The sequence below is a fragment of the Sphingopyxis sp. 550A genome (genome assembly GCF_053569535.1).
The window spans coordinates 649,157-763,396 of record NZ_CM131615.1; the positions used below are offsets into that span (position 1 = coordinate 649,157).

At 66.6% G+C, this 114,240-nt stretch carries 94 protein-coding genes and 1 tRNA gene (2 of these 95 only partly in view); 52 read left to right on the plus strand and 43 right to left on the minus strand.

The window, feature by feature from the left end:
* The 3 genes in view from eno to ACVENA_RS03260 are tightly spaced (each overlapping or abutting the next) and all read left to right on the plus strand, a layout consistent with a single transcriptional unit that may run on beyond the window.
* On the plus strand, positions 1-137 hold the 3' portion of the coding sequence (gene eno / locus ACVENA_RS03250) for a phosphopyruvate hydratase (protein ID WP_449327627.1). 1,162 nt of this gene lie to the left of the window's left edge; 137 of the gene's 1,299 nt are visible here — the last part of the coding sequence; the start codon falls outside the window, past its left edge; it ends in the stop codon at positions 135-137.
* Positions 134-1,054, plus strand: coding sequence for an NAD(P)-dependent oxidoreductase (locus ACVENA_RS03255; RefSeq protein ID WP_449327628.1), 921 nt, complete (start codon positions 134-136; stop codon positions 1,052-1,054). Before eno ends, ACVENA_RS03255 begins: the two co-directional genes overlap by 4 nt.
* Positions 1,054-1,746, plus strand: a complete 693-nt coding sequence (locus tag ACVENA_RS03260; protein WP_449327629.1) for an alpha/beta fold hydrolase — start codon at positions 1,054-1,056, stop codon at positions 1,744-1,746. The genes ACVENA_RS03255 and ACVENA_RS03260 overlap by 1 nt, the downstream gene beginning before the upstream one ends.
* 135 nt (positions 1,747-1,881) lie before the next feature.
* Here the strand turns inward: ACVENA_RS03260 and ACVENA_RS03265 are convergent, their stop codons facing one another.
* Positions 1,882-3,057, minus strand: coding sequence for a 5-methyltetrahydropteroyltriglutamate--homocysteine methyltransferase (locus ACVENA_RS03265; RefSeq protein ID WP_449327630.1), 1,176 nt, complete (start codon positions 3,055-3,057; stop codon positions 1,882-1,884).
* Here ACVENA_RS03265 and ACVENA_RS03270 point away from each other — a divergent pair.
* Positions 3,020-4,585 carry a long-chain-fatty-acid--CoA ligase gene (locus tag ACVENA_RS03270; protein WP_449327631.1) on the plus strand — a complete coding sequence of 522 codons (1,566 nt, stop codon included), beginning with the start codon at positions 3,020-3,022 and terminating at the stop codon, positions 4,583-4,585. The two genes, ACVENA_RS03265 and ACVENA_RS03270, sit on opposite strands and share 38 nt — an antisense overlap.
* Positions 4,586-4,665: 80 nt before the next feature.
* The gene (locus ACVENA_RS03275) at positions 4,666-6,174 is read left to right on the plus strand and encodes a S41 family peptidase (protein ID WP_449327632.1); all 1,509 of its coding nucleotides are present in this window, start codon (positions 4,666-4,668) and stop codon (positions 6,172-6,174) included.
* Between the two features lie 106 nt (positions 6,175-6,280).
* On the opposite strand, the gene ACVENA_RS03280 is transcribed toward ACVENA_RS03275, so the two are convergent.
* From ACVENA_RS03280 to ACVENA_RS03305, 6 genes are all read right to left on the minus strand, one after another.
* Positions 6,281-6,874, minus strand: a complete 594-nt coding sequence (locus ACVENA_RS03280) for a VOC family protein (protein ID WP_257548117.1) — start codon at positions 6,872-6,874, stop codon at positions 6,281-6,283.
* 22 nt (positions 6,875-6,896) lie between these two features.
* A complete protein-coding gene (locus ACVENA_RS03285) occupies positions 6,897-7,514 on the minus strand; it encodes a glutathione S-transferase family protein (protein ID WP_449327633.1) in 618 nt (205 codons plus the stop codon).
* Positions 7,515-7,573: 59 nt separating this feature from the next.
* Positions 7,574-8,224: a carboxymuconolactone decarboxylase family protein gene (locus ACVENA_RS03290; protein WP_449327634.1), complete on the minus strand. Its 651-nt coding sequence runs from the start codon at positions 8,222-8,224 to the stop codon at positions 7,574-7,576.
* Positions 8,225-8,234: 10 nt separating this feature from the next.
* Positions 8,235-8,633, minus strand: coding sequence for a nuclear transport factor 2 family protein (locus ACVENA_RS03295; RefSeq protein WP_449327635.1), 399 nt, complete (start codon positions 8,631-8,633; stop codon positions 8,235-8,237).
* 13 nt (positions 8,634-8,646) lie between these two features.
* The gene (locus ACVENA_RS03300; RefSeq protein ID WP_449327636.1) at positions 8,647-9,936 is read right to left on the minus strand and encodes a spinster family MFS transporter; all 1,290 of its coding nucleotides are present in this window, start codon (positions 9,934-9,936) and stop codon (positions 8,647-8,649) included.
* 145 nt (positions 9,937-10,081) lie between these two features.
* On the minus strand, positions 10,082-12,430 hold the full coding sequence (locus ACVENA_RS03305; RefSeq protein ID WP_449327637.1) for a TonB-dependent receptor: 2,349 nt from the start codon (positions 12,428-12,430) through the stop codon (positions 10,082-10,084).
* Between the two features lie 125 nt (positions 12,431-12,555).
* Between ACVENA_RS03305 and ACVENA_RS03310 the strand changes: the two genes are divergently transcribed.
* Together ACVENA_RS03310 and ACVENA_RS03315 are read left to right on the plus strand one after the other, a co-directional pair.
* On the plus strand, positions 12,556-13,062 hold the full coding sequence (locus ACVENA_RS03310; RefSeq protein WP_257548123.1) for a DUF3237 domain-containing protein: 507 nt from the start codon (positions 12,556-12,558) through the stop codon (positions 13,060-13,062).
* A gap of 2 nt (positions 13,063-13,064) precedes the next feature.
* Positions 13,065-13,790, plus strand: coding sequence for a glutathione binding-like protein (locus ACVENA_RS03315; protein ID WP_449327638.1), 726 nt, complete (start codon positions 13,065-13,067; stop codon positions 13,788-13,790).
* A gap of 181 nt (positions 13,791-13,971) precedes the next feature.
* Here the strand turns inward: ACVENA_RS03315 and ACVENA_RS03320 are convergent, their stop codons facing one another.
* Together ACVENA_RS03320 and ACVENA_RS03325 are read right to left on the minus strand one after the other, a co-directional pair.
* Positions 13,972-14,676: a glutathione S-transferase family protein gene (locus ACVENA_RS03320; RefSeq protein ID WP_449327639.1), complete on the minus strand. Its 705-nt coding sequence runs from the start codon at positions 14,674-14,676 to the stop codon at positions 13,972-13,974.
* Between the two features lie 4 nt (positions 14,677-14,680).
* Positions 14,681-15,844 carry a CaiB/BaiF CoA transferase family protein gene (locus tag ACVENA_RS03325; protein ID WP_449327640.1) on the minus strand — a complete coding sequence of 388 codons (1,164 nt, stop codon included), beginning with the start codon at positions 15,842-15,844 and terminating at the stop codon, positions 14,681-14,683.
* Between the two features lie 106 nt (positions 15,845-15,950).
* On the opposite strand from ACVENA_RS03325, the gene ACVENA_RS03330 reads away from it, so the two are divergent.
* The 11 genes from ACVENA_RS03330 (at position 15,951) to ACVENA_RS03380 (ending at position 29,966) form a co-directional block, all read left to right on the plus strand.
* On the plus strand, positions 15,951-16,871 hold the full coding sequence (locus ACVENA_RS03330) for a hydroxymethylglutaryl-CoA lyase (protein ID WP_449327641.1): 921 nt from the start codon (positions 15,951-15,953) through the stop codon (positions 16,869-16,871).
* 173 nt (positions 16,872-17,044) lie between these two features.
* Positions 17,045-19,348, plus strand: a complete 2,304-nt coding sequence (locus ACVENA_RS03335) for a TonB-dependent receptor (protein WP_449327642.1) — start codon at positions 17,045-17,047, stop codon at positions 19,346-19,348.
* A gap of 21 nt (positions 19,349-19,369) precedes the next feature.
* Positions 19,370-21,004 carry a carboxylesterase/lipase family protein gene (locus ACVENA_RS03340; protein WP_449327643.1) on the plus strand — a complete coding sequence of 545 codons (1,635 nt, stop codon included), beginning with the start codon at positions 19,370-19,372 and terminating at the stop codon, positions 21,002-21,004.
* Entirely contained in the window at positions 21,001-22,560 is a 1,560-nt protein-coding gene (locus ACVENA_RS03345; RefSeq protein ID WP_449327644.1) for an AMP-binding protein, read from the plus strand. The genes ACVENA_RS03340 and ACVENA_RS03345 overlap by 4 nt, the downstream gene beginning before the upstream one ends.
* A 60-nt stretch (positions 22,561-22,620) precedes the next feature.
* Positions 22,621-23,316, plus strand: coding sequence for a TetR/AcrR family transcriptional regulator (locus ACVENA_RS03350; RefSeq protein ID WP_257548135.1), 696 nt, complete (start codon positions 22,621-22,623; stop codon positions 23,314-23,316).
* Between the two features lie 99 nt (positions 23,317-23,415).
* A complete protein-coding gene (locus tag ACVENA_RS03355) occupies positions 23,416-24,309 on the plus strand; it encodes an SDR family NAD(P)-dependent oxidoreductase (RefSeq protein ID WP_257548136.1) in 894 nt (297 codons plus the stop codon).
* Between the two features lie 71 nt (positions 24,310-24,380).
* Positions 24,381-26,045 carry an MFS transporter gene (locus ACVENA_RS03360; protein WP_449327645.1) on the plus strand — a complete coding sequence of 555 codons (1,665 nt, stop codon included), beginning with the start codon at positions 24,381-24,383 and terminating at the stop codon, positions 26,043-26,045.
* Positions 26,042-27,373 carry a glycoside hydrolase family 1 protein gene (locus ACVENA_RS03365; protein ID WP_449327646.1) on the plus strand — a complete coding sequence of 444 codons (1,332 nt, stop codon included), beginning with the start codon at positions 26,042-26,044 and terminating at the stop codon, positions 27,371-27,373. Before ACVENA_RS03360 ends, ACVENA_RS03365 begins: the two co-directional genes overlap by 4 nt.
* Positions 27,374-27,646: 273 nt before the next feature.
* Positions 27,647-28,423, plus strand: coding sequence for an SDR family NAD(P)-dependent oxidoreductase (locus tag ACVENA_RS03370; RefSeq protein ID WP_257548140.1), 777 nt, complete (start codon positions 27,647-27,649; stop codon positions 28,421-28,423).
* Positions 28,420-29,211: an enoyl-CoA hydratase/isomerase family protein gene (locus tag ACVENA_RS03375; protein ID WP_257548142.1), complete on the plus strand. Its 792-nt coding sequence runs from the start codon at positions 28,420-28,422 to the stop codon at positions 29,209-29,211. Before ACVENA_RS03370 ends, ACVENA_RS03375 begins: the two co-directional genes overlap by 4 nt.
* Positions 29,208-29,966, plus strand: coding sequence for an N-acyl homoserine lactonase family protein (locus ACVENA_RS03380; protein ID WP_449327647.1), 759 nt, complete (start codon positions 29,208-29,210; stop codon positions 29,964-29,966). Before ACVENA_RS03375 ends, ACVENA_RS03380 begins: the two co-directional genes overlap by 4 nt.
* 118 nt (positions 29,967-30,084) lie before the next feature.
* Here ACVENA_RS03380 and ACVENA_RS03385 read toward each other — a convergent pair whose 3' ends face one another.
* Positions 30,085-30,813, minus strand: coding sequence for an enoyl-CoA hydratase/isomerase family protein (locus ACVENA_RS03385; RefSeq protein ID WP_257548144.1), 729 nt, complete (start codon positions 30,811-30,813; stop codon positions 30,085-30,087).
* Between the two features lie 191 nt (positions 30,814-31,004).
* Here ACVENA_RS03385 and ACVENA_RS03390 point away from each other — a divergent pair, with 191 nt between their 5' ends.
* The gene (locus tag ACVENA_RS03390) at positions 31,005-32,774 is read left to right on the plus strand and encodes an arylsulfatase (RefSeq protein WP_257548146.1); all 1,770 of its coding nucleotides are present in this window, start codon (positions 31,005-31,007) and stop codon (positions 32,772-32,774) included.
* Here the strand turns inward: ACVENA_RS03390 and ACVENA_RS03395 are convergent.
* The gene (locus tag ACVENA_RS03395) at positions 32,771-33,364 is read right to left on the minus strand and encodes a TetR/AcrR family transcriptional regulator (RefSeq protein WP_257548148.1); all 594 of its coding nucleotides are present in this window, start codon (positions 33,362-33,364) and stop codon (positions 32,771-32,773) included. The genes ACVENA_RS03390 and ACVENA_RS03395 overlap by 4 nt on opposite strands.
* Positions 33,365-33,492: 128 nt before the next feature.
* Here ACVENA_RS03395 and ACVENA_RS03400 point away from each other — a divergent pair, with 128 nt between their 5' ends.
* Positions 33,493-34,158, plus strand: coding sequence for a hypothetical protein (locus ACVENA_RS03400; RefSeq protein ID WP_449327648.1), 666 nt, complete (start codon positions 33,493-33,495; stop codon positions 34,156-34,158).
* The gene (locus ACVENA_RS03405) at positions 34,155-35,789 is read left to right on the plus strand and encodes a sulfatase-like hydrolase/transferase (RefSeq protein ID WP_449327649.1); all 1,635 of its coding nucleotides are present in this window, start codon (positions 34,155-34,157) and stop codon (positions 35,787-35,789) included. The genes ACVENA_RS03400 and ACVENA_RS03405 overlap by 4 nt, the downstream gene beginning before the upstream one ends.
* Here ACVENA_RS03405 and ACVENA_RS03410 read toward each other — a convergent pair.
* The 5 genes from ACVENA_RS03410 to hutI form a co-directional block, all read right to left on the minus strand.
* The gene (locus ACVENA_RS03410; protein ID WP_449327650.1) at positions 35,774-36,340 is read right to left on the minus strand and encodes a HutD/Ves family protein; all 567 of its coding nucleotides are present in this window, start codon (positions 36,338-36,340) and stop codon (positions 35,774-35,776) included. The genes ACVENA_RS03405 and ACVENA_RS03410 overlap by 16 nt on opposite strands.
* Positions 36,337-38,004, minus strand: a complete 1,668-nt coding sequence (gene hutU / locus ACVENA_RS03415) for a urocanate hydratase (protein ID WP_449327651.1) — start codon at positions 38,002-38,004, stop codon at positions 36,337-36,339. The genes ACVENA_RS03410 and hutU overlap by 4 nt, the downstream gene beginning before the upstream one ends.
* 123 nt (positions 38,005-38,127) lie before the next feature.
* Complete coding sequence (hutG, locus tag ACVENA_RS03420) at positions 38,128-38,925, minus strand: N-formylglutamate deformylase (protein WP_449327652.1); 798 nt, start codon at positions 38,923-38,925, stop codon at positions 38,128-38,130.
* Positions 38,925-40,448 carry a histidine ammonia-lyase gene (gene hutH / locus ACVENA_RS03425; RefSeq protein ID WP_449327653.1) on the minus strand — a complete coding sequence of 508 codons (1,524 nt, stop codon included), beginning with the start codon at positions 40,446-40,448 and terminating at the stop codon, positions 38,925-38,927. Before hutH ends, hutG begins: the two co-directional genes overlap by 1 nt.
* Positions 40,442-41,650, minus strand: a complete 1,209-nt coding sequence (gene hutI, locus ACVENA_RS03430) for an imidazolonepropionase (RefSeq protein ID WP_449327654.1) — start codon at positions 41,648-41,650, stop codon at positions 40,442-40,444. Before hutI ends, hutH begins: the two co-directional genes overlap by 7 nt.
* An 84-nt stretch (positions 41,651-41,734) precedes the next feature.
* Between hutI and ACVENA_RS03435 the strand changes: the two genes are divergently transcribed.
* The 4 genes from ACVENA_RS03435 to ACVENA_RS03450 all read left to right on the plus strand — a co-directional run bounded on the left by ACVENA_RS03435 (position 41,735) and on the right by ACVENA_RS03450 (position 45,368).
* Positions 41,735-43,090 carry a formimidoylglutamate deiminase gene (locus ACVENA_RS03435; RefSeq protein WP_449327655.1) on the plus strand — a complete coding sequence of 452 codons (1,356 nt, stop codon included), beginning with the start codon at positions 41,735-41,737 and terminating at the stop codon, positions 43,088-43,090.
* Positions 43,087-43,791: a histidine utilization repressor gene (gene hutC / locus ACVENA_RS03440; RefSeq protein WP_449327656.1), complete on the plus strand. Its 705-nt coding sequence runs from the start codon at positions 43,087-43,089 to the stop codon at positions 43,789-43,791. Before ACVENA_RS03435 ends, hutC begins: the two co-directional genes overlap by 4 nt.
* 12 nt (positions 43,792-43,803) lie before the next feature.
* Complete coding sequence (gene pip, locus ACVENA_RS03445) at positions 43,804-44,895, plus strand: prolyl aminopeptidase (protein ID WP_449327657.1); 1,092 nt, start codon at positions 43,804-43,806, stop codon at positions 44,893-44,895.
* A 62-nt stretch (positions 44,896-44,957) separates the two neighbouring features.
* Positions 44,958-45,368: a low affinity iron permease family protein gene (locus tag ACVENA_RS03450; RefSeq protein WP_449327658.1), complete on the plus strand. Its 411-nt coding sequence runs from the start codon at positions 44,958-44,960 to the stop codon at positions 45,366-45,368.
* Between the two features lie 25 nt (positions 45,369-45,393).
* Here the strand turns inward: ACVENA_RS03450 and ACVENA_RS03455 are convergent, their stop codons facing one another.
* From ACVENA_RS03455 to ACVENA_RS03475, 5 genes are all read right to left on the minus strand, one after another.
* Positions 45,394-46,215: an acid phosphatase gene (locus ACVENA_RS03455; protein WP_449327659.1), complete on the minus strand. Its 822-nt coding sequence runs from the start codon at positions 46,213-46,215 to the stop codon at positions 45,394-45,396.
* 75 nt (positions 46,216-46,290) lie between these two features.
* The gene (locus ACVENA_RS03460) at positions 46,291-49,467 is read right to left on the minus strand and encodes a TonB-dependent receptor domain-containing protein (protein ID WP_449327660.1); all 3,177 of its coding nucleotides are present in this window, start codon (positions 49,465-49,467) and stop codon (positions 46,291-46,293) included.
* A gap of 93 nt (positions 49,468-49,560) precedes the next feature.
* Positions 49,561-50,583: a FecR family protein gene (locus ACVENA_RS03465; protein WP_257548169.1), complete on the minus strand. Its 1,023-nt coding sequence runs from the start codon at positions 50,581-50,583 to the stop codon at positions 49,561-49,563.
* Positions 50,580-51,083, minus strand: coding sequence for an RNA polymerase sigma factor (locus tag ACVENA_RS03470; protein WP_449327661.1), 504 nt, complete (start codon positions 51,081-51,083; stop codon positions 50,580-50,582). Before ACVENA_RS03470 ends, ACVENA_RS03465 begins: the two co-directional genes overlap by 4 nt.
* A gap of 158 nt (positions 51,084-51,241) precedes the next feature.
* Positions 51,242-54,055, minus strand: a complete 2,814-nt coding sequence (locus ACVENA_RS03475; RefSeq protein WP_449327662.1) for a TonB-dependent receptor plug domain-containing protein — start codon at positions 54,053-54,055, stop codon at positions 51,242-51,244.
* Between the two features lie 126 nt (positions 54,056-54,181).
* Between ACVENA_RS03475 and ACVENA_RS03480 the strand changes: the two genes are divergently transcribed.
* The 6 genes from ACVENA_RS03480 to ACVENA_RS03505 all read left to right on the plus strand — a co-directional run bounded on the left by ACVENA_RS03480 (position 54,182) and on the right by ACVENA_RS03505 (position 63,432).
* Complete coding sequence (locus ACVENA_RS03480; RefSeq protein ID WP_449327663.1) at positions 54,182-56,125, plus strand: isoaspartyl peptidase/L-asparaginase; 1,944 nt, start codon at positions 54,182-54,184, stop codon at positions 56,123-56,125.
* Positions 56,125-56,571 carry an Lrp/AsnC family transcriptional regulator gene (locus ACVENA_RS03485; RefSeq protein WP_257548175.1) on the plus strand — a complete coding sequence of 149 codons (447 nt, stop codon included), beginning with the start codon at positions 56,125-56,127 and terminating at the stop codon, positions 56,569-56,571. The genes ACVENA_RS03480 and ACVENA_RS03485 overlap by 1 nt, the downstream gene beginning before the upstream one ends.
* A gap of 325 nt (positions 56,572-56,896) precedes the next feature.
* Complete coding sequence (locus tag ACVENA_RS03490; protein ID WP_257548177.1) at positions 56,897-58,417, plus strand: N-acyl-D-amino-acid deacylase family protein; 1,521 nt, start codon at positions 56,897-56,899, stop codon at positions 58,415-58,417.
* Positions 58,418-58,428: 11 nt separating this feature from the next.
* Positions 58,429-59,439: a DUF1611 domain-containing protein gene (locus tag ACVENA_RS03495; RefSeq protein ID WP_257548179.1), complete on the plus strand. Its 1,011-nt coding sequence runs from the start codon at positions 58,429-58,431 to the stop codon at positions 59,437-59,439.
* Between the two features lie 106 nt (positions 59,440-59,545).
* On the plus strand, positions 59,546-61,888 hold the full coding sequence (locus ACVENA_RS03500) for a TonB-dependent receptor (protein ID WP_257548181.1): 2,343 nt from the start codon (positions 59,546-59,548) through the stop codon (positions 61,886-61,888).
* A gap of 119 nt (positions 61,889-62,007) precedes the next feature.
* Positions 62,008-63,432 carry an amino acid permease gene (locus tag ACVENA_RS03505; RefSeq protein WP_449327664.1) on the plus strand — a complete coding sequence of 475 codons (1,425 nt, stop codon included), beginning with the start codon at positions 62,008-62,010 and terminating at the stop codon, positions 63,430-63,432.
* A 40-nt stretch (positions 63,433-63,472) separates the two neighbouring features.
* Here ACVENA_RS03505 and ACVENA_RS03510 read toward each other — a convergent pair whose 3' ends face one another.
* From ACVENA_RS03510 to astD, 5 genes are all read right to left on the minus strand, one after another.
* A complete protein-coding gene (locus tag ACVENA_RS03510) occupies positions 63,473-64,675 on the minus strand; it encodes an acetylornithine transaminase (protein ID WP_449327665.1) in 1,203 nt (400 codons plus the stop codon).
* A 5-nt stretch (positions 64,676-64,680) separates the two neighbouring features.
* The gene (locus ACVENA_RS03515) at positions 64,681-66,072 is read right to left on the minus strand and encodes an FAD-binding oxidoreductase (RefSeq protein WP_449327666.1); all 1,392 of its coding nucleotides are present in this window, start codon (positions 66,070-66,072) and stop codon (positions 64,681-64,683) included.
* 3 nt (positions 66,073-66,075) lie between these two features.
* Positions 66,076-67,110: a 2-oxoadipate dioxygenase/decarboxylase family protein gene (locus tag ACVENA_RS03520; protein WP_449327667.1), complete on the minus strand. Its 1,035-nt coding sequence runs from the start codon at positions 67,108-67,110 to the stop codon at positions 66,076-66,078.
* Positions 67,111-67,269: 159 nt separating this feature from the next.
* Entirely contained in the window at positions 67,270-68,148 is an 879-nt protein-coding gene (locus tag ACVENA_RS03525; RefSeq protein WP_257548189.1) for a MurR/RpiR family transcriptional regulator, read from the minus strand.
* 86 nt (positions 68,149-68,234) lie between these two features.
* The gene (gene astD, locus ACVENA_RS03530) at positions 68,235-69,665 is read right to left on the minus strand and encodes a succinylglutamate-semialdehyde dehydrogenase (RefSeq protein ID WP_449327668.1); all 1,431 of its coding nucleotides are present in this window, start codon (positions 69,663-69,665) and stop codon (positions 68,235-68,237) included.
* 93 nt (positions 69,666-69,758) lie between these two features.
* On the opposite strand from astD, the gene ACVENA_RS03535 reads away from it, so the two are divergent.
* Positions 69,759-70,691 (plus strand): LysR substrate-binding domain-containing protein, encoded by a 933-nt coding sequence (locus ACVENA_RS03535; protein WP_449327669.1) that lies wholly within the window; start codon positions 69,759-69,761, stop codon positions 70,689-70,691.
* 135 nt (positions 70,692-70,826) lie between these two features.
* Complete coding sequence (locus ACVENA_RS03540) at positions 70,827-71,843, plus strand: enolase C-terminal domain-like protein (RefSeq protein WP_449327670.1); 1,017 nt, start codon at positions 70,827-70,829, stop codon at positions 71,841-71,843.
* A 25-nt stretch (positions 71,844-71,868) separates the two neighbouring features.
* Here ACVENA_RS03540 and ACVENA_RS03545 read toward each other — a convergent pair whose 3' ends face one another.
* The gene (locus ACVENA_RS03545; protein ID WP_449327671.1) at positions 71,869-72,408 is read right to left on the minus strand and encodes a phosphatase PAP2 family protein; all 540 of its coding nucleotides are present in this window, start codon (positions 72,406-72,408) and stop codon (positions 71,869-71,871) included.
* Between the two features lie 289 nt (positions 72,409-72,697).
* Between ACVENA_RS03545 and ACVENA_RS03550 the strand changes: the two genes are divergently transcribed.
* From ACVENA_RS03550 to ACVENA_RS03575, 6 genes are all read left to right on the plus strand, one after another.
* Positions 72,698-72,768 (plus strand) — tRNA-Thr (locus ACVENA_RS03550).
* Positions 72,769-72,966: 198 nt separating this feature from the next.
* On the plus strand, positions 72,967-73,971 hold the full coding sequence (locus ACVENA_RS03555) for a LacI family DNA-binding transcriptional regulator (RefSeq protein ID WP_449327672.1): 1,005 nt from the start codon (positions 72,967-72,969) through the stop codon (positions 73,969-73,971).
* A 289-nt stretch (positions 73,972-74,260) separates the two neighbouring features.
* Positions 74,261-75,505, plus strand: coding sequence for an MFS transporter (locus tag ACVENA_RS03560; RefSeq protein ID WP_449327673.1), 1,245 nt, complete (start codon positions 74,261-74,263; stop codon positions 75,503-75,505).
* A gap of 99 nt (positions 75,506-75,604) precedes the next feature.
* A complete protein-coding gene (locus ACVENA_RS03565; protein ID WP_449327674.1) occupies positions 75,605-76,516 on the plus strand; it encodes an aldo/keto reductase in 912 nt (303 codons plus the stop codon).
* Positions 76,513-77,580: an LLM class flavin-dependent oxidoreductase gene (locus ACVENA_RS03570; RefSeq protein ID WP_449327675.1), complete on the plus strand. Its 1,068-nt coding sequence runs from the start codon at positions 76,513-76,515 to the stop codon at positions 77,578-77,580. Before ACVENA_RS03565 ends, ACVENA_RS03570 begins: the two co-directional genes overlap by 4 nt.
* A 232-nt stretch (positions 77,581-77,812) precedes the next feature.
* On the plus strand, positions 77,813-78,037 hold the full coding sequence (locus tag ACVENA_RS03575; RefSeq protein WP_449327676.1) for a DUF7660 family protein: 225 nt from the start codon (positions 77,813-77,815) through the stop codon (positions 78,035-78,037).
* 3 nt (positions 78,038-78,040) lie between these two features.
* On the opposite strand, the gene ACVENA_RS03580 is transcribed toward ACVENA_RS03575, so the two are convergent.
* Positions 78,041-79,207 carry an iron-containing alcohol dehydrogenase gene (locus ACVENA_RS03580; protein ID WP_449327677.1) on the minus strand — a complete coding sequence of 389 codons (1,167 nt, stop codon included), beginning with the start codon at positions 79,205-79,207 and terminating at the stop codon, positions 78,041-78,043.
* The gene (locus ACVENA_RS03585) at positions 79,204-80,538 is read right to left on the minus strand and encodes a spinster family MFS transporter (protein WP_449327678.1); all 1,335 of its coding nucleotides are present in this window, start codon (positions 80,536-80,538) and stop codon (positions 79,204-79,206) included. Before ACVENA_RS03585 ends, ACVENA_RS03580 begins: the two co-directional genes overlap by 4 nt.
* A gap of 226 nt (positions 80,539-80,764) precedes the next feature.
* On the opposite strand from ACVENA_RS03585, the gene ACVENA_RS03590 reads away from it, so the two are divergent.
* Entirely contained in the window at positions 80,765-81,601 is an 837-nt protein-coding gene (locus ACVENA_RS03590; protein ID WP_449327679.1) for a hypothetical protein, read from the plus strand.
* A 125-nt stretch (positions 81,602-81,726) separates the two neighbouring features.
* Here ACVENA_RS03590 and ACVENA_RS03595 read toward each other — a convergent pair whose 3' ends face one another.
* From ACVENA_RS03595 to ACVENA_RS03605, 3 genes are all read right to left on the minus strand, one after another.
* A complete protein-coding gene (locus ACVENA_RS03595) occupies positions 81,727-83,154 on the minus strand; it encodes an FGGY family carbohydrate kinase (protein WP_449327680.1) in 1,428 nt (475 codons plus the stop codon).
* A gap of 141 nt (positions 83,155-83,295) precedes the next feature.
* Complete coding sequence (locus ACVENA_RS03600) at positions 83,296-84,699, minus strand: FAD-binding oxidoreductase (protein ID WP_449327681.1); 1,404 nt, start codon at positions 84,697-84,699, stop codon at positions 83,296-83,298.
* 1 nt (position 84,700) lies between these two features.
* Complete coding sequence (locus ACVENA_RS03605) at positions 84,701-86,254, minus strand: glycerol-3-phosphate dehydrogenase/oxidase (protein ID WP_449327682.1); 1,554 nt, start codon at positions 86,252-86,254, stop codon at positions 84,701-84,703.
* A 65-nt stretch (positions 86,255-86,319) separates the two neighbouring features.
* Between ACVENA_RS03605 and ACVENA_RS03610 the strand changes: the two genes are divergently transcribed.
* Complete coding sequence (locus tag ACVENA_RS03610) at positions 86,320-87,237, plus strand: LysR family transcriptional regulator (protein ID WP_449327683.1); 918 nt, start codon at positions 86,320-86,322, stop codon at positions 87,235-87,237.
* Here the strand turns inward: ACVENA_RS03610 and ACVENA_RS03615 are convergent.
* The 3 genes from ACVENA_RS03615 to ACVENA_RS03625 form a co-directional block, all read right to left on the minus strand.
* A complete protein-coding gene (locus ACVENA_RS03615) occupies positions 87,183-89,192 on the minus strand; it encodes an alpha-glucosidase (protein ID WP_449327684.1) in 2,010 nt (669 codons plus the stop codon). The genes ACVENA_RS03610 and ACVENA_RS03615 overlap by 55 nt on opposite strands.
* A gap of 162 nt (positions 89,193-89,354) precedes the next feature.
* A complete protein-coding gene (locus ACVENA_RS03620) occupies positions 89,355-91,673 on the minus strand; it encodes a TonB-dependent receptor (RefSeq protein ID WP_449327685.1) in 2,319 nt (772 codons plus the stop codon).
* 428 nt (positions 91,674-92,101) lie between these two features.
* A complete protein-coding gene (locus ACVENA_RS03625) occupies positions 92,102-93,022 on the minus strand; it encodes a LysR substrate-binding domain-containing protein (RefSeq protein ID WP_449327686.1) in 921 nt (306 codons plus the stop codon).
* A 100-nt stretch (positions 93,023-93,122) separates the two neighbouring features.
* Between ACVENA_RS03625 and ACVENA_RS03630 the strand changes: the two genes are divergently transcribed.
* Together ACVENA_RS03630 and ACVENA_RS03635 are read left to right on the plus strand one after the other, a co-directional pair.
* Positions 93,123-93,887 (plus strand): phytanoyl-CoA dioxygenase family protein, encoded by a 765-nt coding sequence (locus ACVENA_RS03630; protein WP_257548212.1) that lies wholly within the window; start codon positions 93,123-93,125, stop codon positions 93,885-93,887.
* A 29-nt stretch (positions 93,888-93,916) separates the two neighbouring features.
* Positions 93,917-94,522: an NADPH-dependent FMN reductase gene (locus ACVENA_RS03635; RefSeq protein WP_449327687.1), complete on the plus strand. Its 606-nt coding sequence runs from the start codon at positions 93,917-93,919 to the stop codon at positions 94,520-94,522.
* A 6-nt stretch (positions 94,523-94,528) separates the two neighbouring features.
* Here ACVENA_RS03635 and ACVENA_RS03640 read toward each other — a convergent pair whose 3' ends face one another.
* Positions 94,529-96,214: an N-acyl-D-amino-acid deacylase family protein gene (locus tag ACVENA_RS03640; protein ID WP_449327688.1), complete on the minus strand. Its 1,686-nt coding sequence runs from the start codon at positions 96,212-96,214 to the stop codon at positions 94,529-94,531.
* Positions 96,215-96,243: 29 nt separating this feature from the next.
* A complete protein-coding gene (locus ACVENA_RS03645; RefSeq protein WP_449327689.1) occupies positions 96,244-96,867 on the minus strand; it encodes a helix-turn-helix domain-containing protein in 624 nt (207 codons plus the stop codon).
* A 162-nt stretch (positions 96,868-97,029) separates the two neighbouring features.
* On the opposite strand from ACVENA_RS03645, the gene ACVENA_RS03650 reads away from it, so the two are divergent.
* From ACVENA_RS03650 to ACVENA_RS03680, 7 genes are all read left to right on the plus strand, one after another.
* Positions 97,030-98,985: a serine hydrolase domain-containing protein gene (locus ACVENA_RS03650; RefSeq protein WP_449327690.1), complete on the plus strand. Its 1,956-nt coding sequence runs from the start codon at positions 97,030-97,032 to the stop codon at positions 98,983-98,985.
* Positions 98,985-99,989: a dipeptide epimerase gene (locus ACVENA_RS03655; RefSeq protein ID WP_449327691.1), complete on the plus strand. Its 1,005-nt coding sequence runs from the start codon at positions 98,985-98,987 to the stop codon at positions 99,987-99,989. The genes ACVENA_RS03650 and ACVENA_RS03655 overlap by 1 nt, the downstream gene beginning before the upstream one ends.
* A gap of 233 nt (positions 99,990-100,222) precedes the next feature.
* The gene (locus tag ACVENA_RS03660) at positions 100,223-102,424 is read left to right on the plus strand and encodes a TonB-dependent receptor (protein WP_449327692.1); all 2,202 of its coding nucleotides are present in this window, start codon (positions 100,223-100,225) and stop codon (positions 102,422-102,424) included.
* 23 nt (positions 102,425-102,447) lie between these two features.
* Positions 102,448-103,503, plus strand: a complete 1,056-nt coding sequence (locus ACVENA_RS03665) for a DUF1611 domain-containing protein (protein ID WP_257548222.1) — start codon at positions 102,448-102,450, stop codon at positions 103,501-103,503.
* Positions 103,500-104,633, plus strand: coding sequence for a YkvI family membrane protein (locus ACVENA_RS03670; protein WP_449327693.1), 1,134 nt, complete (start codon positions 103,500-103,502; stop codon positions 104,631-104,633). The genes ACVENA_RS03665 and ACVENA_RS03670 overlap by 4 nt, the downstream gene beginning before the upstream one ends.
* A complete protein-coding gene (locus tag ACVENA_RS03675) occupies positions 104,630-106,207 on the plus strand; it encodes a serine hydrolase (protein WP_449327694.1) in 1,578 nt (525 codons plus the stop codon). Before ACVENA_RS03670 ends, ACVENA_RS03675 begins: the two co-directional genes overlap by 4 nt.
* Positions 106,204-107,382: a dipeptidase gene (locus ACVENA_RS03680; protein WP_449327695.1), complete on the plus strand. Its 1,179-nt coding sequence runs from the start codon at positions 106,204-106,206 to the stop codon at positions 107,380-107,382. The genes ACVENA_RS03675 and ACVENA_RS03680 overlap by 4 nt, the downstream gene beginning before the upstream one ends.
* 144 nt (positions 107,383-107,526) lie before the next feature.
* On the opposite strand, the gene ACVENA_RS03685 is transcribed toward ACVENA_RS03680, so the two are convergent.
* Together ACVENA_RS03685 and ACVENA_RS03690 are read right to left on the minus strand one after the other, a co-directional pair.
* Complete coding sequence (locus ACVENA_RS03685; protein ID WP_449327696.1) at positions 107,527-107,799, minus strand: hypothetical protein; 273 nt, start codon at positions 107,797-107,799, stop codon at positions 107,527-107,529.
* Positions 107,796-108,848 (minus strand): Leu/Phe/Val dehydrogenase, encoded by a 1,053-nt coding sequence (locus ACVENA_RS03690; RefSeq protein ID WP_449327697.1) that lies wholly within the window; start codon positions 108,846-108,848, stop codon positions 107,796-107,798. Before ACVENA_RS03690 ends, ACVENA_RS03685 begins: the two co-directional genes overlap by 4 nt.
* A gap of 124 nt (positions 108,849-108,972) precedes the next feature.
* Here ACVENA_RS03690 and ACVENA_RS03695 point away from each other — a divergent pair, with 124 nt between their 5' ends.
* On the plus strand, positions 108,973-109,434 hold the full coding sequence (locus tag ACVENA_RS03695) for an Lrp/AsnC family transcriptional regulator (protein WP_449327698.1): 462 nt from the start codon (positions 108,973-108,975) through the stop codon (positions 109,432-109,434).
* A gap of 3 nt (positions 109,435-109,437) precedes the next feature.
* On the opposite strand, the gene ACVENA_RS03700 is transcribed toward ACVENA_RS03695, so the two are convergent.
* The 4 genes from ACVENA_RS03700 to ACVENA_RS03715 are packed head-to-tail and all read right to left on the minus strand — an operon-like array spanning position 109,438 to position 113,575.
* On the minus strand, positions 109,438-110,109 hold the full coding sequence (locus ACVENA_RS03700) for a spermidine synthase (RefSeq protein ID WP_449327699.1): 672 nt from the start codon (positions 110,107-110,109) through the stop codon (positions 109,438-109,440).
* Positions 110,110-110,116: 7 nt separating this feature from the next.
* Positions 110,117-111,367, minus strand: coding sequence for an N-succinylarginine dihydrolase (locus ACVENA_RS03705; protein WP_449327700.1), 1,251 nt, complete (start codon positions 111,365-111,367; stop codon positions 110,117-110,119).
* 1 nt (position 111,368) lies between these two features.
* On the minus strand, positions 111,369-112,370 hold the full coding sequence (locus ACVENA_RS03710; RefSeq protein WP_449327701.1) for an arginine N-succinyltransferase: 1,002 nt from the start codon (positions 112,368-112,370) through the stop codon (positions 111,369-111,371).
* Positions 112,367-113,575, minus strand: a complete 1,209-nt coding sequence (locus ACVENA_RS03715; RefSeq protein ID WP_257548238.1) for a hydrolase — start codon at positions 113,573-113,575, stop codon at positions 112,367-112,369. The genes ACVENA_RS03710 and ACVENA_RS03715 overlap by 4 nt, the downstream gene beginning before the upstream one ends.
* A gap of 193 nt (positions 113,576-113,768) precedes the next feature.
* Between ACVENA_RS03715 and ACVENA_RS03720 the strand changes: the two genes are divergently transcribed.
* Positions 113,769-114,240, plus strand: the 5' portion of a protein-coding gene (locus tag ACVENA_RS03720; protein ID WP_449327702.1) for a GGDEF domain-containing protein. Its footprint extends 725 nt past the window's final position; only the first 472 of its 1,197 coding nucleotides appear in the window; its start codon is at positions 113,769-113,771; the stop codon falls past the right edge of the window.

Consider the following 114,240-nt stretch of genomic DNA (forward strand, 5'->3'; position numbering starts at 1 on the left):
AGGTCGGCAGCTTCACCCGCTCGGAGCGCATGGCGAAGTGGAACGAGATGCTGCGGATCGAGGAAGCGATGGGCGCCGATGCCGAGTTCGCCGGCTTCTCGGCCTTTGCCGGATCGATCGGCACTGTCGCCGCATGATCGTCCTTCACGCCCGCCCGAGCCCCGGCTTCCGCGAGGCGGTCGATGCGATCTTCGGCCCCGGCGTCGTCGTCCATGTCGACGAGGCGGCACCGCTCGATGGCGTCGCGGACGAAATCACCGCGCTGCTTCATGTGCTGACGCCGGTCACGGCCGATTTTATCGCATCGGCGCCGAAGCTCAAGCTAATCCAGAAGCTCGGCGTCGGGGTCAACACGATCGCGCTCGATGCGGCGCGCGAGCATGAGGTCGCGGTGTGCAACATGCCCGGCACCAACAGCCAGGCGGTCGCCGAAATGGCGCTGTCGCTGATGATGGCGGTGCTCCGCCGGACCTGCTTCTTCGACGCGCGGACGCGAGCCGGGGAGGGATGGACCGCCGACCCGTCCGAACTCGACAGCGTGGGCGAGGTGGCGGGGCGCACCGTCGGGCTCGTCGGTTTCGGCCATTCGGCGCAGTTGCTCGCGCCGGTGCTCGCCGCGCTGGGCGCGCGGGTCGTCTATACCGCGCGGAGCGTGCGCGAGGTTCCTTATGAATTTTGGCCGCTCGATCGCCTGCTGGCGGAGAGCGATGTGGTGTCGCTCCACATCCCCCTCACCGACGAGACGCGCGCGTCGATCGATCCGTTTGCGATGAAGAAAGGCGCGGTGCTGGTGAACACCGCGCGCGGCGAACTCGTCGATCAGGAGCGGCTGGTCGAGGCGCTGGGGTCGGGCCATCTGCGCGGTGCCGGGCTCGACGTGTTCGCCGAAGAGCCGCTGCCGCGCGGCAACCCGTTGCTCGGCCTGCCGGGTGCGGTGCTCGCGCCGCATATCGCCTGGCTGACCCCCGAAACGCTCGCGCGCAGCCTATCGGTCGCGCACGAAAATTGTCGTCGCCTGAGAGCAGGCGAAGCGCTGTTGCATCAGGTGGTTTAATGTCCCTCCCCATCGTCCTCATCACCGGTCAGCTTCTGACCGACGCCGTGTGGCAGCCTTTGCTCGACGCATGGGCCGATCGCGAGGTGATCGTTGCCGACAATCGCAGCGACGACAGCATCGAAGGCTTTGCGCAGCGCCTGCTCGACAGCACGCCGCCGAAATTCGTGCTGATCGGTCACGCGATGGGCGGCTTCGTCGCGTTCGAGGTGATGCGCCGCGCGCCCGAGCGCGTCGCGAAGCTCGCGCTCATCGCGACGCTCGCCTCGGCCGACGGCCCGGCGCAGACCGCGCGGCGGCAGGGCTATATCGACCTGGTGGAAAGCGGCCGCTTCGATCAGGTCGTCGAGGAGCGCATCCCGATCCTCTTTCCCGAGGAAAAGCGCGGCGACGAGCGGCTGCTCGGCATCGCGCGGCGGATGGCGGCCGACACCGGCGCCGACACCTTCCTCGCGCAGCAGCGCGCGATCATGGCGCGCATCGACAGCCGCCCGCGGCTCGGCGAGATCGCGGTGCCGACCTTGCTGGTCTGGGGCGAAAAGGACGGCATCACCAGCCGCGCGCACCATGACGAGATATTGGAAGCGATTCCGGGATCGCGGCTTGAGGTCGTGCCGGGGGCCGGGCATCTGCCGACGGTCGAGGCGCCCGAGGTGGTGGTGCCGTTGCTGACGGATTTTATCGATCGATAGCTCCCCTCCCTGAAAGGGAGGGGCTGGGGGTGGGTAGCCGCAGGCGTTCTTCCTTGAACGCAGACCCACCCCGCTACGACTAGGCAGCAAGCTGCCAAGTCTTCGCACCCCTCCCTTTCAGGGAGGGGATGACGGCTACTTCAGCTCCGCCCGCACAATCGCCGCGCCATCGACCATCGCCTTCAGCTTCGCCTGCGAATGCGCGCGGCTGTGGTATTTCATCCCGCAGTCGGGTGCGATCCACAGGCGTTCGGCGTCGACGTAGCGCAGCGCCTCGCGGATGCGGCCCGCGACCACCTCGGGCGTTTCGACATCGGGGACCGACAGGTCGAGCACGCCGTACATGATCGTCTTGGTCGGCAGCTCGGCGAGGATCGCGGGATCGAGCCCCGGCTGCGCCGCCTCGATCGAGATGACGTCGATCGCCGACGCTTCCAACTCGGCGAGGAAGTCATAGGCTTTGGGTTTCGGCCCCGTAGCGCCCGCGCCGTGGTGGACCATCGCATAGCCGAAGCAGATATGCAGCGCCGTGGTGCCGCCCACGCCGTCGAGCGCGCGGTTGATCGCCTCGATCGCATAGCTGTTCGCTTCGGCCGCGCGCGCCTGAAGATAGGGTTCGTCGAGCTGGACGACATCGACGCCCGCCGCGAACAGATCCTTCACCTCGGCATTGACCGCGTCGGCATAGTCCATCGCGAGCGACCGCGCGTCGGGATAATAGCCGTTTTCCGCCTGCTGCGTCATCGTGAAGGGGCCGGGCAGGGTGAGCTTCACCGGCTTCGTCGAATGGCGGCGGAGGAAAGCGGCGTCCTGCGCTTCGATCGGCGCGACGCGTCGGATCGGACCCGAGACGAGCGGCACCGGATTGGCGTTGCCGGTGCGGTCGATCGCGGTGCCGTGCTTTTCGGTATCGATCCCCGACAAGGCAGTCGCGAGCCGGTTCGAATAGCTTTCGCGGCGCATCTCGCCGTCACCGACGATGTCGATGCCGACCTCTTCCTGGTCGCGGATCGCCATCAGCGTCGCGGCCTCCTGCGCATCCGCGAGCCACGGTTCGGGGATGCGCCACAGCGTCTCGGCGCGGACGCGCGGGGGCAGGCTGGCCTTCAGTCGCTCGCGGTCGATCAGCCAGTCGGGCTGGGGGTAGCTTCCGACGATCGTCGTGGGCAATATGGGGTGGTCGAACAAGGCCAATCCTCTCGATTTTTGGGCTGGCCTATATTTACTTAGTATTCTATCTAATTCAAGCGAAACAGCAGCGAGGGAGAGCGAAATGATCGATCTGGACGCGATCCGGACCTTGGCGGACATACCCGCGGCGCAGGCCCGGAAGCGCGGCGATGCGGTCGCGGTGAAATTCGGGACGCGCGAGACTAGCTTCGCCGAACTCGACGCGCGGTCGAATCGCGTCGCGAACGCGCTGCTCGCCTCGGGGGTCACGCCGGGCGACCGCGTGTCGGTACTGAGCAAGAATCACGATGGCTGGTATCCGCTCTTCTTCGGCACCGCGCGGGCGCGCGCCTGTCTGGCTCCCGTCAACTGCCGGCTCGCGGCCGGGGAGATCGCCTTCATTCTCGGCGATGCCGGGCCGAAATTCCTGTTCGTCGGCGAGGATTTCTTCGACCTCGCGCTCGCGGCGGTAGCCGATCTCGCCGCGCCGCCGCGGCTGGTCGCGCTCTATGGCGCGCATCCGGCGTTCGAGAGCCTCGATGCGTGGCTCGGCGAGGCGGCGGCGACCGCGCCCGCCGACGAACCGCAACTCAGCGACGACGTGCTCCAGCTCTACACCAGCGGTACGACGGGGCGGCCGAAGGGCGTCGTGCTCGCGAACAAGAATTACCGCCGCTTCCTCGAAATGGCGACCGAGGTCGACGGCTTCGCTTATGGCGAGGACGAGACGGTGATGATCGTCATGCCGCTGTTCCACGTCGCGGGCACGAACGTCAGCTTCTCGGGCCTCGCGCAGGGCGGGCGGCTCGTGCTGGTCAAGGATTTCGCCGCTGCCGACGCGATCCGGATGATGACCGGCGAGCGTGTCGCGCACGCCTTCCTCGCCCCGGCGATGATCCAGATGATGCTCCAGCAGCCGGGCGCGGAGGCGGGCGATTATTCCGCGCTTCGCTCGATCGCCTATGGCGCCTCGCCGATCGCCGAGGATGTGCTGCGCCGCGCGCGCGCGGTCTTCGGCTGCGACTTCGTGCAATTCTATGGCATGACCGAAAGCTCGGGGGGCGGATCCTATCTCTCGCCGACCGCGCACGACCTGCCGGGTAAGCTCACTTCGTGCGGCCAGCCGTGGCCGCAGACCGAAATGGCGATCCTGAGCGCTGATGGCCAGCCGCTCGGCGACGGCGAGATCGGCGAGATCGCGATCCGCGGCGATATCGTGATGAAGGAATATTGGCATCGTCCGGAAGCGACCGCCGAGACGGTGGTGGGCGGCTGGCTGCGCACCGGCGACGTCGGCTATCGCGACGCCGACGGCTTTTACTTCGTCCACGACCGGATCAAGGACATGATCGTGTCGGGGGGCGAGAATGTCTATCCGGCCGAGGTCGAGAGCGCGATCATGGGCTGCCCCGGCATCGCCGACGTCGCGGTGATCGGCGTCCCCGACGATAAATGGGGCGAAGCGGTCAAGGCGCTGGTCGTACCCGCACCCGGCGCCGAGATCGACGCCGCCGCCGTGATCGGCTGGGCGCGCGAGCGCATCGCCGCCTACAAGGCGCCAAAGAGCGTCGACGTCATCGACGCGCTGCCGCGCAACCCGTCGGGCAAGGTGCTCCGCCGTGAACTCCGCGCACCCTATTGGGAAGGCCGCGACCGCGCGGTGGGATAGGGTCAGGACCCTAGGGCCGCGATGCCCGCGGCGGTTCGCTTCGGCTTGCGCCGCTCGCGCATTCATGGTTCACCGCCGCGATGAAGACGCGGCTTCTGCTGGCATTGTTTTCGACCGCCTTGTGCGGTTTGGGTTTGCCGCTGCAACTGCGCGCGGAGGAAGCGCCCCAGGCGGTATCCGCGGGCGCCTTGACTCCCGAAGACGTTCGATCCGATTTCGTCTTTCTCTATCGAACCTTGCGGGAAGCGCATTTCGACCTTTATGCGCATCGCTCCCGATCGGACTACGACGCCTTCTATCGCACCTTGCTCGCCGCGACGAAGGAACCGATGGACGCGACGGCGGCTGCGATCCTGTTCCAGAAATTTGTTGCCTATGGCCGGATCGGCCATGCCCGCATCGATGCACCGGTCGCCGCATTCGTCGCCTATGTGCGTGGCGGCGGCACCTTCCTTCCGCTGTTTTTGCGCGTCGATGATGGCCGGGTGGTGCTTACCGAGACCGCGGACAGCGAGGGGAGGCTGCGCGCCGGCATGGAAATTCTCGCGATCGACGATGTTCCGATCGCTGATCTGCTCGACCGGCTTTCCGCTTATGTCTCGGCCGAACGCCCCTATATGGCCCATGCCCAGATGGAGGCGAGTTTCCCCGCGCTTTTCTGGATCGATCGTGGGAATCTTCCCATGGTGACGGTCACGGCCAGACGAGACGGGCGGATCGTCAGCGCGCCGGTTCGTGCCCTGACGCTTGCCGAGCGCGCCGCGCTCCGGGCCAAATTTCCCGCGCCAAAACCGCCGGTCGATTTCGCGACCAGGGAATATCGTCCTTTGGCCAATGGCATCGCCTATCTGCGTCCCGGCCCCTTTTTCAACATCGAGCAACCCGCCGATGGAGCCGCGCCCTCATATGAAGCCTCATCGTTTCGAACCTTCATCGACGACAGTTTCCACAAGATTCTCGCCAGCGGGGCCACCGATCTTTTGATCGATCTGCGGGGCAATCCGGGCGGGGACAATAGTTTCAGCGATCCGATGGTGGCATGGTTCGCCGATCGCCCCTTCCGTTTCGCCTCTTCCTTCATGCTGAAGGCCAGTGCTGCGACGAAGGCCGACTATGCCCGGCAGCGCGCGGCGGGCGCTCCGATCGACGCAGGCTTTCGCCGCCAGATGGACGAGGAGGGCCGCCAGCCCAATGGGACGCGCTATCGCTACGATCTTCCGATGGCCCCGCCGCGCGCCGAGCCCCGTTTCCACGGGCATGTCTGGATACTCGTCGACCGGCACAGCTATTCGAACGCCGCGTCGGTCGCGGCGCTGGTGCAGGACTATGGCTTTGGCACGATCCTCGGCGAGGAAACCGCCGACGTTGCGTCCAACTATGCCTCCGTCCAACATTTCACCTTGCCGCGAACCGGGATCGTCGTGACCTATCCGAAAAGCCATTTCATCCGGCCGAACGGCAAGGATGAGATCGTCGGGGTTCAGCCCGACGTTCCGATCGGACGCCCTGCCGTGATGGCGGACGGCGATACCGTATTGGACGAAGCTCTCCGGATCATCGGGCAGGCGCCGGGCTCGGCACGGCGATGAAGAGACGGGCTGTCGACCGTCCCTGCCGGCCTTCAATCGTCCCCCAAAAAAAGGCCCGGCATAAAGCCGGGCCAAGAGGAGTTCCCAGTGGTACCCTTGGGAATGTCTATTCGGCCGGGACCGGCGTTCGGCCCATGATCATGCCCTCGCGCTTGGTGCCGTCGGCCTGCACCGGATCGTGCGCGATGTCGCGTTCGTCGAGCGCGCGCGTCCACGCGGCGAACTCGAGGCAGACGCCGTCGGGGTCGAAGAAATAGACCGACCGGACATAGACGTCGTCGTTGAGTTCGGCCGACGACTGGGTCGGCGAATTGTCGTGGTTCAGGATCGGCGTGACCTCGACCCCCTTGGCGACCAGGCGCTGATAATAGTCGTCGAATTTTTCGGCGCGGACGTTGATCGCGATATGGTTCATCGATCCGTGCGCCGACACGAAGCTGCCCTTCGTCGGCAGCGCGGCGGGGGCCGAGATGCCGGGAACCGCTTCGGGCGCATTCGGGAACCAGAAGAAGGCGAGGCTGTCGCCGTTGCCGATGTCGAAGAAGAAATGCTGGCCGCGCCCACCGGGCAGGTCGATCGTCTTGGTCAGCGGCATGCCGAGGACGTCGCGGTAGAATTCGACCGTCTTCGCCATGTCCTTGCACACGAGCGCCAGGTGATTGACGCCGAGAAACTCGAACTCCTTGTTGGATGCAGTCATGATCCGTCTCCTTTGTCGCAGTTCAATTGGGGGTGGCGCTCGGGCGCGCCTTCATGCGGTCGTACCAGGCCGTAACGTTGGTGGCCGCGGGATCGATGGGCTGGCCGACGCCCGCGCCGAAATCGAGAAAGGCGAAGAGCATCAGGTCGGCGAGCGTCACCCTGTCGCCGGCGATGAAGTCGCGTCCTGCGATCAACGGGTCGAGCCAGCGGATGCCGTCCTGCGCGACCGCCTTCAGTCCCGCCGCCGCCTCGGGCAGGCAGCGCATGCGCGATTCGAACAGCGGCAGGCCCTCGGCGAAGCGAAAGCCGTTGGTGAGCGGCTCGCAGATCTTGAGGTCGACGCGGCGCGTCCACATGCGCGTGTTCGCGCGCTCCCCGGCGGTCGTGCCGATCAGCGGGGGTGCGGGGAAGCGCTCCTCCAGATATTCGCAGATCGCGGTGATCTCGGTCAGCACCGACCCGTCGTCGAGTTCGAGCGCCGGGGTCTGGCCCGCGGGGTTGACATCGCTGCTGTAGGGCGGGCGCCGGTTCTCGCCGCCGCGCAGGTCAACGGTGACCTCGGGAAGTTCGATACCCTTTTCGGCCATGAACAGCGTCACGACACGCGGGTTGGGGCCAACGCTGTTATAGAATTTCATCCTATCCTCTCCCGAGTCTCATAGCATCTTCCGGGTGAACCGTCAACTTAGTTGACGGTTCACCCTTCTGCTTTCGGACGCGCCGCGCTGAGGAAGTCGGCGGCGCTGAAGCCCTCGGGGGCCGCGACCTCGACGATCGGATCCTCGCGCGCGTCATATTCCATGCGCAGCGCGCGTGTGATCACCGCGTGCATGTCGTAAAGGCAGGTGATGTAGGTGAATTCGAAAATCTGCTCATCGTCCCAGAAGCTCTTGAGCTTTTCGAATATCGCGAGCGGGACGCGGCCGCCGGCCTGACTCAGACAGTCGGCATAGGCGAGGACGGCGCGTTCCTGTTCGTCGTAGCAGTCGGCGACCTGCCAATAGGCGATGCCGGCGATCTTCTCCTCGCTGACGCCGAGACCGCGCAGCGACTTGCAGTGCTGCGAAAAGACGAATTGGCTGCCCTTGACCCATCCGGCGCGAGTCTGGCCGAGTTCGCGCAGCACCGGATCGATCTTGCGTGCCGGGTGGCGATAGACCGCAAAGCCGTCGACGGCATGTTTGAAGATATCGGGCGCGAGCGCGAAAACGGTCCACCAGTCGCCGGGCGTGCCGGTCGCGGTGCCCGGCTCGGCGACCGGGTCGCGGTCGCCGAACAGGCGATCATAATAGGCGGTGACGACCGCGTCGGTGACTTCCGAACGGGGAACCTGGCGCAGGACGGGCATGGATTACTCCTCAGCTATTGGCGAATTTGCGGAACTCGGCGACATGGGCGCTGTCGAAATATTCGTCGAGCCGGGTGATCCTGCCGTTCTCCACCTTGCAGATGATCGCGCAGGGCAGGCGGACTTCGCCGTCGTCATGGACGCGGCGGCCCTTCAGCACATGCTGCTGGACGAAGCCGCCGGGGAAGACGGTCAGGCGGCGCTCGGCATATTCGCGGTCCTTGATGCGCGCGACCATGCCGGTCAGCGTCTCGGCGGTCTGCGCCGGGGTGACGATCGCTTCATCGGTATTGTGCCAGATCTCGGCCTCGGGCGTGAAGCTGTTTTGCATCGTCGCGATGTCGCCGGCCTCGATCGCGTCGAAGAAGCGCTGCGCCATCGCGCGGATATCGTCCTGCTCTGCCATCATCGTCTCCTTGCGGTCATGCGGCGAAATCGCGGTCGAGGTGGCGCATCATCGCGATCTGGACGGCGCAGGCCGCCACCGCGAAGGGAATGAGCGCCATCAATCCCCAGCGCAGGCTTTCGATGCCGTGATCGGGTTTCAGCATGTCGCTGACGAAGCCCACGAACAGCGGGCCGAAACCCAGGCCGACGATGTTGAACATCAGCATCAGGATCGCGGTCGCGGTGGCGCGCGCGCGGGGCGGGGTCAGATTCTGTACCAACGCCAGCGACGGCGCGATATAGAAAGTGCAGGCGGTCAGCGGCACGATCATCAGCGTCAGCGCCGCCGGCCAGCCATCGATCGTCAGCGCGGCGATCAGCGACGGGATCAGGATCGCGGTGGCGATCGCGGGGACACGGCCATAGGCGCGCGGCGAACGCTGCGACAGGCGCGCCACCAGCCACCCGCCGCCGAGCGTCCCGGCGGCGAAGGTGATGCCGGCGACCGGCGCGAACCACGTCCCCATCGCCGCGAGCGGCATCGCCTGGACGCGCATCAGATAGGCCGGAATCCAGTTGAGCATCCCATAGCTCACGAAGGCGGCAAAGGCCGTCGCGGGCAGAACCAGCATCAGCGACCGCCGCTCGCGGAACAGCCCCAGCGCCCGGGCGAACGGCACAGGATCGTCGTTTGCGCTTTGGTCCATCTGCCCGCGCGCCGGCTCGTGCACCAGCCAGATCAGCAGCGGCCCGACGAGGATGCCGACTGCGCCGATCGCCAGAAAGGCATTGCGCCAACCGATGGCCGCCGCGGCCCAGGCACCGAAGGCCGCGCCCACGAACACGCCGAAGGGGCCGTTGCAGGTGAAGAGCGCCATCGCGACGGGGCGCCGGTCGGGCGGATAATAGTCGGCCAGGACCGACACCGACGGCGCGGTGCCGCCCGCCTCGCCGGCTCCGACGCCGAAACGCATCAACGCCAGTTGCCAGAAATTGGACACCAGCCCGCACGCCGCGGTGAAGCCGCTCCACAGGATGCAGGCGATGCCGATCAGCCTGACCCGATTCCAGCGGTCGGCGAGGATGGCGACCGGGACGCCCATTCCCGCGTAGAACAGGGCAAAGGCCAGGCCGGTCAGCAGCCCGAACTGGGTATCGCTCAACGCGATATCGGCGCGGATCGGTTCGATCAGCATCGCAAGCAGCTGGCGGTCGACAAAGTTGATCGTTCCGACCACGAACAGCATCGCCAGCGCGACATTGCGGCGCAGTGCGAGCCCGCTACCGGGCGCGGCGGTATCCCGGAGGGCGGTGGCCTCGGTCATATCTCTCCCCGAATGCGCGAGTCTTATCGGTCGAAAATACTTAGATATTTAAGTTTATCTGTCAACCAGCTTTACGGTCGGCGAGGGCCCATGAAAACGCCCCCGCTCCTTGCGGAGCGAGGGCGCGGGACTGCCTTGCGGGCGATCAGAAGGAGGCGCCGAGGGTCAGCCCGAAGGTGCGCGGCGCGCCATAGAAGCGCTGGGTGAAATAGTTCGACGTGGGGGTCAGCGCCGACACATAGGTCTTGTTCGTCAGATTCTTGCCCCACAGCATCGCGCGGAACCGCCCGTCCTCGCTTTCCCAGCCGAGCGAGCCGTCGACGAGGATGAAATCCCCGGTCTTGCCAAAGGGATCATTGACCACGGTCGATTCGAAATGGCTGCGGTACAGCATCGCCGCCCGGAAGGTCAGATTGCCCGCGCTGCCCAGCGGAACCGTATAGTCGGCGGTCGCCTGCGTCTGCCATTTCGGCGCGCGCACCAGCTTGAGGCTCGTATAATCCTCGTCCACCAGATATTTGCCGCCCGGCAGCGCCGTCACGTCGCCACAGGTCGAGGTCGGCGTTGTCGAATAGCTTGCGGGGCCGTCGAGGTCGGCGCAGAAATCGGTATATTTGGCGTCGAGATAACCGACATTGGCCGACAGGCGGAAATTCTGCGTCGGACGCAGCGTTGCCTCCAACTCGATCCCCTTGCTCGTCGCCGCGCCGATATTCTGCTGCGCGGTTTCCTGGCCAGAGGCGACGTTGGGATTGGAGAAGAAGACGCCGAATTCGAGCTGCTTGAACCTGGTGATGAAGCCGGTGAGGTTGAGGCGGAGCAGCCGGTCGAAGAAATCGCCCTTCAGCCCGGCCTCGAACAGTTCGGACGTGTTGTCCTGCGTCGGACCGGCGGTCGTCGGCGTTGCCGACCGGGCGCCGAAGCCGCCGCCCTTGTAACCCTGGCTATAGCCCGCATAGACCATCACATCGTCGGTCAGGCGATAGTCGATCCCGGCCTTGAAGGTCGCGCGGTTACGCTTGTAGCCGAGCTTGAAAGCCGCGCCGGTCGCCAGATTGGCATTGGCGATCTCCTCCATCTCGGCGAGCGATTTCACCACCGAGCGCGAGGTGAAATAGGCCGGCGACAGCAGGGTGCCGACGGGGTCTCGGAAATAATCCTTCGATTCCCAGCTCTGCCGGACGCCCAGCGTGATGTTCAGCCGGTCGGTGATGCCATAGATCGCCTGCGCGAACAGCGCCTTGGAACTGTTGTCCTGCGACACGAAATCCTGGCTGCCGAACTTCAGTGCCGGGTTGAGCAGCACCGGCAGCGTCGGGAATGCCTGCGCCAGTTCGAAGCTCTGCTTCAGATAATAGCCGCCGAAGACGAGGTTGAGCCGGGCGAGCGCGTCGGTGCGATCCGAAAAATCGGACTGCAGGCGCAACTCCTGGCTGAACTGGCGATGCGACTGGGTGCGGAAGGTCGGGAAGAAGAAGATTTCCGACTGGTCGTAGTCGCTGTCGTTGAAATCGTCGGTCTCGATATAGCCGGTGATCGACTTGACCTGCCACGAGCCGAGGTCGAGCCCGACATTGCCGATGAAACCGAGCTGGTCGGTGTCGTGGTTGGCGGGGAAGTCGCGGCCGATGGTGAAGGCGCCGTCGTCGGGTTCCTCGAACCCGAATATCGTATAGAGCAGCTGGCTCCTGTTGGGCGCCGCATCGCCGCCCGGCGCGCTCGACCGGTCGCGGACGAGGAAGGCCTTGAGGTTGATGTCGAGATTGTCGGTGGGCGTAAAGACGATCGTGCCGCGCAGCGTCAGCCGGTCTTGCCCGCCGATCTTCTTGCCGTTCACGCGATTGGTGAAATAGCCGTCATAGGTTTCCTTGTTGAGGACGAGCCGTGCCGCGAGCTTGTCCTGGATCAGCGGCATGTCGACCGCGGCCCGCGCGTCCATCCGTCCATAGTTGCCGACGGTGACCTCTGCCTGCACGCCCCAGTCGCGGCCGGGATTCTTGGTATAAGCCGCGATGCCGCCCGCAAGCGAATTCTTGCCGAACGACGTGCCCTGCGGCCCGCGCAGCACTTCGATCCGGTCGAGGTCGAAGGTGTCGAGCATCGTTGCCACCGGACGGGTGATGTAGACACCGTCGATCGAGACGCCGACAGGGCTTTCCTCGGTCGATTCGATGCCCTGCGCGCCGAGACCACGGATGAAGATCGCCGCCGAATTGGAAAAGGTCGCGACCGGCTGGATGCTGATGTTCGGGGTCGAGGGGGCCAGGTCGGTGATGTCGCGCGCGGCGGCGGCGGTCAGGCTCCGCTCGTCGAACGCCGAAATCGCCTGCGGGACGTTCTGGATCGTTTCGTTGCGGAAGCGCGCGGTGACGACGATATCGTCCGAACCCCCGCTTTCCGAAGCGCCCTCGTCCTGCGCCATCGCCGGGGCGGCGCCAAGAAGCGTAGCGATCGTCGCGACGCCAGACAGCAGAATCCGATTATGAGCTTTCATGGTCACCCTCCCATTGAGTGTATGCCGCGGTATCGGAAAAGAGGTCCCGATCCGTCAATCTGATTGACCCTTAGTATACTAATTGTTTTATGCTTGTCCATAGGCTGGAAGAAGGATTCGCATGCATGACCGAAGAAAATCAGCACCTCGTTTCGCCGGCTCTGGCGAGCCGTCCCCTGTGCACCGTCGAGTTTGAAGTCGGCGGCGGACTGATCGCGATCGGCGCTTCGCCCTTCGGTGATCAGCGGCTCGGTTACATCACCGGCGGGCGATTTTTCGGGCCGCGAATCAACGGCATCGTTTTGCCCGGCGGCGGCAACTGGTCGCGCGGCGGACGCCTGGGTGAGGCCGCCTCGGCCGGCACCTTCGACGCCCGCGCGGTGTGGCAGACCGACGACGGCGCCCTCATCTATCTGAGCTATACCGGCCGCAGCATCATTCCCGACGATGTTCGCGCGACCTTTGCCGATCCCGCGGTGCCCGACGCCGACTCGTCGCGCTACTATCTGCGAATCGCCCCTGTGTTCGAAACCGCCAGCGAACAATATGGCTGGCTGAACGGCGTGCTCGCGGTCGGTGTCGGCGAGCGCACCGATTTCGGGGTCCGCCATGTGATCCACGAGATTCTCTGACGATGATCGACCTCCATTATTCGGCGACCCCCAACGGGCAGAAGATCGCGATCATGCTCGAGGAGATCGGTGCGCCCTATCGCGTCCTTCCCTATGACATCTTCAACGGCGATCAGTTGACCGAGGCGTTCGGGCGCATCAATCCGAACCATAAGCTGCCCGCGATCGTCGACCATGACCCGGCAAGCGACGGCGAGCCGGTGACCGTCTTCGAATCGGGGGCGATCCTCCAATATCTGGCGGAGAAGGACGGTCGCTTCCTTGCCGCATCGGGCGCCGCGCGCGCGGCGACCTTGTCCTGGCTGACCTGGCAGGTCGCGGGGCTCGGGCCGATGGGCGGGCAGGCGAGCCATTTCCTGCGCTACGCCCCGGCGGGACAGGATTATGCCGTCGAACGCTATACGAAGGAGGTGACGCGGCTGCTCACCGTCCTCGAACGGCGGTTGGAGAAGAGCGCTTATGTCGCGGGCGACGACTATACGATCGCCGACATGGCGATCTGGCCCGGCCGCGCCTCGGCCTTCGTCATGGGCATGGGGCTCGACGACTGGCCCGCGACGCGCGACTGGTTCGAACGCATCCGCGATCGGCCCGCGGTCGCGCGCGCGATGGGGCGCGAAGACCTCAAGGCGCCAGCCAAATATATCGGGCGGCACCAGACGCTCGACGCGCAGGAATGGTCGAACATGTTCGGCGACGCGAACCATGCCGCGGTGAAGGGGGATTGAAGGGTAGGGCGGTTGCGACCGATTGCGGACGCCCGACCTCTCCTGACTTTGTCATCCCCGCGAAAGCGGGGACCCAGAGCGCGCGTCGGCTAACCCCACACTGGGTTCCCGCTTTCGCGGGAATGACGAAGGTGGGTAGGGGCAACTCCCCACCCCAACGCCGCCATTCGCCAGCCGGCCTCTACCGCTTCACATGCTGCCGGTCGCCCCACAGGATCGCGCGATGTTCGTCGGTGAAGCCGGTGAGACCGCCCTCGATCGTCTCGGTGCGCGCGACGCCGACCTGCATCCCTTCGGCGACCGCCGGGCGCGCGAGCATGGCGGCGCCCCAGCGCTCGACGTTCGGAAAGCGGCCCGCCTTGTCGATGAACTGGCGGCGGAGATAGGGCAGGGTCGCCATGTCGGCGATCGTATAGTCGTTGCCCGCCAACCACTCGGCCTCGCCCAGCCTTTTATCGAGCACCATCATCAGCCGGTCGACCTCGCGGGCATAGCGTTCGATCGCATAGGGGTGCCGGTCCTTGGCATAATGGGTAAAATGCGCTTCCTGCCCGAACATCGGGCCGACGCTCGACACCTGGAACATCAGCCATTGCCAGCAGATCGCGCGCTTCACCGGATCTTCGGGAAGAAAACGGCCGGTCTTCCGGGCAAGATAGAGGAGGATCGCCCCCGTCTCCCACAGCACGAAGCCTGGTCCCTCCGGCCCGTCGTCGTCGACGATCACCGGCGTCTTGTTGTTCGGATTGAGCGCGAGAAATTCGGGCGTGAGCTGGTCGCCCGCCAGGATGTCGACCGGTTCGAGCCGCCACGCGAGGTCCATTTCGAGCAGCGCGATCGCGATCTTGCGCGCGTTCGGGGTCGGACCGCCGTGAAGGGTGATCATCGCGTCACGCCTCGCGGCCGAGCCAGCGTTTCAATACCTCGGTGCTGTCCTGGCCGACGGTGAGGGGGGCAGGGCGGCGGACGCCGCCGGGCGTCGCCGACAGCTTGGGAAAGACGCCCTGCATCCGGATCTCGCCCAGCTCCTCGTCCGCGACCGTCACCAGCGCTTCGCGCGCGGCGAAATGCGGGTCGGCGAGCATATCCTCGGCGTCGTAGACGCGGCCCGCCGGAACGCCCGCGGCGATCATCTTCGCTTCGAGCTCCTCGATCGTCATCGTCTTCGTCCAGTCGCCGATCAGCGCGTCGAGCTCTTCCTGCCGCGCCCCGCGCGCGCGATGCGTGGCATAGCGTTCGTCGACGGCGAGTTCGGGGCGCCCCATCGCTTCGGCCAGCCGCGCGAAGACGCCGTCCTGGTTCGCGCCGATCAGATATTCGCCGTCGCTGCACGGATAGACGTTCGACGGCGCGATGCCCGGCAGCGTCGATCCGGTGCGGCGGCGTTTCACGCCGCTCGCCGAATAATCGGCGACGGTCGATTCCATGACCTGCAGGACCGCTTCATAGAGCGCCGAATCGACGATCTGGCCTTCGCCGGTCTTGCTCCGGTGATGGAGCGCCGCGAGCGCGCCGAGACAGCCATAGGTGGCGGCGAGCGTGTCGCCGATCGACACGCCCATGCGCGCGGGCGGCAGATCGGGATAGCCGACGATGCCGCGCCAGCCGCCCATCGCCTCGCCGATGCCGCCGAAGCCGGCGCGCTTCGAATAGGGGCCGGTCTGACCATAGCCCGACACGCGCACGACGATCAGCCCCGGATTGGCTTTGCGCAGTTCGGCGGGGTCGAGATTCCATTTTTCGAGCGTGCCGGGGCGAAAATTCTCGATCAATATATCGGCCTTGGCGATCAGTTCGCGCGCGAGCGCCTGGCCTTCTTCCGACCGCAGGTCGACCGCGACCGAATATTTGTTGCGCGCAATGACGCGCCACCAGCTTGGGCGGTCGCCCTGGCCCCAGTGGCGCATCTGGTCGCCGGTCTCGGGTGGTTCGAGCTTGACGATCTCGGCCCCCATGTCGCCGAGCAACTGGCCGCAGAAGGGGCCGGCGATAAGCTGCCCCATCTCGACCACCTTGATTCCGTCCAGCGCTCCCCCGCCGCTTGCGTTCGTCATGTCGTTCCTTTCGGGTCGGGGCCTGATAGAAACAGGCTCACGCCGCCCATGGCCATTGTATACTTAGAATGCTATGTAATTTTCAACCTGCTAAATGACTCGGGAAATGTTCGGGACCGATATGGTGAAGAATCGCAGTGTGGAAATGGTCGAGGTCGGGCCGCGCGACGGCCTGCAGAATGAATCGGCGATCGTCTCGACCGCCGACAAGGCCGAACTGATCCGCCGCGCCATAACCTATGGCGCGCGGCGGATCGAGGTGACGAGCTTCGTCAATCCCAAGAAAGTGCCGCAACTCGCCGATGCCGAGTCTCTGGTGGCGATGCTGCCCGAGCGCGACGACGTCACCTATATCGGGCTGGTGCTCAACCGCCGCGGCGCCGAGCGCGCACTGGCGACGGGGCGAATCGACGAGCTTGGCGCGGTGTGCGTGACCAGCGACAGCTTCGGCATCCGCAATCAGGGGCAGAGCTCGGACGAATCGCTCGCCGCCGCGATCGAGATCGTCGGTTTGGCGAAGGCGGCGGGGCGCAGCGGACAGATCACCATCGCCACCGCCTTCGGCTGCCCGTTCGAGGGCGAGGTCGCGATCGACCGCGTCGTCGAAATGGCGAAGCGCGCGGCCGACGCCGACCCGCGCGAGATCGCGCTCGCCGACACGATCGGCGCCGGCACCCCCGCCGAGGTCGCCGAAACGGTGGGCCGCGTGCGCGCGGCGGTCGGCGCGCTGCCGGTGCGGGTGCATTTTCACAATACGCGCGGCAGCGGGCTCGCCAATGTCTGGGCGGCGGTGAACGAAGGCGCGGCGACGGTCGACGCCTCGCTCGGCGGCCTCGGCGGCTGTCCCTTCGCGCCAGGCGCGGCGGGCAATGTCGCGACCGAGGATGTCGTCTACCTGCTCGAACGCAGCGGCGTGGCGACCGGGCTGGACCTGCCGCGGGTGGTCGAGGCGGCGGGCTGGCTCGGCGGCGTGATGGCGCGCCCGCTGCCCGCAATGGTGAGCCGGGCCCCCGCCTTTCCGAGCTGACGGCCCAAGTTTTCCGCTATTTCTGCCGCCACGCGCTTCGGGCGCATCGCTGCTCGATGGTCATCGGGAATTTTATTCACACACACGATAGTGAATATTGACTCATCCGTGAATGTGACGGATAAACCTTCCCAGATCGGTGGCAACGACCGCCGACGGGAGGGAGAGTTTGTATGAAGGCTCAGCTTTTCGCGTCCGCATCGGCGGTCGCCTTGTTCGCGCTACCTGTTTCGGCGCTGGCCCAGTCTACCGATGGCGACGCACCCGCCGATACCGGCGTCCGCGCCGATACCCACGACAGCAAGGATATCATCGTCACCGCGACGCGCCGCACCGAGCGGCTTCAGGATGTTCCGCTCAGCGTCACCGCCTTCGGTCAGAAGGAACTCGATGATCTGGGGATCGTCGGCTATGAGGGGATCGCGCAGAACACCCCCGGCGTGGTCGTCAACCGGCCGACCCAGAATTTCAACAATTTCACCGCGCGCGGCATCAACACCAACGGTTATTCGGCCGGGCTGCAAAGCGCGGTCGCCATCTATGTCGACGAGCTGCCGATCTCGGCGAACGGCAATTCGACGATCCTCGACCCCAATCTCTACGACGTCGAGCGCGTCGAGTTCCTGCGCGGGCCGCAGGGGACCTTGTTCGGGTCGAACTCGCTCGCGGGCGCGATGCGGATCATCACCAAGAGCCCCGACCTCGACGATTTCGAGGCGTCGGCGAGCGTCGACCTGGGCCTCACCGGCTCGAATTCGCTGCGCCAGCGCTATAATGCGATGATCAACCTGCCGATCATGAAGGACGAGATCGGGCTTCGCGTCTCGGGCTATTATCGCAACGAAGACGGCTGGATCGACAATATCGGCACCAGCATCAAGGATTCGAACAGCCTCGAGGCCTATGGCGGCCGCGCGGCTCTGCTGCTCCAGCCGAGCGACCGGATGAAGGTGAAGCTGCTCGTCTCCTATGAGAACAGCAAGCCCGCGGATTCGGGCCTGACCAATCCGCTGCTCGGCAAATTCGTCCGCAATTCGGATCGCCCCGACCTCTTCCAGGGCAAGCTCACCAACTACAATCTCACGGTCAATTACGAGTTCGACTTTGCCGAGCTGATCAGTTCGACGACGCTGTCGAATTACGACGCCTCCTTCTATGTCGATCTGGCCGGCACCTATGCGCAGGCCTTTCCCTTCGCGCTCGACGCTTACGGCTATGACGATCTGTTCGTGCAGGAAACGCGGCTGGTGTCGCGCCACGACGGCCCCCTGCAATGGGTCGCGGGCTTCTTTTATTACGACAAGCGCCGGACGGTCGATTTCGCCTATCGCTCGACGCCCGAATATCTGGCGGCGAACAATATCGTCGGGCTTCCCGACGAATATTATCAGCGCTTCAACAGCTATACCGATCAGAGCGAAATCGCGGGCTTCGGCGAGCTGACCTTCCGCTTCAGCGACAAATTCTGGATCACCGGCGGGCTGCGCTACGGGAATACCGAGGTGCAGAGCTTCACCCGCGGCGGCGGCTACAACAGCAATTATCTGACCAACGCCTATTGCCGCGCATTCACCCAGCTTTGCCTCGGCTTCATCCCGCCGTTCAGCGGCACGACGCCCATCCCCTATGCCGCGGGGCTGAAGGTTTCCGACGACCGCCTGTCGTGGAAGGCCAGCGTGTCGTGGAAGCCGGTCGACAGTCTGACCACCTACGCCACCGTCTCGACCGGCTTCCGCACACCGGTGGTCAACGCGCGCGCGGGACTGGTCAGCACGATCAATCCCAACGACATCGTCATCCCCGACGGCGCCAAGTCGGACAGCGTGACCAATTACGAGGTCGGCCTGAAAGGGCGCTGGTTCGGCGGCGACCTGACCGCCAATCTGGCCGGTTATTACATCGACTGGAAGAATATCCAGGTCCAGGCGAACCGCGTGTCGGATTCGATCCAGTTCGCGACCAATATCGGCGCCGCCGAAAGCTATGGTCTGGAATTCGAGTTCATGGCGCGGCCGCTCGCGGGGCTCAGCCTCGCGCTCAACGGCTCGTTCAACGAAGCGAAGGTGACCAAGCTGTCGGCTCTCGAGGCGGCGATCTCGGGCGCCGAAGTGGGCACCCGGCTCGCCTCGCCGCATTTCCAGGGCTCGGCGACGCTGCGCTATGATTTCCCGATCGGCGCCAGCGAGACCGCGTTCGCGGCGGTCAATGTATCGCACGCGGGGTCGTTCCCGAACCAGTTCCCCAACGTGCCGGGCAATCCCAACGCGGTCAGCCCGACCTATGACTATACCGAGGCGTGGACCAACGTGAACCTCTATGCGGGCGCGAAGCTGGGGGCGCTCAATCTGACCGCCTATGTCGAGAATCTCTTCGACGACAAGTCGATCACTTATGTCCACCCCGAAGCCTTTCTCGACGGGCGCTATGCCCGGATGCGGCCGCGGACGGTGGGCGTGCGCGCCGACTATCGCTTCTGACCGATGACGAGGGACCGGCCGATGATCGCTCGCTTCAGCCCCTTCGCGTTTCTGCTCGCAGCCCTGCTTTCCGCGCCGGTCGCGGCCGCCGATCCGGTGGTCGATGCGCCCGACGGAGCGGTGCGCGGGGTGCAGGAGCGCGATATGCGGGTGTTTCGCGGCATTCCCTATGCCCAGCCGCCCGTCGGCGAGCGCCGCTGGCGCGCGCCGGCGGCGCTGCCGCGCTGGGACGGCACGCGCGATGCGACGAAGTTCGGCGCCGCCTGTATGCAGCCGAAGCCGCGCGGACCCAGCATCTATGCCTGGGATCTGCCGGCGATGAGCGAGGATTGCCTGTCGCTCAACGTCTGGGCGCCGCAGAATGCGAAGGGCGCGCCGGTCTTCGTCTGGATTCACGGCGGCGCCCTGTCGTCGGGGTCGGGCGCCGACCCGCTCTATGACGGCAGCGCGCTCGCGCGGCGCGGGATGATCGTGGTGACGATCAACTACCGGCTCGGCATGTTCGGCTGGTTCGCGCATCCGGCGCTCAGCGCCGAGGCGTCCGATCATGTCTCGGGCAATTACGGCCTGCTCGACCAGGTTGCGGCGCTTGAATGGGTCAAGCGCAACATCGGCGCGTTCGGCGGCGATGCCGGCAATGTGACGATCGCCGGGGAATCGGCGGGTGCGCTCAGCGTCATGTATCTGATGGCGGCGCCCCCGGCGCGCGGCCTGTTCCACAAGGCGATCGCCGAAAGCGGCTATATGGTCTCGGCGCCCGCGCTCCGCGAGGCGATCAACGGCATGGTCCCCGCCGAGGCGCAGGGCGTCGACCTTGCCGCCAAGCTTGGCGCCGCGGACCTTGCCGCGCTGCGCGCGCTGCCGGCGGCGGACATCGCCGAAAAGGCGCCCGCGACCGGTTATTTCCCCTTCCCGAACGTCGACGGCAAGGTCGTGCCGCGCCAGCTCGTCGACACGTTCGACAAGGGCGAGCAGGCGCCGGTGCCGATGCTCGCGGGCTTCAACAGCGGCGAAATCCGCTCGCTCCGCTTCCTTCTGCCCAAGCCGCCTGCCGACGCCGCCGCCTATGAAGCCGCCATCCGCGCCGGCTATGGCGAATTCGCCGACTTGTTCCTGGCGCGCTATCCGGCGAAGGCGATCGAGGAGAGCATGCTCGCCGCGACGCGCGACGCGATGTACGGCTGGACGTCGGAGCGGCTGGCGTCGGATCAGGCGGCGCTGGGGCAGGGCGCCTATCTCTATTTCTTCGACCATGGCTATCCGGCGACCGAGGAATGGAATCTCCATGGCTTTCACGCCGCCGAATTGCCCTATGTGTTCGGCACCGCGACGCGGACCCCACCGCTGTGGCCGAAGATTCCCGACAATCTCGCCGAGCGGAAGCTGAGCGAGGCGATGGGCGATTATTGGGCGAGCTTTGCCAGGGCCGGCCAGCCGCGCGCGAAGGGCTGGCCCGACTGGCCGGCCTATGCCGACAATCGCGGTTTCCTGCATATCGCCGACGTGCCGCGCGCCGGGCATAATCTCCTCCCCGGCACCGCCGCGCTCCACGAAGCGGTGGTCTGCCGCCGCCGCGCCGCCGGCAATATCGCGTGGAACTGGAATGTCGGCGTGATGTCGCCGCCCTTGCCCCCCAAAGCCGCGGGGTGCCAATGATCGACGGATCGATGCAGACCTATGCGTTGACGCTCGACAAATTCCTCTCCCATGCCGCGAAATGGCACCCCGGCGCCGAAGTGGTTTCGGCCGGGGCGGAGGGGCAGGTCCGGCGCATCGGCTATGCCGCGCTGCGCGAGCGGGCGCTGCGCGTGTCGGGGGCGCTCGCGGCCCTCGGGATCGCGAAGGGCGACCGCGTCGCGACGCTCGCCTGGAACACGCAGGGGCATGTCGAGGCCTGGTACGGCATCATGGGCATGGGGGCGATCTGCCACACGCTCAATCCGCGCCTGACCCCGGCGCAGCTCGGCTCGATGCTCGCCCAGTCCGAGGCGTCGGTGCTGCTCGCGAGCCCCGACCTGCTGCCGCTGGCACAGGATGCCGTGCGCAATCTGGGCACGGTGCGCCATATCCTGCTGCTCGATACTGCGGAGGGCGAGGGGGCGATCGAGCCGCTGGTCGCCGCCGCGCCGGCCGATGCCGTCTGGGGCGATTTCGACGAGACCAGCCCGTCGGGGCTCTGCTTCACCTCGGGCAGCACCGGCGCGCCGAAGGGCGTCACCTATACCCATCGCGGCTGCTTCCTGCACACGATGCGCCAGCTTCAGGCCGATGTTCTCGGCATCACGGCGCGCGACGCGGTGATGCCGGTCGTTCCGATGTTCCATGCCAATGCGTGGGGCATTCCCTTCACCGCCCCGGCGGTCGGCGCGAAGCTGGTGCTGCCGGGCCGCCACAGCGACGGTGCGCATCTGGCGCGGCTGATCCGGGCCGAAGGCGTGACCGCCGCCGTCGGCGTCCCGACCGTCTGGCTCGGGCTCGTCGAGCATCTGGAGACCGAGGGCGGCGACGTGCCGACGCTCGAGCGCATTCTCGTCGGCGGGTCGTCGATGCCGCCCGCCCTGATGGACCGGATCGAGCGATGTCTGGGGGTCGAGGTGCAGACGAGCTGGGGAATGACCGAGCTGTCGCCGCTCGGCACCGCCGCATTGCCGGGCGACCCCGCGCGACGGCCGTCGCTTTCGGGCCGGCCGGCGATGGGCATCGACCTGCTGCTCACCGATGCCGAAGGCCGCGCGCTCCCCGAGCAGCGCGGCGCCGAGGGGCATTTGCGCGTGCGCGGCGGCTCGGTCGTCGAACGCTATTTCGGTCAGGCCGAGCCCGCGACCGACGCCGACGGCTGGTTCGATACCGGCGACCTGGCGCGGATCGATGGGGCGGGCAATCTCGTCATCACCGGCCGCGCCAAGGATCTGATCAAATCGGGCGGCGAATGGATCAATCCCGCCGAAATCGAGGCGCTGGTCGGCGCGCTGCCGCAGGTGTCGCTCGCCGCGGTGATCGGGCGGTCCGACCCCAAATGGGGCGAGCGCCCGATCCTGCTCGTCGAAACCAGCGAACCCGCGGTCAGCGACGCCGAACTGCTCGCGCCGCTCGCCGGGCGGGTCGCATCATGGTGGATTCCCGACGCGGTCGTGCGGCTCGACGCGATGCCGCTCGCGCCGACGGGCAAGATCGACAAAATGCAATTGCGGGCCGAATATGGACAGGTGTAGGCGCCCTAGGGCTTGACCCTAGGATCGCGGCCGCCTGAGAAGGTGCGGAAGGAAGAGAATTTGGCGTCGAATGCAAAGAGCGCGGTAAAGCGGCCATCGAAGGCGGAACAACGCGCCGAAATGATGGAGCAGATTCTCGACACCGCCGAACTCCTGTTTTCGAAGCACGGTTTTCACGGCGTGACGCTGAAGGACGTCGCCAAGCAGGTCGGCGTCCATCACACGCTGCTCAACTATTATTTCGACGACAAGCGGACGCTGTTCGACGCGGTGTTCGCGCGGCGCGCGGTCGTGACGATCGACAAGCGGATGCAGGCGCTCGACGATTATGACCGCGCGGCCGGCGGCCAGCCGACCGTCGAGGGCGCGCTCCACGCTTTCCTCGATACCGACCTCGACCTTTACATCCAGGGCGGCGAGGGATGGAAGAATTACGGCGCCTTCGGTGCGCAGGCGTCGAACAGCCCCGAGGGCGCCGAGTTCATGGACAAATATTTCGACCCGGTGGTGCTACGCCTGATCGACATATTGAAGAAGGCGCTGCCCGAATCCGACGAAGAGGATATTTTCTGGGGCTATCATTTCGTGACCGGCGCGCTGATGCTGACGCTCGCGCGGACGGGGCGCATCGACAAATTGTCGCAGGGGCTTTGCCATTCGGACGATTATGAGGCGGTGAAGCAGCGCATGGCGCGCTTCATGGCGGCGGGCTTTCGCGAGATCTGCGAACAGAGGAAGGACGCCAGGGCCGGCTGACCGCGGACGGAGGCCGCCGGACCCGCTGGGGGACGAGGCTTTCGGATTTTTATTCACTCACAAGTGAGTTACTATCATATGCAGCGAGGAAGGAACGCTATGCAACTGGATGGGCGGGTCGCGATCGTGACCGGAGCGGGCGGCGGCCTCGGCCGCGCGCACGCGCTGATGCTCGCGCGGCACGGCGCGCGCGTCGTCGTCAACGACATGCAGGCCGACGCGGCCGGGCGCGTCGCGGACGAGATCGCGGCGGCGGGCGGCGAAGCGCTGGCAGCTCCCGCATCGGTCACCGACGAGGCAGAGGTCGCGGCGATGGTCCATTCGGCGACGCTCGCCTGGGGCGGTGTCGACATTTTGGTCAACAACGCCGGCATCCTGCGCGACAGGAGTTTCGCGAAGATGGACCTCGCCGACTTCCGCCTCGTCGTCGAGGTTCATCTGATGGGCGCCGCAATCTGCTCGAAGGCGGTGTGGGAGCAGATGCGCGCGCGGCGTTTCGGCCGCATCGTGATGACGACCTCCTCCTCGGGGCTCTACGGCAATTTCGGGCAGGCCAATTATGGCGCGGCCAAGATGGCGCTCGTCGGGCTGATGCAGACCCTCGCGCTCGAGGGCGAGAAATACGGCATCCGCGTCAACTGTCTCGCGCCGACCGCGGCGACCGCGATGACCGACGGCGTCCTCGCGCCCGAAGCGCTTGCGCATCTCGCGCCCGAGGCGGTGAGCCCGGGCCTGCTCGCGCTCGTCGGCGAGGACGCGCCGACGCGCGCGATCCTGTGCGCCGGTGCCGGTCATTTCGCGGCCGCGAACGTCACGCTGACGGGCGGCGCCTTCATCGGGCGCGGCGACGATGCTGCGACGCGCGTCGCCGCCGAATGGGATCGCATTGCAGACCGGCGCGGCGAAAGCGTGCCGGCCTATGGCTTCACGCAGGCCGAGCGCGAGCTCGCGAGCGCGGGCGTTACCGCGCCGACGATGGCGGTCCAACGCTGATATTCCCCGGGAGCGTGGCGGACGGGCCGGTCAAGAGCCCGCCGCCGCTGCCGGTCTGAAGGGAGAGGAAGATGGTAACCGACAGCGAAATGCTGCCCGCCGAGGGCAAGCGCCAGAACGAGACTCTCGTCATCACCGCTTCGTCATTGGGGACGGTGTTCGAATGGTATGATTTCTATCTCTACGGCCTGCTCGCCAGCGTGCTCTCGCACCATTTCTTTTCGGGGGTCAACGAAACCACGGGTTTCATCCTCGCATTGATGGCGTTCGCCGCGGGCTTTGCGGTACGGCCGTTCGGGGCGCTGGTGTTCGGGCGCGTCGGCGACGTCGTCGGGCGCAAGAACACCTTCCTCGTCACCATGGCGATCATGGGGCTGTCGACCTTCGCGGTCGGCTTCCTGCCTTCCTACGACACGATCGGGGTTGCGGCGCCGATCATCCTGATGCTGCTGCGCCTGCTCCAGGGCCTGGCGATCGGCGGCGAATATGGCGGCGCGGCGGTTTATATCGCCGAACATGCGCCGCCCGGAAAGCGCGGCTTCTACACCAGCTTCATCCAGACGACCGCGATGATCGGGCTGATCCTCGCCTCGACCTTCGTCGTCACGCTGCGCCTGTTCATGGACGAGGACAGCTTCAACGACTGGGGCTGGCGGCTTCCCTTCCTCTTCTCGATCGTCCTCCTGTCCGTCGCGCTGTGGATTCGCCTCCAGCTCGAGGAAAGCCCGGTCTTTCAGCGCATGAAGGAGGCCGGCGCGACCTCGAAAGCGCCGCTCAAGGAAGCGTTCGGCGAATGGCGCAACCTCAAGATCGTGCTGATCGCGCTGTTCGGCGCGGTCGCGGGGCAGGCGGTGATCGGCTTTGCCGCGCACCTCTATCCGCTCTTCTATCTCGAACGCATTGCGCGGGTCGACGGGGCGACGGCGAATTTCCTCGTCGCCGCCGCGCTGACGATCATCATCCCCAGCTTCATCTTCTTCGGCTGGCTCAGCGACAAAATCGGGCGCAAGCCGATCATGATGACCGCCTGCGTCATCGCGGTCTTCGTCTATTTCCCGCTCTACAAGGCGCTGGTCGTCGCGGCCAATCCGGCGATGGCGGCGGCGGTCGAGCGCGCGCCGGTGCAGATCGCCGCCTATGCCGGCGAATGCTCGTTCCAGTTCGATCCGATCGGCAGCAACAGCTTCGATGCGACGAGCTGCGACATCGCCAAATCCTATCTCGCGAAGAACGGCATCAACTATGCCAATGTCGCGGCGTCGGCGGGAACGGTCGCCTCGGTGCGGATCGGCGCGCGGACGCTCGCGGTTCCCGACCCCGCGGGGCTCGACAAGGCGGGCCGCGCCGCCGCGGTCGCATCCTTCGACGCCGCCGCGAAGGCCGAACTCGACGCGGCGGGCTATCCCGACAAGGCCGATCCGGCGCGGGTGAACAAGGGCCGGGTGCTCCTGATCCTCTGCACCTTCGGGCTGCTCGCGACGATGGTCTACGGCCCGCTCGCGGCGCTGCTCGTCGAGCTGTTTCCGGCGCGCATCCGCTACAGCTCGCTGTCGCTTCCCTATCATATCGGCAACGGCTGGATCGGCGGCTTCATGCCGACGATCGGCTTCGCGATGGTCGCCGCGACGGGGAATATCTATCAGGGGCTCTGGTATGCGGTCGTGATCGCCGCGGTCACCGCGGTCGTCGGCATCCTGTTCTTGCCCGAAACCTACAAGCGGGACATCGAGGCATGAGCGGGGATGGGGCGGGGGCGATCGGCCGCCGCGCACTGATCCAGGCGGCGGCGGGTGTGGCGGCGGCGCCCGCGCTGTTGGCGAACGCATCCGCCGCGACGCAGCGCAAGCCCGCGCCCAGGGGCTTCCTCTGGGGCGCCGCGATCTCGGCGCATCAGAGCGAGGGCAACAACACGAATAGCGATGCGTGGCTCGCCGAAAATATCCGGCCGACCTTGTTCAAGGAGCGCTCGGGCGACGCGTGCGACAGCTATCATCGCTATGACGAGGATTTCGCGCTGGCCGAAACGTTCGGGTTCAACTGCTATCGGCTCGGGATCGAGTGGGCGCGGATCGAGCCGAGCGAGGGCCATTTCTCCAACGCCGAGCTTGACCATTATGCGCGGGTGCTGACCGCGTGCCGCAAGCGCGGGCTCGCGCCGGTCGTCACGCTCAGCCATTTCACCGTGCCGCTCTGGTTCGCGAGGCGCGGCGGGTTCGAGGCAAGCGACGCACCGCAGCTTTTCGCGCGCTATTGCCGCACCGTCGCCGAACGGCTCGGCGGGCTGATGCATCTGGTGACGACGTTCAACGAAGCGAATATCGGCCTGCTCGTCGCGCTGTTCCCGCAATCGGAAGCGGGCGCGGCGTTGCAGCGCGAGGCGCAGGCGGCGCTGGTCGCGGCGACCGGCGCGCCCAAATTCTCGCGCCTCGCCTTCGCCCATCCCGCGGTCACGACCCCGATCATGCAGCAGGCGCACCGGCTCGCCTATGAGGCGATCAAGGCGGCACGCCCCGAGCTGCCGGTCGGGATCACGCTGACGACGCAGGACATCCAGTCGGTGGGCGCGCCGTCGCTCGTCGCCGACTATGAGCGGCGCCTCTATGGCGATTGGGTCGATGTCGCGCGCAGCCACGCCGATTTCTTCGGCGTGCAATGCTATACGCGCCTCCGCTTCGACGAGCATGGCATGGTTGCGCCGCTGCAGGGCGCCGAGCTGACATTGTCGGGCTATGAATTTTATCCGCAGGCGCTGGCGGACACGATCCGCTGGGCACACCGCACGATCGGCAAGCCGATCTATGTCACCGAAAGCGGCGTGGCGGTGGCCGACGACGCCCGCCGCATCGCCTTCATCGATCGCGCGCTCGACGGGGTGCGCAAATGCCTCGACGAAGGCATATCGGTGCACAGCTATATCTATTGGTCGCTTCTCGACAATTTCGAATGGACGTCGGGTTATGCGGTTCCGTTCGGGCTCGCCGCGGTCGACCGACAGAGCTTCAGGCGCACGCCGCGCCCGAGTGCTTTCCATTTCGCCGCGATCGCACGCGCGAACCTTATCTAGGGTCAGGCATCCAGGACCGGGCGCGGCCGCCGCGCGGGCAACCGGAATCCATGCTGTCCGGATAATGTCAGGAAGGAGGGGCCTTTATCCCCCGTCCGCCACACTCGGTGGCCGCGACGGGGGAACAGGTTGTGTGTGCACAGGAAGAACAATAGGGGAACAAATATCGATCGTCAACCCCCTTCGGCATCCGTCGCGGCTGGTTGACGTAAACGTCAATTGGCGCCAAAGCCAAGCCAGAGCCGATAAGGGAAACAGCGAAAGGAACAGGAAATGGCCGAGCAGCCCCGCTTTGATCTGACCGGGCGTGTCGCGCTCGTGACGGGCGCGTCGTCGGGGCTCGGCGCCGGTTTCGCGCACGCGCTGGCGGCGGCGGGCGCGAAGGTCGTGCTTGCGGCGCGGCGCGCCGACAAACTCGCCGAGCAGGTCGCGGCGATCGAGGCGGCGGGCGGTCAAGCGATCGCGGTCAGCCTCGACGTCACCGACGAAGCCTCGACCAAGGCCGCTTACGACGCCGCCGAGGCGGCGTTCGGCACCGTCGACACGATCGTCGCCAACGCCGGGGTCGCGACCGAGAAGGTGGCGACGGCGCTGACGGTCGAAGAGGTCGACGGGCTGTTCGCCGCCAACGTGCGCGGCGTTTTCCTGACCGCGACCGAAGGCGCGCGCCGTCTCGAAGCGGCAGGCAGCCGTGACAAGCAAAACGGCCGCGTCGTCCTCATCGGCTCGATCACCGCCGAAAAGGTCTTTCCGGCGACCTCGGTCTATGGCGCGACCAAGGCGGCGGTGCGTCACATGGGCAAGGCGCTCGCGCGCGAATGGGCGCGGCGCGGGATCAGCGTCAACATCATCCAGCCCGGCTATTTCGAGTCGGAGATGACCGCCGACCTGTTCAACAGCGAGGCGGGCAAGAAGTTCGTCGCGACTTTCCCGCGCCAGCGCCTGCGCCCGCCGAGCGACCTCCACGCGCCGCTGCTGCTGCTCTGCTCGGACGCCGCACAGGGGATCACCGGCAGCGTCATCACCATCGACGACGGGCAGACGCTGTGAGCGGCGAACTGCTCGTCGAGGCGCGCGGGCAGGTCGAGATCGCGACACTCAACCGGCCCGAGCGACTGAATGCGCTGAGCGAAGGACTGGTCGACGAACTCAATGATTATTTCGGCGGGCTCGCCGAGCGCAAGGAGGTCCGCGTCGTCATCCTGCGCGGCGCCGGGCGCGGTTTCTGCGCCGGGCTCGACATTCAGGAGGATCGCGCCACCGACGAGACGCCGGTGCTGCGCACGCTGCGCACCCAGACGAGCATCGGCAACATCTATCGCAAGATGCGCGCCTGTCCGCAGCCGATCATCGCGCTCGGCCACGGCGCTGCGGCGGGCGGCGGGCTGTCGCTGCTGCTCGCGTCCGACGTGCGCTATGCCTCGCCGTCGTTTCGCTGCAACGCGGCCTATATCCGCATCGGGCTCGGCGGCTGCGACATGGCGTCGAGCTATTTCCTGCCGCGCCTCGTCGGCGCCAGCCTCGCGTCGGAGATGATCCTGACCGGTCGCTTCATCGACGCCGAGCGCGCGCTACGTGCCGGGCTGGTCAGCGAGATCGTCGAGGAGGAGGCACTGCTCGATCGCGGCCTCGCGCTCGCCGACGAGATGCTGGCGACGAGCCCGTGGGGGCTGCGCCTGTCGAAGCAGGCGCTGAACCTCAATATCGACGCGCAAAGCCTCGACGCCGCGATGGCGATCGAGGACCGGCAGCAGGTGATCCTGTCGGCGACCGAGGATCACAAGGAAGCGCTCGCCGCCTTCCTCGGCAAGCGGCCGCCCGAGTATCGCGAGCGGTGACCGGCCCGCTCACCCTCTATGCCTTCAACACCGGCTGGTTCCAGTGCCGGCCGGGCTATTTCATCGAGGGCGAGGAGGGGGATTATCTCAAGGGCCCGGTTCCTTCCTATCTGATCGACCATCCCAAGGGCCGGGCGCTGTTCGACAGCGGCATGGGGGTGCGCTATCGCCGCACGCTTGCCGACGCGCTGCCGCCGAACAAGTTCGGGCTGCAATGGTTCGAAGGGCAGGAGATCGCGGCGCGGCTGAAGAGCATCGACGTCGACCCGGCGAGCATCGACTGGGTGATCAACTCGCACCTCCACATCGACCATTGCGGCGGCAACGCCAGTCTGCCCAACGCGACGATGATCGTCCAGTCGCGCGAGCTCGCAGCGGCGCAGGCGGTCGAGGAGCCGGGGCTTTACGAGGCCGAGGATTATGCCACCGGCCAGCCGGTGCGCGCGATCGACGGCGAACTCGACCTGTTCGGCGACGGCAGCGTGCGGATCGTCCCCACATACGGCCATACGCCGGGCCACCAGAGCGTCATCGTCACCTTGCCGAGCGGGCGCGAGATACTGCTCGCCGCCGACTGCTGCTACACCGAGCGCAACCTCGATTTGATGGTGCTGCAAAAGGCGGTGGTCGACCGCGAGGCGGGCCTCAAGACGATGGGCTTTCTGGACCGCCGTCGCCGCGCCGGCGCGCATATCCTCTTCGGCCACGACGGGCGCCAATGGGCGAGCGTCGAGGAGGGAAAGCCGGTCATTTAACAAGCTCTGCGCTCTCGCGAAGGCGGGAGCCCATCTCCGGTCGGTGCTATTCTGATCCGGTGGGAGATGGGTCCCCGCCTTCGCGGGGACACGCAATTTTTCAATCGAGGATGTGGGCTTAAAACTGCTTCGCCACCCGCTCGGCGAAATCGGGCGCGACGCCTGCGCTGTTGAACACCTCATGCGCCAACCCCGGCCCCAGCGGCAGGTCGGCCTGCTCGCGGTAGAGCCGCTTGTAGGCGAAGACGCTGTGCCGCGACTGGGCGGCGATCGCTTCGGCCAGCGCCCGCGCCGTCCCATCGAGCTCGGCGTCGGCGACGACATGGTTGGCGAGGCCGATCCGCGCCGCCTCGCGTCCATCGACGGGCAGGCCGGTGAAGCTGATCTCGCGCGCCTTCCATTCGCCGACGCGGCGCGGCAGCCGCTGGCTCATGCCCCAGATCGGCACCAGCCCGAACTTGCCGTGGGTGTCGGCGAAGCGCGCACTCTCGCCCGCGACGATGATGTCGCCCGCGAGCGCCAGTTCCAGCCCGCCGGTGAAACAGCCGCCCTGCACCGCGACGATCAGCGGCTGCGGCAGTTCGGCGAGTTTGGTCACGATCGATGCCTGATAATGCGGTCGCGGCGCTTCGAGCCCGCGTTCCTTGAGGTCGTTGCCGGCGCAGAAGACCGGCCCGGCCGCGCGCAGGATCACCGCACCGATCCGTTCGCCCGCGTCGGCGATCGCGTCGGCGTGCGCGTCGAGTTCGCCCCACAGCGCGAGGTTCAGCGCGTTGCGCTTGTCGGGGCGGTTCAGCGTCAGCGTCGCGATGCCGTCGGCATCGTCGCGCAGCACCAATTGGGTCATCTCACTCTCCCTTATTCGGTTCCGTGCCGTCCAAGCAGGAATGGCCGGGCGTGCCAAGAGCATTGACTTTGCAATCTTTTGACATAACAAGTGCCAAAACTTACGCAGGGGGGACGGCGATGGCGATGCGTGAAAAAGCCGGGCGGGGGGCCGGCTGCATTGCCCGGGGGCGAAGCGCCCTTGTCGCCTCGATGACCCTGCTTGCGGCGGCGCCGGCTATGGCCTCGGCCAGTTCGGCGCCGCCGCACCATCCCAATATCGTGCTTCTGCTCGCCGACGACTGGGGGTTCAGCGATGTCGGTTCGTTCGGCAGCGAGATCGCGACCCCGAACATCGATGCGCTCGCGGCGGCGGGGATGCGCTTTTCCAACTTCCACGTCGCGGGCTCCTGCTCGCCGACGCGCGCGATGCTGCAGAGCGGGGTGATGAACCACCGCGCCGGGCTCGGCAACATGCCCGAGACGATCCCCGACGCGCATCGCGGCAAGCCCGGCTACGACACGGTGATGAACCTGCGCGTCGTGACGATCGCAGAGCTTTTGAAGGCGGCGGGCTATCGCACCTATCTGACCGGCAAATGGCATCTCGGCAGCGATGCGAAGCGGCTTCCGGGCGCGCGCGGCTACGACCGCGCGTTCAGCCTCGCCGACGCCGGCGCCGACAATTTCGAGCAGCGGCCGATCGAGGGCATGTACGACACCGCCGCCTGGACCGAGAACGGCAAGCCTGCGACGCTGCCGAAGGATTATTATTCGTCGCGATTCGTCGTCCAGAAAATGATCGACTATATCGAGGCCGACCGCGCAAGCGGGAAGCCCTTCCTCGCGTCGGTCAATTTCCTCGCCAACCATATCCCGGTGCAGGCGCCCGACAGCGACATCGCGCGCTATTCGGCGATGTATCGCGAAGGCTGGACCGCCTTGCGCGAAGCGCGGGCGAGGCGCGCGGTCGCGCTCGGCATCATGCCCGCGAGCACGGCGCTGGTGACGATGAAGACGACCCCCGACTGGGCGAAGCTCGATGCCGAAGAGCGCGCGGCGGCAATCCGCGTGATGCAGGCCTATGGCGCGATGGCGACCGCGATGGACCGCGAGGTCGGGCGGCTCGTCGCGCATCTCAAGGCAACCGGCGATTACGACAATACGATCTTCGTCTTCCTGTCGGATAATGGGGCGGAGCCGACCGATCCCTACAATCGCCTGCGCAACCGGCTGTTCCTCGGGATGGAATATGACACCTCGACTGCGAACATCGGCCGCCGCGGCAGCTTCAGCGCGATCGGACCGGGCTGGGCGAGCGCCGCCTCGTCGCCGCTGTCGGGCTATAAGTTCAGCGCGACCGAAGGCGGGCTGCGCGCGCCGTTGATCATCGCCTGGCCCGGCCATTCGCAGGTCCGCGCGGGCGCGATCAACGGCGGCCTTGCGCATGTCACCGACATATTGCCGACGCTGCTCGACCTTGCGGGGGTGGCGGGGCAGGACGGCACATGGAACGGCCGCCCGGTCGAACGGCTCGCCGGACGCAGCCTCGTCCCCATGCTCGCGGGCGGCGTGGGCAGCGTCCATGGCGACGCGCCGATCGGCTATGAACTGTCGGGCAACGCCGCCCTGTTCCGGGGCGATTACAAGCTCGTCCGCAACCTTCCGCCGACCGGCGACGGCCAGTGGCGGCTCTACGATATCCAGAGCGATCCGGGCGAAACGAAGGATCTGGCGACCGCGATGCCCGACCGTTTCGCGGCGATGCGCGCCGACTATGCGGCCTTCGCCAAGGACAATGGCGTGCTCGAAATGCCCGCGGGCTATACCGCCGATGAGCAGATCAATCTCTATGCATGGCGGCAGCAGGGAAAGAAGCGCGCGATCCAGGCGGGACTGGTGCTCGGCGGGGTCTTGATCGGATTGGTGGCGCTGATCTGGGCCTGGCGTCAGCGCCGTCGCCGTCGTTTATCCGGAGCCTAATCCTCGATCAGCGCTTCGACCATATATGCGACAACGCCGGAGGCGTCCTCGACCGACAGGCCTTGATCCTGCCGGATCGCGCGCCAGTTCTGGAACGAAAGCGCCGCGCATAAGGCTTCGACCCGATAGCGATTGCCGCTTGCTTCGGCCGGAAGCAGCCGCAGCACGAGGTCGCGTTCCATCGTCACGACCTGCGCATATTGGCCCATCAGGAAAGGCGACTGATAACGCTTGATGTTGGCAGCGAGGCGGAAGGGCAGCATCGTCTCGAAAACCCGCGCGCGGCGGCGGGTGAGGTCGCGGACATTGGCGCGCCAGTCGGGGTCGGCATAGGGCGCGGTGATCACCGGCCAGATGCGGTCGGCGACGATCCGCGAAATCTCGCGATAGAGCGAGTCCATGTCGTCGAAATGGCGGAACACGGTGCGCAGGCCGACGCCCGCCTCCTCGGCGACGCGCGCCGCGCTCGGCATCAGGTCGCCGCCCTCGATCAGGTCCATCATCGCCGCGACGATGCGCTTGTGGCTCGACCGGCCGCGTTCGCGCCGCCCGTCGATCCGCGTGCCTTCTTCGGCCGGCTCGGCTGTCACTTTCCCCTCCATGCTTCTGCGCTGGCGCAGCTTGCGACGCGCGTCAATGGCCGTGTCGAACCATCTTGCGCCCCTTCGCATATAGTGACACATATAGTGCCATAATATTATTGGCAACAGGCCGGTGGGTGGGGACGATGGGCGGGCAGGCGACGATGCTGGGGGCGATATGGGGCGGTGCGCTGCTGCTCTGGCTCGGTTTCCTCCTTTTCTACGACGGGATTCGCCGGCCCTTGCGCCGGGAAGAAGTCGACGATTTTCTGGCGACGCTCGGCCCGCGCTTGGTCGAGACGGGAAATGACGCCGGTCGGCTGCGCGCTTTTCTGGAGGCCGACGACGGCCGCGAATTCGTGATGGTCAATCTCGTCCGCACGCGCCCCGGCCCGGTCACCGATCCGGCGAGTGGCGAGACGCGCGCGGGGCACGAATGGTTGCGCCGCTATTCGGAGCCTTTCGTGCGCGGACTGATCGCGCGCGGCGGCCATCCCGTGTTCGTCGGACGCAAGGTCGGCGGCTATATTGATGCGTGGAACACGCCTGCGGACCCCGGCTGGTCGCTCGTCGGGACGATGCGCTATCGCAGCCGCCGCGACCTCGTCCGCATGGCGGCGGACCCGCGTTTCCGCGCCGCGCATCTCAACAAGACACTGGGGATCGAGGCGACTTTCTCCTTTCCGACGCAGCGCCAGATCGCCTTTTACGCGAGCCCGCGCGCCACGGTCGGGCTGACGCTCGCGCTCGCGGCGGCGCTCGCTCACATCATGATACTGACATTCGCAGGGGGGACGGCATGAAGAAGAGATGGGTGGCGCTCGGCGTCCTCGCGCTGCTTGGTGCGGGCGGCTATTGGGGCTTTCAGGCGAATAAATACCGGCTTCCCGGCCTGCTTCAGGACTGGCGCGACCCGGTGCAGCCCAACCGCCCGGTCGCCTGGCAGCCGGGGCCGTCGAGCGCACTGGAAGGCAAGCGGCCGCCGAACATCATCCTGATCGTCGCCGACGACATGGGCTGGAACGACATCAGCCTCAACGGCGGCGGCGTCGCGGGCGGCATCGTCCAGACCCCAAACATCAACGCGCTCGCGCATCAGGGGCTGAACTTCACCACCGCCTATGCCGCCAATGCGACCTGCTCGCCCTCGCGCGCGGCGATGATGACGGGGCGCTATCCGACCCGCTTCGGCTTCGAATATACCGCGGTGCCGGTGGCGTTCGCGGAGAATCTGACCCACGGCAGCGGCATCGGGCCGCTGAAGCCGATCTTCCACAAGGAACTGATCACCGACGACATCCCCGATTATCCCGACATGGGCGTGCCCGCGAGCGAAGTGACGATCGCCGAGGCGGTGAAGGCGGCGGGCTATCACACGCTGCACATCGGCAAATGGCATCTCGGCGAGGCGCCGAAGCTGCAGCCGCAGGCGCAGGGCTTCGACGAAAGCCTCGCGGTGCTTGCGGGCGGCGCCAAATATCTGGACGATGACGATCCCGATGGGGTCAACGCGAAACTGCCCTGGGATCCGATCGACCGCTTCATCTGGGCCAATCTGCGCCCGGCGGTGACCTTCAACGGCAGCAAGCGTTTTCACGTCAAGGGGCATATGACCGACTATTTCGCCGACGAGGCGATCAAGGCGATCGACGCGAACCGGAACCGGCCCTTCTTCCTGTATCTCGCCTTCAACGCGCCGCACACACCGCTTCAGGCGACGCGCGAGGATTATGCGAAACTGCCGCAGATCAAGGACCACAAGACGCGCGTCTATGGCGCGATGATCGCGCAGCTCGATCGGCGGATCGGCGACGTGATGGCCGAATTGAAGCGTGCCGGGATCGACGACAATACGCTCGTCATCTTCACCAGCGACAATGGCGGCGCCTGGTATAATGGCATCGCCGATCTCAACGCGCCCTATCGCGGGTGGAAGGCGACCTTCTTCGAGGGCGGCATCCGCACCCCGCTGTTCATGCGCTGGCCGGGGCATATCGCGCCCGGATCGGCGCGCGCCGACCTGACCGGCCATCTCGACATCTTCGCGACGATCGCCGCCGCCGCGGGCGCGAAGCTGCCGACCGACCGCGTCATGGACAGCGAGAATATCCTCGCCGGCCCCGCGAAGCGGACCGCGATGTACTGGCGCTCGGGCGATTATCGCGCGGTGCGGATGGGCGACTGGAAATTGCAGGTGACCAAGCGGCCCGAAAAGGCGCGGCTCTACGACCTTGCGAGTGATCCGACCGAACGGCACGATTTGGCGGCGCAGCAGCCGCAGCGCGTGGCAGAGCTTCGCGCGATGATCGCGGCGCAGAACAAGGACATGGCGAAACCGATCTGGCCTGGCCTGATCGAGGGGCCGATCCGCATCGACGTGCCGCTGAACACGCCGTGGAAGGACGGGCAGGATTATATCTACTGGACGAACTGACGAAACAGTTCGGCGGCGATAACGGGTCCGTCGAGCGAAAGGGAAATGTCGGCAGGTGCGTCGATCAGCAGCGCGTCGTGCGCCGAGAGGTCGAACCGGCGCCCGTCGGCCGCGACCCCGACGGTGCCGGTGGCAAGCAGCAGCAGATAGTCCGCCGAGGTCGGTCGTGCGCCCTGCCATCGATCGAGCTTGGCCGAAAAGGCCTCGCGCTGTGCCATGACGTTCAGGACGGTGCAGGCCTCGCCAACTGGCGCCGCGCTCACCATCTCTTCACCGGTAAAGTGCAGCGCGGCGGAGCCGGGGCGCAAGCGATGCGCTACATCGCCGATCTTGATGACCAATTCGCCATCCAGCAGTATCAACGCGCGGTCGATCTCCGGAAACCGCGAAAAAGGCCCCGCCGCGGCAATCGTCGCGACGCTGGCGCGCCACAGAAAGCTCCCGTCGTCCGCCCCCTCGGGAAAGACGGCGACGTCGCGCGTGACGCCGCCGCCATTCTTCCACGGCCGCGTGACCCGATCCCGTGCGCGGAGGAGCCGGACGCCGCTCAACCCAATATGCCGGGCAGGTCGAGTCCCTTCTCGCGCGCGCAGTCGAGCGCGATGTCATAGCCCGCGTCGGCGTGACGCATCACCCCGGTGCCGGGGTCGTTCCACAGCACGCGTTCGAGCCGCTTCGCCGCCTCGGGGGTGCCGTCGGCGACGATCACCATGCCGCTGTGCTGCGAATAGCCCATGCCGACCCCACCGCCGTGGTGCAGCGACACCCATGTCGCGCCGCTCGCGGTATTAAGAAGGGCGTTGAGCAAGGGCCAGTCGCTGACTGCGTCCGACCCGTCGCGCATCGCCTCGGTCTCGCGGTTCGGCGAGGCGACCGAGCCCGAGTCCAGATGGTCGCGGCCGATCACGACGGGCGCCTTGAGCTCGCCCGACGCGACCATTTCGTTGAAGGCGAGGCCGAGCCGGTGGCGGTCGCCGAGACCGACCCAGCAGATGCGCGCGGGCAGGCCCTGAAAATGAATCTTCTCGCGCGCCATGTCGAGCCAGTGGTGAAGGTGCGCATTGTCGGGCAGCAGCTCCTTCACCTTGGCGTCGGTCCGATAGATGTCCTCGGGATCGCCCGACAGTGCCGCCCAGCGAAACGGCCCGATACCGCGGCAGAAGAGCGGGCGGACATAGGCAGGGACGAAGCCGGGGAAGTCGAAGGCATTCTCGACGCCTTCGTCCTTCGCCATCTGGCGGATATTGTTGCCGTAATCGGTCGTCGGCACGCCTGCCGCCTGCAGGTCGAGCATCGCCTGCACATGCACCGCCATCGATGCCTTGGCGGCCTTGGCGACCGCCGCCGGGTCACTCTCGCGCTTCGCGAACCACTCGTCGAGCGTCCAGCCCGCGGGGAGATAGCCGTTGACCGGATCGTGCGCCGAAGTCTGGTCGGTGAGCAGGTCGGGGCGGATGCCGCGGCGCACCATCTCGGGCAATATTTCGGCGGCATTGCCGAGCAGGCCGACCGAGATCGGCGTCTTTGCGGCGCAGCTTTCCTCGATCAGCGCCATCGCCTCGTCGATGCTGCTCGCCGCCTTGTCGAGATAGCCGGTGCGCAGGCGCATTTCGATGCGGCTCGGCTGGCATTCGATCGCGAGGCACGACGCGCCCGCCATCACGCTGGCGAGCGGCTGCGCGCCGCCCATGCCGCCGAGCCCGGCAGTCAGCAGCCAGCGGCCCGACAGGTCGCCGCCATAATGCTGGCGGCCCATTTCGACGAAGGTTTCGTAGGTGCCCTGAACGATGCCCTGGCTGCCGATATAGATCCAGCTTCCGGCCGTCATCTGGCCGTACATCATCAGGCCCTTCTTATCGAGCTCGTGGAAATGCTCCCAATTCGCCCATTCGGGGACGAGGTTGGAGTTGGCGAGCAGCACGCGCGGCGCATCCGCATGGGTGCGGAAGACGCCGACCGGCTTGCCCGACTGGATCAGCAGCGTCTCGTCGTCATTAAGCCGCTTGAGCGTCTCGACGATCCGGTCATAGCTTTCCCAGTCGCGCGCGGCGCGGCCGATGCCGCCATAGACGACGAGCTCCTCGGGCCGCTCGGCGACGTCGGGGTGGAGATTGTTCATCAGCATCCGCATCGGCGCTTCGGTGAGCCAGCTTTTCGCGCTGATTTCGGGGCCGGTCGCGGGGCGGATCACGCGGCTGTTGTCGAGACGGGTCATGACGATCCTTTCGGAAGGGCGCTCCCATAAATAGGGACAGTCCCCATTTATTCGGCGGCTTGTGGGCGGGGTTCGGAGGGTGTCGGCAATTTAATAGGGACAGTCCCTATTTATTCGGGCGGGTCATCCTTTCGCAAAGTCGAGGGTCGCGGCGATCACCTGCTCCAATACGGGCAGGATCGTGGGAGCGGGGTCGAGGGGGGAGGGCCAGTTGGCGTGGGTGATCCCGGCCGGCTCGGCCATATAGCCGCGCTGCGCGAGTTCCATCTGGATTGCATGGACGCTGTCGTCGGGGCGGCCATAGTGGCGCGTCGTCCAGCCGCCTTTGAAGCGGCCGTTGACGACATGGCTTTCGCCGCTCGCGGCACAGATGCCCGCGACAAGGCCCTCGAGTTCGGGCGCGCAGGTGGCGCCGCCGTTGGTGCCGATGTTGAACTGCGGCAATGCGCCGTCGAACAGGCGCGGGACGTGGCTGCGGATCGAATGCGCGTCATAGAGCACGACCTTGCCGTGCCGCGTCCGCAGCCGGTCGAGTTCGGCCGCCAGCGCCTCGTGATAGGGGCGATGATAGAGATGCAGCCGCCGCGTGATCTCCGCCTCGTCGGGTTCGCCGAAACGATAGAGCGGGGCGCCGTCGAAGGTCGTGGTCGGACAAAGCTCGGTCGTCGCCTGCCCCGGATAGAGCGACGCGCCCGAGGGATCGCGGTTCATGTCGATGACGCTGCGCGAAATGTCGGTCGTGACCGTCGTTGCGCCGAGGTCGGCGGCGAAGGCGTAAAGCTCGGCAATCCACCAGTCGGTGTCGATCTGCGCGTGCCACGGCGAGACGAACTGCTCGTCGAGCCCCGCGAGGCCGGTGCCGCCGTGCGGAAAGGCGATCACGAGCGGCGCATCGCCGCGATGGACGCGCAGCCAGTCCATCAGCCGACCCCCGGCAGGCTGGCGGGTACTGCCGCGACGAGGCTGCCCGAGCGGATCAGCGCGGTCGCCGCCTCCATGTCGGGGTGGAAATGCCGGTCGTCTTCGAGCGTCGGCACGGCGGCACGAAGATGCTTGTGCGCGGCTTCCAACATGTCGCTCGATGTCAGCGGCGCGTGGAAGTCGATCCCCTGGCACGCCGCGAGCAACTCGATCCCGATCACCGCGCTCGCGTTGTCGGCCATGTCGAGCAGGCGGCGCGCGCCGTGTGCGGCCATCGAGACATGATCCTCCTGATTGGCGCTGGTCGGTATCGAGTCTACGCTGGCGGGATAGGCGCGCTGCTTGTTCTCGCTGACCAGCGCGGCGGCGGTGACCTGCGGGATCATGAAGCCTGAATTGAGGCCCGGACGCGGAGTGAGGAAAGCGGGGAGCCCCGACAGCGCCGGATCGACGAGCATCGCAATGCGGCGCTCGGCGATCGAGCCGATTTCACAGAGCGCTAGTCCGATCATGTCGGCGGCGAAGGCGACGGGCTCGGCGTGGAAATTGCCGCCCGACAGCGCTTCGTCGGTATCCGCGAAGATCAGCGGATTGTCGGAGACGCCGTTCGCCTCGATGCCCAGCGTCGTTCCCGCCTGCCGCAAGAGGTCGAGCGCGGCGCCCATCACCTGCGGTTGGCAGCGCAGGCAGTAAGGGTCCTGCACGCGCGGGTCGTCGACGGCGTGCGAGGCACGGATCGCCGATCCCGCCATCAGACAGCGCAGCGCGTCGCCGACCTCGCGCTGCCCGGCATGGCCGCGCAGCGCATGGATGCGCGCGTCGAACGGCGCGTCGGAGCCTTTGGCGGCCTCGGTCGACAGCGCCCCGGTGATCAGCGCCGAGCGGAACAGGGTTTCGGCGCGGAACAGCCCGGCGAGCGCATTGGCGGTCGAGAATTGCGTGCCGTTGAGCAGCGCGAGCCCTTCCTTGGGGCCGAGATCGAGCGGCGCGAGTCCCGTCTGCGCGAGCGCCTCGGCGGCGGGCAGCATCTTGCCGCCAACGTCGATCTGACCGACGCCGATCATCGCCGCGGCCATATGCGACAGCGGCGCGAGGTCGCCGCTCGCGCCGACCGATCCCTGCGACGGCACGACCGGTGTCAGCCCCTTGGCGAGCATCGCCTCGAGCATCGCGACCGTTGCGCGCTGCACCCCCGACGCACCCATGCCGAAGCTCGCGAGTTTCAGCGCCATCATCAGTCGGACGATCGGCGTCGGCGACGGCGCGCCGGTGCCCGCGGCATGGCTGAGCACGATATTGCGCTGGAGCGTCGACAGTTCGTCGTCGGCGATCCGCACGCTCGCGAGCTTTCCGAAGCCGGTGTTGATGCCGTAGACGGGGGCGCCCTTCGCGACGATCCGCGCGACCGCGGCGGCGCTCCGGTCGATCGCTTCCCATGCGCCCGCATCGAGTGCCGCGCTCGCGCCCTCATAAATCGCGTTCCAGTCGGCGAGCGTCATCGCGCCCGGGGTGATCGTCACCATGTTCCTTGTCCCATCCAGATTCGTCGGTGCAGCGGATTGAAGCCGATGCGGCCGACCAGATCGGCGGGCCGCTCGATGTCCCAGATCGCGAGGTCGCAATGCTTGCCGACCTCCAATGTCCCGGCGTCGGCCTGCATCCCGAGCGCTTTCGCGGCATGGCGCGTCACGCCGAGCAGACATTCGTCGACGGTCATCCCGAACTGCACCGCCGCCATGTTCATCGTCAGCAGGATCGAGGTCAGCGGCGAAGTGCCGGGATTGCAGTCGGTCGCGAGCGCGATCGGTACGCCTGCGGCGCGCAAACCCGCGACGGGCGGCTGTTTGGTTTCGCGCAGGAAATAATAAGCGCCGGGGAGCAGCATTGCGACGGTCCCGGCTTCGGCCATCGCGGCGATGCCGTCGCCGTCGAGATATTCGAGATGGTCGGCCGACAGCGCTCGATGCCGCGCCGCGAGCGCCGCGCCATGCTGGTTCGACAATTGCTCGGCGTGCAGCTTGACCGGCAGGCCGTGCTGCGCGGCGGCGGCGAACACGCGCCCGGTCTGCGCGGGGGTGAAGCCGATATTTTCGCAAAAGGCGTCGACCGCATCGGCGAGCCCCGCCGCCGCGATTTCGGGCATCATCGTCTCGCAGACGAGGTCGATATAGCGGTCGGCGTCGCCCGCATATTCGGGGGGCAGGGCGTGCGCGCCGAGGAAGGTCGTGCGCACCGTCACCGGCCGGACCTTGCCGAGCACGCGGGCGGCGCGCAGCATCTTCGCTTCGTCGGCGGCCGACAGGCCATAGCCCGACTTGATCTCGACTGTCGTCACCCCCTCGGCGATCAGCGCGTCGAGGCGGGGGAGGGCGCTCGCGACCAGATCGGCCTCGCTTGCGGCGCGGGTCGCGTGGACGGTCGACACGATGCCGCCGCCGGCGCGCGCGATCTCCTCATAGGAGGCGCCTTTCTGGCGCAGTTCGAACTCGGCGATGCGGTCGCCGGCAAAGACCAGATGGGTGTGCGGATCGATCAGCCCCGGGGTGATCCAGCGGCCTTCGCAGTCGATCGTTTCGGCCGCCGACGGTGCATCGACCATCGACCCGACATAGGTGATCGCACCTGCCGCCATGCCGACCGCGCCATTCTCGATGATGCCCAGGCCGGGAAGCCCGTCCTGCATCGTGGCTAGGCGGGCGTTGGTCCACAGGCGGTCGCTATGCATCGGGCCCTCTCCTGCTTGCTGGCCGACTCAATTATGTATATACATTAATGGCAGACGGATAAAGATGTCCAGATGGGATGATCGATGGCGCTTTGGTGCGAGCAGGCATGGCTTCCGGAAGGCTGGCGTAACAATGTGCGCCTGACCCTTGAAAAGGGGCGAATTTCTGCTGTCGAAATCGGCGTTGAAGCGGGCTCCGGCGATGAACGGCACGCCATTTTTCTGCCCGCGATGCCCAATCTGCACAGCCACGCCTTTCAGCGCGGCATGGCGGGACTCGCCGAAAGCGCGGGACGCGGCGACGACAGTTTCTGGACATGGCGCGAGGTCATGTATCGCTTCGTCGACCGCCTCGATCCTGAGGGAATGCAGGCGATCGCCGCGCTTGCCTATGCCGAAATGCTCGAAAGCGGTTTCGCGCGCGTCGGCGAATTTCATTATCTTCATCATGACGTTGACGGGCAACCCTATGACGACATCGCGGCGATGGCGCAGGCGGTCGCGGCGGCGGCGGGCGAGACCGGCATTGCGTTGACCCTGCTCCCGGTCTTCTATGCCCATTCGGGGTTCGGCGGCGCCGCGCCGACGGAGGGCCAGCGGCGCTTCATCAACGACGTCGACCGCTATGCGCGGCTGCTCGAAGCGGCGCGCGATGCGGTCGCGGGTCTCGACGACTCGGTCGTCGGCGTCGCGCCGCACAGCCTGCGCGCGGCGACTGCCGACGAGCTGGCGGCGGTGACTGCGCTGGCGCCGGACGCGCCGGTCCATATCCATATCGCCGAGCAGCTGCCCGAGGTCGAAGCCTGCCTCGCGTGGAGCGGCGCGCGGCCGGTCGAATGGCTGATGGATCACGCCGATGTCGGCCCCGACTGGTGCCTCGTCCATGCGACGCACATCACCGATGCCGAGCGCGCCGCGATCGTGCGCAGCGGCGCGGTCGCGGGACTCTGCCCGATCACCGAGGCGAACCTCGGCGACGGCCTCTTCCCCGGGCGTGCCTTCTTCGCCGAGGGCGGGCGCTTCGGGGTCGGGTCGGATTCGAATGTCGAGATCGACGCCGCCGCCGAACTACGCCTGCTCGAATATGGCCAGCGGCTCGCGCATCGCGGCCGCAACCTGCTTGCGGACGGGGCGGGGCAGTCGACCGGGGCGAGCCTCTATCGCGGTGCACTCGCGGGCGGCGGGCAGGCGCTCGGACGGCCCTCGGCGGGTCTCGCGGTGGGCGCCGCCGCCGACATCGTCAGCCTGAAAGCCGACGACCCCGCTTTCGCCGGGCGCACCGGCGACGCCATCCTCGATAGCTGGATCTTCGGCGGCGGCGCGCGCCGCGTCGATTGCGTGTGGCGCGGCGGTGTCAAACAGGTCGAGGGCGGGCGCCACGTCGCGCGCGATGCAATCGATGCGCGCTATCGCGCCGCGATGGCGAAGCTGCTGGGATGAAGCAAAGCAGCGCCATCCACGCGCAAATCCGCCGCGATATCGAAGCGCGGATCATGTCGGGCGAGTGGGGCCCGGGAACGCGCATTCCTTATGAACATCAACTGATGGAAAGTTACGGCTGCTCGCGGATGACGGTGAACCGGGCGCTACGCATGCTGATCGAGGCGGGGCTGCTCGAAAGCCGGCGGCGCGCAGGCACTTTCGTTTCGCACCCGCGCATCCATCGCGCCGCGCTCGAAATCCCTGACATCCGTGACGAGATCGCCGCGCAGGGCGAGGCCTATCGCCTTGACCTCGACCGCCGCGAGGTCCGCGCCGCGAGCGAGGAAGACAAGCGCCTGCTCCAGATCGACGGCGGCGAGGTGCTCGCGCTCGAGTGCCGCCACCACGCCGGCGGCCGCGCCTATGCGCTCGAACGCCGCCTGATCAACCTGTCGGCGGTGCCCGAGGCGGCCGAGATCGATTTCGCCGCCGAGCCGCCCGGCTCATGGCTCCTCGCGCACGTCCCCTGGACCGAGGCCGAACATCGCATCACCGCCTTCAATGCGGGTGCGAAGGAACTGGTCGCGCTCGGCATTTCGGCGGGCGCGGCGTGCATGGCGCTCGAACGCTGGACGTGGCGCGGCGCGGAGCGCATCACCTATGCGCGGCAGGTCTATCCCGGCGACCGCTATGCCCTCGTCGCCCATTTTCGCCCCTGAAGGATAAGAGCCATGGATTTCTCGCGCCTCGAAACCAGCAGCAAGATCGGCGACGGCTGGGCCTATCCGCCGGCCGAGGCGCGCAAGCAAGGCTGGCTCGATGTCGATGCGGAGGCTGGGCATCGCCTCTATTGGGAGGAATATGGCCCGGCGGACGGCGAACCCGTCATGGTCCTCCACGGCGGGCCCGGCGGCGCCTGCTCGCCCGAGATGGCGCGCTTCTTCGACCCCGCGCGTTATCGCGTCATCCTGTTCGACCAGCGCGGTTGCGGCAAGAGCGAGCCCAATGTCGCCGCGGCGGGTCCGGCGGCGGCGCTCGCCCACAACACCACCGCCGACCTGATCGCCGACATCGAGAAACTGCGCGGCGCGCTCGGCATCGGCGGCCGGATGCACGTCTTCGGCGGTAGCTGGGGCAGCACGCTCGCCATGGCCTATGCCATCGCTTTCCCGCAGCATTGCGCCAGCCTGATCCTGCGCGGCATCTTCCTGGGTGCGGCGGAGGACTTGCTCTATCTCTATCAGGGCAATGCCGCGACGTGGCACGAGGCGCCCCATGCGCTGACCGCGCCCGGCGCCTATATCGCCTATCCCGACGAATGGGGCGAACTGCTGTCGGTGCTGACCGTCGCCGAGCGCGCCGACGTCATGGCGTCGTACAAGGCGATCTTCGACATGGTGCCCGCGACCGAACAGGAGCGCGAGAGACAACTCCACGCCGCCCTCACCTGGTCGCTGTGGGAAGGGGTGATCTCGAACATGATTCCCGAGACCGCATCGACGGGCAAGTTCGGCGACGCCGATTTCGCGCTCTGTTTCGCGCAGATCGAGGCGCATTATTTCGCGAATAACCTGTTCATCGCCCCCGGCCATCTGCTCGGCAACGCCGCGACGCTCGCGTCGATCCCGGTGCATATCGTCCACGGCCGCTTCGATCAGGTCTGCCCGCTGACGCAGGCCTCGCGGCTGGTCGATGCGCTGCGCGGCGCGGGGGCCGAGCCCGCCACCTATATGATCACCAACGCCGGGCACAGCGCGATGGAGCGCGAGAATGCGCTGGCGCTCACCGCGATCATGGACGGGCTGCCGCGCCTCGGCGCCTGACGGAGCGATTCACCACCCTGCGCGTTTCCCTTTCCGGTTTGTCGGACAGGAGAGGGAGAGCTATGCAGCATCTGTTCACGCGGATCGCCTCGCGCGCCGCGCATATCATGGGTCAGCCCGCGACTTTCATCGTGGCGGCCGGGTTCATCGTCGTCTGGGCCGCAAGTGGGCCGCTGCTGCAATATTCGGACACCTGGCAACTCATCGTGAACACTGCGACGACGGTGATGACCTTTCTCGCGGTCTTCCTGATCCAGAACAGCCAGAACCGCGACGGTGCGGCGATGCAGGCCAAGCTCGACGAGATTTTGCGCGTGCTCGAAAAGGCGCGTAACGAATTCGTCGGCATCGAGCATCTGACCGACGCCGAGATCGAGAAAATCCGCGACGCGCTCGAAGCCGACGTCACCGGCAAGGAGGGCAATGGCGACGCCCTCGGCACCACGGTCGAACGGCTGCTCAAGCGGCTTTAGCGACGGATCGCTCGGCCGCCGGTTGTCACTCGCCCTGCGGCTCGACAGGTTGTGCGGGACGCGCTTCCGGCGGCGCCGGTTCGGCTGGAGCTGCTGAAGCCGCATCATATTCGGCCTGGGCCGCGAGCAGGTCGTCGCGGAAAGCCGGCACCTCGCGCAGCCGGGTCAGCACTGCCGCGGCGACTGCGCGCGCGGCGTCGGTGTCGGTCGGGAAATGATAGCCGCAGATGACGCGGCTCAGCGCATAGTCGCGCCCGCGCTCGAGAATCTGTGGCGCGCGGTCCGGCGCGACCTCGGCGAGCAGCAGCGCGGTCGCCCAGCCATAGACCGTGTGCCCCGACGGATAGGAGGACCCGCCGCGCGGCTCCTTGTCCGGCGCGGGGATCGGGCTGCTGCCGCAGCGACGGTTGAGCTGATAGCGCTGATAGGGACGTGGGCGCTGGAAAATCTCCTTGGCGGTCCACACCGGGTCGGCGGCGTCGCGCATGACGCGGTTGAGAAGCTGGATCAGCCGCGGGCTGTGCGCGCGGTCGATCGGCCGTCCGAAGGCGTCGGCGAAGCGCGGATAGACCATCTTGCTGTCGAGCTGTGCGGTTTCCCAACGATCAGGCGCGACCGCGGCCTGAAAGCGCTGCGAGATGTTCATGTCGATCTGGTCGAGCAGCGAATCCGGCGCGGGTGGCGGGCCGACGAGTAGGCGATAATCGACGCTGCCTTTTGCCAGATAGCCTTCGGGTTTCGCTTCTCCCTCGGGGCGTTTCACGCCTTCGAGCGACTGCGCCGATGCGGCGGTGGGAACCATCAGCGACAGGGCGGCAAGGCTGGCGAGCAGGGCGCGGCGGATCATCGGCTAACCTCCAGTGTCAAAATATGGGACGGGCCCCGCCGCCGGGAGCGCGGCGGCGGGAACACGCGCGGCGGATCAGAATTTCGCCTCGAACCCGACATAGAAATAGCGGCCGATCTCGTCATAGTCGCCGGTGATATTCTGCGAGCTTCCCGAAACCGTGCCGGTCGGCAGGAAGGGACTCTTGCTGTCGAACGCATTGTTGACGCCGGTATAGATGCGGAAGTCGCGCCCCGCCGACGGCACCTCCAGGCTGGCGTAGAAATCGTGCCGCACCCGGTCGCCGACGTGCAGGAAGGGCGGGTTCGACCCGGCCGCCTCGGCAACCGCGAGCCGCTGGTTGCTGTCGACCGCCTTGCCGGTGTAGCGGATCTTCCAGCGCAGGCGGAGGCCGCCGTCGCGATAGCCGAACTGCGCCTGGCCGGTGTTCACCCACGCCCCGATCTCGCCCTTCGAATCGGTGGTCGACACGCCGTTCACGCCGTCGAAGACGGTGTAGAAATCGAGCAGGCGCGAATAGAGCAGCCGGACGTCGAACTTGCCCGTCGACGACAGCCATTGGGGGGCGTCGAAGCGATAGTCGAGCCCGACGTCGATCCCCGAGCGCACGATCTTGTTGAGGTTGAGGTCGCGGTTGATGATCTGGGTGATCTGGCCTTCGCCATTGCGCGTGATTTCGTTGCAGAAGAAATTGTCGGTGAGCCCGTCGGGATTGCCGAGGCATTCGCGCAGCAGCTGGTCGGCGTCGAGCGACGCGATCGCATCGCGCACCTTGATCTTGAAATAATCGACGGTGAGCGACAGCCCGCGAAGGAAGGTCGGCGTCACCACCGCGCCAAGCGACAGCGTGTCGGCGGTCTCTTCCTTGAGGTCGGGATTGCCCGACGACGGGCCTTTGATGCCGGTCGAGTCCTGCAGGAAGACGCCGTTCGCCGCGATTTCGGCGGCGATGCCGGGGATCGACCGGCAATTGTCGGCGACCGTTCCGGCCGTCGCGGCGGTCACCCCGCTGCACAAGTCGACGACCGAATCGGCGTCGTCGCGCAGGGGTGAATAAAGGTTGGTGACCGTCGGCGCGCGCTGGGCGCGGGCATATTGGCCGCGGAAGCGGATATCGGCGACCGGCGCCCACTCGCCGCCGAAGCGATAGCTGAACACCGATCCGACGTTGCGGATATTATAATCGCCATAGCGGGCAGCGGCGTCGAGCGACAGGCGGTGGAAGAAGGGCTGGTCGCGCAGCACCGGGATATTGACCTCGACGAAGGCCTCCTTGGCTTTGATGTTGCCTTCATATTCGGCGATGAACGACGCCGAGCCGAAGCCCTGCCGCGTCACCGGGTCGGTGGTCGAGCGCTGCCAGTCGCGGCGATATTCGCCGCCGAAGGCGACCGACAGCGGCCCGGCCGGAAGCTCGAACAGCGCCCCGCTCATATAGCCCTGGACCACGTCCTGGCGCATCAGCCCGTCGAGGATCAGGTCGGCGCGGACATAATCGGCGGCCTCCTTGGTGATCGATCCGGGGCCGAAGATGTTGATCGGTTTGCAGCCCGCGGCGCGCGCATCGGCGTCGACGCAGCGCACGCGGCTGAGGTCGCCGGGCGCGGCGGGATCATATTCGGCGTTCAGCGCATATTGCAGATTCTGGAAATTGAGGACGTTGATCCGGTCCTGCTGCTGGTGGAAACGGCCGTAGCCGTAGCTCAATTCCCAGTTCCAATTGTCGCCGATCTTGCCGCGTAGCCCGGCCCAGCCGCGCCACGTCTGGCGATCGTTGAGGATTTGATAATCGCCGAGTTCGGTGAAGCGGCGCGACCATTGGACGCCCGACGACGAAGCGAGCGCGCGGATTTCGTCGGGAACGAAGGGGTTGTTCCGCGGGATGCGGCCGACCTCGTCGAGGTCGTTCGGATCGCCGAATTCGTCGTCATAGGCAGCGGTCTCGGCGCCGCCGCGCGCGGCGCGCGTCTTGATCTTCGAATATTGGACCTGCGCAAAGGCCTCGATACCGCTGCCGAGGTCGGCGGTCAGCTTGGCCGCGGCGAGATAGGAGGTGCGCGGCGCGCTGAACTGAAGATCGGGACGCGTCTCCCATCCGTAAACCGCACTTGAGGTGGCGCGATAGAGATTGCCGTCCGCGTCATAGACGAAATAGCCGCCGCCCGCGGTCGAGCTCGACAGAAAGCGCCCGCCGGGCGTGCTGCTGCTCCGCGCGGGCCGGTTGATGCCGAGGTCGCCCTGGTTGTCGGGATTGCCGTCGGCGCTCTGGCTGTAGGACAAGGATTCGAGCGTGCGGGCGCGCTGGCTGCCCATGACACCCGCTTCCTTCTCATAGCTGGCGCCGGCGACCAGCGACACGCGGTCGTCGAACAGCTTCTGGCCGACGAGCAGGTCGAGGTTGAGCCGCTGGCTGTCGCCGCGGCTCGAAATGCCGGCGCGGCCGCCCAGGCGCACGCCGTCGAACTTGTCGCGGGTGATGATGTTGACGACCCCCGCGATCGCGTCGGAGCCATAGACCGCCGATGCGCCGCCGGTGATCACCTCGACTCGTTCGACGAACAGGGTGGGGATCGAGCTCAGGCTGACGGTGTTCGCGGTGATGCGGTTCGACACGGTACGGCGGCCATCGATCAGCGTCAGCGTGCGGTCACTCCCCAGGCTGCGCAGGTCGATCGACGAAATGCCCGCGGCGTTGATCTGGCTGTTCGAATTGGCGAGGTTGGTTCCCGGCGTCACGCCGGGATAATCGGCGAGGATCTCCGACAATTCGGTCGCGCCCGAGGACTGGATATCCTCTTCGTTGATCGCGACGATCGGCACCGGCGAGTCGGTGACGACCTGCCGCGCGATGCGGCTGCCGGTGACGATGATGTCGTCGGCGGGCGCTTCGGCAGCCTGCGCTTCGAAATAGGCGGCGCCCGAGGCGTCGGCGATCTTCGCGGCCGGGCGGATGACGAGGATGCCCGAACGCCCCCGGCTCGCCTCGAGCCCCGAACCCGCGAGTAGCCGTGCGACCCCGTCGCGGACGGTGAAGCTGCCCTTGAGCGCGGGCGCGCGCTTGCCGCGGACGGCGCTGCCGTCGAAGCTGATCTGCTGCCCCGAGACGCGGGCGAACGCTTTCAGGCTCGTCTGCAGATCCTGCGCCGGAAGCGCGAAGTCATAGGTGCGCTCCTGCGCGATGGCCGGAACCGACGACATCGCGGCGGCAAGCGCGGCGGCCGCGATCGAGCTTTTAAGTGCATGGCTGAACATTGGCTTCATTCCCCCCTGTCGCGCCCGATCGATCCCGGGCGATCGAACAGAAAGACGCATGATCACGGCAAAGGGACATCTGCCCTCATGATTTTATCGCGACTCCAGCACCACCTCGTCGCCGACGATGCGCTGCCGCACCGGATGAAGCGCGGTCACGCCCTCGACGAAGGCATCGACGTCGCCGGCGCGGAACATGCCGTCGACCCGAATCGCGCCGAGCGTCGGATCGGCGAGCCGGATGCGCCGCGCCGAATAGCGGTTCATGCGCTCGACCGCTCCCGCCAGCGGCTCGTCGTCGAAGCTGATCAGGCCCAGTTCCCAGCTCAGCGTTTGCGACAGATCGGGGCGGCTGACCTGCGGCGGCGCGGCCGATCCGACCGTGTCGACCAGTTCGCTGCCCGCCGTCATCATCAGCCGTCGCCGCGCGGGCACCGCCGAGCGCGTGGTATCGGCGCGGTCGCGCACCTCGACCTGACCTTCATAGAGGATCACGCGCACCTCGCCGTCGACCAGCTCGACGCTGAACGAGGTGCCGACCGCGACGATCAGCTTGTCCCCCGCGGCGACGGTGAAGGGGCGCAGCGGATCCTTCGCCACGTCGAACTTTGCGCGGCCCTCGACCAGTTCGATCTGCCGCGCTTCGTCCTTCATCCGCACGGTCATGCTCGTCGTCGCGTCGAGCGAGACATGCGAACCATCGTCGAGCAGCGCGACCCGCCGTTCGCCGACGCCCGTTTCGATCGCGTCGGGCCGGGTGACATACCACATGCCGGCCGTCGCCACCGCGAGCAACAGCATGGCCGCCCAGGCGGCGCCCCGGCGCAACGGTCCCGGCGTGCCGGACAGCCAACGCTTCTGGCTCTGCTGGCGGAATTGCGACAGCGCCTTGCTGCGCAGCGCGATGATCTCGGGCCAATCGCCGATCGCGCCCGATTCCCGCCAGACGCGCGCCGCATCCTGCAACAGGTCGGCATGGCCCGGCAGAGCGAGCCAGGCCTCGAATTCATCCCATTCGGCCGGGGCCAGATCGTCCTCGGCAAGGCGGATGCACCAGAGCGCGGCCGCTTCCATGGCCGCATCCTCGTCGGGTCGGAGGTTTGCCGCGTCGTTCATGGCGCTTTCCTCATATCCTTCATCAGCCCGGCCATGGCGCGCGCGACATGCTTCTTGACCGCGCTGACCGATATGCCGAACACCTCGGCGATCTTGTCCTGACCCAGATTTTCGAGGCGATAGAGGATGAAGATCGTCTGCGTGCGCTCGGGCAGCGCGGCGAGCGTGCGCGACAGGGTCGAAAGTTCGGCGCGCCCCGCGGCGATGCGAAACGGATCGATGGGATCGATTCCCATCTCTTCGCTGCGCCCGACCATGTCGCGATATCGCGACCGAACCTTCATCCGTCGGGCGCGGTCGGCCAGCAGGTTCGATGCCATCTGGAAAATATAGGCTTCGGGTGAGGTGAAATCGCCGTCGCCATGCCCCAGCAGCTTCGCCAGCAATTCCTGCGTCAGATCCTCGGCCTCGGCATGATCGCCGACGCGCCGCAGGAAATAGGACAGCAGCGCGGGGCGCCAGCGGCGGCCGAGATCCAGCTTGTCTCTAGCGGGCTGCATGGGCGGTCGGCGGCGTTGGATACACTATGGGCATAAGCCCATAGACGCATGGGGGCGCCGAAGGGACACCAATTATTCCAGCCGCGTCATCCCCATCGCCGCGAAAGCGGCATCGACGCTTTGCGCATCGATGCCGTTTCGCTCATCGACGGACAATCCTACAGGCCCGCGCCGCCGAGCTTGTAGGTGAGCTGCAGGAACACGCTCCGCCCGATGCTGTCGAACCAGCTTGTGTTGTAATAGGGATAGCTCGACCAGGTCGGATCCTTCACCGGCATCTTGTCGAACAGGTTGCGCACCGTCAGCGACCCGCGCAGATGGTCGGTGAAATCATACTGCATCGTCGCGTTGAAGAGGTAGCTCGCCTTGATATAGGCATCCTCATCATAGTTGGGCAGCTTGCCGAGGCGGGTGCCCGACAGGGTGAGCTGGAAGCCCTCATTTTCATAGGTGATGCTGCCGTTCGACTTGTCGCGCGGCAGATAATAGCCGCTGTCCGCCGCCAGCTTGTTGATGAACGCATCGCCCGGATATTGCTGGAACGTGTGCTTGAACACATGGCTGTGTGCGAGCGACAGGGTGAAGGTGCCGATTCCCGTCGGCACGCTGCCGCGGAAGGCAAGGTCGATGCCGCTCGTCTTCTCGCGCGCGATGTTGATCGGGTTGACGCGGATCGACGCGATCTGACCGTCCTGGATATTGCTGGGGAAACGGGTGATGCGCGCATAGGCGTCGAGGCAGGTCGGCGAGCTTGGATCGAGGTCGCCCGCGTCGCAATCGGCTTCGGCGCGCGCGAGCGTATCAAGGCTCAGGTCGTCGACCTGATTGTCGAGCGTGACGCGGAAATAGTCGACCGAGACGTGCAGCCGGCTCGACGGTGCGAAGACGAGCCCGGCGGTCAGCGTCCGGCCGGTTTCCGACTTGAGGTTGCGGTTGCCCGTGCGGTTCACGACCACCCCGATGTCGGAATAATCGCAATCCTCGATGTCCTGCCCTTCCGCGGCGCAAAGCGCATAGTCGTTGACGCTGCCCTCGACATTGCCCGGCCCGGTGAAGACATAATGGAGGTCGGGCGCGCGGAAGGCGGTGCCATAGGCGGCGCGCAGCAGCAGGCTGTTCGTCGGCCGCACCTCCAGCCCGCCGTTATAGGTGAATTTGCCGGTGCTGCCGCCGCCGAAGCGGAAATGGTCGTAGCGCCCGGCGCCGGTCACGGTCACGAACTCCAGCACCGGCACGCGGATTTCGCCGCCGATCGCGGCGTGGCTGCGCTTGCCGACGCCGTCGCTGTCCTTCCAGCTGTAATAATAGTCGGTGAGCGCGAGCGGGTCGGGGCGGAGGTTATAGCCCTGCTTGCCATATTCGGCGACCGCCGCGAAGCCGACCGGCCCGGCGGGAAGCTGGAACAATTCGCCGTTGGTCAGCGTCGCCTGCAGATTGCTGGTCCAGCTGTATGGGCGATAGACGGTATCGGCCGAGATGCTCTCATATTCCGCGCGTGTCAGCGGCGTATAGAGACGCGTCGGATCGGCGTCGTAGATCGGATAGCCGCTATCCTCGTCGAACCCGAGCCGGGGGCCGAGGAACAGGTCCTGCGCCTTCTGGTTGATGATCTGCGGCCAGCGAACCACCGACTGGTAACGGCTGTAGTTGAACGACAGCTCATAATTCCAGCTCTTGCCGAAATTGCCCCGGATGCCGGGGGTGATGCTGTACGTCGTCTGCTTGCTGCGCTGCATTTCGAAGCCGCCGGTCTCTTCCGGCGTGAACTGCCGCTCCCAATCGTCGATCGTGCCGTCGAACGCATTGTAGAAGCTGTTGTTCGTGCTCGACGACGAGCTTTCGAAGCCCCAACTCGTCACGTCGTACATCAAACGGACCTTGCTGATCCCGAACTGGAAATCGGCGAACAGCTTCGCATTGTCCGACAGTTCGTAGGACAGGGTGCCGAAGCTGTTGAAGCCCTTGCGACCCGAAATGATCGTGCCGTAACCGATCGATTCCCGGCTGCCGCAATAATAGCCCGGACCATAGTCGCCGAGCGCGTCGTCATAGTCGCCGTAGCGCGGGCGCGAACCATAGATGGTCGTCCCGCGGTTGAGATAGGCGAGCGGCGCGCAGGTTGCGGCACCGGGATCGATATAGGTGTCATTCTCTATGTCGTAGCGCAGGAAGGTGCGCCGCGGGGCCTGCGAAGATGCCGTGGGGGCGTCGGCGGTGCTGTCCTGGATCGCGCGGTCATAGCCCCAGAGCGGCCGCTGATCGAGATATTCGATGCCGCCGACGATGTTGAAGCGCCCCGACGACCAGCCGCCCGTCGCGGTAAAGCGGTGCGACATGCCCCCGCCATGCTCGGTGCGCCCGTGGCGATAGTCGAGCGTCAGCCCGTCGAGCTTTTCCTTCATCTTGAAATTGACGACGCCCGCGATCGCGTCGGAGCCATAGATGGCCGATCCCGCGCCGCTCAAGATCTCGACCTTGTCGATCAGGCTGACCGGGATGTTCGAGATGTCGGTGAAGTTGCTGCGGCCGATATAGGGCAGCGGGAAATCCGCGATGCGGCGGCCGTTGACCAGCACCAGCGTATGGTTGGGGCCGAGCCCGCGCAGGTCGACTTGCTGCGCGCCGGGGGTGAAGTCGGCGCTGCTGCCCGACTGCGGGCTCTGCGTTTCGCCGCTGTTCTGCGTCATCGCCGCGAGCAGTTCGGGAACGCTGGTATAGCCGTTGGCGCGGATCGTGTCCGAATCGATCGTCGTGACCGGCGAGGGGCCCTGATCCTTGATCGTCGGGATGCGCGACCCCGTGACGATGATCTCCTCGCCGCCCGTATCGGACGCCTCCTGCGCATAGGCAGGCGCCGCGAGCGCCGGCAGCGATGCGCCGAGGCCGAGCAATATGCGAAAAGTCTTTTTGCCGAAAACCGTCATCCCACACACCCCTGACTGCTCCGCCGCGACGATTCTGCGGTCGGACATGCTGTTCGTTGGACCAGAAATCGCCGAAAATTTCAACCAATATGACACATCCGGAAATCATATTGTCTAATGGTGCGATCATTATGTAACATCACGTCGTCACCGGAGGCGAGGAAAGGGATCAAGATGCCGCGCAGGATCGGGCTGAACTGGCTGTTGACTTTATTGGCGCTGCTTGCGGCGCTGCCGCTCGTTCCCGCCGCCGCGAAGGAGGCGAAGGTGCAGCCGGTCGAACATTATGTCTTCGGCAAGCTCGGCACGCCGACGCCGGGGCTGGTGTCGGGCGGCCTGCTGCTGATGGGTGGCGGCGACCGTAATATCGACGCGATGAAATGGTTCTTCGCCAAGGCCGGGAACGGCCATATCGTCGTGATCAGCGCCTCCTACGGCAAGGAGATGGGGCAGGAATTCTTCCACGACGTCGGCGGCATCCAGTCGGCGGAAATCTTCGTATTCCACGATCGTTCGCAATCGACCGATCCGAAAATCCTCGACCGGCTGCGCAAGGCCGACGGCATCTTCATCGCCGGCGGCGACCAGGCGCGCTATGTCCGCTTCTGGCGCGGCACCCCGGTGAACGAGATCCTCGACGCGCATGTCGCGGCGGGCAAGCCGCTTGCAGGCACCAGCGCCGGGCTCGCAATGCAGGGCGAGAAGCTGTACGGCGCGATGGACGGCGGCAGCATCACCAGCGACGCGGCGCTCGCCGACCCGTTCGGCCCCGCGAACACGATCGAGGGCGATTTCCTGCACCTCGCTTTGCTCAAGGGAATCGTCACCGATACCCATTTCAAGGAGCGCGACCGGCTTGGCCGCCTGTTCGCCTTCGTCGCCAAGGCCGAGGCCGATCGCCCGGCCGATGCGCCCGCGATGATCGGGCTCGGGGTCGACGAAAGCGCCGCGCTCGCGGTCGAGCCCGACGGGACCGCGCGCATCTACGCGACCGCGCCCGACGGCTATGCCTGGGTGGTCGACGGGGCGGGGCTGCGCGGCGTGACCGGGCGCGGCCCGCTCGACGCGCCGCGGATCAGGGTCACCGGCGTCGGGCCGGACTCGGTCGTCCATCTGCCGTCGGGGCAGGTCGATCGTCCCATCTTCGTCCGCAATTACGCCGCGCGCGCGGGCGCGATTGCCGAAGTGCCGCGCTGGTCGCTCGCGATTCACGGCGGCGCCGGGGTGATCGAGCGCGGGTCGCTGAGCCCCGAGAAGGAGAAAGCCTATCGCGCCGGTCTCGACGAAGCACTCCGCGCGGGCAGCGCCGTGCTCGACAGGGGCGGCCCGGCGCTCGACGCGGTGGCCGCCGCGGTGCGGGTGCTCGAGGATAATCCGCTGTTCAACGCCGGGCGCGGCGCGGTGTTCACCGCCGACGGCCGTAACGAGCTCGACTCCGCGATCATGGACGGCAAGACGCAAAAGGCGGGCGCGGTGGCGGGGGTCACCCGCACGCGCCATCCCGTCGACCTCGCGCGCGCGGTGATGGACAAGAGCCCGCATGTGATGCTCGCGGGCGCGGGCGCCGACAAATTTTCGGTCGAGCAGGGACTCGAACAGGTCGAACCCGGCTGGTTCCGTACCGAGGAGCGCTGGCAGCAACTGCTCGCGTGGCGCAAACGCCAGCAGGCCGCGGTCGATCCGACCCATTTGTTCGGCACTGTCGGCGCGGTCGCGCTCGACGCCGACGGCAATCTCGCGGCCGCGACCTCGACCGGCGGCATGACCGGCAAGCGCTGGGGCCGCATCGGCGATTCGCCGATCATCGGCGCCGGCACCTATGCCAAGAACGGCCAGTGCGCGGTGTCGGCGACGGGATCGGGCGAATATTTCATTCGCGAGAGCGCGGCGCGGCAGGTCTGCGACCGCGTCGCATGGAAGGGCGAGAGCCTGAAGGACGCGGCGCAGGATACGATCATGGCGGTCGGCGCGATCGGCGGCGACGGCGGGCTGATCGCGATGGGCCCCGACGGGCACCCCGCCTTTGCCATCAACGACCTCGGCATGTATCGTGGCCGGATGAGCGCCGGGGGGTCTCCTGAAACAGCGGTTTTCGCCGACGAGAAGCTGGCCGATTGATGGCGAGCGGCGGTGTCAGTCTCGACGAGATCGACGAGCGGCTGCTCACCCTGCTGCGCGACGATGCCCGCCAGACGATCGCGCAGCTCGCCAAGGAACTCGGCATTTCGCGCGGGCAGATATACTCGCGCCTCGCGCGGCTGGAGGAGGACAAGGTCGTCGCGGGCTACACCGTCCGCCTCGGCCACGCCTTCGCCGCCAGCCGCGTCCGCGCGCACATGATGATCAAGACGCTGCCGCGCTATCACCGCGAGGTCGAACAGGCGCTCGCCGCGCTGCCGCAGGTGCAGGCGATCCACGCGATCAGCGGCGAATATGACATCATCGCGATGCTCGAAGCCGAGGATGGGGGGCAGCTCAACGAACTGATCGACGACGTCGGGCTCCTCGACGGGGTCGAGCGGACCACGACCTCGGTCATATTGGCGACGAAGATCGAGCGATGATGGGAAAAGGGGGCGTGATCCCACAAGATTGACACGCCGTCCTCTCTTCCCCTCATCCGCGCCTTCTCCCGCGTTTGCGGGATATCCTCCAGAACCTCCCTTGCGTCCGACCATCAGCGTCGGATCCGTCATCGACGCCGCTTGCCGGCAATACCCCGCGAAGCCGCGCGGCGTCGCCGTTCGATTGCTCGTGCGCGCACCTTGCCTCCGCCCCCGCCTGTTCTTTGGCCCCCGATGGATTGCTTCTTGCGTCGGCTGGAGAATCATGTTAGAAAAATTACATAAGAAAATATAAGTTCATTTATTATCACAAAGGGAGAGGTCGATGTGGACGAAAGCGGTCTTGTGCGCCCTGCCCTTGATCATGGTTGCGGGTCAGGCTTCGGCGCGGGAAGGCGCGGGCACGCTCATCGCCAACATATCGATTGTCGATGGGACGGGCGCGCCGGCGCGCACCGGCGCCGTCCGCATCGTCGACGGGCGGATCGATTGCGTCGGCGCTTGTCGTGCCGCACCCGGCGACGCGCGTGTCGACGGACATGGCGCAACGCTCGCGCCCGGCTTCATCGACACGCACAGCCATCATGATGAGGGTCTCGCCGAGGCGCGGCAGGCGTCCACGCTGGTGCGGCAGGGCGTCACGACGATCGTCGTCGGACAGGACGGCTTCAGCGCGCTGCCAGTCACGCAGCTGTTCGATCCATTCGGCGCCAGGCCGGCGGCGGTCAATATCGCATCCTATGTCGGCCATGGCAGCGTTCGCGAGGCCGTGATGGGCGCCGACGCCAAGCGCGCCGCCCGCCCGGACGAGATCGAGCGGATGAAGACGCTCGTCGCTCAGGCGATGGACGACGGTGCGATCGGGCTGTCGACCGGCCTGGAATATGAGCCGGCGATCTATTCGACCCACGCGGAAGTGCTGGCGCTGGCGCAGGTCGCGGCGGACCATCACGGGCGGTATATCAGCCACATGCGCAGCGAAGACGTCGGCATCGACGCCGCGATCGACGAACTGCTGACCATCGGCCGGGTGACCGGGATGCCGGTCCAGATTTCCCATTTGAAGATCGCAACGGTCGATCGGTGGGGTGATGCGCCGGCGTTGCTTCGGCGCCTCGACGCCGCGCGCGCCGACGGCATCGACGTGACCGCCGACGTCTATCCCTATGACCGCTGGCAATCGAGCCTCGACGTGCTGCTGCCGGCGCGCGACTTCACCGATCTGAAGGCGGCGCAGTTCGCGCTCGACCATCTCGCGAAACCTGAGGATCTCACGCTCTCGGGCTTTCCGCCCGATCCGTCGCTGGTCGGCAAGACGGTCGCCGATGTCGCCCGAATGCGCGGCATCGCCCCGGCGGAGGCGTTTCTCGCGCTCAATCGCGAGGCGGCCGCCAAGGGGGAGGGCAGCAGCGTGATCGCACGCTCGATGTCGAACGACGACGTCGCCGCGTTCATCGGCTGGGAGCACAGCAATATCTGTTCGGACGGACAACTCTCCGGCCTTCATCCCCGGGGCGCCGGTGCGTTTCCGCGCATCTATTCCTGGCTGGTGCGCGACCGCAAGGCGCTGACGCTGGAGCAGGCCGTCCATAAGATGACGGGTCTGGCCGCAAGCCATATGGGGTTCGCCGATCGCGGCCGCATCGCGCCCGGAATGGCCGCCGACCTCGTCCTGTTCGACCCCGCGACGATTGCCGACGGAGCCAGCTTTGCCGATCCGTCGGCGCCGCCCGTCGGCATCCATGCGGTCTGGGTCAACGGGGTTGCGGTGCTTCGCGACGGCGCTTCCACGGGGGCCTTGCCCGGCCAGATCATCCGCCGCCAACCCCGGCCCACCACCAACTGACAGAGGACCGAATGATCCCACCCCTTCTCCTTTTCCTGGGCGACGCACCCGATATCGGCTGGGCCAAGACCGCATCGGGTCTCGCGCAATGGCGGCCGGAAGACTGCGCGGGGCAGGTCCGGCTCGACGGATGCGGCGTCGATCTGGGCCTTCCCGACATGGACATCGCCGCTGCCAAGGGGGCGGGCGTGCGCACGCTGGTGATCGGAATTGCCAATGACGGCGGCTTCATCGCCGATGCCTGGGTGCCGCACCTCGTCACGGCCCTTCGCGCCGGACTGGATCTTGCGGCGGGGCTGCACGAACGGCTGGCCGATCATCCCGAGATTGCAGCGGCGGCGCGCGAGACGGGGCGATCGCTGCATGATCTGCGCCGCCCGGACCGCGTCTTTCGGCCCGGAACCGGGAAGAAGCGCACCGGCAAGCGGCTGCTGACCGTCGGGACCGATTGCGCGGTGGGCAAGAAATATACGGCGCTCAGCCTCGAGCGCGAGATGACGCGCCGCGGCATGGCCGCGACCTTCTGCCCGACCGGCCAGACCGGCATCATGATCACCGGCCGCGGCATCGCCATCGATTCGGTGGTCGCGGACTTTATTTCGGGCGCGGCCGAATGGCTGTCGCCGGCGGCAGAGCCGGACCATTGGCATATTATCGAAGGACAGGGCGCGCTGCTGCACCCCGCCTATGCCGGCGTGACGCTGGGGCTGGTCCACGGCAGTCAGCCCGATGCCCTGGTGATCTGTCACGAAGCCGGTCGCGCGGAATTGCAAGGCTATGAAGGCGACTTTGCCTGCCCGTCGCTGCGCGAGGCGCTCGATGTCCATCTGGCGGCCGCCCGCCTCACCAACCCGGCGGTGCGGGGCGCGGGTGTCGGCCTGAACACGTCGCGGCTGGACGAGGCCGCGGCGCGCGATGCCCTGAAACGCGCCGAGGACGAGACGGGTCTGCCTGCCTGCGATCCCCTTCGCTGGGGGGCAAGCGCGATCGTCGATCAACTGGCGGGGGACCATTGGGGATGATTTGACCGTGGCACCCAGGCGAGGGAGCGGCGGCAGAGGAAACAAGAAAATATCGGGAGGGTTTATGAACGGTCCGAATAGAATCCTTTGCTCATCGGTCGCCGCGATGTTGGCAACGACCAGCCTATGCACCTCGGGAACCGCGCTGGCGCAGGAGGCGGGTGCCAGGAGCACGGACAACGAGATCATCGTCACCGCGCAGAAGCGCGAACAGAATCTCCAGGACGTGCCGATCAGCGTCCAGGCGCTGGGTGAATCGCGACTGGAAAATGCCCAGGTTGCGAGCTTCGACGATTATCAGAAGCTTTTGCCCAGCGTCAGTTCGCAATCCTATGGCCCCAGCCAGTCGCAGATCATCTTTCGCGGCGTCACCAGCGGCAGCGACGGCTTGCAGACCGGGTCGCTGCCGACGAGCGGCCTGTATATCGACGAAATCCCTGTCACGACCATCTACGGCTCGGTCGATTTCCACGTCTACGATATCGCCCGCATCGAAGCGCTGTCGGGGCCGCAGGGGACGCTGTTCGGCGCCAGTTCGCTGTCGGGCACGCTGCGGATCATCACCAACAAGCCCGATCCGTCCGGCTTTTCGGGGTCGGTCGATGCGCAGGTGAACAAGTTCGGCAAGGGCGATTTCGGTGGTTCGCTCGAGGGCTATCTGAACCTGCCGCTTTCGCCGTTCGCTGCCGTGCGCGTGGTCGGCTTCTACCAGAAGGAGGGCGGCTATATCGACAATATTCCGGGCACCCGCACCTTCACCCTCGACGATGCCGACCCCGATACCAATCTGACCGTCGACAACCACGACCTCGTCAAACAGGATTATAACGACGTCGAAACCTATGGCGGCCGGATCGCGCTGGGGATCGACCTGAACGAGGATTGGACGGTCACTCCGCAGCTCATCTACCAGCATCAGCTCAGCCATGGCGGGTTTCTGTTCGACCCGCGCAAGGGCGATCTGAACGTCACCGATTATTTCCCGTCGCATAATCTCGATCGCTGGTATCAGGCCGCGCTGACGATCCAGGGCAAGATCAGCAATTGGGATCTGGTCTATTCGGGGGGCTATTTCGAACGCAAGATCGACAGCACGTCCGACTATTCCTATTATACCGTCGCCTATGACACCTATGGCTATTACGCCAATTACTTCCCCGACGGGAACGGCGGCTTCCTGGACCCTCAGCAGTCCTTCTACGGGTCCGATCATTATACGAAGCAAACGCACGAGCTGCGCCTCTCGTCGCCGTCGCAGAATCGGTTCAGGCTGACCGCCGGGCTTTTCTATCAGCGCCAGACCGACACGGCGCGGACCAACTACGATATCGCCGGGATCGGCAGCATCCCCACGCCGATCTGGGCGACGCCGTTTCCCGCCAGCACCGGCGACCCGGATTCGATCTTCATGACCCGGGTCTTCCGGGTCGACAAGGATTATGCGGTCTTTGCGCAGGGCGAATATGATATCCGGCCCAACCTCACCCTGTCGGCGGGTGTCCGCGGGTTCCGGGCGAAGAATTCGATCGTCGGCTTCTCGGGCATCGCCACCGGCAGCGCGATCGACAGCTGTGTTCGGCCGTCACCGACACCCGACAAGCTCTGCATCAACATCGACAAGAATACCCGGCAGGACAGCTATACCTACAAGTTCAACCTGAGCTGGAAGCCGACGCCCGACCTGCTCCTTTATGCGACGCTGTCGAGCGGGTTCCGGCCCGGCGGCAACAACCGCCGGCCCAACGTCGATCCGTTCAAGGCCGACAAGCTCTATAATCACGAGATCGGCTGGAAGGCCGAACTCGGACGCTTCACCTTCAACGGCGCCGCCTTTTACCAGAAATGGAAGGACATGCAGTTCGGGCTGGTGCCGCTGAACAACAACGGCATCACCAATATCTACAATGCGGGCGACGCGAATATCTATGGCGTGGAAAGCGATCTGTCCTACCGCGCGAACGGCCTCAGCCTGGTCGCGGCGATCGCTTATATCGACGCGCGACTGGCGACCAATTTCTGCCAGATCGACCCGGTGACGCAGAACATCGTCTGCCTTCCGGGGATTCCCGCGGCGGCGCCCAAGGGAACCCGGCTGCCGGTGCAGCCGCGGGTGAAGGGCAATGTGACCGCGCGCTACGAATTCCCGGCCGGTGCGAACAAGACGGCGTTCGTTCAGGCGTCGATGTTCTTTCAGGACGGCACCCGATCCTTCCTGACCGACGAGGATTTCGCCGCGATCGGATCGACGAAGGGCTTCGCGACCTTCGACCTGTCCGCGGGCATGACGATCGGCGACTGGAAGGTGGAGGCGTTCGTCCAGAATCTGTTCGACCGGCGCGGTCAACTCAGCCTCAACACATATTGCGCGACGACTTTTTGCGGGCCGTATCGGCGCATCTATCCGACCAAGCCGCAATTCTTCGGGCTGAAGATCGGCACCGAATTCTGATCGCAACCGGCGACCCGCCTCGATCGACGGGGCGGGACACGCGCACCTCGAACGTCGCCGCGCGGCGTTCGCCGACGAGCCGCGTCGATCGTCGATGGCGGCATTGAGGGATTTCGAGCATGGCACAAACTCTTGTCGATACCGACGACGAACCGACGCTGCGCCCGCATCTGGGCCTGTGGCACCTGATCGCGGCAGGCGTCGGATCGACGATCGGTTCGGGGATTTTCGTCATCACCGGCACCGCGGCGGCGCAATATGCGGGGCCCGCCATTTCGCTCTCCTTCCTTCTCGCCGCGGCAGTCTGCCTGTGCACCGCCTATTGCTATGGCGAACTGGCGGGGCTGCTGCCCAAGTCCGGCGGGGCCTACAGCTATGCGCTCGCCAGTTCGGGGCCGCTGATCGGCTGGACGGTCGGCTGGTGCCTGGTGCTCGAATATCTGGTCGCCTGCTCGACGGTCGCGGTCGGCTGGTCGAGCTATTTCGTCGATCTGGTGGCGAGCGTCGGCGTGCCTGTTCCGCAATGGATCGCGGCCGCCCCGATCAATTTCGATGCGGCGGGGCATCCGGTGGCGACCGGCGCGCTGTTCAACCTTCCCGCCGCGCTGATCGTCGGGCTGGTCACTGCGCTGCTCGTCGTCGGGATCAAGGAAACCAACCGCGCCAATATCGCGATGGTGGTCATCAAGGTGGGGGTGATCCTGCTCGTCGTCGCATTCGGCGCCGCCTATGTCCGCACCGCGCATTTCATCCCCTATATTCCCGAAAACACCGGCCATTACGGCGAATATGGGTGGAGCGGGGTGCTGCGCGGGTCGGCGGTGATCTTCTATGCCTTTCTCGGCTTCGACGGTGTTTCGACCAGCGCGCAGGAAAGCCGCAATCCGCAACGCGACATCGGCTGGGGGATCATCGGGGCACTGGCGGTCTGCACGATCCTGTATGTGGCGATGGCGCTGGTGATGACCGGCATGGCCGATTATCGCACGCTGAACGTCGCCAACCCGGTGTCGGTCGCGCTGGCGGCGGCGGGCGGCGATCTCGACTGGCTGCGCTCGCTGGTGAATATCGGCGTCGTGATCGGGCTCGCTTCGGCGATCCTGATGGGGCTCTACGGACAAAGCCGCATCCTCTATGTGATGGCACAGGACCGGATGGTGCCGTCCATCTTTGCCCGCATCTCGCCGCGATTCCGCACCCCGGTGCACGGCACGCTGATCGTCGGCTTCGCCTGCGCGCTGATCGCCGGATTGTTCCCGATCGACATATTGGGCGAACTGGTGTCGATCGGCTCGCTGCTTGCCTTCGCCTTCGTGTGCTGGAGCGTTCTTGTGCTGCGCCGACGGTTTCCCGACGCGCCGCGCCCGTTCCGGGTTCCGCTGTCGCCGCTGCTGCCGATCATCGGCATATGCAGCACGCTCTATCTGATGGTCAGCCTGCCCGAGGACACCTGGATCCGGTTGCTGCTGTGGATGGCGCTGGGGACGGTCTTCTATCTCGCCTATTCGCGCCCCCGGCGGCGGACGGACGGGGGAGGGAACTGATCGGCGGACAGGAATGGGGGCCTGCCCGCCGAAACGCGGATCAGGCGGCCTGTTTCGCCCAGCGCTCGCCCGCCAGTTCCAGTGTCGCCGCAAAGCGGGCCACCGCTTCGTCAGCTTCGGCTTCGCTGAGGTTCAGCGGCGGCAGAAGCCGCACGCAATTGTCGCCACCGCCCGCGACGAGCAGCAGTTTGTCGCGGGCCATCGCCATGAATTCGCGATTGTTGCCGGTCAGCTTGACGCCGATCAGCATCCCCTTGCCGCGCACGTCGACCACCAGCTCCGGGTGGCGCGCCGCCACGTCCTCCAGCCCCGCGCGAAGCCGCGCGGCGGCCGCCACCGTCTGGTCGAGGAAGCCCGGGGCGCTGATCAGGTCGAACGCCTCGTTCGCGACCGCCATGGCGAGCGGATTGCCGCCGAAGGTCGATCCGTGCGCGCCTGCGGTCATGCCGCTGGCCGCCTCTTCGGTCGCGATGCAGGCGCCGACGGGAAAGCCGCCGCCCAGCGCCTTGGCGATCGCCATGATATCGGGGGCGGCGTCGTCGAACCATTGATGCGCGAACAGCTTTCCGGTCCGGCCCATGCCCGATTGCACCTCGTCATGGATCAACAGCACGCCCGCTTCCGTGCAGGCGCGGCGGACCGTCTGCAGCCATTCGCCGGACAGCGCGCGCGCGCCGCCTTCGCCCTGCACCGGCTCGACGATGACGGCGGCGGTCGTCGGCGCGGCAATCGCCGCGAGCAGCGCGGGCAGGTCGTCGACCGAAAGCTGGATATGGCCCGGCAGGCGCGGACCGAAGCCGTCGAGATAGGCGGCATTCCCCGATGCGTTCACCGCCGCATAGCTGCGCCCGTGGAACGATCCGCCAAAGCCGATGACGTCGATCCGCTCCGGCCGGCCTTTGGCCGCGTGATATTTGCGCGCCATCTTCAGCGCGCATTCGATCGCCTCGGTTCCGCTGTTCGCGAAGAAGACGGTGTCGGCAAAGGTGGCGGCGATCAGCTTCTTCGCCAGTTCATCCTGACCAGGCACGCGAAAGACGTTCGAAATATGCCACAATTTTCCGGCTTGCCGCGTCAGCGCATCGACCAGCCGCGGATGGGCGTGGCCCAGCGCGTTGGTCGCGATACCGGCCACACAGTCGAGAAAGCGGCGGCCGTCGTCGGCGACGATCCACGCGCCCTCGCCATGGGTGAACACCGGCTCGGCGCGATTATAGACGGGCAGAAGGGGGGATATGGACATGGCTTTCATCCTTGCTCAAGAATTGCATTCGGGGCGGAAAATTGATCGGCGATCCGGGTCGAAAGCGTCTGGATCGAAGCAGGAACCAGCCGCCGGTAATGATCGATGTTGCGCGGGCCGACGCCGTGCTCGGCGCTGAAGCTGCCGCCGTAATGGCGCACGACGATGTCGAAAACGCACGTCCGCACCGCTTCGGCCAGGCCCGTGGGTGCGGCGCCCAGCTGATGCGGCCAGACCAGGTTGAAGTGCAGCCCGCCGTCCCCGATATGGCCGAAATCATGGACCGCGAGGTCGGGCCAGCGCGCGGCGACCTCGGTCAGCAGATGCGCGCGGCATGCCATGATGTCGCCGCGCCGCACGGCGATGTCGCACGCGATGACGCTGCCCCGGCTGCGAATGCCCTCGGTAATGGCGTGGCGGACGGCCCAGTGCCGTCCCCCGCTGTCGACCACCGCGTCGATAACAGGCCCCTCCGCCTGCAGGAAGGGCGCGCACCATTCCGCCAGCGCGGTTTCGAGCGTCGCCGTATCGCACACCGCATTTCCGGACAGTTCGAGCATCGCGACATAGCCGGGCTGGGCATGCGGGAAGGGGGATGCGAGACCAGGGACATGATCCAGCGCGGCCTGGACGGCCGCCATCGACATCCCCTCGAACGCCGTCAGCAGCGTCCCGAAGTGGCTTTCCGCCGACAGAAGCAGATCGACCGCGGATCGCGCGTCGGCCAGCGCCAGCATCGCGGTCACCTGATGCCGGGGCAGGGGGGTGAGCGCGATCGTCGCGCCGGTGACGATCCCCGTCGTTCCGCCCGCGCCGATGAACATCTGTTTGAGGTCGAGGGCGCCGTTGTCCTTCCACAGCGGGCTTCCCAATTGCACGATCTCGCCATCGCCCAGCACCACCTCGATCGCGCGAACGTGCCGGCGCATGTCGCCGTGGAGCAGCAAGCGCGCGCCACCGGTATTGGTCGCGATCATGCCGCCGATCGAGGGATCGGCCCCGAGGTCGATGGGCAGGAACAGGCCATGGCCCCGCGCTGCCGCGTTGAGCGCCGAGAGGCGGGCGCCCGCGCCGACCGTGGCGGTCCGGTTCGCCGCGTCGATCGTGATCGCACCGTTCAGCCGGTCGGTCAGGATCACCACCTGCGACCCGCTGTCGTCGGCGCAGCCTCCGCCGGACAGCCCCGTGCCCGCCCCGCGCGGTACCGCGACGGCGCCGAAGTCCCGGCACAAGTGCAGCGTGCGCGCGACGAGCGCTGCCGAGTCCGGCCGCACGGCGCACAGGGGGCGGCCGCAGGCGCCGCGCCCATCGCGGGCCAGACCGGCGAGATCGTGCGGATCGCCGATCACATGGGTCGGACCGAGCAGGGCGGTCAGCGCGGCGATCAGCGGCTCCATGGATCAGGCCGCTGCCCGCGTCACGGCAAAGATGCCGGTGGCGTTGCCGCTGTCGAACGCCAGGTCGATCCGGCCGGTGGCGGGGTCGACGTCGCGGGTGATGAATTCATAGAAGGATCCGGGCACCACGCGCTCGACGATCGCGCCATCGTCGTCGCGAAAGCGCCGCGATACCGGGTCCGCCCGGAAGGCCGTTTGATGGACGCGTCCTGACGCGGAATGTTCCACCGCCTCCTTCACCGGATAGCCCTGCTGGCGGAGCTGCCCGGCCAGCGCGCCGACATCCGCGACGCGGCTCGTCGCATGATTGAAGGCGTTGCCCTCGGTTGCAATCCACGCCGCCTCGGCCGAGCCGGCGCGCAGAATGGTATAATCCGCGAGGTGCGGAATATCGTGGGTGCGCGAAAAGGCCCCCACGATCGCGGGGAGCAGTTTGCCGGCCTGCTGGCGCGTCAGCCAGCCTTGCTGGCCCAGAAGGTCGAGCAACGCCCGCGACAGCGGCGACAGCGGGTCGTGGCTCGACCCGAACACCCGGTTCGCGGCATCGGCGAAGACGGCGTCGAATTGGTCGACGTGCAATTCGCTGACGAAGAACTGCGGCACCGCGTCGGGGAGGTCGCGATGCCGGAATGCGCGGCCGGTCATCCGGAGCCGGGGCAGAGGGTAATCGGCCGCGGCCTCATAGCCCAGCGGGAGGAGAATGCGGGCAAAGGCATCGATGCCGCCGGGCAACGCGCCGGTTCCGCGGCCGGGAAAGCGGATCGTGCGAAGCGCGCCATGATCGAGCCATTGCGCCGATCCCTCCGCAGCCTGCGCCTCGATCCAGCGGCGCGCCGTCGGCACCCGCTCATAGAGATCGGAAAACAGAAGGATATTGAGCGTCATCGCCAGCATTGCGGCCGATATGCGGCCATCGGCCGGGGACCAGTCCACCGCCGCCGGGACGGCGATCCGATCGAGCGCGCGCGCGGCCCGATCGGGGCCGACGATAGCCGCCAGCATCTCTTCCAAATGATGCGGCCTGATCTGGTTCGTCATGGGTGCCTCGCCGATTGTGGTACGCCCCCGATGCGGCGCAATCGGGCGAAATTCCATCAATCGATCCGCAGCTATTCATTCGCAGCCGGAATGTAGGTTCCCTTGCTGTCCCTTGGGCACGTCCGCCGGTCACCCGCCGTTATCTGCGGCTGAGCCGCCTCAGGATGGCGCGCCGCGGCTGCGGCCGGGGCGGACGAAGCCGGTGAATTCATCATAGAGCGTGCTGACCTGTTCCAGCCGGCGCTCGACGTCATGTCCGCCGCTCTTGCCGACCACATCGTTGATCAGCAGGTTGAGCAGCGCCACCATCGGCACCGACGAATGCCAGAACAGCGCACCGTCGGCGTCGGCGGTCAAGGTATGGGCGGTCAGGCGCGGCGCCCAGTCGCACAGCGTGTCGGTGATGATGATCAGCGGAATATCGGCCTCGACCGCCTTTTCGGCCAGTTGTCGCGACTGGTTCGAATAGCGGCGTATGTCGATGATGATCAGGCAGCGGCCCTTGGGACGCTCAAGGAGAAGATTGGCGAAATGCCCCGAAGAGCCGTCGATCAGTTCGATGCCGGGGCGGACATATTGCAGATTATGCGCCAGCAGCGCCGCAATTCCCCGTTCGGTCTGGAAACCGACGATCTGGACGCGTTCGGCGGCTGCGATCAGCGCCACCGCATCCTTCCACACCTTATTCTGCGACCGTTCGTAGACGGCCACCATCAGTTCGATTTCGCGCTCCAGCGTCTTGCGGCGCTTGTCGCTGTCGCTGAAGTCGGACAGAAATTCCTGGAATTCATTTCCTTGCAGCCAGGGCAGGTTCGCGGAGCTGCGCAATTGCTCCTTCAACTCCCGGAAATGCTGGAAACCCAGCATCCGGCAAAAGCGCCCCACCGTCACCGCGCTGACGCCGAGGCGATTGGCGATCGAGGCGGCGGTCTCGAACGGAATGAGGTCGCGATTGTTGAGGAGAAAGAGCGCAATCTGGCGCTCCGCCGCGGTGTAGGTCTCGTTTTCCGCTTCCAGGCGCTCGAAAATGTCCGGCATTCCGCTCTCTATTGGAACATTGCTATCGTGATTTCATAAATCTGACGTCATCGAGAAGCAAGCAATCCGCGGGCGGGCAAACGGCGCTACGCTGCGGGGCCGGGCTCCAGAAAGGGCGAAAGGTCGGGTTGCCCGGGCTGGAGCGACGCGGCCTCGGCGCTCGCCACCGGATAGGCGCAATAATCGGCAGCATACCAGGCGCTGGGGCGGTGGTTGCCCGACGCCCCGGAGCCGCCGAAGGGCAGGTTCGACGCGGCGCCGTTCGTCGGCCGGTTGCGGTTGACGACCCCTGCGCGCGAGCGCGCGAGAAAGCGATTCCACAGGCCGTCGTCGGCGCTGAGCAGCGACGCCGACAGGCCATAGGCGGTGTCGTTCGCCGCCGCGATCGCGGCATCGAAGTCGGGCACGCGCAGCACTTGCAGAACGGGGCCGAAAATCTCTTCATCGTCGCGCCGCGCCGCGCTCATGTCGACGATCGTCGGGGCGCGGAAAGCCCGGCCCGGTAGCGCGTCCCGCGCGCGGGTAAGGACCCGGCCGCCCTGCGCCGCGAGCCGATCGATTGCCCGATCGACCGACGCTGCGGCCTCGGCCGAGATCAGCGAGCCCATGAAAGGTTGCGGGTCGGCGTCCCAGCGGCCGATCCGCAGCCGTTCGGCAAGCGCGACGGCGGCATCGACGATCGCGCGGCCGTCGTCATTGTCGGGGACGATCAGCCGCCGTGCGCACGAGCAGCGCTGCCCTGCGGTCAGGAAAGCGGACTGGGCGATGGTCTCCGCCGCGACGTCGGCATCGCCGTCCCACGCGATCAGCGGATTGTTGCCGCCCAGTTCGAGCGCGAGCAGAAAGCCCGCGCGCGCCGCGAAGTGCTGCTGGAAATGCAGGCCCGCGCGTGCGGAGCCGGTGAACAGCAGCCCGTCGATCGCGCAATCGATCAGTGCCGCGCCGGTTTCGCGCCCGCCCTGCACCAGTTCGAGAACGCCTGGCGGCAGCCCGGCATCGCGCCACAGCCCGACCAGCATCTCACCCACCGCCGGCGTCAGCTCGGACGGCTTGAAGACGATGCAATTGCCGGCGAGCAGGGCGGGGATGATGTGCCCGCTCGGCAGATGCGCCGGAAAGTTGAACGGGCCCAATATGGCGAGCACGCCATGCGGACGATGCCGGAGCGCGCTTTGCCCAAAGGGGGTGGGCGACAGCCGTTCGCCCGCGCGCTCGGCCTGTGCCGCGATCGAGAGATCGACCTTGCCGGCGATGCCTGCCGCCTCGGTCTTCGTCTCCCACAGCGGCTTGCCGGTTTCGCGGGAAATCAGCGCGGCGATTTCGTCGGCGCGTTCGCGCGCGAGCGTGGCGAAACGCTTCGCCACGGCAATTCGTGCATCGAGCGGCGTTTCCGCCCAGTCCGGCTGGGCTTCGCGGCTGCGGCGAACCGCCGCGGCGCAGGCGGTGGCATCGTCGGCGGCGCCTTCCCACACCAGGCTGTCGTCGGCGGGGCAGGTGGAGCGGAACGAGACGCTCATGATTGCACTCCTTATCGATATCTGTCACATTTCTTACGTAGATGCCGCGCGTTCTTCCAACGAGAATGCGGCAATTGCTTATGAGGAAATGGAATGAACGACCTGCGCCGCCGCCTGCTGCCGCCCGTCGGCGTGCTGCAGAGCTTCGTGATCGCCGCGCGTCACGAAAGCGTCTCGCTGGCGGCGCGCGAAACCGGGCTGACGCAGAGCGCCGTCAGCCGCCAGATCGCGCAGTTGGAGGAGATTATCGGGCAGGCGCTGTTCCACCGGGCGGGGCGGCGCATCGCGCTGACCGAAGCGGGCGCGGCCTATGCCGAAGCGATCGGCCCCGCAATCGACGCGATCCGCCGCGCGACCGGCGAGGCGATGGCGAAACGCCGCGACGGCGAGTTCACCATCGCCACGTTGCCCAGCTTCGGCATGCGCTGGCTGGCGCCGCGCCTGCCGCAACTGACCAGCGCTCATCCCGAAATGGTGGTCAATATGGCCGCGCGGTCGGAGCCGTTCGAACTCGCGGCGAGCGGCTTCGACGCCGCGATCCATTATGGTCGGCCCGATTGGGAAAATGCCGCGCACGACCTGCTGTTTCCCGAAGAATCGGTGCCGGTCTGCGCGCCGGCCTTTCTGGCCGACCATGATATCACCGGCGCGGCCGACCTGATCGGCTGCCCGCTGCTCGGCCAGTCGCTGCGCCAGAGCGCCTGGGAAGACTGGTTTGCGCTGAACGGGGTGACGGGGACAGTGAAATTGTCGGGCCGGTTCGATCATTTCATGATGCTGGCGCAGGCGGCGGTGTCGGGCGGCGGCGTGGCGATGATGCCGCGCTTCCTCGTCGCGCAGGAACTGGCGAGCGGCGCGCTTGTCATTCCGGTCGACCGGCCGTTGCAAAGCCGATTGGCCTATTATCTCGTCTATCCGCACGACCGGCTCGCCTATCCGCGATTCCGCCTGCTGCGCGACTGGATCGTGGCGGAAGCGGCCCGGACGCGGTCGGAATCGACCCGGACGCGGTCGGAATCGGCCTGAGCGCGGCGGGTCGGGTGACGGTGGGGCGATGGTCAGGCATGTTATATATTTTACATTGACAAATAATTGAACATTTGATGTCATTGGCGGCCGGTGCAATGCCGGGTTCGATAGACGGTCGCTACAGGAACGCCGATGATGTCCCGCTCCGGCCAGCCGGCCGCACCCTCGCTGCATGTGTTCGCGGAGAATATCCCGCTGCGCGAGCCGTTTCGGATTTCGCGGATCGAATTTCGGCATAGTCAGATAATGGTCGCGGAAATCGCCGCCGACGGTCATGTCGGGCGCGGTGAATGCGAACCGCACGAAAGCGATCCGGCGCTCCGCGACCAGGCGATGGCCGAGCTATGGGCGTTGTCGGACCATGTCGCGCGCGGGCTGAATCGCTCCGACCTTGCCGCGCTGCCGCTCTCCCGTCCGATCCGCAACGCGCTCGATTGCGCCTTGTGGGATCTCGAGGCGAAACGGCGCGGTACCAGCGTCGCGGCGCTGGCGGGATGTCCGGCGCCGGCGGCCCTGCCGACCGTGTTCACGCTGGGCATCGATGCGCCCGCCGCCATGGCCGAAAAGGCGGCGCGCAGGACGGCGTGGACGCGCCTCAAGATCAAGCTCGGCGGTGAGGAAGCGGCGCTCGACCTGCGGCGGGTCGCGGCGGTGCGGCGCGCGCGCGATGATGCCGAACTGATCGTCGATGCCAACGGCGGCTGGACGATGGAGGGCCTGCGGCACATGGCGCCCGCGCTGGCCGAACTCGGCGTCGCGCTGATCGAACAGCCGCTGCCGCCCGGCCGCGACGGCCCGCTCGCCGATTATGCCAGCCCGGTCCCCCTGTGTGCCGACGAGAGCTGTCTCGACCGCCAGTCGCTGCCGGCGGTGATCGGGCGTTATGCCTATATCAACATCAAGCTCGACAAGACGGGCGGGCTGAGCGAGGCGCTGGCGCTTGCCGATGCGGCGGAGGCGGCGGGGCTTGGCCTCATGGTCGGCTGCATGACGGGCACGTCGCTGGCGATGGCGCCCGCCCATATCGTCGCCCAGCGCGCGCGCTTCGTCGACCTCGATGGCCCCCTGTTGCTGGCCTGGGACCGGACCCCCGCGATGCGGTATGAAGAGGGTCTCGTCCACCCGGCCGAGCCCGCCTTATGGGGATGAACCGGCCGCCGCCGTCGGTGCAGCTCTAAAAGCGCATCGTCACCGCGACGCCGCCGCCCTTGGTGTCGCCCCAGGGAAAGACCTGGACGCGGTCGCTGGCGCGGCGGGTGATCAGAAAGCCCGACGCCTCGCCGATCGCGGCCCCGACGAGGACGTCGTGGACATGATGCTTCCGGGCTTCGACGCGGCTCAATCCGACGAAGGCCGCGACAAGCTGCGCCGGGACGCCGACCTTCCAGCCATAGCGATTCTGCAGCGTCGCCGCCGCGGCGAAGGACATCGAGGTATGACCCGACGGAAAGCTCTTGGTATCGCTGCCGTCGGGGCGTCGCTCGGGAAAGGCTTCCTTGAGGCCATAGGTGACGCCGGCGGCGACGCCGATGCTGCCGCCCGCCTGTAACACCCCGTCCCAGTCGCCCTGGACCGCGGGCACGCCGAAGGCCGCGACGACCAGCGCGTCGCGCGCGATCGACCCCGCGTCGTTCCATCCCTTTTCGCTGGCGTGAGCAGGCGCGGCGCCCGACAGGCCGGTCACAACCGCCGCGACGATCCACATTTTACGCATGGCAAACTCCCCTCATCGTAGAGGGCCGATGGACCCGAAACGGCAAGCCCCATTTGCCGGGTGCCGGCATATCGCACTTGGGCCACGAAGCAAAGCGGCGCTTGCCTCCGCGCGACGTCGATATTCGCGGTGGCATGACGTGGCATGACAAGGACCGTCCTGCCGGGATCGACAAGCGATTCACGGCCCTGACGGGCGATGCTGCCGATTGGCGGGCACCTCCCTGCCAAAGTCGTTCCAAGATGCTTGTTTTCGTTTCGCCACGCTGATAGAGGCGCGCCTCGTTGCCGCTTTAGCTCAGTTGGTAGAGCACATCATTCGTAATGATGGGGCCACAGGTTCGAGTCCTGTAAGCCACCACCCCCTTCCCCAGACAAATCCGAGAGGGCCGGCTGCAAGGCTTTTCGCGTGTCGGCGGGCTCCTTCGCGGAGCGCGGCAAAGCCAAGCGCTTTCAGGCTTCGCTTGCGAAAGAGCGAGCGACGTGCCTAAGCAGACAGCGGTGACAGCAGGGGAGCCGGGATGTCATATTGCCTCACGGGCGCGGAGCGCATGCGCGCATGACCCGGGCGACGATCAAGGATGTTTCGCGCGTCGCGGGCGTGTCGATCAAGACCGTCTCGCGCGTGCTCAACAAGGAACGCTATGTCAGCGACGACATGCGGCAAAAGGTCGAGGAAGCCGTCGCGCGGCTCAATTATCATCCCAGCCTCGCCGCGCGCACGCTCGCGGGGCGGCGGTCGTTCCAGATCGGGCTGATCCACGACAACCCCAGCCCTTATTATATCTTCAACATGCAGGCCGGGGTCGGACAGCGCTGTCGCGAAGCCGACTTCCGCATGATCGTCCAGCCGTGCGACATCAACTCGCCGGGGCTGGTCGACGACATCGGCGCGCTGATCGATCAGGCGCAGCTCGACGGCATCATCATGACGCCGCCGGTGACCGACGTCGGCACCGCGCTGGCCGAGCTGTTCCGCCGCAAGATTCCCGTCGTTCGCGTCCAGCCGGGGACCGACCTCACCGCGACTTCGGCGGTCTATATCGACAATGTCCAGGCGGCCGACGACATGACCGCCTATCTGATTTCGCTCGGCCATCGCCGTATCGGGCTCGTCACCGGCCATGCCAATTATTTCGCCAGCGGCCAGCGGCTGACCGGCTATCGGCAGGCGCTTCAGCGCGCGGGCATCGGCTTCGACGCGGCGCTCGTCTTTCCCGGCCAGTTCGATTTTCCGTCGGGCGCCGCGGCGGCCGAGGCGCTGCTCGCCCTCGACGAACCGCCGACCGCGATCTTCGCGAGCAGCGACGAAATGGCCGCGGGCGTTCTCGCCGCCGCGCATCGCCGGGGCGTGTCGGTGCCCGGCCAATTGTCGGTCGCGGGCTTCGACGACACCGACCTTGCGCAGGTCGTCTGGCCGGCGCTGACGACGATCCGCCAGCCGATCCGCGATCTCGGCTATGCCGCCGCCGACCTGCTGCTCGAATTCGGCGAACGGATCGAGCGGCGGCAATTGCCGCACGAATTGGTCGTGCGCGGGTCGACGGCGCCGCCGAAAAGCTGAAGCGGACCGATAACAGTCGCGGCCCCCGAGCAGGCGATGGTCTGAAAACGGCCGGAAGACGACCTGTCTTCTCCCCTCCCTGCAAGGGAGTGGGCGGGGGTGGGTGGCCGCCGAAGGCGGCGCTCTTCCTTCCGGCTCGCTACGCTCGCTGCCCACCCCTAACCCCTCCCTTGCAGGGAGGGGAATGGCCGCTCCCCACCCCAAAGCTGCCATAGTGAAAAAACGTCTGTCCATTCTCATATGACAGCGTTATCTGATCGCAGCACGAAAAGAGATTCGGGGAGAGACGATGGTGGCGCAAATCGCCGATAAACGCCGCTGGCTGCTGGTGGGACTCGTCTTCGTCGCCATCGTCCTCAACTATGTCGACCGCCAGATTCTCGCACTCCTGAAGCCGACCCTCCAGGCCGAATTCGACTGGAGCGACCGCGATTACAGCCACATGGCCTCGGCCTTTCAGTTCGCCGCCGCGCTCGCCTTTCTCGGCACCGGCTGGTTCATCGACAAGGTTGGGCTGCGCCGCGGCTTTGCGATCGGGGTCGGGGTGTGGAGCCTCGCGGGCATGGCGCACGCCTTCGCGACGACCGTCGCGGGCTTCGTCACGTCGCGCGCGGTGCTCGGCGCTGCCGAATCGATCGGCACCCCGGCGGCGGTGAAGACCGCCGCGACCTATTTCAATGCGAAGGAGCGCTCGATCGTTCTCGGCCTCGGCGGCATCGCCCCCAATGTGGGGGCGATCCTGACGCCGTTGCTGATTCCGCTGATGGCGCTGATGTGGGGGTGGCAGTCGACCTTTCTGATCGCGGGCGGGCTCGGGCTCGTCTGGGTCGCGGTGTGGCTGATGGTGCGCATCCCCGAACAGCCCGGCGCCGCCGACGCCGCCGCGACGAAGATCGCATGGGGCAGCCTGCTGCGCGACCGCCGTCAATGGGCGGTAATCCTGGGGAAGGCGCTCACCGATCAGGTCTGGTGGTTCCTGCTCTTCTTCATGCCCGACCTCTTCCACCGCGTCTTCGGGCTGAGTCAGGGAACGCTCGGGCTTCCGGTCGCCTTCGTCTATTTCATGGCGGCGCTCGGCGGCATCACCGGCGGCTTCCTGCCGTCGCTGCTGATGACCCGCGGATGGAGCGTCAACGCCGCGCGCAAGACGTCGATGCTGATCTATGCCGTGCTGATCCTGCCGGTGCCTTTGCTCGTTCATGCCGACAGCGCGTGGGTCGCCGCCGCGATCCTCGGCCTCGGCCTTTTCGCGCATCAGGGATTCTCGACCAATCTCTTCGGCCTCACCACCGATGTTTTTCCAGCAAAGATCGTCGGCTCGGCGATCGGTATCGGCGCCTTCGCGGGCAATCTGTCGGGCATGGCGATGATCGAGTTCGCGGGCTGGTCGCTCGACACCGGCCGTGGCTACATGCCGATGATGCTCATCTGCGCTTTCACCTATCTCGTCGCGCTCGCCGCGATCCACCTCATCCTGCCGCGCATCGTCGCGGTGGATGAGGAGGATGGCGAGGCGCCGGTGTTGGCGCATTGAAGGTAATTCTCGTCATCCCCGCTTTCGCTGGGATGACGACGCAAAAGATTGGCTGCACCGTATAGAAACCCGCTTCCCATCCGTTAAACCATGGAGTATATGACAGCGATGTCAGATTATTTGCCCGCTCCCGCCCCCGTGTCGCTCGCCGGCCATGAGGTCGCTCCCATCGCCTGGGGCATGTGGCGCTTCGCTGGTGCCGACGTCGGCACCGCCCGCGCGCGCATCGACGCGGCATTCGAGGCGGGGGTGACTCTCTTCGACACCGCCGACATCTACGGTTGCGACACCCCCGGCGGCTTCGGCTCGGCCGAGGCTCTGCTCGGCGAGGTCTTCGCCGAAGCGCCTGCCTTGCGCGACAAGATGCTGCTCGCGACCAAGGGCGGGATCATCCTCGGCGTGCCTTACGACAGCAGCGCGCCCTATCTCGCCTCGGCGATCGACATTTCGCTGAAGCGCCTGCACACCGACCATGTCGAACTGTGGCAGATCCACCGCCCCGACCTGCTCACCCATCCGCAGGAAGCGGCGCGCGCGCTCGAGGAAGCGCATCGCGCGGGCAAGATCGGCGCGATCGGCGTCTCGAATTTCACGCCGTCGCAGGCCGCGGCGCTCGCCAAATTTCTGCCGGTTCCGCTAGTCAGCCACCAGAGCGAATTTTCGCCGCTTCACCTGAATCCGCTGTTCGACGGCATCTTCGACCAGTCGATGGCGGAGGGCATGACCTTCCTCGCCTGGTCGCCGCTCGGCGGCGGCCGGCTCGGCGATCCGGCCGACGAGCGCACGCGCGCAGTCGCCGGACTGCTCGACGCGAAGGCCGCCGAATATGACGTCTCGCGCGCCGCCGCGACCTATAGCTGGGTGATGGCGCATCCCGCCCGCCCGATCCCGATCGTCGGCACCCAAAATCCGGGCCGGATCAAGGAAATCCCGCAGGCCTTCGTGCCGCGCTGGACGCGCGCCGAATGGTACGCGGTGCTGCAAACTTCGATGGGGGAGAATCTGCCATGACCGATCGCACGTGCGAAGTGAGCTGGTTTTCGGCGCTTTGCGACGACGACTATGAATTTCTCGGCGTCCCCGACCCGATGCTCAAATCGAGTTGGGAGCATTGCCGCGACATCGTGATGCAGGCGGACAGTCTGGGATTCGACAATATCCTGCTCCCATCGGGCTATGCGCTCGGCATCGACACCACTGCCTTCGCCGCGGCGATCGCGACGATGGTCAAGCGCATCCGCCTGCTGATGGCGGTGCGCATCGGCGAGACATGGCCGCCGCAGCTCGCGCGCCAGATCGCGACGATCGACCGCATTCTGGGCGGCCGCCTGACGGTCAACATCATCTCGTCGGACATGCCGGGCGAGACGATGGAGTCCGAACCGCGCTATCGCCGCACGGTCGAGGCGATGCATATCCTGAAGACGCTGCTCAATGGCGAGGCGCTCGACCATGACGGCGAGTTCTGGAAGCTGAAGCTCGATCCGCCGCGCATCGGCATGGTGTCGGGCAAGGCGCCGCCGCTCTATTTCGGCGGACTTTCCCCCGCCGCGCGCGACGCCGCCGCGAAGGGCTGCGACGTCTTCCTGATGTGGCCCGACCGCGAGGAGGTGGTGAAGGAGATCATCGCTGACATGACCGCGCGCGCCGCCGCTTATGGCCGCACGCTCAAATTCGGCTATCGCGCGCACATGATCGTCCGCGACACCGAGGTCGAGGCGCGCACCGCCGCCGACCGCCTGCTCTCGAAGCTCGACGCCGACAAGGGCGCGGCGATCAAGGCCAAGTCGCTCGATTCGCAAAGCTTCGGCGTCAACGCGCAGGTCGCGCTGCGCGAGGCCGCATCCGACGACGGCTATGTAGAGGATAATCTGTGGACCGGCGTCGGCCGCGCCCGCTCGGGCTGCGGCGCCGCGATCGTCGGCGACCCCGACCAGGTGCTCGCGAAGCTCGCCCGCTATCAGGACATGGGGATCGAGGCGTTCATCCTGTCGGGTTATCCCCATGCCGCCGAAGCCGACCTCTTCGCGCGCCACGTGCTGCCGAAGATGACGCACGGGCCGCTGGCGCTCTGACGCCTCCCGTCATTGCGAGCGAAGCGAAGCAATCTCCAGCTATCGGCCTCGCGCGGGTTCGATAGCTGGAGATTGCTTCGCTTCGCTCGCAATGACGACCAAGGGATGCCCCGCCTCCTCGATGAGACGTAGGAGAGAGGGAGACGGGGCGAGCGTGCTTAAGCAGGGCATGGCTTGCCGGACGATGAACAAAGCGGTTGCCCGATAGCGCTGCGTCCGACATTCTTGCTCGATGGATCATGATCAGGTGTATGACAAAGCGTCGTTCGTAACGTATGTCCGGCAGCTTCGAGACGAACTCGATGATCCAGACAAACGGCTGGAATGGGAGAATTTGGATTTGCCAAATTTTCTTGAGGCAATCGTCGCATGGGCGACCGATTGGAAAGAACCAGCCAACTCCAATCCGTGGCGCCATGCCGCCGACATTCTGACGGCAGCTACAATCTACGAATAGCGTCTACCCAGCCCAAACCTGCGCATAGAGCATCGCCATCTCCTCGGTCTCCGGCACGCGCGGATTGTTCGCGGGTGACCCAGACGCCGCCGCCTGCGCGCACATCGTCGGGACCAGTGCCTCCCAGCGCGCCGCGTCGATGCCCCACGCCGCCGGCCCCGGCACTTCCAGCTCGCGGTTGAGCGCCGCCAGTTCGTCGAGCAGCCGCGCCACCGCCGACTGGTCGCCCTCGGCCTCGTCCGCCACCCCCATCGCCCGCGCGCAATCGGCATAGCGGTGGAGCGCCGCGGGCGCCGACCAGGCGGTCACCGCAGGGAGCAGCATCGCGTTCGACAGGCCGTGCGGGACATGGAAATGCGCGCCGATCGGCCGGCTCATCCCGTGGACCAGCGCGACCGAGCTGTTCGAGAAAGCGATCCCCGCCTGCGTCGCGCCCAGCATCATCGCCGCGCGCGCCGCCGTATCCATCGGGTCGCGGCACACGCGGCGCAGGTTCGGAGCGATCGCGCGCATCGCGAGCAGCGCCATGCCGTCGCTGAACGGATTCGCGCGCTTCGATACATAGGCCTCGATCGCGTGGGTCAGCGAATCGATCCCGGTGTCGGCGGTCAGCCGCCGGGGCTTGGTGAAGGTGAGTTCGTAATCGACCAGCGCCGCGACCGGCAGATAGGCGAGGCCGGGGCAGAGCATCTTCTCGTCGGTCGCCTCGTCGGTGATGATCGTGAAGCGCGTCGCTTCCGACCCCGTGCCCGCCGTCGTCGGGATCGCGATCACCGGCAGTCCCGGCGCGTCCTGCACATGCGGCGCCTTGTAGTCGGCCATCGCCCCGCCATGCTCGCCCAGCACCGCGATCGCCTTCGCGCTGTCGAGCGGGCTGCCGCCGCCGAAGCCGACGATGCAGTCATGCTGGCCCTCGCGCAGACAGGCGACGCCCGCGTCGACCGACGCCACCGTCGGGTCGGGCACCGTGTCGGCGAAGACGCGCGCGGCGATTCCCGCCGCCGCCAGCCCGCCCACCAGCTCCTCGACGCGCCCGCTGTCCAGCAGAAAGGCGTCGGTGACGATCAGCGGCCGCGCCAGTCCCAGCGTCGCCAGCACCTCGGGCAGCTCTTTCGATGCGCCCCCGCCGATGCGCAGGATGCGGGGCAAAGCGATGCTGGCGATACTCAACTGACCATCTCCTCACGGATCGAACTGCGCGCCATCCAGAACAGCGCCGAGGCGAGCGCGCCGAACATAATGAAGATCATCAGCGACCAGCGCACGCCCTCCGCCGACCCTAGCCCCATCGGCCCGCTGAGGAAATCGCTGACCGCGCCGACGCCGAGCGGGCCGAGCCCCAGCCCGATCAGGTTGATGATGAACAGCAGCACCGCCGACGCGGTCGCGCGCGTCTGCGACCGCACCAGTCCCTGCACCGCGGCATAGCCCGGCCCGTACCAGAGCGTGTTGAGGATCGGCGGAAAGGCGAAGAGGATCAGCGCGGTCACCGCCGAATCGACGAGCAGCGCGGCGACATAGAAAGGGATGCCGAGCAGGGTCGAAATCGCCGGGATGCCGACATAGGCGCGCAGGTCGCGCGCGCCGTAGCGGTCGGCGAGCCAGCCGCCCAGCCACGTCCCAACCGCGCCGGTCAGCCCGAGCACGATGCCGAGCGCGACGCCGAGGAAGCCGGTCAGCCCCAGCCCGAAATCGGCGGCGATGCCGGTCAGCTCCTCGGCATGGTTACGGAAGAAGAAGGGGGCGATAAAGGCCGCGGCGCCATAGCCGATGAACGCCTTGATCGCAGCGGCGAAGGCGATCAGCCAGAAGGTGCGCTTGCCGCGGATCTCCGCCATCGCGGTCTTGAAGTCGGGGCGCGCGGCCTTCAGCACGGCGAGGTCGACATGCATCTGCCGCCGCGGCTCGCGCAACGTCGTCCAGGCGACGACCGCCATCAGCAACCCCGGCAGCCCGGCGACCAGAAAGGCGGTCCGCCAGCCATGGGCGTCGGCGATCAGCCCGCCGAGCGCGAGCCCGAGCAGCCCGCCGAGCGGCGTCCCCAGCGAATAGAAGGCGAGAGCGGAGGCGCGCTTTTCGCGCGGCGTATAATCGGTGATCAGCGAATGGGCGGGCGGGGTGCAGCCGGCCTCGCCGATCCCGACGCCGATGCGGCACAGCGTGAGCTGGACGAAATTCTGCGCATAGCCGCACGAGATGGTGAACAGGCTCCACAGCCCCGCCGCCGCCGCGATGATCCGCGGCCGGTGCCCCGTCTCGGCATGGCGGGCAATCGGAATGCCGAGCACGGTATAGAAAAGCGCGAAGGCCAGCCCGGTCATCACCCCGAGCTGCCAGTCGGCAAGATGAAGATCGTGCTTGATCGGCTCGGCGAGGATCGAGACGATCTGCCGGTCGAGGAAATTGAGGATGTAGATGACGAGCAGCACCGTCAGCGCATAGCGGCGATAGGCGGGCGACACGGGCGGAAGGGCAGGCGGGGCGGGGGCTTCGGTCGTCATCTCATCCTCTCACCTTGTTTCATCCTATCACCCCATTCTCTTGTTTCGTCACCCCGGACCCTTCGACTGAGCTCAGGACAGGCTTGATCCGGGGTCCATTCTTCCTTTGCCGGCCTGAATGGATGCCGGATCAAGTCCGGCATGACGAGGGTGTTTTGCATTTGTCGGGCAGTTAGTTGACTCCCACCCCCACCACGATATGACAACGCTGTCTGAAAGGGGAATCATGCCGCAACTGCTCGTCCTTCAATCGGTCTGGGGACTCGACCAATGTCCCGGCTTCGACATCGAAAACCGTCTCGACGATGCGCTCGAACAGGTCGTCGCGGCGGGGTTCGATGGCGTCGGGACCAACCTCGCGCGCATCGCGCGTACCGATGGCGTCGCGCGCGTCCTGAACCCGCGCGGCCTTGCGTGGGAGGGGCAGGTGCTCGTCCACGACGCCGATCAGCTCAGTCACTGGATCGGCGAGGCGCAGCGGCTCGGCGCGCATCATCTCAACGTCCAGATCGCGGGTCCGACGGCCGATTTCAGCGCCGCGCTGCGGCTCGTCGACAGCCTCTCCGCGGCGGCGAAGGACGCGCCGCTGCCCGTCTGGTTCGAGACCCATCGCGGCCGCCTCACCAACGATCTCCTCTTCACCCTGCGGCTGATCGAGGAACGCCCGGGCCTGCCGCTGACCGCCGACCTCTCGCACTATCCGGTCGCGGGCGAGATGGAATTGCCGCTGCGCGGCGACCAGCTCGCGGCGATCGAGACGATCCTGCAGGGGAGCCACAATTTCCACGGCCGCGTCTCGACGACGCACCAGGTCCAGGTCGCGCTGGACGCGCCGCAGCACAAGGGCTGGCTCGACCAGCATGTCGCCTGGTGGCGCCGCGGTTTCGAGCTGTGGCTCGAACAGGCGCGCGAGGGCGATGCGCTGACCTTCATGTGCGAACTCGGCCCGCCGCCCTATGCGATCACGACGCCCGACGGCCGCGAACTGACGAACCGCTGGGACGAGGCGCAACGGATGCGCGACATCGTGCGCGGGCTGTGGCGGGAGGTGAGCGGGGCCTAGCCTTGTGCCCCTGCGAAGGCAGGGGCCCATCACCGGCCCTCTCGTTGTCAAGCAACCCGTGGTGCAGAATACGCGCGTTCGGTGATGGGCCCCTGCCTTCGCAGGGGCACAAGGAAGGTGGTATCTCACACCATCACCGCCGCCCGCCACTGCGCAAACGCCGCATCGGCCTCGTCGCGCCCGACTTTCGGCAGGAACTCCGCGTCATATCGCGCCAGCCGCTGAAGGTCGCTTTCCCCGAACAGCCCCGCGCCCATCCCCGCCGCCAGCGCCGCGCCATAGGCGCTCGCCTCGCGCACCGCGTGGCGCCGCACCGGGCGCTGCAAGGCATCGGCCTGCAACTGCATCAACGTATCGCTCGCCGACAGCCCGCCCGCGACGGGCAGCGCCTCGGGCACCGGAAGCGCGTCGGCGATCACCTCGGCGATCTCGCGAAAGCGAAAGGCGATGCCCTGCAACGCTGCCCGCGCGACCTCGGCCGGTCCATCGGCAAAGCTCAGCCCCGCGATCAGTCCGCGCGCCTCGAACAATCCATGCGGTGCCCCCATGCCCGCCAGCGACGGCCGGACCACGACGTTCCCTGCCGTACTCACCGAAGCCGCCGCCGCTTCCATCGCCGCCGGCGACGCGAACAGTCCCAGCCCGCCGCACAGCCACTCGATCAGCGATCCGGTCGTGTTCACCATCCCCTCGACGCAGAAGCGCCGCTTGCCGCCCGCAAAAGCCAGCGCCTCGGCGGGCATGGATCGATGCACCTCCTGCGGCGCGTCGCCGGTTCCCGCCATCAGCACGCCCGAGGTGCCGTAAGTCGCTTTCCAGTCGCCGCGCGCCAGCGCGCCATGCGCGACCATCGCCGCCTCCTGATCGGCGATCAGCGCGGTGATCGGCACCCGAGCGCCGAGCACGGCGCGGTCGGTTTCGGCGATCGTGCCCCAGCTTTCGACCTGCGCCGGGAACAGGCTCGCGGGCAGGCGCTGGTGCGCCAGCAAGGCCGCGTCCCACCCGCTCCCGCGTGCAAAATCATAATAGCCCGTCAGCCACCCCGCCGAGGCATCGGTGACATGCGCGCCGCTCAGCTTGTAGGTCAGCCAGCTATCGAGCGTTCCCCATTGCAAGTCCTTGGGATCGCGCCCCGACAGTGCGATCGCCGCGGGCAGCTTGGCGGAGGGCACCTGCGGCCAGGCGGTGAAGCCCGCCGCGCGCAGCGCCTTATATTCGTTCATCCCGCGCAGGTCGCTCCACACCAGCATCGGCGCGACCGGCTCGCCGCTCGCGCGATCCCACAGGACCACGCTTGCGCGCTGCGTCGTCACGCCGATCGCGGCGACGTCGGCGATGCCGCGCCCGGCGGCGGCCAGCGCGCCATCGATCACCGCGCGGCAGATCTCCCACACCGCGCCGGCGTCCTGCTCGACCAGTCCGGGGGCGGGAAAGCGGCTGGCGATCGGCCTTTTGTCGACGCCCAGGACCGCGCCGGTCGGATCGACCAGCATCGCGCGGGCGCCCGTGGTGCCCGCATCGAGCGCGAGGAGGAGGGAGCCGTCCTTACTCACTGACCCATCTTATTCCGCATCCCCGAGCGAAGACGAGGGGCTTGTTCGAGCGAAGCGAGAACCTGCACCGTCGCTGCCTCGACTTCGCTCGGCATGGCCCCTCGACTTCGCTCGGGGAGACGGGGTGTATGGATGCCCTGTTCACGCATCGGGTATCAGATTGCCCGGATTCATGATCCCCTCCGGATCGAGAGCCTGTTTCACCCGCCGCAACAACGCAACGCCGCTCTCGCCCAAGTCATGATGCAGATACGGCTTTCTCAGCCGCCCCGCGCCATGATGGTGCGCGACCCCGCCGCCATGCTTCGCGGTGGCTTCCATGATAGCGCGCCAGCCCGCGAAATAGGCGGGTTCCATCTTCGCGCTGTCCTCGAAGGTCGCGGCGAAGCTGAAATAGAGGTTGATCCCCGATCGATAGACATGGCTGCTGTGCGCCGACGCGTTGATGACGCCGGGGATCGCGTTCAGCGCCGCGATGCTGTCGTCATAGATCGCGCCGATCTCGCTCCAGCGCCCCGAAATCTCGACCGTGTCGGCGACATAGCCGCGCTCGAACATGTCGCGCCAGCTCGGCACATGGTTGCGCTTTTCGATCCATTGCTTCGCCGCCATCGGATCGCCCGCCTCAAGCCCCGCAGCGGCGCAAATCTCGTGCATCGCCGCCAGCTCGACGTCGACACGGGCTTTCGGGCCTTCATGGACCATCAGCAGCATTGCCTTGCCGCCCTGTTCATAATCGCGGAACAGCCGCCGCACCTCGCGTCCGTCATATTGGCGCATCACCGGCGGGCGCCAGTCGGCGCGGACGATCCGCCGCTGCGCCTCGAACCCGGCGCGCATGTCGTTCGCATAGAAGATGCTGTAATCGCGGTGCGGCGCCTTCGCGCGTAGCGAGAAGGTCACGCCGGTGATGACGCCCATCGTTCCTTCGGCGCCCATCAGCAGGTGGCGAAGATCGGGTCCGGCGGCGGCGCGCACCGCCTTGCCCAGCGTTACCAGTTCGCCGTTCGGCAGCACCGCCTCGATCGAATGGATGATGTCCTCGATATTGCCATAGGCGGTCGAAAATTGCCCCGAGGCGCGCGTCGACACCCAGCCGCCGACGCTGCTGATCGCGATCGACTGCGGCCAGTGACCGATCGTCAGGCCGTGGACCGCGACCGCTTCTTCGGCTTCCATGCCGTTGAGTCCGGCATCGAAGCTCGCCAGCAGATCGTCGCTGTCGATGAAGCGGACCCGGTTCATCGCGCTCATGTCGAGCAGGATCGCGTCCGGCGTCGGCTCGATCCCGCCGCACACCCCGCTGCCGAGGCCATAGGGGATCAGCGGCACGCGGCGCTCGCCGGCAAGGCGCACGACCTTCTGCACATCCTCCACCGATTGCGGCCGCACGACGCAGCCGGGCGCGGGCACGCCTTCGCCGCGCCAGTCGCGCAGATGCTTGACGGCCCACTGATCGTAACGCCGCGCATTCAGCGCATCGGCGTCGCTCGCGACGCGATCGGCGCCGATGGCGCTCGCTAGGGCTTCGGCAATCGAACTCATCTCACTCTCCCAAAAGCCTGCGGCTCTCATCGTTGATCCGCCGGCAATGCGCGATCTCGGCCGCCTTGGCGGCATCATCCCATCCGAGCAGCGCGCCCATCGCCTCGGCGGCGGGCGCCAGCGCGGCAAGACCCGCGCCTTCGTCGAACCAGGCGCGTGCGCTGCGCCGCACCCAATAATCCTCGAGCCGCGCCGCGCCTTCGTGCGTCACCGCGCGCGCCGCTTCGGCGGCGACGTCGCCGCCCGCGATCAGTATCTCGTTGGCTTCGTCGCCATAAAGCCCGGCCAGCCGTTCGGCCGCCAGCGGATCTAGCCCCGCCAGCCGCACCTCGCGCGACCCGCCCGGCAGCGACACTTCGGCGGTCGAACAGGGCAGGGCGTTCCTGCCCAGCCGCTCGACCACCAGATCGACGACGCGTTCGGCCATCGCGCGATAGGCGCTGAGCTTGCCCCCCGCGATCGAGACGAGTCCGTTCGGCGAGGTCCATATCTCGTCCTTGCGCGACACCTCGTTCGCTTTCTTCCCCGGCTGCGCGATCAGCGGCCGCACCCCCGACCATAGCGAAACGATCTCGGCATCCCCGATCGGGTCGATGCTCAGCGCCGCTTCGGTGGCGCGCAGCAGATAGTCGATGTCCGCGCGCGTCGGCGCGGGCCAGTAATCGGCGCCGTCGTGGAAGACGTCGGTCGTGCCGATATAGGTGAAGGCGCCGCGCGGCACCGCGAAGATGCTGCGCTTGTCGGGCGCGCGGATGATCAGGGTCGCGTTGATGGGAAGCCGCTCGCGCGGCAGCACCAGGTGGATGCCGCGGCTCAGCGACAGCCGCGCATCGCCTTCGCCCGCCTCCAGGGAGCGCACCGAGTCGACCCACGCGCCCGCGGCGCTGACGACTAGCTTGGCTCTGATCCGCGCGCCGAGACTATCGCCCAGCGACGATGTTGCGACCAGCCCGTCGTCCGTCAGGTCCGACGCCGCCGCATGATTGATCACCACCGCGCCCGCACCCTGCGCGCTGCGGATATTGGCGAGCACGAGCCGCGCATCGTCGGTCAGGAATTCGGGGTATAATACCGCACCATTCAGCCGGTCGGTGCGCATCAACGGCTCGCGCGCCTGCAATTCGGCGAGGCCGATCACTTCATGCTTCTCGGCCTCGGGCACCCCGCCCAATTTCTCGAAAGTCCACAGCCCCGTCCGCAGCTTCGCGGTCATCGCCATGTTCGTCGTCGGGATCAGGAAAGGCGACAATCTCGTCAAATGCGGCGCGATCCCCCGCAACACCTGCCTTTCCGACGCCGCTTCCTTGACCAGCGCGATGTCGCCCTGTGCCAGATAGCGGAGACCGCCGTGGATCATCTTCGACGACCGGCTGCTCGTCCCGCTCGCATAGTCGCGCGCCTCGACCAGCGCGACCGACAGCCCGCGCATCGCCGCATCGCGCGCGATCCCGGCACCGGTGATCCCGCCGCCGATCACCGCAAGGTCGAAGGTGCGCGCTTCGAGTTCGGCAAAAGCCTGGCGCCGCGTCCGCGCGTCGAGTTGGGTGCTGCTCATGGCGTCACGCTAAGCGCATCACAGCGGCATTGGTATTGCATAATGGGAATGATATGGTGCGCGCCATGAACCTCCGCCGCCTTCGTCATTTCGACACGCTCTACCGTCTCGGCAGCTATGCGCGCGCCGCCGACGAACTCGGCCTGACGCAATCGGCGCTGACCCGGTCGATCCAGAAGCTCGAGGAGGAGCTGGGCCGGGCCCTGTTCGACCGTACCACGCACTATGTGCGCCCGACGAGCGATGCCGACCGTCTGATCCGCTCGGCGCGCGACGTCATCGCCGCCTCGGCGAACCTCGAACAGGAAGCGCGCGGGCTCGGCCAGCCGAGCAGCGGCACCGTCGCGGTCGGCGCCGGTCCCTATCCGCTGCAACCCCTGCTCACCGACGCGATCGCGCGCTTCGCCAAGGGGCATCCGGGCGTTCGCGTCATCGTTACCGGCGGGCCGTCCGAGCAATTGCTCGAAACCCTCGTCGACCGCCGCCTCGATCTCGTCGTCTGCAATCGCGCGAAATTCGCCACGTCCGCCCACGCCGGCGAAGTGCTGTGCATCCCGCTGCCGCCCGAGCCGCTGGTGCTCGTTTGCGCGCCCGATCACCCGCTCGCGCGGGGGGAGGGCGACAGTGGCGATTTTCCCTGGGCGCTCCCGCGCCCCGCGCCGGGCAGCAATTTTCCGCGCGCGATCCGCATGCGCTTCGCCGCCGGACAGTTCCCCGATTACGAACTCGATTCCACCGCCGCCTGCCTCGACATGGCGCGCAGCGGTCGCGCGATCACCGTCGTGCCGCGGCGTCTTGCGCTGCGCAGCGGCCTCGCGATGATCGCCCTCCCGCCGTCGGAGGTCACCCGCGACGCCATCCACCTCCTGCGCAACCGTAGTCGCAGCGCGCTCGTCGCCGCCTTCGTCGCGGTGCTCAAGGATGTCGCTCAGGCCGAAGGGATCCCGGCGAACAGCGCGGCGTCCGGCGACCCGGCGCGATAAAAGACCGGCGGCTCCCCAAACGGCGCCGCCACGGTCACGTCGCTGCCGCCCGCATAGACTTTCTTCGACCAGACATGCACCCATTCGGCCCCCGCGGGCAGATAGGTCGTCCATTCGCGTTTTCCCGCCGCGATCACCGGCGCGACGAGCAGGTCGGGGCCGAGCAGATACGACGTCTGGATCGCATAGGTCTCCGCGTCGTCTTCGAAATGCAGGAACAGCGGCCGCTGCACCGGCAACCCCGTCTCCGACGCTTCCCGCGACAACCGCCGCAGATAGGGCGCCAGATGCGCGTAAATCCGCGTCATCTTCGCGAAATGCGCGAGCAGTTCGGGACTGTCGTCATATTGGACATTCTGCCGCGGCCGGTTGCCCTCGTGCGTGCGGATCATCGATGTGAAGGCCGACATCTCGGCCCAGCGCATCGCCAGCTCGGCATCGCGCACCGTGTCGAACAGGCTCGTATAGCCGCCGCAATCGCTGTGATGATGCGCATTGCCCAGCATCCCCGCCGACAGCGCCGCGCAGATCACCGTGCCGATCCCGTCGTGGCGGCTGAAATCGACCGCCTGGTCGCCCGCCCACAGCATCGGACAATGCCCCTGCACCCCGGCGGCGCCCGAGCGCATGAACACCATCATCTCGCCCGTCTGCCCGCGTCCTGCGATCCCCTTCGCATTCACCTCGCCCCACAGCGCCGGCCAGCGGTTGTGCGCGGTCATCCCGCTCTCGCCGTTCGCCAGCCGCACGTCGACGGGCAGATATTCGCCGAAATCGGCCATCCAGCCCGACAGGCCGAAATCGATCATCTTCTCGCCGATGATCGTGTCGGCGAACCAGTCCGCCGCCGCCGGATTGGTGAAGTCGACATGCGCGCAGTCGAACTCGCCGAAATCGATGACATAAGGCTCGTCGCGGTCGGGCCGCATCACCAGCAGGCCCCGCGCTGCCGCCTCGGCATAGAGCGGTCCGTCGACCGCAAGATAGGGATTCACATAGCCGAGGAAGCGAATGCCGCGTTCGCGCAGCTCCGCGATCTGCGCCGGCAGATCGGGATAGCGGTCCGCATTCCACTGCCAGTCCCAGAAGAGGCGATTGCCGAAGCTGGTGATGCGCAGGCCGACCCAATCCTCGCACCACAGCCCCGACACCGCGACCCCGGCGTCCTCAAAGGCTTTCAGGCGCGTAAAGCTCTCGTCGCCGTCCTTGAGCCCGATCACCGCGCCTTTCAGCAGCCATTCGGGCAGCGGCGGCTGGCGCCCGAACCGCGCCGACAGCGCCGAGACGAGGTCGGTGAAACGCGGGCGCGCCCACAACTCGATCCGCGCCGGAATCTCCCACACCTCGACTTCGTGGAAATCGGCATTGCGAAAATCGAATGCCGCATAGGCGAAGCTGTCGACGTGCAGCGCATAGCGCCGCGAACTCACATAGGTCGGCTGCGGATAATTGGTGTGGGCATAGCCGCCGCCGCCGCCCTTGCGATGCGCCTCGACCTGCCGGAACAGGGAGGACGAGGGGTCGCGGCCGTTGCCGGGCTCGCTCGACCACAGCGGAAAATGCCGCCCGCGCAGGTCGAAATAGGAGAATTGCTCGCCGCCGCCCCACACATGCTCGCCCACCTCCGCGGGAACGCGCAGCCATAGCCGGTTGAGCGCCGGGTCGAGCGCCTTCAGCGCGATCGCCGCGTCGTTGCCGTCGTCCGACACCGCCGCTTCGAGCAGCCACGGCGCGCCTTCGCTTTCGGCAAAGCGCACGATATCGCCCTGAACCTCGGCATAGGCCAGCGCCCGCCGTTCGATCACGTCCTGCGTTACGTCGAAATGGCCGAGCGCCCCGTGGACATGTGGCTCACCGCGCCCGACGAAAAAACAGGGGGCATCCGCGCGGTGCGACAGGATCGTCCGCCCGCCGACGCGGAGAGCAAAGCCGGTGTCGAGCGCGTCGAGCGCCATGGGCGAATATCCTTTCATCGCGAATCTTTGATCGTCGCCCCTATCCTGAGCGCCGCCGCAGGCGGCGTCGAAGGGCGGGGCGACGATTATATTATTGCCATGTGCCCGGCAAAATTCGCCCCGCCGCGCGATGTGGACGGACCGCGCGGCGGGGCAGGGGCCTTAGAAGTTCACGCGTCCGGTCACGCCGACATAGCGTTCGGCATCGCGCGGGGTGATTTGGCGCATGAACGAGGTGCCGTTCGGGATGCGCTGGATGACGAACTGCTTGTCGGTGATGTTCTTGACCAGGAACGACAGCGCATATTTGTCGTCGGCGGTACGCAGCGTGATCCCCGCATCCCAGATCGCATAGGGGCTCTGAAAGGCGTTGGGGTTCTGGTTGATGTCGAAATTGGTCTTGCTCTGATAGGTGAGCGAGCTGTTCAGATCGACATTGAAGCCGTCGAGGTTCAGCGGCAGGCGCCAGTCCATCGTCACCGTGCCCTTGTATTTGGGGGCAAAGGGCAACGGCTTGCCGTTGATCGCATCGGCGCAGGTCACCGCCGCGCCGACCGGGCAGATGAAGGTGTTGATGTGCGCGTCGGTGTAGTTGAAGCCGCCCGAAAGCTGGAAATCGTCGGTGATCGCGGCGTTGAAATCCATCTCGATGCCGCGCGTCGACACCGAACCGGCGTTGGTCAGGCGGGTAACGACCTGCCCCGCGACGATGTCGAGGAAGTTCGCCTGATAATTGTCGTACTTGGCATAGAAGGCCGCAAGGTTCAGCGTCAGCTTGCGGTCGAACAGCCGCATCTTGAGCCCCGCCTCATAGGCATTCGACTTTTCGGGGTCGATCCGGCCGGTGTCGCGCGCCTGCATGTTGAAGAAGACGTTGAGCGCCGGTCCCTTGTAGCCGCGGGTGTACATGCCATAGGCCATGATGTCGTCGGTCACGTCATATTGCAGCCCGGCGTTGCCCGACCAGCCATGATCCTTGATCGAACCGTCGGCGCTGAAGGCCGGGTTCACCCCGCTGAACGCGGTCGTCTGGGTCGAGGTGCGCGCGAAGTCATAGCTGACCTTGTCCTCGGTATAGCGCAGACCCAGGATGCCGCGGAACGCGTCGGTGAAGTTGAGCGTGCCCTGGCCGAACGCCGAATAGCTGGTCAGCGTCGTCGTGAAATCGGCGTTGCCCTCGTTCGTCGTATAGGTCGACGACCCGGCCGCGCACGGCGTCAGCCCGCCCACGGCCGGCAGCGTCGAGGCGGTGCAGGCGGTGACCGTGCGGTTGAAGAAGTCGACCTCCTTCGTGTGGTAATAATAAAGGCCCGCAACATATTCGAAGAATTGCGGGTTCGACGAGGCGATACGCAATTCCTGCGTGAACTGGTCGAACTTCAGGTCGCCGCGGTCGTGCGAAAGCACGTCGCCCGACGCGGTGCCGGTGTTGACGTAGGAGGGCGCGTCCGAGCGGAAATCGCCGTCGCGGACCTGGAAATTATACCAGTGGCGATAGGCGGTGATCGAGGTCAGCGTCACGCCGCCGAAATCATAGTCGATCTGCCCCGACACGCCGCTGTTCTTGTCCTTGGTATAGGGGTCGAGGTCGTTGTCGATGTTCTTGTTCTTGCCGTCGAGCGTCAGCGGCGCGAGGCTCGGCTTGAACACCGCATCGTTGAACGCGGAGGAAAAGACGGTGCCGATGCTGTCGGCATAGCCATTGTCGCTGTTCTTCGAATAGTCGGCGATCAGCGTGATCTTCAGCGCGTCGGTCGGCTCGGCGATCAGCTTGCCGCGCACGCCCCAATGCTCATATCCGTTGATCTTGTGGCCGTTGAACACGTTGCGGCCGTTGCCGTCATATTGCGACCAGAAGCCGGTGAGCGATGCCTTGACGCCGTCGCCGAGCGCGCCGCCGACGCTGCCGCGGATGCGATATTCATTGCCCTCGTACCAGGCGGCGTCGACATAGCCGCCGAGCGCGTCGTCGGGTTCGCGCGTCACGATGTTGATCACGCCCGCGCTGGCGTTCTTGCCGAACAGGCTGCCCTGCGGCCCGCGCAGCACTTCGATGCGCTCGACATCGAGGAAGTCCGACGTCTGCTGCCCGGTGCGGGCATAGACGACGCCGTCGATCACCGTCGACACCGACGGTTCGACCCCCGACGAGAAACTGATCGTGCCGACGCCGCGGATCGACAGCGCCGAATCCTTGTTGGTGTTGCCCTTGCGGAAGGTCAGCGTCGGGACGCGCTGGAAAAGCTGTTCGGCCGAATTGACGTTGGCGCGCTCGAGCATGTCGCCCGAGACGACCGAGATGGCGACGGGCACGTCCTGCAGATTCTGCGCGCGCTTTTGCGCGGTGACGATGATGTCGTTGTTGGCGAAGGGTGCGTCGGCTGCTGCCGCGGCTTCCTGCGCGGCGGCGGGCGCGGCCAAGGCCGCGGCGCCCAGCACGGACGACAGGAACAACGATTTTTTGAACGGCGAAAACTTCATTTCATCCTCCCCAAGAAGCGGCAGCGGATCTGCGTCCGCTCGTGCATCGAGTAGGAGGCTCGGCAGGCCTCCTAATATCTACTCATTCAATTGACAATATGGTCAATCTGCCAGCGTAGGGATGACCGCTAAAATCATTGCAGTCCAATCGAGAAATATCGGTAGATTATGTCCAAATGCTATGGCTTTATTGACCAGCAGCTAAGGACCGAAAACCGAGCCATCCTTTGTCGTCATCCCGGGCTTGATCCGGATGATGAGAGTCTGAAAGCGACCGATTGCGGACGCCCGACCTCTCCTGACTTTGTCATCCCCGCGAAAGCGGGGACCCAGAGCGCGCGTCGGCTAACCCCACACTGGGTTCCCGCTTTCGCGGGAATGACGAAGGTGGGGAGGGGCGGCTCCCCACCCCAAACCCGCCATCCCAACTAACCTGCCGCCACGACCTTCCGCACATGCGCCAGGCACGCGGCGGTCTCGCGCGCGACGTCGGCGTTCAGCCAGGCGACGATCTCGGGCGTCGGGCCGATGTCGGGTTCGAGCAGGCCGAAGTCGAGTTCGACCGGCGGAGTGAAGGGGCGGATCGCGACGCCCAGCCGGTGGAACAGCGGCGCGCTGAACGGCTCCGCGATCGATATGCCGAGCCCCGCCTCGACGAACGCATAGAGGGTATGCGACTGTTGCGTCTCGAGCCGGCGCGAGATCGCGACGCCCGAGGTTTCGAGCACGACGTCGATCCCGTTCCACAGCGCGTCGGCCTCGTGCATCGGGCCGATGAATTCCTCGCCCGCCAGATCCTCGACCGTCAGCCGCTCGCGTGCCGCCAGCGCATGGTTCGCGGGAAGCACGCCGACATATTCGGCGCGCGCCAGCGGGGTCGACCGGATGCCCTCGCGGCCCGGCACGTCGATCCCGATGCCCAGATCGGCCTGCCCCAGGAACACCCGCTCCTCGATCGCGCGCTGGCCGAGCGATTCGACCGTGATCTTGATCTCGGGATAGAGGATGCGGAAGCGCGCGATCACCGCGGGCAGGATCGCCGTCGCGATCGCCGCCAGCGCCGCGATCCGCACCGTGCCGACCGGATGCGCGCGGATGCGCCGCGCCGCCTGGTCGAGCAGGTCGAGCCCGGCATAGCTTCGCCGCACCGCTTCATAGAGCGCCTGCGCCTGCGCGGTCGGGTGGACGCGCGCGCCGCGCCGGTCGAACAGGCGAAAGCCGACCGCGCGCTCCATGTCGGCGATCAGCCGGCTCACCGACGGCTGGCTGATGTTGAGCATCGTCGCGGCGGCGGTGATGCCCCCGCTCATCATGACGGCGCGAAACGCCTCGACCTGTCTCATCCGCATAAGCCATAGTATAGACGTATGACCGTTGGATGCAATTCGATTGGATGCGATGGATAATATTGCGCTACGTGGCACCTTAGACAACATCGGGAGAGTGAAGATGGATTTCTCCGCCCAGCGCGAACAATTCGCCACCGAAGGCTATGCGGTCTTCGAACGCATCCTCGAAGGCCCGCTTCTCGACCTGCTGCGCGAGGAATGCGGCCGCGTCATCGAACGCGAGGACGCCCGCCTCGACGCGCTCGGCGTCGAGGTCGACGGCATCAGCCACAAGGGCAAGCGCTATTTCGCCGGCGAATGCCAGCGCCGGCAGCCCGACCTGCGCCGGATGCTGTTCAGCGAGACGATGGCCGACATCTGCCGCGCGACGCTCGGCGACGATGCCTATTTCTTCTACGACCAATATGTCGTCAAAGGCGCCGACAAGGGCATGCCGTTCAGCTGGCATCAGGATTCGGGCTATGTCGTCGGCAACGGCGGCCCCGCCGATCACAAGCCCTATCTCACCTGCTGGTGCACGCTCGATGACACGACGGTCGCGAACGGGACGGTGCGCATCCTGCCCTTCTCGCAGGCGCCCGGAACGCGCGAGGGCATCGTCCCGCACAGCCGCCAGCCGGGCAGCAACGACCTTGTCGGCTATACCGGCGACAGCGAGGGGGTGACGCTCGAAGTCCCGGCGGGCAGCGTCGTCGCTTTCTCCAGTCTTGCGCTCCATGCGACCGGATCGAACTCGACCCCGAACATGCGCCGCGTCTATCTGGCGCAATATTCGCCCGAGCCGATTCTCAATCCCGGCACCAATCACCTGCGCCGCAACGCCATCGCCTTCCTGCGCGGCGGCAGCCAGGTCACGTTCAATTGACAGGATGGGCAACTGACGGGGCGGGGCAGGTGACGGGCACGCGCCCGCGCATCGTCGCGCTCGGCGGCAACGCGACCGCCGGCGGTTCGGCCGAGCGGCTGCTGCGCCACGCGCTCGCGTGCTGCGAGGCGCGGGGCGCCGACAGCCTGCTGCTCGCGGGCGATGCGATCGACCTTCCGCTCTATGCGCCGCACCTCAGCGAACGCTGCGACAAGGCGCGGGCGCTGGTCACCGCGCTTCGCGGCGCCGACGGGGTCATCGTCGCGTCGCCTGCCTATCACGGCACCGTGTCGGGGGTGGTGAAAAATGCCCTCGACTATGCGCAGGATCTGGTTGCCGACGCGCAGCCCTATTTCGACGGCCGCGCCGTCGGGCTGATCGCGGTCGCGGGCGGATGGCAGGCGGCGGGCAGCACGCTTGCGACCTTGCGCTCGATCACCCATGCCCTGCGCGGCTGGCCGACGCCGATGGCGGTGACCGCCAATTCGAGCCAGCCGCTCTTCGACGCCGACGGTCTGCTCGTCGATCAGGCGATCGCGGCGCAGCTCGACATCATGACCGGCCAGGTCGTCGACTTCGCGCGGATGAAGCGTGCTTATGCCGACAATCCGCACAAGGCGGCCGCCTTCGCCTGAACGCCCTCAGCGGCAATGGTTCCACGCCGGGCCGCGGACCGCGCGTCCGGGCGTCGCGCCGCTATGCTCGCCATCCTTGAGCACCGCGACCCCGTTCACATAGACGTCGCGCATCCCGACCGCATATTGCTGCGGCTGTTCGAAGGTCGCGCGGTCGGCGATCGTCGCGGGATCGAACACCACGACATCGGCATAATAGCCGGGCTTCAGCGCTCCGCGTTCGGCAAGGCCGAGGTTCGTCGCGGGAAGCGAGGTGAGGCGGCGCACCGCTTCCTCGAGCGGGATCAGCTTCTCGTCGCGGACATAGCGGCCGAGCAGGCGCGCGACATTGCCGTAAGCGCGCGGATGCGTGCTCGATTTCAGGAACACGCCCTCGGGCGCCTGCGATTCGGCGTCCGAACCGAAGCTCATCCACGGCAGCTGGATCTGCTTGCGGACATTGTCCTCCGACATCAGGAAATAGATGGTGCCGACGCGCGAGCCGTCCTCGACGACCAGGTCCATCGCGGTTTCCTCAGGGGACTTGCCGCGCATCGCCGCGACTTCGGCAAGCGTCTTGCCGGTCAGCGGCTTGAGCGCGTCATTCTTGAAACCGGCGAGGATCATCTTGTCGGCGCCCGCGCCGAGATAGAGATTTTCCCAGTCGCTGCCGGGCTTCTGCATCTCGGCGGCGACGCGCGCGCGGATCGCGGGGTCTTTCAGCCGTTCGATCCACGCCTCCAGCCCGCCCGCCTGCACCCAGGTCGGCATCGCGGCGTCGAGCCCGGTCGCGCCGGCGGTATAGGTGTACATGTCGGTGGTGATCCGCAGCCCCTCGGCGCGGGCATCCTCGATCTTCTTGACGATGGCGTCGAGCTTGTCCCAATTGCCGCGCCCCGCCATCTTGAGGTGATAGATTTCGGCGGGCGCTCCCGATTGGCGCGCGATCTCGATCAGCTCGTCGACCGCTTCGCCGATCCGGTCGCCCTCCGAGCGCATGTGGCTGATATACATGCCACCGCATTTTCCGGCCTCGGTCATCAGCGCGACCAGTTCGGGGGTCTCGGCATAGGAGCCGGGCGCATAGATCAGCGAGCTGCCGACGCCGAGCGCCCCCTCGTTCATCGCCTGCCGGACGAGCAGTTTCATGCGGCCGAGCTGCTCGGGGTTCGGGTCGACGTCGCCTTCGCCCAGCTCGTGGACGCGCACCGTCGCGGCGCCGACGAAACTCGCGATGTTCGTCGCGATGCCGCGCTTTTCGAGATAGGTGAAATAATCGCCGAGGCTGGTCCATTCGATCGGATATTTGATGTCGCCCTGACGCTGGGTTTCCAGCGCCTTCATCGTCGCGTTCAGCGGTCCCATCGACCAGCCTTCGCCCATCACCTCCAGCGTGACGCCCTGCCGGATGTCGCTCTCGCTCCTCGGGTCGGCGATCAGCGATTCGGTTGCCCAGCTCAGCATGTTGATGAAGCCCGGCGCGACCGCCATGCCCGTGGCCGCGACTTCGGTCCGACCCTTGCCCGCGACCTTGCCGACCGTGACGATGCGGTCGCCCTTGATCGCCACGTCGCCGACGACCGGCGCCTTGCCCGACCCGTCGTAAAGTGTGCCGCCGCGGATCACGACGTCATAGGCGGGCTCGGCCGCCGATGCGGCCGCCGCGCCCGCGAGCAGCGCCAGCGCGAGGGTGAAGGTTCGACCGGGTGCCATGCGTCTCTCCTGTGTTTTTTTAGCAAATTTTAGCCGTGCAGGCTCATCAGCGAATCCATCAGGCCATCGTCGGCGCTCGAACAGACCCCCAGCACCAGCGCTTCCTCGCAGCCTTCGGCGACGACGTAAGCATGACCCATCGACGAATCGATGTAGATGCCCTGACCGACCTCGAGGGTGACGGGGTCGTAGAATTCGCTGTGCACTTCGATCCGTCCTTCGAGGACATAGATGAATTCCTCGCCCTGGTGGCGGACGAGCTCACCGAACTCGCGCGCGCTATGCGCGCGGATGCGGGTGACGATCGGGATCATCCGCTTCTGGCGAAGGTCGGTGCAGAGATAATGATAGTCGTAATTGTCGGTTGTGACCCGCGCCGCCCGGTCGATCGTTCCGATGCTGCGGCGGCCGGTGACGCGCGGCGCGCTTTCCTCCTCATCCTCGGCAAAAAGGTCCGACATGCGAATCTGGAGTCGCTGGCTGAGCTGCTGGAGCTTGTCGTAGCTGAGCGTCAGCCGGTCGTGCTCGACCTTCGACAGCGTCGATACCGGAATCCCCGACTTCGCGCTCATCTCCTTGAGCGTCCAGCCGTTTCGCGAGCGAATGCCGCGCATCACCGCGCCGAGCGTCGGCGGGCTGGGACGGTCCGCCATCAGTTCTTCCATTCCATATTTGACAATTTTCTAATCAGGATCATTATGTCCCCATTGGGTCAAGAGGTGCCGTCCCTTGGTAAGGGGTCGCGCGGCTTGCCGCAAGGGTCGGCAGACCCACCTGACAAAGAGGGGAAGAGGATGCGTTTATTTCACAAAGCCATGATCGGGCTTGCCGCGGTCGCGGCGGTTCCGCTCGCGGCGCAGGGCCCGGCCCCCGCGCCCGCCGCCAGGACGGTCGAAGCGCCGCCCTTGCCGCCGGCGAAACCCGCGCAAGCGGCGACGCTCAACGCGACCGATCTCGAAGCCTTTCTCGACGGCTTTCTGCCCTATGCGCTCGACCGCGCGCGCATTCCGGGGGCGGTCGTCGTCGTCGTGCGCGGCGACGGGGTCGTGCTCGAAAAGGGCTATGGCTATGCCGACGTCGCGACGCGCAAGCCCGTGTCGGCGGAAACCACGCTGTTCCGGCCGGGATCGGTGTCGAAGCTCTTCACCTGGACCGCGGTGATGCAGCAGGTCGAGGCGGGCAAGCTCGACCTCGACAAGGATGTGAACACCTATCTCGACTTCAAGATTCCGCCGTTCGAGGGCAAACCGGTCACGCTGCGCAACATCATGACGCACACCGCGGGCTTCGAGGAATCGGTTCGCTACCTGATCAGCAATGATCCGAAGGCGGTAATGCCGCTCAAGAAGCTGTTGCCGCTCGCGCTGCCCGAGCGTGTGTTCGCGCCCGGAACGACGCCCGCATACTCGAACTACGCGACCGCGCTGGCAGGCTATATAGTCGAGCGCGTCAGCGGCGAGCCCTTCGACGATTATATCGACAATCACATCTTCAAGCCGCTGGGCATGGCGCATTCGACCTTCCGCCAGCCGCTTCCCAAGGCGCTCGTTCCCGATATGGCAAGCGGCTATCCCGACATCACGCAGAAGGCGCGGCCGTTCGAGATCGTGACTCCCGCGCCCGCGGGCAGCCTGTCGGCGAGCGGCGCCGACATGGGCAAGTTCATGATCGCGCATCTGAATGGCGGCGCGGGGCTGCTGAAGCCCGAAACCGCGAAGATGATGCACGACTACAAGGCGCCCGGCGTCGGCCCGCTCAACAGCATGGCGCTCGGCTTCTACGAACAATGGGTCAACGGCCACCGTGCGATCGCGCACGGCGGCGACACCGTCTGGTTCCATTCCTATCTGTGGCTGTTCCCCGATGCCGATGTCGGCGTGTTCATCTCGATGAACAGCCCGGGCAAGGAAGGCGGCGCGGGCGCGGTGCGCAGCGCGCTGTTTCATGAATTCGCCGACCGCTACCTGCCCGGCCCCGCGCCGACGGGTCGGGTCGACGCGAAGACCGCGAAGCAGCACGCCGAAATGATGGTCGGCCATTATGTCACCAGCCGCGGGTCGTTCACCAACTTCATGAGCCTGTTCGGCCTGCTCGGCCAGCCGACGGTGACGCTGACCGAGGACGGCAAGATCAGCGTGCCGGGGCTCGAAGGTCTGAGCGCCGGCGCGCGCGACTGGGTGGAGGTCGAGCCCTTCGTCTGGCGCGACGCCGCCACCGGCGAACGCCTCGCCGCCGACGTCAAGGACGGCAAGGTCGTGCGCTGGAGCCTCGACGCCGGATCGCCCTTCATGGTCTTCGATCCCGCGCCGGCCGGCACCAATGCGGCGTGGCTGATGCCTGCGCTGATCGCGGCGCTCGGCATCGCGCTGCTTGCCGCGCTCGCCTGGCCGGTGCGCGCACTGGTGCGGCGCAGCTTCGGCGCGAGTTTCGCGCTCGATGGCAAGCCGCTCCGTGCGTATCGCCTGTCGCGCGTCTTCGCGTGGCTGGCGCTGGCCGCGGTCGCGGGTTGGTTCGGTCTGATCGCGGCCTTCTCGGCCGATATCGGCAGCATCGGCGGGCCGCTCGACTGGCTGATCCAGTTGCTGCGCGTCCTGACGCCGCTCGCCGCCTTCGGGCTGCTGGCGACTGCCGTCTGGCACCTGTGGCTCAGCATCCAGGGCAAGCGCAAATGGACGATGAAGCTCGGCGCGGTGCTGCTGGTTCTTGCAGGACTGGTGCTCGTCTGGGTAACGCTCGCCTTCCATCTCTATGGCTTCGGAATGGTCTATTGATGAGGGCGCAGAACATCGGCGGATTGACGCTCGACCTTCGGGTCGAGCGTTTTCCCTATCACCAGCCGTTCCGCATCTCGGGCCATGTCTTCACCGAGACCGCGCTGCTCGTCGCCGAGCTGTCGGACGGCGAACATGTCGGGCGCGGCGAGGGGGCCGGGGTCTATTATCTCGGCGACGACGTCGACCATATGGTCGCCGAAGCGGCCGGGGTGCGCGGCGCGATCGAGCAGGGAGCGACGCGCGCGGACCTTCAGACCTTGCTGCCGCCGGGCGGCGCTCGCAACGCGCTCGACTGCGCTTTCTGGGAGCTCGAAGCGAAGCAGCAGGGGCGGCCGGTCTGGGATCTGGCGGGGCTGAATGCGCCGCAGCCGCTGCGCTCGACGCTGACGCTCGGCGCCGACGATCCGGATATCATGGCAAAGGCGGCGCTCGCGATCGATCCCGAGGCGCCGGTGAAGGTCAAGCTGACCGGCGACCTCGGCGACGACATCGCGCGCGTCGCCGCGATCCGCGCCGCGCGCCCCGATGCCTGGATCGGCGTCGATGCGAACCAGGGCTATGATGTCGGCACGCTCGCCGACCTGCTGCCGGTGCTCGCCGAGGCGCGCGTCGCGCAGCTCGAACAGCCGTTGAAACGCGGGCGCGAGGCCGATCTCGACGGGCTCAAGCGACCCTTGCCCTTCGTCGCCGACGAAAGCGCGCTGTCGCTCGCCGATACCGCCTCGCTCGTCGGGCGCTTCGACGTCGTCAATATCAAGCTCGACAAGTGCGGCGGGCTGACCGAGGGGCTCGCGATCGCGCGGCGGGCGAAGAGGCTCGGGCTCGACGTCATGGTCGGCAACATGATGGGCACCAGCCTGTCGATGGCGCCTTCCTATCTCGTCGGGCAGCTTTGCGACATCGTCGATCTCGACGGGCCGACCTTCCTCGCGTGCGATCGCGACCCCGGCGTCGTCTATCGCGGCGGCACGATCGATTGTCCGCCCGAAATCTGGGGTTGATGCAAATTTATGTCCTAAATGGGTTGACAATTTTCTGATTAGGACAATAGTCGAAAAACTGAAACATGAGATCGAAGGACGGGATGACAGGGTCATTCCCTACGGCGTGCCGCGCGACTTTCGCGGGCGGGTCTGGGGCGCGCATGGCCCGCATCGACGATCCGAGAAGGACATCATCACGGCCGCGCGGGGCGATTTCGCTTCCCGCCCGGCCAAGTCTTGGGGGTAGGACGATGAAGAAGGTCTTTTTGATGGCGGGTAGCCTGGCCGCGCTGGCGGTGGCGATGCCGGCCCATGCCGACGAAGCGGCCGGCGACGAACATGATATCGTCGTCACCGCGCAGAAGCGCGAGCAGCGGCTGATCGACGTGCCGCAGTCGGTGAGCGTCGTGTCCGGTGATGCGCTCGAAAATGTCCAGGCGACGAATTTTTCGGATTATCTGAAGCTCGTTCCCGGGCTTCAGCTCAACCAGACCACCGCCGGCTTCGGCCGCCTCGTGCTGCGCGGCGTCAACACCGGCAGCGTTGCTTCGACGGTTGCGGTCTATCAGGACGAAACGACCTTCGGGTCGAGCAGCGGGCTCGTCAACGGCGCGATCCTCGCGGGCGACTTCGACACCTTCGACGTCGAACGGATCGAGGTGCTGCGCGGTCCGCAAGGCACTATCTATGGCGCGAGCTCGATGGGCGGCGTGCTCAAATATGTGACGCGCAAGCCCGATACCAGCGGAGTCGAGGTCCGCGCGCGCGGCAGCGTCGAGACGGTCAAGGGCGGCGATGAATCCTATCTGGGCAGCGCGGTGGTCAATGTGCCGCTCGGCGATATGGTCGCTTTCCGTGCCTCGGGTTTCTATCGCGACTTCGGGGGTTTCATCGACTCGATCGGCACCGCGGGATCGGATGTCGAAAACGACATCAACAGTTCGAAAAGCTATGGTGGCCGCGCGTCGCTGTTGTTCAAGCCGAGCGAGAGTATCTCGATCCAGCTCAGCGCCTATCTCCAGAATCTGAAGACGCACGCCTCGAACAGCGTCGACAGCGACCCGTCGACCGGGCGGACGCTGTACGGCCGCCTGTCGCAGTCGCAGTTCGTTCCCGAATTCACCGATGTCCGCTACCGCGTCTACAGCGCCGTCGTCGACGCCGATCTCGGCTTTGCCAATCTGGTGTGGGCGACGAGCTACAGCAGTCTGTCGCAATCGTTCCGCGGCGATCTCACGACTCAATATGGTCCGTTGATCGAGGCCTTTTTCGGCGCGCCCAACGATTTCTATCAGGGGCAACTCACCCGCGTGCGGCGCTTTTCGCAGGAAATACGACTGCAGTCGCCCGAGAATGAGCATTTCGAATGGCTCCTCGGCGCCTATTACACGCGCGAGAAAGGGATCATCGATCAGACCTTCAACGCGGTGGAGCCGGGGACGCTGACCCCGATCGAGGATCTGCCGCTGCTCGGCATCGCGACGATCAACTCGCGCTATCGCGAGCTCGCGGGCTTCGCCAATGCGACGCTCCATCTCGGCGAGCGCTTCGACCTGACCTTCGGCGGCCGCTACAGCGGCAACAAACAGGTCGCGGATCAGGTGTCGGACGGCGTCCTCGCGGGCGGACCCAGCAAGCTGCCGAAGGCGCGCTCGTCCGAAAATGTCTTCACCTTCTCGGTCGCGCCGCAGTTCGAGGTCAGCGACCAGGCGACCATCTATGCCCGCGTCGCCAAGGGCTTCCGCCCCGGCGGCCCGAACGTACTCGCGCCGGGGGCGCCGCCCGAACTCGCCACCTATGGTTCGGACTCGCTCATCAGCTATGAGCTCGGCGTCAAGGCCGAAACGGTCGACCGCAGCTTCTCGATCGACATCGCCGCTTTCCATATCGACTGGAAGGACATTCAGGTCTTTGGCCAGGTCAATGATTTCGGCGTCAATTTCAACGGCGGCAAGGCGAAGAGCGACGGCCTGGAATTCACCACGACGCTGCGCCCGGTGGGCGGGCTGACCTTTTCGCTCAACGGCGCCTATACCAACGCCCGGCTGAAGGACGACACGCCGCCGCTGGTCGGCGGGCTCGCCGGCGATCGCCTGCCCTACACGCCCAAATACAGCATCGGCGCCAATGCCGATTACGAGTGGGAACTGGGCGGCGATGCCAAGGCCTATGCCGGGGCGTCGGTGCGCAGCCTGTCGAAACAGCCCGCGGGCTTCGATCTCGATTTCCGCACTGCCAACGGCCGGCAGCGCTATCTGCCCGCCTATGATGTCGTCGATTTGCGCGCCGGGGTCGATTTCGGCAAATATTCGCTCGAGCTTTATGCGAAGAATCTGACCGACAGCGAAGGCAAGACATCGCTCGAGGCGCCGGCCAATGTGCCGCTGGGCGCTGCGGGGACGGCGGTGATCCGGCCGCGCACCTTTGGCGTGACACTGACGGCCGGCTTCTGACGGCCGAGAGGAGAGACTGGATCATGGCTACTGTGCTGCAACGGCGTGCGGACGCCGACCGGGGGGGCGTTCCCGCCCTGCCGCAGCCCTATCTCCTCTTCCTCGGCGACACGGTCGAGGCCGGCTATGCCAAGACCGCCTTCGGGCTCGCCGACTGGGCGGCCGACCGCTGCGTCGGCGAATGGTCGGTCGCGGGCTGCGCCGTCACCACCGGCCTGCCGCCGATGGCGCCTGCCGAGGCGCGGGCGGCGGGTGCGCGGTCGCTGGTGATCGGGGTCGCCAACCAGGGCGGGGTGATCGGCGAAAGCTGGGTCGCGGCGCTCGTCGAGGCGATGGAGGCCGGGCTCGACATCGTCAGCGGGCTCCACGCCCGCCTCGCGAGCGTGCCTGCGCTGGCCGAAGCGGCGCGGCGCACCGGGCGGCGGCTGATCGACGTCCGCACCCCGCCGCCGTCGATACCGGTCGGCAACGGACGCAAGCGCAGCGGCAAGAGATTGCTGACGGTCGGCACCGACTGCGCGCTGGGGAAGAAATATACCGCGCTCGCGCTGCACCGCGCTTTCCTCGAACGCGGGATCGCCGCCGATTTCCGCGCGACCGGCCAGACCGGCATCATGATCGCGGGCGGCGGTATGCCGATGGACGCGGTGGTTTCGGATTTCGAGGCGGGCGCGGCGGAGATGCTGAGCCCCGACGCGGCGGCGGACCATTGGGATTTGATCGAGGGGCAGGGGTCGATCTTCAACCCCGCCTATGCCGCGGTATCGCTCGGCCTGCTTCACGGCAGCCAGCCCGACGTCTTCGTCGTCTGCCACGATCCGACACGTAAGGTGATCCTGGGGATGGAGAGTTTCGCGCTGCCGACGATCGAGGAGGTGATCGACCTGACGATCCGCCTCGGCAGCCGGACGAACCCGGCGATCCGCTGCGGCGGGGTCTGCCTCAATACCGCGAGCTTCGACGCCGACGGCGCCGAGGCGCTGATGGCGGCCGAGCGCGCGCGGCTCGGGCTGCCGGTCGCCGATCCGATCCGCGGCGGCGCGGGGTTCGACGCGCTCGTGGATGCCATCCTCGCATGACGGCCGGCGCGGCGAACCCCAGCCGGTTCCAGCGCTTCCTGCTCCCCGGCTTCGCGCTCAAGGCCGTGATCATCGGCGGCGGCTATGCCACCGGACGCGAACTCGCCGAATATTTCGTGCCGTCGGGGCCGTGGGGCGGGCTCGCCGCGATGCTGCTCGCGACCGGCATCTGGAGCCTCGTCGCCGCGCTGACCTTCGCGCTCGCGCGCCAGCTCGGTGCCTATAACTATCGCGCTTTCTTCAAGGGGCTGCTCGGCCCCGGCTGGATCGCGTTCGAGGCGGCATATATCATCTTCGTCATCCTGATCCTCGCGGTGTTCGGCGCGGCGGCGGCGGCGATCGGCGCCGCGACCTTCGGCTGGCCCGAATGGGCGGGCGCGCTGCTGCTCGCCGTCCTGATCGTCGCGGTGACCGCGCGCGGGACCGGGGTGGTCGAGCAGATGTTCAAATATGTCTCGATCCTGCTCTACACCGTCTATGCGCTGTTCCTGATCCTCGCGCTCGCGCGCTTCGGCGGGCCGATCGCACAGGGGTTCGCCGCCGCGCCGCCGCCTTCGGGCGACTGGATGGCGGGGGGCATCACTTATGCGAGCTATAATATCGTCGGCGCGGTGGTGATCCTGCCGGTGCTCCGGCACCTGACCAGCCAGCGCGACGCGGTGGTCGCGGGGCTGATCGCGGGGCCGCTGTCGATGCTGCCCGCGATTCTCTTCTTCGTCGCGATGATGGCCTTCTATCCCGCGATCGGCGCCGAGACGCTGCCCTCCGATTTCCTGCTCCGCCAGATGAACGTGCCGGGCTTCCACATCCTGTTCCAGGTGATGATCCTCGCGGCGCTGCTCGAAAGCGGCGCGGGCGCAGTGCACGCGATCAACGAGCGTATCTCGGGCGCGGTCGAGAGCCGCGGGCGCCCCGCGCTCGGCGCCGGGGCACGGGCGCTGATCGGCGCGGCGATCCTCACCGGTTGCATGTTCGTGGCGGGCGAAATCGGCCTCGTCGATCTGATCGCGAGCGGATACCGCTTCCTCGCCTGGCTCTTCCTCGCCGTCTTCGTCGTGCCGCTGCTCACCCTCGGCACCTGGCGCCTGCTGCGCTCCGCGTCCGTTCCCCCACTGGAGGTCCTGCCATGAAAATGCTTCGCCTGCTTGCCCTGCCGCTGCTGCTGTCCGCCGCCGCGCCCGCCTGGGCGGACCCGCCCGCCGACATCGGCGAAAGCGTCGAGGCGCTGCGGCAGAAGGTCGGCGCGCCCGGCGTGTCGATCGCGATCGTCGAGGACGGCAAGACCACACTGGCGCGCGGCTGGGGCGTCCGCAAGCTCGGCGAGAGCGCGCCGGTCGACGGCGAGACGATCTTCCAGACCGGATCGACCGGCAAGGCGATGACCGTCGCGGCGCTGGCGGTGCTCGTCGACGAGGGCAGGATCGCGTGGGACGATCCGGTCATCAAGCATATGCCCTGGTTCCGCATGTACGATCCGTGGGTCACGCGCGAGATGACGATCCGCGACCTGCTCGTCCATCGCAGCGGGCTGGGGCTGGGGCAGGGCGACCTGATGTTCGTGCCGCGCACCAACCTCACCCGCAAGCAGACCGCCGAGCGCGTGGCTTTCCTCAAACCCCGGACGAGTTTCCGCTCGGCCTACGCTTATGACAATATCCTCTATGCCGTGGCGGGGCAGCTCATCGAGGAGGTCACGGGGCAGCGCTGGGAGGATTTCATCCGCGCGCGGGTGCTGCGCGCGGGCGGCATGAAGAATGCGACGAGCGACAGCGAGGAGCGCTTCGCCGTCGCCAACCGCTCGTGGCCGCACGCGCGCCTGTCGGGCGTGCTGCGCGGAATCGGGCCGCAGCAGGTGCTCGACGAGCGCGACGAGCTGGGCCGCAACGGCGCGCCGGCGGGCGGGCTCGCCTTGAGCGCCGAGGATATGGCGGCATGGCTCAAGATCCAACTCGCGCGCGGCGCGCTTCCGGACGGCAAGCGATTGTTCAGCGAGGAGCAGGCAGCCGAGATGTGGGCGCCGGTGACGCCGATGCCGATCACCCCGCTGCCCGACGCGCTGAAGCCCGCGCAGCCGACGCAGCAGGCCTATGCGCTCGGCTGGCAGGTGCAGGATTATCGCGGCCACCGCATCATCCAGCACGGCGGCGGCGTCTTCGGATCGATCACGCGCGTCGTCATGATCCCCGACAGGAATGTCGGCTTCGCGATCATGATGAACAGCGAGGACAGCGGCATGCTGCTCGGCCTCACTTACGAACTGCTCGACCATTATCTGGACCAGCCCGACTATGGCTGGACCACCAAGTGGGAGGATTGGTATCAGGCGCGGCTTGCGGGCGGGGTCGAGTTCCTCAAGCAGGCGAAGGCGTCGCCCGTCAAATCGGGGCCATCGCTGCCGCTTGCGGGCTATGCGGGGCGCTACCGCGATCCCTGGTACGGCGACGTGGTGATCGGGTCGGGCGCGAAGGGGCTGACGATCGATTTCACCTCGACGCCGCGGATGGCGGGGCGGCTCAAGCATTGGCAGTACGACAGCTTCGTCACCGATTTCGACGATCCGGCGATCGAACCCGCCTATGTGACCTTTGCGCTCGATGCCGAGGGCAAGGTGACCGGCGTGACGATGAAGGCGGTCAGCCAGATTGCCGATTTCAGCTGGGATTATCAGGACCTCGACCTGAAGCCCGTGGAGGACAAGAAATGAAACGCATCGCCATCCTGCTCGCCGCGACCGCGCTCGCCGCCTGTTCGAGCGGCGGCGACGAGCCGAAGCCGTCGGAAGCGCCGCTGCACAGCCGGATGCTCGTGCTCGACACCCACCTCGACACCCCGCTCCATTTCGAGCGCCAGGGCTGGAATTTCGCCGATCGTCATGATCTGGCGACCGACCTGTCGCAGCTCGACATCCCGCGGATGAAGGACGGCAATCTCGATGGCGGCTTCTTCGCGATCTACACCGATCAGGGGCCGCTGACCGCCGCAGGTTATGCGGCGGCGCTCGCCCATGCCCGCAAGCGGTCGGACGTCATCGACAAGATGATCGCCGACAATAAAGGCGTGATCGGCGCCGCGCGCACTGCCGACGATGCGCGGCGGCTGAACAAGGAAGGCAAGCTCGTCGCCTTCAAGTCGATCGAGAACAGCTATCCGCTGGGCGAGGATCTGTCGCTGCTCAAGGAGTTCTACGACAAGGGCGTGCGGCTCGCGGGGCCGGTGCACGGGGCGAACAACCAGTTCGCCGACAGCGCGACCGACAAGCCGCGCTGGAACGGGCTCAGCCCGCTCGGCAAGCAATGGGTCGCCGAGATGAACCGGCTCGGTATCGTCATCGACGCGAGCCATTCGTCCGACGCGACCTTCGACCAGCTTCTCGCGCTGTCGAAATATCCGATCCTCCTCTCGCATTCGAGCCTGCGTTCGGCGCATAATCACCCGCGCAACCTCGACGAGGGGCGGCTGAAGGCGCTTGCGGCGAAGGGCGGCGCGATGTGCATCTCGACCATCTATATGTCGGAAATGAACATGTCGCCGGCGCGCGCGAAGCTGTTCGCCGACTATGAGCGGATCGGCGAGTTGAGCCCCGCAGCGCAGGCCGACCTCACCCGCCAATGGCGCGAACTCGACAAGACCGAAACGATGTGGGCGGCGGACTTCGAGGATTATATGAAGATGGTGCTGCGCGCGATCGAGGTCGGCGGCGTCGATCATATCTGCTTCGGCGCCGACTGGGATGGCGGCGGCGGCCTCAAGGGCATCGAGGACATCACCGCGCTGCCGAAGGTCACCGAACGGCTGAAGCAGGCGGGCTATTCGGACGCCGACATCGAGAAAATGTGGAGCGGCAACATCCTCCGCGTCCTCGCGGCACAGGGGACGTAGACGGCGCACGCCCCAGTCGTCTTTGTGAGGAGCGTAGCGACGAAGCAATCTCCAGCGATCGTTCCTTACAGACGGTGGCTGGAGATTGCTTCGCTACGCTCGCAATGACGATTCCAAGGCAGTATCCCGTGATCAAACTCACCGTTATGCGGCGAGGCTCTCGGCGCCAAAGGGTACGGCCTCCTCCCCTCCGTCCAACGCGACTTCGATCACCGCGACCGCCTCGCCCAGTTTCGCGGCGATGACGGCGGCGCGCGCGTTATCGAGTCCCGCGACGATCGCCTCGATCTGCATGGACCCGTCGCGCACTTCCATCCGCATCGCCGATGGAACGATCGTGCGCTGCGCGAAGACGCCGGCGATGCGCGGAAGCGATTGCGGATCGGGAAGCGCGTCGATCCGGAAGCGGTGCATCACGCCGCGACCCGCTCGGCGCCGGCGATGACCTCTTCGGCCATTTCGTCGGCGACCACCGCAGGCGAGCGTCCCTCGCGCGCGGCGCGGTCCAGCAAGGCGGTGACGCGCGGCGCGATCTGGCCCACTCGCGCTTCGACGTCGCTCTCGTCTTCGCCGAGATATTCGGCTGAGACGCTGATGATTCCGCCCGCGTTGACGACATAGTCGGGCGCATAGGCGACGCCGCGGTCGCGAAGCATATCGGCGACCTCGGGCGCGGCGAGCTGGTTGTTCGCCGCACCGCAGACGAGCTTCGCCTTCATCGCGCGGACGCTGTCGCGATTGAGTACGCCGCCGAGCGCGCAGGGCGCGAAGATTTCGGCCTGCACCGACGCGATCGCATCGACGTCGACGACCTTGGCGCCGAGGATCGCGGCGAGCCGGTCGCGGCGCGCCGGGTTCGGATCGGCGATCACCAGCCGCGCCCCGGCATCGGACAGGCGGCGGCACAGGTCAGCGCCGACATTCCCCGTTCCCTGCACCGCGACCGTCAGCCCGGCGAGGTCGGTGTCGAGCGCGAAGCGCGCCGCGGCGCGCATCGATTCGAAGACTCCGCGCGCGGTCCACGGCGACGGATCGCCTCCGGCGCGGTCGGCGGCGGGCGGGAGGCCCGCGACGTGGCGCGTCGTGCCGGCGACCTCCTGCATGTCGGCGACCGAGGTTCCGACATCTTCGGCGGTCACATAGAGGCCGCCGAGCTGCTCGACCGCGCGGCCGAAGGCGCGGAACAGCTTGGCGCGGTCGAAATCTCTCGCGGGCCTCCGCAGCACCGCTTTGGCGCCGCCCAGCGGCAGGCCGGCGAGCGCATTCTTGTAGCTCATGCCCTCGGCAAGCCGCAGCGCGTCGGCGAGCGCTTCGTCGATACCGGCATAGGTCCAGAAGCGGCAGCCGCCGGCGCCGGGGCCGAGCGTCGTCGAATGGATCGCGATCACACCGTCGAGTCCGCTGTCGGCATCGTGCAGGCGAACGCATTCGACCGGCGGGATCAGGCGGGCGGGGCGGGCAACCATGAATCTCTCCTTTGATGAGGCGTGGAAGATGGCATGGATAGCGCGGGCAATCTCGGTCGCTTTTCGGAGCGGATCGGCAAAATATGGGATATTTATTCCTAGATATTTATAATATGGGGTATGAATGACCGATCTTGATCCATTCGAGATAAAAATCCTCCGCGAGATGCAGCGCGATGCGAGTCAGACTACCGCCGAGATCGCCGAGCGCGTCGGCCTGTCGGTGTCGCCCTGCTGGCGCCGCATCGATCGGCTTGAGCGCGAGGGCTTCATCCGCAAGCGCGTCGCGCTGATCGACCGGCGCCGTGTCGCGCTCAACGCGCATGTCTTCGCGCAGGTGAAGCTCAACGCCCACGGCCGCGCCAATCTCGATGAATTCAGCGCGGCGATCCGCGGCTTTCCCGAGGTGCTCGATGCCTATGTGCTGATGGGCACGACCGATTTCATGCTGCGCATCGTCGCGAAGGACATCGACGCCTATGAGCGTTTCTTCTTCGACCAGCTCAGCAAATTACCGGGCATTCAGGAGATCAACTCGACCGTCGCGCTGTCCGAAATCAAGGCGACGACCGAATTGCCGCTGTAGGGGCTAGCCGGCCCGCGCGAACCAGATGACGTGGCGTGCGCCCTTGCCGCCCGCGCGGGCGCGGACGCCGACCTCCTCGACCCGAAAGCCCGCCGCCGCGAGGCGCTTCGTGAAGCGTGCGTCGGGGGCGGCCGACCAGATCGCCAATATCCCGCCGGGCCGCAGCGCTGCCTTTGCCTTCGCGAGGCCTGCGGGCGAATAGAGGCGGTCGTTCGCGGGGTGCGTCAGCCCGTCGGGGCCATTGTCGACATCGAGCAGGATCGCGTCGTAGCGGCCGGACGCCGCCGCGATCACGGCGCCGACATCCTCGATGACCAGTTCGACGCGCGGGTCGTCGAGGCACCCCGCCGCCAGCTCCGCCATCGGCCCGCGCGCCCAATCGACGATCGCGGGCACCAGTTCGGCGACGGTGATCTTGGCTTTCGGCCCCAGCATTGCCAGCGCCGCGCGCAGCGTGAACCCCATGCCATAGCCGCCGATCAGCAGATGCGCGGCGTCGGGGCCCTGCAGCCGCTCGCAGCTCATCACCGCGAGCGCTTCCTCCGAACCGCTCATCCGGCTGTTCATCAGCTCGTTGCCGCCGATCGCGATGATATGATCCTCGCCGCGCCGGAACAGGCGCAGCGTTTCGCCGCCCGGAATCGCGGCGGTGTCGATCAACTCGCGGATTTTCACCCGGCGGTCAGTTCAGTTCGCCGAGGCCGAGCGCATCGAGCAGCGCCGCGCGCGCCTGCCGCACTTCGGCGACGAGCGCGGCCGATGCGAGATCGCCGGGCGCGATCGCTTCGGGCCAATACTTCGCCACCACCTCGGCGATGCGATCGAGCTTGGCCGCGTCGGCGAGGAAGCGCGGATCGACGCGCGCCGGATCGGCGACGACGCGCAGGCGGAGGCAGGCGGGGCCGCCGCCGTTCGCCATCGACTGGCGGACATCGACCGGCAGCAGGCGGCGGATCGGCCCGTTGCCCGCGACATGCGCTTCCAGCCAGTCCCAGACCGGTCTGGTCTCGCGCGCCTCGGTCGGCAGCACCAGCCCCATCCCGCCGTCGCCGGGCAGGCTGACGAGCTGCGCGTTGAACAAATAGGATTTGATCGCCTCGGGCAGGCTGACCGCGTTCGCGGGCACCTCGACGATCTCGACCTCGGGAAAGGCGGCGCGGATTTGCGCATGCGCGCCTTCGCGGTCTTCGAACGCGGTCTCGTGCGTGAACAGCACCCGCTCGTTCGCCACTGCGACCACGTCATTGTGGAACGCGCCGCCCTGAATCGCGGTATCCGATTGGCGGATGAAGAGCGTGCGGGCGGGATCGAGCCGATGCTTGCGTGCGATCGCCTTCGATGCGTCGAGATGCTGGCGCGCCGGGAAACGGCCGCCGCCGACGCCATAGACGAAAATCTCGACCCCCGGCGACCCGTGCCCGTCGCACAGCCGCATATGGTTCGCCGCGCCCTCGTCGCCGAACGGCGCGGGGACGGGGCCGTGGACGACGAACGCCGGATCGGCGAAGGCGAGGCGAAGCTGCGCCAGCGTCCCCGGCCATTCGTGGCTGCGATGCGGCATGGTGACGAGGTTGGCGACGGTCAGATGGCATTTGCCGTCGGCGCTGTCGGGCGCGGGCGAGACGGTCGCGGCGTTCGCCGCCCACATCGACGAAGCCGACCAGGCCTGCGCGCGCAGATGTGCTTCCGCGCCGTCGAGCGTCGTGCCGAGCGTTGCGAGCCACGGCGCGTCGGGACGATCCAGCGGCATGAAGAAGCCCTGCGGCAGGCCGAGCGCGATATTGTGGCGCATCTTCTCGATGCCCTGCAGCGCCGCTGCGCGCGGTTGCGACACGTCGCCGGCGTTGCTTGCGGAGGCGATATTGCCGCGGCTGAGGCCGGCATAATTATGGGTCGGACCGATGATCCCGTCGAAATTGATTTCGGTGGGCATGTCAGCGCCCGATCCAGCTGATCTCGTCACCCACGCCGACACCCAATATCCGCGCCGCTTCGGCGTCGATCGTGCCGTCGGCGCCCATGCGTCCGAAACAGCAGCGGAAATCGGCGAGGCGCCCGGTGGCGATCAGCGCGTCTGCGCCACCATTGCCGATCGCCGCCACCGCGACATGCTTCGCATCGCGGATGCTCGCGACCTGGTCGGTGCGCGCGGTCATCGTCGGGCCGCCGTCGAAGATGTCGATATAATTTTCGAAGGCGAAGCCCTCATTCTCCAGCATCCGCATTGCGGCGCGGCCTGTGGGATGGGGGACGCCGATCACCGCGCGTGCGGTTTCGGGCAGCATCGCGATATAGACTGGGTGCTTGGGCATCAGGTCGGCGATGAACTGGTTGCCGTGGACCGCGTTGAACTGGTCGGCCTCCTGGAAGTTCATCCCGAAGAATTTGCCCGCGACCCCGTCCCAGAAGGGCGAGCCGCCCGCCTCGTCGATCACGCCGCGCAGCTCGGCGAGGATGCGGTCGGCGAAGCGCGCACGGTGGCGCGCGATGAACAGATAGCGCGAGCGCGCGAGCAGCAGGCCGAGCCCGCCGGCGCGTGCCGCGGGGTGAAGGAACAGCCCGCCGACCTCGCTCGCGCCGTTAAGATCGTTGCTGAGCATCAGCACCTGCGCGTGGAAGGTGCGGTCGAGCTGCTCGCTATGCTTGCTGTCGGTGCCGATGCGATAGGAGTAGAAGGGCCAGCGCTGGCCGACCTGCCCGAAGATCTGGCAGGTGCCGCGCACTTCGCCGCTGTCCATGTCCTCGAGCACCATCAGATAGAGGTCGTCGCCCGGCTGATCCTTGTCCGATGCGAAACCGGCCTCGGCGCGTTCGAGCTTGGCGCGCAGCGCCTGGCGGTCGGGGGGCAGGTTGGTGAAGCCGCCGCCGGTCAGCTTCGCCATTTCGTAAATGCTCTGGAGATCGCCCGGTTTGGCCGCCCGGATCACATAGGTCACACAGTCCCCCGTTCTGCTATTTTCAACAAGGTAAGCGTCGACAGCCGCGCCCGTTCGGCGAGACTGTCGACGATCAGAAATTCATCCGACGAATGGATGGCGCCGCCGCGCGGGCCCATCGTATCGACGACGGGCACACCGCACGCCGCGATATTGTTGCCGTCGCAGACGCCGCCGGTCGCGTTCCAGCCGATCGTCAGGCCGAGCGTCGCGCCGCAGTCGCGCACCAGTTCGAACAGGCGCGTCGCGGCGGGATCGAGCGGCTTGGGCGGACGGTTGAAATTGCCGTGGAGATGGCAATGCACGTCGTGGTCGCGCTGGATGTTGGCGATGGTGTCGCGCAGCGCGGCTTCGGCGGCGGCCATGGCGGCGGGGGTCATCGGGCGCATGTTGACGCGGAGGATCGCCTGGTCGGGGACGACATTGTTCGGTCCGCCGCCGTCGATCTTGGCGGGATTGACCTTCAAATCCAATGACTTGAGAGCGTTGAGGCGCAGCGCCAGATCGGCCGCTGCGACGAGGGCGTTGCGCCCTTCCTCGGGATTGCGGCCGGCGTGCGCCGAGCGGCCGTGGATCAGCACCGAAAAATTGCCGCTTCCCGGCCTGGCGCCCGCGAGCGTGCCGTCGGGCAGCGCGGGCTCGTAGGTCAGCGCCGCGGTCTTGCCGCGTGCCAGTTCGGCGATCAGCGCCGCCGAGGCGTGGCTGCCGGTCTCCTCGTCGCTGTTGATCATCACGTCATAGCCGATGCGCGCCGCGAGCGGCGAGGCTTCGAGCGCGGTCAGCGCCGAGAGGATCACCGCGATGCCGCCCTTCATGTCGGCGGTGCCGGGGCCGTTCAGCACGCCATCCTTCAGCCATTGCAGCGACTGGAAGGGGTGATCGGCGGCGAACACCGTGTCCATATGGCCGGTCAGCAGCAGTTGCACCGGCGCCTCGGGCCGGACGCGCAAATGGAGATGGTCGCCGCGCTGGGTCGTTCGGACGATTCCCGCGGCATCGACGCTTTCGACCGGGTCGGGCGCAACGAGCCGCACATTGCCGGGCAGGGCGGCGAAGGCGTTGGCGAGCAGGCCGGCTACGGTTTTCAGCCCCGCCAGATTGCCGGTGCCGCTGTTCACCGCCGCCCATTGCTCGACCTGCGTCAGCATCGGGGCATCGGCGGCGCGTTCGAGGGTCGCGCTTTCGCTTGCGGTGAGGGTGGTCATGGCGTGGCTATAGCGGGCGGCGAGGGGCTTTTGCACCCCCGGCCCGGCATTTTGTTGCCGCGATACCGTAAGTCACTGATGCCGCGCGCCCGCGCGCGTATGCACCCCATGCGAATCCTCTGCCGATCGACGCCGTTAACCAAAAGTTCGTGGCCGTTCCGCTACCCGCCCCGGAGCAATGATGAGTGGATCGATGACTGCTGCCTTCGTGCTTGGCATCAACATGGCCGTTGCGGGCATCTTTGCCCTGGCCTTCGCCGTGGTCGCGGCAACGAACCGGAGCGCACGCGGCGCGGGGTGGCTGGCGCTCGGCTGCGGCATGGGAATCGTCAATGCCGGGCTGGAATTTCTGCTCCGCCAACAGGCCGATCCGGTGCCCGTCGGCATCGGCATCTTCCTCGTCTTTCTGTCGGCGCTCAGCTTCGCGCTGATCGGGGTCGCGCGCCACTATCGCGCTCGCCCGCCATGGACCGCGATGGCGGTGATCTGGACCGCCACGATCCTGTCGGTGCCGGTCATCTTCAGCATGACCTATGGCTCGCCGGTGCGGCTGGTGCTCTATCAGCTTCCCTATTTCGCGATGCAGGCGCTGTTCGGCCTCACGATCTGGCGCTCGGGACATCGCCAGCCGCTCGACCTGCTGCTGGTCGCGCTGCAAGCGGTCG

What these genes read in the sequence shown, in the direction of transcription:
- ACVENA_RS03365 (WP_449327646.1), top strand. Translation starts at nt 26,042, where the DNA reads ATGAGCGGGGATGGGGCGGGGGCGATCGGCCGCCGCGCACTGATCCAG.
- ACVENA_RS03270 (WP_449327631.1), top strand. Translation starts at nt 3,020, where the DNA reads ATGATCGATCTGGACGCGATCCGGACCTTGGCGGACATACCCGCGGCG.
- ACVENA_RS03655 (WP_449327691.1), top strand. Translation starts at nt 98,985, where the DNA reads ATGAGGGCGCAGAACATCGGCGGATTGACGCTCGACCTTCGGGTCGAG.
- ACVENA_RS03340 (WP_449327643.1), top strand. Translation starts at nt 19,370, where the DNA reads ATGATCGCTCGCTTCAGCCCCTTCGCGTTTCTGCTCGCAGCCCTGCTT.
- astD (WP_449327668.1), bottom strand. Translation starts at nt 69,665, where the DNA reads ATGAGCGTCTCGTTCCGCTCCACCTGCCCCGCCGACGACAGCCTGGTG.
- ACVENA_RS03325 (WP_449327640.1), bottom strand. Translation starts at nt 15,844, where the DNA reads ATGACGAACGCAAGCGGCGGGGGAGCGCTGGACGGAATCAAGGTGGTC.
- ACVENA_RS03560 (WP_449327673.1), top strand. Translation starts at nt 74,261, where the DNA reads ATGGTGGCGCAAATCGCCGATAAACGCCGCTGGCTGCTGGTGGGACTC.
- ACVENA_RS03570 (WP_449327675.1), top strand. Translation starts at nt 76,513, where the DNA reads ATGACCGATCGCACGTGCGAAGTGAGCTGGTTTTCGGCGCTTTGCGAC.
- ACVENA_RS03465 (WP_257548169.1), bottom strand. Translation starts at nt 50,583, where the DNA reads ATGAACGACGCGGCAAACCTCCGACCCGACGAGGATGCGGCCATGGAA.
- ACVENA_RS03275 (WP_449327632.1), top strand. Translation starts at nt 4,666, where the DNA reads ATGAAGACGCGGCTTCTGCTGGCATTGTTTTCGACCGCCTTGTGCGGT.
- ACVENA_RS03520 (WP_449327667.1), bottom strand. Translation starts at nt 67,110, where the DNA reads ATGACGAACCAGATCAGGCCGCATCATTTGGAAGAGATGCTGGCGGCT.
- ACVENA_RS03280 (WP_257548117.1), bottom strand. Translation starts at nt 6,874, where the DNA reads ATGACTGCATCCAACAAGGAGTTCGAGTTTCTCGGCGTCAATCACCTG.
- ACVENA_RS03505 (WP_449327664.1), top strand. Translation starts at nt 62,008, where the DNA reads ATGGCACAAACTCTTGTCGATACCGACGACGAACCGACGCTGCGCCCG.
- ACVENA_RS03645 (WP_449327689.1), bottom strand. Translation starts at nt 96,867, where the DNA reads ATGGCGGACCGTCCCAGCCCGCCGACGCTCGGCGCGGTGATGCGCGGC.
- ACVENA_RS03665 (WP_257548222.1), top strand. Translation starts at nt 102,448, where the DNA reads ATGGCTACTGTGCTGCAACGGCGTGCGGACGCCGACCGGGGGGGCGTT.
- hutC (WP_449327656.1), top strand. Translation starts at nt 43,087, where the DNA reads ATGAAGCAAAGCAGCGCCATCCACGCGCAAATCCGCCGCGATATCGAA.
- ACVENA_RS03330 (WP_449327641.1), top strand. Translation starts at nt 15,951, where the DNA reads ATGTTCGGGACCGATATGGTGAAGAATCGCAGTGTGGAAATGGTCGAG.
- ACVENA_RS03670 (WP_449327693.1), top strand. Translation starts at nt 103,500, where the DNA reads ATGACGGCCGGCGCGGCGAACCCCAGCCGGTTCCAGCGCTTCCTGCTC.
- ACVENA_RS03295 (WP_449327635.1), bottom strand. Translation starts at nt 8,633, where the DNA reads ATGATGGCAGAGCAGGACGATATCCGCGCGATGGCGCAGCGCTTCTTC.
- ACVENA_RS03705 (WP_449327700.1), bottom strand. Translation starts at nt 111,367, where the DNA reads ATGCCCACCGAAATCAATTTCGACGGGATCATCGGTCCGACCCATAAT.
- ACVENA_RS03515 (WP_449327666.1), bottom strand. Translation starts at nt 66,072, where the DNA reads ATGGAGCCGCTGATCGCCGCGCTGACCGCCCTGCTCGGTCCGACCCAT.
- ACVENA_RS03315 (WP_449327638.1), top strand. Translation starts at nt 13,065, where the DNA reads ATGATCGACCTCCATTATTCGGCGACCCCCAACGGGCAGAAGATCGCG.
- ACVENA_RS03455 (WP_449327659.1), bottom strand. Translation starts at nt 46,215, where the DNA reads ATGATCCGCCGCGCCCTGCTCGCCAGCCTTGCCGCCCTGTCGCTGATG.
- ACVENA_RS03300 (WP_449327636.1), bottom strand. Translation starts at nt 9,936, where the DNA reads ATGACCGAGGCCACCGCCCTCCGGGATACCGCCGCGCCCGGTAGCGGG.
- ACVENA_RS03545 (WP_449327671.1), bottom strand. Translation starts at nt 72,408, where the DNA reads ATGCGTAAAATGTGGATCGTCGCGGCGGTTGTGACCGGCCTGTCGGGC.
- ACVENA_RS03495 (WP_257548179.1), top strand. Translation starts at nt 58,429, where the DNA reads ATGATCCCACCCCTTCTCCTTTTCCTGGGCGACGCACCCGATATCGGC.
- ACVENA_RS03620 (WP_449327685.1), bottom strand. Translation starts at nt 91,673, where the DNA reads ATGAAGTTTTCGCCGTTCAAAAAATCGTTGTTCCTGTCGTCCGTGCTG.
- ACVENA_RS03290 (WP_449327634.1), bottom strand. Translation starts at nt 8,224, where the DNA reads ATGCCCGTCCTGCGCCAGGTTCCCCGTTCGGAAGTCACCGACGCGGTC.
- ACVENA_RS03435 (WP_449327655.1), top strand. Translation starts at nt 41,735, where the DNA reads ATGGCGCTTTGGTGCGAGCAGGCATGGCTTCCGGAAGGCTGGCGTAAC.
- ACVENA_RS03460 (WP_449327660.1), bottom strand. Translation starts at nt 49,467, where the DNA reads ATGTTCAGCCATGCACTTAAAAGCTCGATCGCGGCCGCCGCGCTTGCC.
- ACVENA_RS03610 (WP_449327683.1), top strand. Translation starts at nt 86,320, where the DNA reads ATGAACCTCCGCCGCCTTCGTCATTTCGACACGCTCTACCGTCTCGGC.
- ACVENA_RS03650 (WP_449327690.1), top strand. Translation starts at nt 97,030, where the DNA reads ATGATCGGGCTTGCCGCGGTCGCGGCGGTTCCGCTCGCGGCGCAGGGC.
- ACVENA_RS03265 (WP_449327630.1), bottom strand. Translation starts at nt 3,057, where the DNA reads ATGTCCGCCAAGGTCCGGATCGCGTCCAGATCGATCATTTCGCTCTCC.
- ACVENA_RS03630 (WP_257548212.1), top strand. Translation starts at nt 93,123, where the DNA reads ATGGATTTCTCCGCCCAGCGCGAACAATTCGCCACCGAAGGCTATGCG.
- ACVENA_RS03475 (WP_449327662.1), bottom strand. Translation starts at nt 54,055, where the DNA reads ATGTCCGACCGCAGAATCGTCGCGGCGGAGCAGTCAGGGGTGTGTGGG.
- ACVENA_RS03535 (WP_449327669.1), top strand. Translation starts at nt 69,759, where the DNA reads ATGAACGACCTGCGCCGCCGCCTGCTGCCGCCCGTCGGCGTGCTGCAG.
- hutH (WP_449327653.1), bottom strand. Translation starts at nt 40,448, where the DNA reads ATGGTGACGATCACCCCGGGCGCGATGACGCTCGCCGACTGGAACGCG.
- ACVENA_RS03690 (WP_449327697.1), bottom strand. Translation starts at nt 108,848, where the DNA reads ATGGTTGCCCGCCCCGCCCGCCTGATCCCGCCGGTCGAATGCGTTCGC.
- ACVENA_RS03310 (WP_257548123.1), top strand. Translation starts at nt 12,556, where the DNA reads ATGACCGAAGAAAATCAGCACCTCGTTTCGCCGGCTCTGGCGAGCCGT.
- ACVENA_RS03385 (WP_257548144.1), bottom strand. Translation starts at nt 30,813, where the DNA reads ATGACCCAATTGGTGCTGCGCGACGATGCCGACGGCATCGCGACGCTG.
- ACVENA_RS03500 (WP_257548181.1), top strand. Translation starts at nt 59,546, where the DNA reads ATGTTGGCAACGACCAGCCTATGCACCTCGGGAACCGCGCTGGCGCAG.
- ACVENA_RS03585 (WP_449327678.1), bottom strand. Translation starts at nt 80,538, where the DNA reads ATGACGACCGAAGCCCCCGCCCCGCCTGCCCTTCCGCCCGTGTCGCCC.
- ACVENA_RS03555 (WP_449327672.1), top strand. Translation starts at nt 72,967, where the DNA reads ATGACCCGGGCGACGATCAAGGATGTTTCGCGCGTCGCGGGCGTGTCG.
- ACVENA_RS03390 (WP_257548146.1), top strand. Translation starts at nt 31,005, where the DNA reads ATGACCCTGCTTGCGGCGGCGCCGGCTATGGCCTCGGCCAGTTCGGCG.
- ACVENA_RS03485 (WP_257548175.1), top strand. Translation starts at nt 56,125, where the DNA reads ATGGCGAGCGGCGGTGTCAGTCTCGACGAGATCGACGAGCGGCTGCTC.
- ACVENA_RS03565 (WP_449327674.1), top strand. Translation starts at nt 75,605, where the DNA reads ATGACAGCGATGTCAGATTATTTGCCCGCTCCCGCCCCCGTGTCGCTC.
- ACVENA_RS03405 (WP_449327649.1), top strand. Translation starts at nt 34,155, where the DNA reads ATGAAGAAGAGATGGGTGGCGCTCGGCGTCCTCGCGCTGCTTGGTGCG.
- hutG (WP_449327652.1), bottom strand. Translation starts at nt 38,925, where the DNA reads ATGGACTGGCTGCGCGTCCATCGCGGCGATGCGCCGCTCGTGATCGCC.
- ACVENA_RS03615 (WP_449327684.1), bottom strand. Translation starts at nt 89,192, where the DNA reads ATGGCGCTCGACGCGCTCGACACCGGCTTTGCTCTCCGCGTCGGCGGG.
- ACVENA_RS03660 (WP_449327692.1), top strand. Translation starts at nt 100,223, where the DNA reads ATGAAGAAGGTCTTTTTGATGGCGGGTAGCCTGGCCGCGCTGGCGGTG.
- ACVENA_RS03510 (WP_449327665.1), bottom strand. Translation starts at nt 64,675, where the DNA reads ATGTCCATATCCCCCCTTCTGCCCGTCTATAATCGCGCCGAGCCGGTG.
- ACVENA_RS03640 (WP_449327688.1), bottom strand. Translation starts at nt 96,214, where the DNA reads ATGGCACCCGGTCGAACCTTCACCCTCGCGCTGGCGCTGCTCGCGGGC.
- ACVENA_RS03695 (WP_449327698.1), top strand. Translation starts at nt 108,973, where the DNA reads ATGACCGATCTTGATCCATTCGAGATAAAAATCCTCCGCGAGATGCAG.
- ACVENA_RS03285 (WP_449327633.1), bottom strand. Translation starts at nt 7,514, where the DNA reads ATGAAATTCTATAACAGCGTTGGCCCCAACCCGCGTGTCGTGACGCTG.
- pip (WP_449327657.1), top strand. Translation starts at nt 43,804, where the DNA reads ATGGATTTCTCGCGCCTCGAAACCAGCAGCAAGATCGGCGACGGCTGG.
- ACVENA_RS03345 (WP_449327644.1), top strand. Translation starts at nt 21,001, where the DNA reads ATGATCGACGGATCGATGCAGACCTATGCGTTGACGCTCGACAAATTC.
- hutU (WP_449327651.1), bottom strand. Translation starts at nt 38,004, where the DNA reads ATGACCCGTCTCGACAACAGCCGCGTGATCCGCCCCGCGACCGGCCCC.
- ACVENA_RS03255 (WP_449327628.1), top strand. Translation starts at nt 134, where the DNA reads ATGATCGTCCTTCACGCCCGCCCGAGCCCCGGCTTCCGCGAGGCGGTC.
- ACVENA_RS03680 (WP_449327695.1), top strand. Translation starts at nt 106,204, where the DNA reads ATGAAACGCATCGCCATCCTGCTCGCCGCGACCGCGCTCGCCGCCTGT.
- ACVENA_RS03355 (WP_257548136.1), top strand. Translation starts at nt 23,416, where the DNA reads ATGCAACTGGATGGGCGGGTCGCGATCGTGACCGGAGCGGGCGGCGGC.
- ACVENA_RS03335 (WP_449327642.1), top strand. Translation starts at nt 17,045, where the DNA reads ATGAAGGCTCAGCTTTTCGCGTCCGCATCGGCGGTCGCCTTGTTCGCG.
- hutI (WP_449327654.1), bottom strand. Translation starts at nt 41,650, where the DNA reads ATGCATAGCGACCGCCTGTGGACCAACGCCCGCCTAGCCACGATGCAG.
- ACVENA_RS03600 (WP_449327681.1), bottom strand. Translation starts at nt 84,699, where the DNA reads ATGAGTTCGATTGCCGAAGCCCTAGCGAGCGCCATCGGCGCCGATCGC.
- ACVENA_RS03370 (WP_257548140.1), top strand. Translation starts at nt 27,647, where the DNA reads ATGGCCGAGCAGCCCCGCTTTGATCTGACCGGGCGTGTCGCGCTCGTG.
- ACVENA_RS03360 (WP_449327645.1), top strand. Translation starts at nt 24,381, where the DNA reads ATGGTAACCGACAGCGAAATGCTGCCCGCCGAGGGCAAGCGCCAGAAC.
- ACVENA_RS03490 (WP_257548177.1), top strand. Translation starts at nt 56,897, where the DNA reads ATGTGGACGAAAGCGGTCTTGTGCGCCCTGCCCTTGATCATGGTTGCG.
- ACVENA_RS03525 (WP_257548189.1), bottom strand. Translation starts at nt 68,148, where the DNA reads ATGCCGGACATTTTCGAGCGCCTGGAAGCGGAAAACGAGACCTACACC.
- ACVENA_RS03305 (WP_449327637.1), bottom strand. Translation starts at nt 12,430, where the DNA reads ATGAAAGCTCATAATCGGATTCTGCTGTCTGGCGTCGCGACGATCGCT.
- ACVENA_RS03575 (WP_449327676.1), top strand. Translation starts at nt 77,813, where the DNA reads ATGGATCATGATCAGGTGTATGACAAAGCGTCGTTCGTAACGTATGTC.
- ACVENA_RS03625 (WP_449327686.1), bottom strand. Translation starts at nt 93,022, where the DNA reads ATGCGGATGAGACAGGTCGAGGCGTTTCGCGCCGTCATGATGAGCGGG.
- ACVENA_RS03715 (WP_257548238.1), bottom strand. Translation starts at nt 113,575, where the DNA reads ATGACCACCCTCACCGCAAGCGAAAGCGCGACCCTCGAACGCGCCGCC.
- ACVENA_RS03590 (WP_449327679.1), top strand. Translation starts at nt 80,765, where the DNA reads ATGCCGCAACTGCTCGTCCTTCAATCGGTCTGGGGACTCGACCAATGT.
- ACVENA_RS03605 (WP_449327682.1), bottom strand. Translation starts at nt 86,254, where the DNA reads ATGAGCAGCACCCAACTCGACGCGCGGACGCGGCGCCAGGCTTTTGCC.
- ACVENA_RS03675 (WP_449327694.1), top strand. Translation starts at nt 104,630, where the DNA reads ATGAAAATGCTTCGCCTGCTTGCCCTGCCGCTGCTGCTGTCCGCCGCC.
- ACVENA_RS03260 (WP_449327629.1), top strand. Translation starts at nt 1,054, where the DNA reads ATGTCCCTCCCCATCGTCCTCATCACCGGTCAGCTTCTGACCGACGCC.
- ACVENA_RS03320 (WP_449327639.1), bottom strand. Translation starts at nt 14,676, where the DNA reads ATGATCACCCTTCACGGCGGTCCGACCCCGAACGCGCGCAAGATCGCG.
- ACVENA_RS03540 (WP_449327670.1), top strand. Translation starts at nt 70,827, where the DNA reads ATGATGTCCCGCTCCGGCCAGCCGGCCGCACCCTCGCTGCATGTGTTC.
- ACVENA_RS03450 (WP_449327658.1), top strand. Translation starts at nt 44,958, where the DNA reads ATGCAGCATCTGTTCACGCGGATCGCCTCGCGCGCCGCGCATATCATG.
- ACVENA_RS03470 (WP_449327661.1), bottom strand. Translation starts at nt 51,083, where the DNA reads ATGCAGCCCGCTAGAGACAAGCTGGATCTCGGCCGCCGCTGGCGCCCC.
- ACVENA_RS03480 (WP_449327663.1), top strand. Translation starts at nt 54,182, where the DNA reads ATGCCGCGCAGGATCGGGCTGAACTGGCTGTTGACTTTATTGGCGCTG.